The organism is Streptomyces antibioticus (genome assembly GCF_002019855.1).
Lineage (GTDB): Bacteria > Actinomycetota > Actinomycetes > Streptomycetales > Streptomycetaceae > Streptomyces > Streptomyces antibioticus_B.
Genome location: NZ_CM007717.1, coordinates 4,291,927 through 4,403,314, shown reverse-complemented (window position 1 = coordinate 4,403,314; position 111,388 = coordinate 4,291,927). Strand labels below are relative to the sequence as shown.

The 111,388-nt window shown below is 70.9% G+C and carries 103 protein-coding genes and 4 tRNA genes (2 of these 107 running past the window's edge); 54 read left to right on the top strand and 53 right to left on the bottom strand.

Features of this window, described 5'->3' with window-relative positions; translation table 11 throughout:
- From AFM16_RS19840 to AFM16_RS19830, 3 genes are all read right to left on the bottom strand, one after another.
- Positions 1–272 carry the 5' end (the start) of a protein kinase family protein gene (locus AFM16_RS19840; RefSeq protein WP_078634132.1) on the bottom strand. 1,447 nt of this gene lie to the left of the window's left edge, so only the first 272 of its 1,719 coding nucleotides appear in the window; it begins with the start codon at positions 270–272; its stop codon lies off the left edge, out of view.
- A 137-nt stretch (positions 273–409) separates the two neighbouring features.
- Positions 410–2,683 carry a murein biosynthesis integral membrane protein MurJ gene (gene murJ / locus AFM16_RS19835; protein ID WP_078634131.1) on the bottom strand — a complete coding sequence of 758 codons (2,274 nt, stop codon included), beginning with the start codon at positions 2,681–2,683 and terminating at the stop codon, positions 410–412.
- A gap of 44 nt (positions 2,684–2,727) precedes the next feature.
- Positions 2,728–5,151, bottom strand: coding sequence for a DUF6049 family protein (locus tag AFM16_RS19830; RefSeq protein ID WP_078634130.1), 2,424 nt, complete (start codon positions 5,149–5,151; stop codon positions 2,728–2,730).
- A 268-nt stretch (positions 5,152–5,419) separates the two neighbouring features.
- On the opposite strand from AFM16_RS19830, the gene AFM16_RS19825 reads away from it, so the two are divergent.
- On the top strand, positions 5,420–6,886 hold the full coding sequence (locus tag AFM16_RS19825) for a CCA tRNA nucleotidyltransferase (protein ID WP_078634129.1): 1,467 nt from the start codon (positions 5,420–5,422) through the stop codon (positions 6,884–6,886).
- Positions 6,887–6,996: 110 nt separating this feature from the next.
- Here the strand turns inward: AFM16_RS19825 and AFM16_RS19820 are convergent, their stop codons facing one another.
- The 4 genes from AFM16_RS19820 to AFM16_RS19805 form a co-directional block, all read right to left on the bottom strand.
- Positions 6,997–7,452, bottom strand: a complete 456-nt coding sequence (locus tag AFM16_RS19820; RefSeq protein ID WP_078634128.1) for an LppU/SCO3897 family protein — start codon at positions 7,450–7,452, stop codon at positions 6,997–6,999.
- 123 nt (positions 7,453–7,575) lie between these two features.
- A complete protein-coding gene (locus AFM16_RS19815) occupies positions 7,576–8,838 on the bottom strand; it encodes an MFS transporter (RefSeq protein WP_030795009.1) in 1,263 nt (420 codons plus the stop codon).
- A gap of 94 nt (positions 8,839–8,932) precedes the next feature.
- On the bottom strand, positions 8,933–10,015 hold the full coding sequence (locus AFM16_RS19810; protein WP_030795006.1) for an inositol-3-phosphate synthase: 1,083 nt from the start codon (positions 10,013–10,015) through the stop codon (positions 8,933–8,935).
- 44 nt (positions 10,016–10,059) lie between these two features.
- A complete protein-coding gene (locus AFM16_RS19805; protein WP_078634127.1) occupies positions 10,060–10,743 on the bottom strand; it encodes a PadR family transcriptional regulator in 684 nt (227 codons plus the stop codon).
- A 362-nt stretch (positions 10,744–11,105) separates the two neighbouring features.
- Between AFM16_RS19805 and AFM16_RS19800 the strand changes: the two genes are divergently transcribed.
- The gene (locus tag AFM16_RS19800) at positions 11,106–13,790 is read left to right on the top strand and encodes a transglycosylase domain-containing protein (protein WP_167797220.1); all 2,685 of its coding nucleotides are present in this window, start codon (positions 11,106–11,108) and stop codon (positions 13,788–13,790) included.
- Positions 13,791–13,921: 131 nt separating this feature from the next.
- Entirely contained in the window at positions 13,922–15,433 is a 1,512-nt protein-coding gene (locus AFM16_RS19795; protein WP_037876506.1) for a glycosyltransferase family 87 protein, read from the top strand.
- A 103-nt stretch (positions 15,434–15,536) separates the two neighbouring features.
- Here the strand turns inward: AFM16_RS19795 and AFM16_RS19790 are convergent, their stop codons facing one another.
- The 3 genes from AFM16_RS19790 to AFM16_RS19780 form a co-directional block, all read right to left on the bottom strand.
- Positions 15,537–16,568 (bottom strand): alanine racemase, encoded by a 1,032-nt coding sequence (locus AFM16_RS19790; RefSeq protein WP_030794995.1) that lies wholly within the window; start codon positions 16,566–16,568, stop codon positions 15,537–15,539.
- 112 nt (positions 16,569–16,680) lie between these two features.
- A complete protein-coding gene (gene femX / locus AFM16_RS19785; RefSeq protein WP_030794992.1) occupies positions 16,681–17,802 on the bottom strand; it encodes a peptidoglycan bridge formation glycyltransferase FemX in 1,122 nt (373 codons plus the stop codon).
- Positions 17,803–18,056: 254 nt separating this feature from the next.
- Entirely contained in the window at positions 18,057–18,368 is a 312-nt protein-coding gene (locus AFM16_RS19780) for a hypothetical protein (RefSeq protein WP_030794989.1), read from the bottom strand.
- 287 nt (positions 18,369–18,655) lie between these two features.
- Here AFM16_RS19780 and rpsF point away from each other — a divergent pair, with 287 nt between their 5' ends.
- The 4 genes from rpsF (at position 18,656) to rplI (ending at position 20,406) form a co-directional block, all read left to right on the top strand.
- Positions 18,656–18,946, top strand: a complete 291-nt coding sequence (gene rpsF, locus AFM16_RS19775; RefSeq protein ID WP_007383258.1) for a 30S ribosomal protein S6 — start codon at positions 18,656–18,658, stop codon at positions 18,944–18,946.
- An 80-nt stretch (positions 18,947–19,026) separates the two neighbouring features.
- Positions 19,027–19,623, top strand: a complete 597-nt coding sequence (locus AFM16_RS19770) for a single-stranded DNA-binding protein (RefSeq protein WP_078634126.1) — start codon at positions 19,027–19,029, stop codon at positions 19,621–19,623.
- 81 nt (positions 19,624–19,704) lie between these two features.
- Positions 19,705–19,941, top strand: coding sequence for a 30S ribosomal protein S18 (rpsR, locus tag AFM16_RS19765; protein ID WP_020130672.1), 237 nt, complete (start codon positions 19,705–19,707; stop codon positions 19,939–19,941).
- Positions 19,942–19,959: 18 nt separating this feature from the next.
- Positions 19,960–20,406, top strand: a complete 447-nt coding sequence (gene rplI / locus AFM16_RS19760) for a 50S ribosomal protein L9 (protein ID WP_030794981.1) — start codon at positions 19,960–19,962, stop codon at positions 20,404–20,406.
- A gap of 166 nt (positions 20,407–20,572) precedes the next feature.
- Here the strand turns inward: rplI and AFM16_RS19755 are convergent, their stop codons facing one another.
- Complete coding sequence (locus AFM16_RS19755) at positions 20,573–21,910, bottom strand: MATE family efflux transporter (protein WP_078634125.1); 1,338 nt, start codon at positions 21,908–21,910, stop codon at positions 20,573–20,575.
- 460 nt (positions 21,911–22,370) lie between these two features.
- On the opposite strand from AFM16_RS19755, the gene dnaB reads away from it, so the two are divergent.
- Positions 22,371–23,849, top strand: a complete 1,479-nt coding sequence (dnaB, locus tag AFM16_RS19750) for a replicative DNA helicase (protein ID WP_030794976.1) — start codon at positions 22,371–22,373, stop codon at positions 23,847–23,849.
- A gap of 3 nt (positions 23,850–23,852) precedes the next feature.
- Here dnaB and AFM16_RS19745 read toward each other — a convergent pair whose 3' ends face one another.
- Positions 23,853–24,419, bottom strand: a complete 567-nt coding sequence (locus AFM16_RS19745) for a dihydrofolate reductase family protein (protein ID WP_078634124.1) — start codon at positions 24,417–24,419, stop codon at positions 23,853–23,855.
- 75 nt (positions 24,420–24,494) lie between these two features.
- On the opposite strand from AFM16_RS19745, the gene AFM16_RS19740 reads away from it, so the two are divergent.
- Entirely contained in the window at positions 24,495–25,280 is a 786-nt protein-coding gene (locus AFM16_RS19740; protein WP_078634123.1) for an alpha/beta fold hydrolase, read from the top strand.
- An 80-nt stretch (positions 25,281–25,360) separates the two neighbouring features.
- Positions 25,361–26,746, top strand: coding sequence for a serine hydrolase domain-containing protein (locus AFM16_RS19735; protein ID WP_078634122.1), 1,386 nt, complete (start codon positions 25,361–25,363; stop codon positions 26,744–26,746).
- A gap of 57 nt (positions 26,747–26,803) precedes the next feature.
- Here AFM16_RS19735 and AFM16_RS19730 read toward each other — a convergent pair whose 3' ends face one another.
- Together AFM16_RS19730 and AFM16_RS19725 are read right to left on the bottom strand one after the other, a co-directional pair.
- Entirely contained in the window at positions 26,804–27,256 is a 453-nt protein-coding gene (locus AFM16_RS19730) for a GNAT family N-acetyltransferase (protein WP_030794963.1), read from the bottom strand.
- A 9-nt stretch (positions 27,257–27,265) separates the two neighbouring features.
- The gene (locus AFM16_RS19725) at positions 27,266–27,730 is read right to left on the bottom strand and encodes a MarR family winged helix-turn-helix transcriptional regulator (RefSeq protein ID WP_030794959.1); all 465 of its coding nucleotides are present in this window, start codon (positions 27,728–27,730) and stop codon (positions 27,266–27,268) included.
- A gap of 140 nt (positions 27,731–27,870) precedes the next feature.
- On the opposite strand from AFM16_RS19725, the gene AFM16_RS19720 reads away from it, so the two are divergent.
- Together AFM16_RS19720 and AFM16_RS19715 are read left to right on the top strand one after the other, a co-directional pair.
- On the top strand, positions 27,871–29,094 hold the full coding sequence (locus AFM16_RS19720; protein ID WP_078634121.1) for an MFS transporter: 1,224 nt from the start codon (positions 27,871–27,873) through the stop codon (positions 29,092–29,094).
- A 68-nt stretch (positions 29,095–29,162) separates the two neighbouring features.
- Positions 29,163–29,585, top strand: a complete 423-nt coding sequence (locus AFM16_RS19715) for a GlcG/HbpS family heme-binding protein (RefSeq protein ID WP_030794953.1) — start codon at positions 29,163–29,165, stop codon at positions 29,583–29,585.
- A 66-nt stretch (positions 29,586–29,651) separates the two neighbouring features.
- On the opposite strand, the gene AFM16_RS19710 is transcribed toward AFM16_RS19715, so the two are convergent.
- Positions 29,652–30,518: a GNAT family N-acetyltransferase gene (locus AFM16_RS19710; RefSeq protein ID WP_078634120.1), complete on the bottom strand. Its 867-nt coding sequence runs from the start codon at positions 30,516–30,518 to the stop codon at positions 29,652–29,654.
- Positions 30,519–30,659: 141 nt separating this feature from the next.
- On the opposite strand from AFM16_RS19710, the gene AFM16_RS19705 reads away from it, so the two are divergent.
- Entirely contained in the window at positions 30,660–31,292 is a 633-nt protein-coding gene (locus tag AFM16_RS19705) for an HAD family hydrolase (protein WP_078634119.1), read from the top strand.
- A 25-nt stretch (positions 31,293–31,317) separates the two neighbouring features.
- Here the strand turns inward: AFM16_RS19705 and AFM16_RS19700 are convergent, their stop codons facing one another.
- The 5 genes from AFM16_RS19700 to AFM16_RS19680 form a co-directional block, all read right to left on the bottom strand.
- The gene (locus tag AFM16_RS19700; protein WP_030794944.1) at positions 31,318–31,800 is read right to left on the bottom strand and encodes an NUDIX domain-containing protein; all 483 of its coding nucleotides are present in this window, start codon (positions 31,798–31,800) and stop codon (positions 31,318–31,320) included.
- A 124-nt stretch (positions 31,801–31,924) separates the two neighbouring features.
- Positions 31,925–32,830, bottom strand: coding sequence for a LysR family transcriptional regulator (locus tag AFM16_RS19695; protein ID WP_078634118.1), 906 nt, complete (start codon positions 32,828–32,830; stop codon positions 31,925–31,927).
- 237 nt (positions 32,831–33,067) lie between these two features.
- Entirely contained in the window at positions 33,068–34,234 is a 1,167-nt protein-coding gene (locus AFM16_RS19690) for a cystathionine gamma-lyase (RefSeq protein WP_078634117.1), read from the bottom strand.
- Positions 34,231–34,722: a low molecular weight protein-tyrosine-phosphatase gene (locus AFM16_RS19685; protein ID WP_078634116.1), complete on the bottom strand. Its 492-nt coding sequence runs from the start codon at positions 34,720–34,722 to the stop codon at positions 34,231–34,233. Before AFM16_RS19685 ends, AFM16_RS19690 begins: the two co-directional genes overlap by 4 nt.
- Before the next feature lie 8 nt (positions 34,723–34,730).
- Positions 34,731–35,108 (bottom strand): phage holin family protein, encoded by a 378-nt coding sequence (locus tag AFM16_RS19680; protein ID WP_078634115.1) that lies wholly within the window; start codon positions 35,106–35,108, stop codon positions 34,731–34,733.
- A 58-nt stretch (positions 35,109–35,166) separates the two neighbouring features.
- On the opposite strand from AFM16_RS19680, the gene AFM16_RS19675 reads away from it, so the two are divergent.
- From AFM16_RS19675 to AFM16_RS19660, 4 genes are all read left to right on the top strand, one after another.
- A complete protein-coding gene (locus tag AFM16_RS19675) occupies positions 35,167–35,484 on the top strand; it encodes a cupin domain-containing protein (protein WP_078634114.1) in 318 nt (105 codons plus the stop codon).
- 160 nt (positions 35,485–35,644) lie between these two features.
- Positions 35,645–35,857: a DUF5326 family protein gene (locus tag AFM16_RS19670; RefSeq protein ID WP_030794929.1), complete on the top strand. Its 213-nt coding sequence runs from the start codon at positions 35,645–35,647 to the stop codon at positions 35,855–35,857.
- Between the two features lie 208 nt (positions 35,858–36,065).
- Entirely contained in the window at positions 36,066–36,938 is an 873-nt protein-coding gene (locus AFM16_RS19665) for an IclR family transcriptional regulator (protein WP_078634113.1), read from the top strand.
- 109 nt (positions 36,939–37,047) lie between these two features.
- The gene (locus tag AFM16_RS19660; RefSeq protein ID WP_030794924.1) at positions 37,048–37,494 is read left to right on the top strand and encodes an SsgA family sporulation/cell division regulator; all 447 of its coding nucleotides are present in this window, start codon (positions 37,048–37,050) and stop codon (positions 37,492–37,494) included.
- 214 nt (positions 37,495–37,708) lie between these two features.
- On the opposite strand, the gene AFM16_RS19655 is transcribed toward AFM16_RS19660, so the two are convergent.
- Complete coding sequence (locus AFM16_RS19655; RefSeq protein WP_078634112.1) at positions 37,709–39,532, bottom strand: YibE/F family protein; 1,824 nt, start codon at positions 39,530–39,532, stop codon at positions 37,709–37,711.
- Between the two features lie 510 nt (positions 39,533–40,042).
- Between AFM16_RS19655 and thiC the strand changes: the two genes are divergently transcribed.
- Both thiC and AFM16_RS19645 read left to right on the top strand, forming a co-directional pair.
- Positions 40,043–41,851 (top strand): phosphomethylpyrimidine synthase ThiC, encoded by a 1,809-nt coding sequence (gene thiC, locus AFM16_RS19650; protein ID WP_078634111.1) that lies wholly within the window; start codon positions 40,043–40,045, stop codon positions 41,849–41,851.
- Positions 41,852–41,977: 126 nt separating this feature from the next.
- A complete protein-coding gene (locus tag AFM16_RS19645) occupies positions 41,978–43,420 on the top strand; it encodes a VWA domain-containing protein (RefSeq protein ID WP_078634110.1) in 1,443 nt (480 codons plus the stop codon).
- Positions 43,421–43,513: 93 nt separating this feature from the next.
- On the opposite strand, the gene AFM16_RS19640 is transcribed toward AFM16_RS19645, so the two are convergent.
- The 3 genes from AFM16_RS19640 to AFM16_RS19630 form a co-directional block, all read right to left on the bottom strand.
- Complete coding sequence (locus AFM16_RS19640; RefSeq protein ID WP_078634109.1) at positions 43,514–44,392, bottom strand: hypothetical protein; 879 nt, start codon at positions 44,390–44,392, stop codon at positions 43,514–43,516.
- 236 nt (positions 44,393–44,628) lie between these two features.
- On the bottom strand, positions 44,629–45,717 hold the full coding sequence (locus tag AFM16_RS19635) for a metallophosphoesterase (RefSeq protein WP_078634108.1): 1,089 nt from the start codon (positions 45,715–45,717) through the stop codon (positions 44,629–44,631).
- Between the two features lie 589 nt (positions 45,718–46,306).
- Positions 46,307–47,419, bottom strand: a complete 1,113-nt coding sequence (locus tag AFM16_RS19630) for a LacI family DNA-binding transcriptional regulator (RefSeq protein ID WP_078634107.1) — start codon at positions 47,417–47,419, stop codon at positions 46,307–46,309.
- 391 nt (positions 47,420–47,810) lie between these two features.
- Between AFM16_RS19630 and hisC the strand changes: the two genes are divergently transcribed.
- The 5 genes from hisC to AFM16_RS19605 all read left to right on the top strand — a co-directional run bounded on the left by hisC (position 47,811) and on the right by AFM16_RS19605 (position 56,353).
- Positions 47,811–48,890, top strand: a complete 1,080-nt coding sequence (gene hisC, locus AFM16_RS19625; protein WP_030794904.1) for a histidinol-phosphate transaminase — start codon at positions 47,811–47,813, stop codon at positions 48,888–48,890.
- Between the two features lie 167 nt (positions 48,891–49,057).
- Entirely contained in the window at positions 49,058–50,566 is a 1,509-nt protein-coding gene (locus AFM16_RS19620; protein WP_030794899.1) for a cytochrome ubiquinol oxidase subunit I, read from the top strand.
- Between the two features lie 20 nt (positions 50,567–50,586).
- Complete coding sequence (gene cydB, locus AFM16_RS19615; RefSeq protein WP_078634106.1) at positions 50,587–51,591, top strand: cytochrome d ubiquinol oxidase subunit II; 1,005 nt, start codon at positions 50,587–50,589, stop codon at positions 51,589–51,591.
- A gap of 92 nt (positions 51,592–51,683) precedes the next feature.
- The gene (gene cydD, locus AFM16_RS19610; RefSeq protein WP_078634105.1) at positions 51,684–55,187 is read left to right on the top strand and encodes a thiol reductant ABC exporter subunit CydD; all 3,504 of its coding nucleotides are present in this window, start codon (positions 51,684–51,686) and stop codon (positions 55,185–55,187) included.
- A 104-nt stretch (positions 55,188–55,291) separates the two neighbouring features.
- Entirely contained in the window at positions 55,292–56,353 is a 1,062-nt protein-coding gene (locus AFM16_RS19605) for a M23 family metallopeptidase (protein WP_030794892.1), read from the top strand.
- An 8-nt stretch (positions 56,354–56,361) separates the two neighbouring features.
- Here the strand turns inward: AFM16_RS19605 and AFM16_RS19600 are convergent, their stop codons facing one another.
- From AFM16_RS19600 to AFM16_RS19575, 6 genes are all read right to left on the bottom strand, one after another.
- The gene (locus AFM16_RS19600; protein WP_179123289.1) at positions 56,362–57,249 is read right to left on the bottom strand and encodes a Cof-type HAD-IIB family hydrolase; all 888 of its coding nucleotides are present in this window, start codon (positions 57,247–57,249) and stop codon (positions 56,362–56,364) included.
- Between the two features lie 85 nt (positions 57,250–57,334).
- Positions 57,335–58,237 (bottom strand): LLM class flavin-dependent oxidoreductase, encoded by a 903-nt coding sequence (locus AFM16_RS19595; protein WP_030794887.1) that lies wholly within the window; start codon positions 58,235–58,237, stop codon positions 57,335–57,337.
- A gap of 42 nt (positions 58,238–58,279) precedes the next feature.
- Positions 58,280–58,723 carry a hypothetical protein gene (locus tag AFM16_RS19590; RefSeq protein ID WP_245177740.1) on the bottom strand — a complete coding sequence of 148 codons (444 nt, stop codon included), beginning with the start codon at positions 58,721–58,723 and terminating at the stop codon, positions 58,280–58,282.
- A gap of 18 nt (positions 58,724–58,741) precedes the next feature.
- On the bottom strand, positions 58,742–59,290 hold the full coding sequence (locus tag AFM16_RS19585) for an RNA 2'-phosphotransferase (protein WP_370628141.1): 549 nt from the start codon (positions 59,288–59,290) through the stop codon (positions 58,742–58,744).
- Between the two features lie 199 nt (positions 59,291–59,489).
- Complete coding sequence (locus tag AFM16_RS19580) at positions 59,490–61,247, bottom strand: SDR family oxidoreductase (protein ID WP_078634103.1); 1,758 nt, start codon at positions 61,245–61,247, stop codon at positions 59,490–59,492.
- Complete coding sequence (locus tag AFM16_RS19575) at positions 61,244–62,098, bottom strand: M24 family metallopeptidase (protein ID WP_078634102.1); 855 nt, start codon at positions 62,096–62,098, stop codon at positions 61,244–61,246. Before AFM16_RS19575 ends, AFM16_RS19580 begins: the two co-directional genes overlap by 4 nt.
- A 260-nt stretch (positions 62,099–62,358) precedes the next feature.
- On the opposite strand from AFM16_RS19575, the gene AFM16_RS19570 reads away from it, so the two are divergent.
- From AFM16_RS19570 to AFM16_RS19545, 6 genes are all read left to right on the top strand, one after another.
- Positions 62,359–63,324: an ABC transporter ATP-binding protein gene (locus AFM16_RS19570; RefSeq protein WP_030794872.1), complete on the top strand. Its 966-nt coding sequence runs from the start codon at positions 62,359–62,361 to the stop codon at positions 63,322–63,324.
- Entirely contained in the window at positions 63,314–64,222 is a 909-nt protein-coding gene (locus tag AFM16_RS19565) for an ABC transporter permease (RefSeq protein ID WP_030794867.1), read from the top strand. The genes AFM16_RS19570 and AFM16_RS19565 overlap by 11 nt, the downstream gene beginning before the upstream one ends.
- Positions 64,219–65,130, top strand: a complete 912-nt coding sequence (locus AFM16_RS19560) for an ABC transporter ATP-binding protein (protein WP_030794864.1) — start codon at positions 64,219–64,221, stop codon at positions 65,128–65,130. The genes AFM16_RS19565 and AFM16_RS19560 overlap by 4 nt, the downstream gene beginning before the upstream one ends.
- Before the next feature lie 11 nt (positions 65,131–65,141).
- Positions 65,142–65,861: an ABC transporter permease subunit gene (locus tag AFM16_RS19555; RefSeq protein WP_030794861.1), complete on the top strand. Its 720-nt coding sequence runs from the start codon at positions 65,142–65,144 to the stop codon at positions 65,859–65,861.
- Between the two features lie 111 nt (positions 65,862–65,972).
- Positions 65,973–66,224, top strand: a complete 252-nt coding sequence (locus AFM16_RS19550; protein ID WP_078634101.1) for an SGM_3592 family protein — start codon at positions 65,973–65,975, stop codon at positions 66,222–66,224.
- A 234-nt stretch (positions 66,225–66,458) separates the two neighbouring features.
- Positions 66,459–66,545 (top strand) — tRNA-Ser (locus AFM16_RS19545).
- A 32-nt stretch (positions 66,546–66,577) separates the two neighbouring features.
- Here AFM16_RS19545 and AFM16_RS19540 read toward each other — a convergent pair.
- The 10 genes from AFM16_RS19540 to AFM16_RS19495 all read right to left on the bottom strand — a co-directional run bounded on the left by AFM16_RS19540 (position 66,578) and on the right by AFM16_RS19495 (position 77,102).
- Entirely contained in the window at positions 66,578–66,994 is a 417-nt protein-coding gene (locus AFM16_RS19540) for a hypothetical protein (protein WP_030794855.1), read from the bottom strand.
- 45 nt (positions 66,995–67,039) lie between these two features.
- Positions 67,040–67,837 carry an HAD family hydrolase gene (locus AFM16_RS19535; RefSeq protein ID WP_078634100.1) on the bottom strand — a complete coding sequence of 266 codons (798 nt, stop codon included), beginning with the start codon at positions 67,835–67,837 and terminating at the stop codon, positions 67,040–67,042.
- Positions 67,834–69,111: a serine--tRNA ligase gene (gene serS / locus AFM16_RS19530; RefSeq protein WP_037876494.1), complete on the bottom strand. Its 1,278-nt coding sequence runs from the start codon at positions 69,109–69,111 to the stop codon at positions 67,834–67,836. Before serS ends, AFM16_RS19535 begins: the two co-directional genes overlap by 4 nt.
- Before the next feature lie 574 nt (positions 69,112–69,685).
- On the bottom strand, positions 69,686–70,618 hold the full coding sequence (pheA, locus tag AFM16_RS19525; RefSeq protein ID WP_030794846.1) for a prephenate dehydratase: 933 nt from the start codon (positions 70,616–70,618) through the stop codon (positions 69,686–69,688).
- Between the two features lie 122 nt (positions 70,619–70,740).
- Positions 70,741–72,039 carry an iron uptake transporter deferrochelatase/peroxidase subunit gene (efeB, locus tag AFM16_RS19520; protein WP_078634099.1) on the bottom strand — a complete coding sequence of 433 codons (1,299 nt, stop codon included), beginning with the start codon at positions 72,037–72,039 and terminating at the stop codon, positions 70,741–70,743.
- Between the two features lie 7 nt (positions 72,040–72,046).
- On the bottom strand, positions 72,047–73,996 hold the full coding sequence (locus AFM16_RS19515) for a copper resistance CopC/CopD family protein (RefSeq protein WP_078634098.1): 1,950 nt from the start codon (positions 73,994–73,996) through the stop codon (positions 72,047–72,049).
- Positions 73,997–74,009: 13 nt separating this feature from the next.
- Complete coding sequence (locus tag AFM16_RS19510) at positions 74,010–74,447, bottom strand: copper chaperone PCu(A)C (RefSeq protein ID WP_078634097.1); 438 nt, start codon at positions 74,445–74,447, stop codon at positions 74,010–74,012.
- Between the two features lie 14 nt (positions 74,448–74,461).
- On the bottom strand, positions 74,462–75,130 hold the full coding sequence (locus AFM16_RS19505; RefSeq protein WP_030794837.1) for an SCO family protein: 669 nt from the start codon (positions 75,128–75,130) through the stop codon (positions 74,462–74,464).
- A 144-nt stretch (positions 75,131–75,274) separates the two neighbouring features.
- Positions 75,275–76,036: a YcnI family copper-binding membrane protein gene (locus tag AFM16_RS19500; protein ID WP_030794835.1), complete on the bottom strand. Its 762-nt coding sequence runs from the start codon at positions 76,034–76,036 to the stop codon at positions 75,275–75,277.
- 127 nt (positions 76,037–76,163) lie between these two features.
- Positions 76,164–77,102, bottom strand: coding sequence for a hypothetical protein (locus tag AFM16_RS19495; protein WP_078634096.1), 939 nt, complete (start codon positions 77,100–77,102; stop codon positions 76,164–76,166).
- A 264-nt stretch (positions 77,103–77,366) separates the two neighbouring features.
- On the opposite strand from AFM16_RS19495, the gene AFM16_RS19490 reads away from it, so the two are divergent.
- The gene (locus AFM16_RS19490; protein ID WP_030794831.1) at positions 77,367–77,816 is read left to right on the top strand and encodes an ATP-binding protein; all 450 of its coding nucleotides are present in this window, start codon (positions 77,367–77,369) and stop codon (positions 77,814–77,816) included.
- A 197-nt stretch (positions 77,817–78,013) separates the two neighbouring features.
- On the opposite strand, the gene AFM16_RS19485 is transcribed toward AFM16_RS19490, so the two are convergent.
- Positions 78,014–79,471, bottom strand: a complete 1,458-nt coding sequence (locus AFM16_RS19485) for an aminopeptidase P family protein (protein WP_078634095.1) — start codon at positions 79,469–79,471, stop codon at positions 78,014–78,016.
- Between the two features lie 160 nt (positions 79,472–79,631).
- Entirely contained in the window at positions 79,632–81,149 is a 1,518-nt protein-coding gene (locus AFM16_RS19480) for a PP2C family protein-serine/threonine phosphatase (RefSeq protein ID WP_078634094.1), read from the bottom strand.
- A 514-nt stretch (positions 81,150–81,663) separates the two neighbouring features.
- On the opposite strand from AFM16_RS19480, the gene AFM16_RS19475 reads away from it, so the two are divergent.
- Both AFM16_RS19475 and AFM16_RS19470 read left to right on the top strand, forming a co-directional pair.
- Complete coding sequence (locus AFM16_RS19475; RefSeq protein WP_078634093.1) at positions 81,664–82,329, top strand: bifunctional DNA primase/polymerase; 666 nt, start codon at positions 81,664–81,666, stop codon at positions 82,327–82,329.
- Between the two features lie 55 nt (positions 82,330–82,384).
- A complete protein-coding gene (locus AFM16_RS19470) occupies positions 82,385–82,993 on the top strand; it encodes a hypothetical protein (RefSeq protein WP_078634092.1) in 609 nt (202 codons plus the stop codon).
- Between the two features lie 295 nt (positions 82,994–83,288).
- On the opposite strand, the gene AFM16_RS19465 is transcribed toward AFM16_RS19470, so the two are convergent.
- From AFM16_RS19465 to AFM16_RS19455, 3 genes are all read right to left on the bottom strand, one after another.
- Entirely contained in the window at positions 83,289–84,254 is a 966-nt protein-coding gene (locus AFM16_RS19465; protein ID WP_030794819.1) for a DUF5926 family protein, read from the bottom strand.
- 156 nt (positions 84,255–84,410) lie between these two features.
- Positions 84,411–84,974, bottom strand: coding sequence for an ATP-binding protein (locus tag AFM16_RS19460; RefSeq protein ID WP_167797218.1), 564 nt, complete (start codon positions 84,972–84,974; stop codon positions 84,411–84,413).
- Positions 84,975–85,308: 334 nt separating this feature from the next.
- Positions 85,309–86,145: a glycerophosphodiester phosphodiesterase gene (locus AFM16_RS19455; RefSeq protein WP_030794813.1), complete on the bottom strand. Its 837-nt coding sequence runs from the start codon at positions 86,143–86,145 to the stop codon at positions 85,309–85,311.
- Between the two features lie 304 nt (positions 86,146–86,449).
- On the opposite strand from AFM16_RS19455, the gene AFM16_RS19445 reads away from it, so the two are divergent.
- From AFM16_RS19445 to AFM16_RS39095, 3 genes are all read left to right on the top strand, one after another.
- The gene (locus AFM16_RS19445; protein WP_030794810.1) at positions 86,450–88,003 is read left to right on the top strand and encodes a S1C family serine protease; all 1,554 of its coding nucleotides are present in this window, start codon (positions 86,450–86,452) and stop codon (positions 88,001–88,003) included.
- Between the two features lie 50 nt (positions 88,004–88,053).
- Positions 88,054–88,140 (top strand) — tRNA-Ser (locus tag AFM16_RS19440).
- Between the two features lie 143 nt (positions 88,141–88,283).
- Positions 88,284–88,487 carry a hypothetical protein gene (locus AFM16_RS39095; RefSeq protein ID WP_143648401.1) on the top strand — a complete coding sequence of 68 codons (204 nt, stop codon included), beginning with the start codon at positions 88,284–88,286 and terminating at the stop codon, positions 88,485–88,487.
- Between the two features lie 144 nt (positions 88,488–88,631).
- Here AFM16_RS39095 and AFM16_RS40100 read toward each other — a convergent pair whose 3' ends face one another.
- Positions 88,632–88,832, bottom strand: coding sequence for a hypothetical protein (locus tag AFM16_RS40100; RefSeq protein ID WP_245177739.1), 201 nt, complete (start codon positions 88,830–88,832; stop codon positions 88,632–88,634).
- Between the two features lie 31 nt (positions 88,833–88,863).
- On the opposite strand from AFM16_RS40100, the gene AFM16_RS39410 reads away from it, so the two are divergent.
- Entirely contained in the window at positions 88,864–89,085 is a 222-nt protein-coding gene (locus AFM16_RS39410) for a hypothetical protein (protein ID WP_167797114.1), read from the top strand.
- A gap of 46 nt (positions 89,086–89,131) precedes the next feature.
- On the opposite strand, the gene AFM16_RS39090 is transcribed toward AFM16_RS39410, so the two are convergent.
- Entirely contained in the window at positions 89,132–89,581 is a 450-nt protein-coding gene (locus AFM16_RS39090; protein ID WP_078634090.1) for a DUF4265 domain-containing protein, read from the bottom strand.
- 162 nt (positions 89,582–89,743) lie between these two features.
- On the opposite strand from AFM16_RS39090, the gene AFM16_RS39405 reads away from it, so the two are divergent.
- The gene (locus AFM16_RS39405) at positions 89,744–90,403 is read left to right on the top strand and encodes a hypothetical protein (RefSeq protein ID WP_078634089.1); all 660 of its coding nucleotides are present in this window, start codon (positions 89,744–89,746) and stop codon (positions 90,401–90,403) included.
- Here AFM16_RS39405 and AFM16_RS19420 read toward each other — a convergent pair.
- Positions 90,393–91,292, bottom strand: a complete 900-nt coding sequence (locus AFM16_RS19420; RefSeq protein WP_078634088.1) for a bifunctional DNA primase/polymerase — start codon at positions 91,290–91,292, stop codon at positions 90,393–90,395. The two genes, AFM16_RS39405 and AFM16_RS19420, sit on opposite strands and share 11 nt — an antisense overlap.
- 351 nt (positions 91,293–91,643) lie before the next feature.
- On the opposite strand from AFM16_RS19420, the gene AFM16_RS19415 reads away from it, so the two are divergent.
- The 6 genes from AFM16_RS19415 to AFM16_RS19390 all read left to right on the top strand — a co-directional run bounded on the left by AFM16_RS19415 (position 91,644) and on the right by AFM16_RS19390 (position 97,198).
- Positions 91,644–91,958 (top strand): TraB/TrbI/VirB10 family type IV secretion system protein, encoded by a 315-nt coding sequence (locus AFM16_RS19415; protein WP_030794786.1) that lies wholly within the window; start codon positions 91,644–91,646, stop codon positions 91,956–91,958.
- 235 nt (positions 91,959–92,193) lie between these two features.
- Positions 92,194–93,120: a bifunctional MaoC family dehydratase N-terminal/OB-fold nucleic acid binding domain-containing protein gene (locus AFM16_RS19410; protein WP_078637022.1), complete on the top strand. Its 927-nt coding sequence runs from the start codon at positions 92,194–92,196 to the stop codon at positions 93,118–93,120.
- The gene (locus AFM16_RS19405) at positions 93,117–93,524 is read left to right on the top strand and encodes a MaoC/PaaZ C-terminal domain-containing protein (protein ID WP_078634087.1); all 408 of its coding nucleotides are present in this window, start codon (positions 93,117–93,119) and stop codon (positions 93,522–93,524) included. The genes AFM16_RS19410 and AFM16_RS19405 overlap by 4 nt, the downstream gene beginning before the upstream one ends.
- Positions 93,521–94,690: a lipid-transfer protein gene (locus AFM16_RS19400; RefSeq protein WP_078634086.1), complete on the top strand. Its 1,170-nt coding sequence runs from the start codon at positions 93,521–93,523 to the stop codon at positions 94,688–94,690. Before AFM16_RS19405 ends, AFM16_RS19400 begins: the two co-directional genes overlap by 4 nt.
- Before the next feature lie 161 nt (positions 94,691–94,851).
- The gene (locus AFM16_RS19395; protein ID WP_030794774.1) at positions 94,852–95,403 is read left to right on the top strand and encodes a SigE family RNA polymerase sigma factor; all 552 of its coding nucleotides are present in this window, start codon (positions 94,852–94,854) and stop codon (positions 95,401–95,403) included.
- A 115-nt stretch (positions 95,404–95,518) separates the two neighbouring features.
- Complete coding sequence (locus tag AFM16_RS19390; RefSeq protein ID WP_030794773.1) at positions 95,519–97,198, top strand: long-chain fatty acid--CoA ligase; 1,680 nt, start codon at positions 95,519–95,521, stop codon at positions 97,196–97,198.
- 145 nt (positions 97,199–97,343) lie between these two features.
- Here the strand turns inward: AFM16_RS19390 and AFM16_RS19385 are convergent, their stop codons facing one another.
- Entirely contained in the window at positions 97,344–98,534 is a 1,191-nt protein-coding gene (locus AFM16_RS19385; protein WP_078634085.1) for an MFS transporter, read from the bottom strand.
- 138 nt (positions 98,535–98,672) lie between these two features.
- Here AFM16_RS19385 and AFM16_RS19380 point away from each other — a divergent pair, with 138 nt between their 5' ends.
- A complete protein-coding gene (locus tag AFM16_RS19380; RefSeq protein ID WP_078634084.1) occupies positions 98,673–99,254 on the top strand; it encodes a TetR/AcrR family transcriptional regulator in 582 nt (193 codons plus the stop codon).
- Between the two features lie 24 nt (positions 99,255–99,278).
- On the opposite strand, the gene AFM16_RS19375 is transcribed toward AFM16_RS19380, so the two are convergent.
- Positions 99,279–103,520 carry a hybrid sensor histidine kinase/response regulator gene (locus tag AFM16_RS19375; protein ID WP_078634083.1) on the bottom strand — a complete coding sequence of 1,414 codons (4,242 nt, stop codon included), beginning with the start codon at positions 103,518–103,520 and terminating at the stop codon, positions 99,279–99,281.
- Positions 103,521–103,826: 306 nt separating this feature from the next.
- Positions 103,827–104,357, bottom strand: coding sequence for an SSI family serine proteinase inhibitor (locus tag AFM16_RS19370; protein ID WP_078634082.1), 531 nt, complete (start codon positions 104,355–104,357; stop codon positions 103,827–103,829).
- Positions 104,358–104,514: 157 nt separating this feature from the next.
- On the opposite strand from AFM16_RS19370, the gene AFM16_RS19365 reads away from it, so the two are divergent.
- The 4 genes from AFM16_RS19365 to AFM16_RS19350 all read left to right on the top strand — a co-directional run bounded on the left by AFM16_RS19365 (position 104,515) and on the right by AFM16_RS19350 (position 106,169).
- Positions 104,515–104,605: transfer RNA gene (locus tag AFM16_RS19365), tRNA-Ser, on the top strand.
- 209 nt (positions 104,606–104,814) lie between these two features.
- Positions 104,815–104,887: transfer RNA gene (locus AFM16_RS19360), tRNA-Arg, on the top strand.
- Positions 104,888–104,957: 70 nt separating this feature from the next.
- A complete protein-coding gene (locus tag AFM16_RS39080) occupies positions 104,958–105,593 on the top strand; it encodes a signal protein (protein WP_143648397.1) in 636 nt (211 codons plus the stop codon).
- A gap of 87 nt (positions 105,594–105,680) precedes the next feature.
- Positions 105,681–106,169, top strand: coding sequence for a hypothetical protein (locus AFM16_RS19350; RefSeq protein WP_107419119.1), 489 nt, complete (start codon positions 105,681–105,683; stop codon positions 106,167–106,169).
- Positions 106,170–106,205: 36 nt separating this feature from the next.
- Here the strand turns inward: AFM16_RS19350 and AFM16_RS19345 are convergent, their stop codons facing one another.
- Entirely contained in the window at positions 106,206–106,520 is a 315-nt protein-coding gene (locus AFM16_RS19345) for a hypothetical protein (protein ID WP_078634079.1), read from the bottom strand.
- 158 nt (positions 106,521–106,678) lie between these two features.
- Here AFM16_RS19345 and AFM16_RS19340 point away from each other — a divergent pair, with 158 nt between their 5' ends.
- A complete protein-coding gene (locus AFM16_RS19340; protein ID WP_143648395.1) occupies positions 106,679–108,253 on the top strand; it encodes a hypothetical protein in 1,575 nt (524 codons plus the stop codon).
- Between the two features lie 89 nt (positions 108,254–108,342).
- Here the strand turns inward: AFM16_RS19340 and AFM16_RS19335 are convergent, their stop codons facing one another.
- Positions 108,343–108,834: a MarR family winged helix-turn-helix transcriptional regulator gene (locus AFM16_RS19335; protein ID WP_078634077.1), complete on the bottom strand. Its 492-nt coding sequence runs from the start codon at positions 108,832–108,834 to the stop codon at positions 108,343–108,345.
- 133 nt (positions 108,835–108,967) lie between these two features.
- Here AFM16_RS19335 and AFM16_RS19330 point away from each other — a divergent pair, with 133 nt between their 5' ends.
- The 4 genes from AFM16_RS19330 to AFM16_RS19315 all read left to right on the top strand — a co-directional run.
- Positions 108,968–109,387: an HGxxPAAW family protein gene (locus AFM16_RS19330; protein ID WP_078634076.1), complete on the top strand. Its 420-nt coding sequence runs from the start codon at positions 108,968–108,970 to the stop codon at positions 109,385–109,387.
- Positions 109,308–110,186, top strand: coding sequence for a DUF2797 domain-containing protein (locus AFM16_RS19325; protein ID WP_078637021.1), 879 nt, complete (start codon positions 109,308–109,310; stop codon positions 110,184–110,186). The genes AFM16_RS19330 and AFM16_RS19325 overlap by 80 nt, the downstream gene beginning before the upstream one ends.
- A 199-nt stretch (positions 110,187–110,385) precedes the next feature.
- Positions 110,386–111,126, top strand: a complete 741-nt coding sequence (locus AFM16_RS19320; RefSeq protein WP_179123288.1) for a response regulator transcription factor — start codon at positions 110,386–110,388, stop codon at positions 111,124–111,126.
- Positions 111,123–111,388, top strand: partial view of a sensor histidine kinase gene (locus AFM16_RS19315; protein ID WP_078634074.1) — the start only. The gene runs 1,405 nt beyond the window's last position; 266 of the gene's 1,671 nt are visible here — the first part of the coding sequence; it begins with the start codon at positions 111,123–111,125; its stop codon lies off the right edge, out of view. The genes AFM16_RS19320 and AFM16_RS19315 overlap by 4 nt, the downstream gene beginning before the upstream one ends.

Sequence of the window (111,388 nt, the reverse complement as noted above, 5' to 3'; positions counted from 1 at the left end):
TCGACGGCTCGCCAACTGCTGAAACCGTCCAGACGGGTGACGCACTCCTCCAGGCGGTAGCGCCTGGCGAGTTTGTGGCCGCTGTGGAGTTCTGGCGGTGAGGCATGGCCGGGACGTTCGGTCCCGGCACTCCCCTGTGCCTCGTCGCTGTCCGTGTCCCGCTCCCGGTTATTGGCCACCCCGTCGGCCGTGGACTGGTCCGCCTGCGCGGTCAGCGGCTTGTCGCCGCTGTTGTCTGCCACGTCGACGGCAGCCGTGCTCCGTTCCGCCACCGTCGTTCCTGCCTCCCCATCCAGTGCGCGCCGCCGACCTCGTGCGCGCCGTCCGACGCCGGATCCAATTGTGCCCACAGTCCGCCGCTATGCACGACACACGATGGCGGACGATGGTTGTGCGGGTACCCCCGGTCTCAGCGACCCAGGCGTCCGCGCACCATACCGACGAGCGAGTTGAGCTCCTCGATCCGCATCCGCCGGGCCGCGACGAAGAAGACGCCGAGCAGCAGGACCCCGCCCACCAGCAGGGCCGCGAAGGAGCCGGGGACGCCCTGGCCCAGGGTCTGCGCGATGCCGTAGCAGGCCGCGCCGCTGATGAGGGCGGCCGGTACGGAGGCGATGCACAACCGGGCGTAGGTGCGCAGGACATGGGAGCCGTCGAGGTCGCCGCCGAGCCGCTTGCGCAGCCGGTTCCAGGCGACGCCGACACCGATCGCGTAGGCCAGGCCGTAGGCGGCGGCCATGCCGACCACGGCCCAGCGGGCCGGCAGCACGAAGAAACAGACGGCGGAGGCGGTCGCGTTGACGGCGGCCACGATGACCGTGTTGTAGAAGGGGGTGCGGGTGTCTTCGTAGGCGTAGAAGGCGCGCAGGACGACGTACTGCACCGAGTACGGGATCAGGCCGAGGCCGAAGGCCATCAGCATGAAGCCCATGTTGGTGGCCTCGCTGGTGCCGGACGAGCCGAAGATCAGGGTGCACATCGGGATGCCGAGCGCGAGGAAGCCGAAGGCGATCGGCACGATCGCCACGGCCGTGGTACGCAGGCCCTGGGAGATGTCGTCGCGGACCGCGCCGCCGTCGCCCTCGGCGGCCGAGCGCGAGATGCGCGGCAGCAGGGCGGCCATCAGCGAGACGGTGATGATGGCCTGCGGCAGGCCCCAGATGAGCTGGGCGTTGGCGTAGGCGGCGAAGCCGGTGCCGTCGACGGGCGAGTCCTTGCCGGCCGCGGTGGAGAGCTGTGAGACGACGATCGCGCCCGCCTGGTTGGCGAGGACGAACAGGAACGTCCACTTGGCGAGCGTCACGGCCTTGCCCAGACCGTGGCCCCGCCAGTCGAACCGCGGCCGCAGCCGGAACCCGGTCTCCCGCAGGTAGGGGATCATCGCGAGGGCCTGCACGACGAGGCCGAGCAGCACACCGATGCCGAGGAGCCGCTGGCCCTCCGGCGGGATCGTCGTGACCTTCATGCCGGAGTCGGCGGCGGTGCCGTAGACCCAGATGAACATGCCCAGCGTCACGATGATGACGATGTTGTTCAGGACCGGCGTCCACATCATCGCGCCGAACCGGCCGCGCGCGTTGAGGATCTGGCCCATCACCACATGGACGCCCATGAAGAAGATCGAGGGCAGGAAGTAGCGGACGAAGGTGATGCCGACCTCGTTGGCCGCCGGGTTGCTGGCGACCGGGTTGGACAGCGCCCGGATCAGCAGCGGCGCGGCCGCGACCGCGGCGACGGTGAGCACGCCGAGCGCCACCATGACCAGCGTCAGCAGCCGGTTGGCGTACGCCTCGCCGCCGTCGTCGTCCTCCTTCATGGCCCGCACCAGTTGCGGCACGAACACGGAGTTGAGGCCGCCGCCGACGGTCAGGATGTAGATCATGGTGGGCAACTGGTAGGCGACCTGGAAGGTGTCGCCGAGGAGGCCCACGCCCAGCGCGGAGACGATCAGCGCCGAGCGGACGAAGCCGGTGAGGCGGGAGACCATCGTGCCCGCCGCCATCACGGCGCTGGACTTCAGCAGCCCCGCGGCGCGGCCGCTCTTCTTCGCGGCGGGGGCCGGGGCGGGCTCGCCGTCCGGCTCGTCGGCCGGGTCCTCGAAGCGCGGGGCCTGCGCCTGGAACGCCTGGCCCTGGGGGGCCTGGTGGCCGGGTCCCGCGGGTCCGACCGGGGCGTGGGCCGGGCCCGGTACCGCGGGGGACTCCATCGGCGGGCGCGGACCCGCCTGCTGCTGGTCCTTGAAGAGGTGCGCGAAGGCGTCCGGCTGCTGCTGCCGCTCCCCGGAGTGCGTCACCAGGTCGTCGACGCCGACGAACTGCGTCGTACGGGGGTCGTCGCCGTACGGCAGGTACTGGGTGGCGCCGTCCGGCTCCGGCGCCGGCGTCTGCGCCCACACGCGCGGGTCGGGCGCGTGCGGGGACTGCTCGGGGGCGCCGTACAGCGGCTGCTCCGGGTAGGTGCCCGGGGGCGGCGGGGGGTGCGCGGCACGGTCGTAGAGCGCCTCGGCGACCGGGTCCTGCGCGGTGAGGTCCTGGGACCGGTAGGGGTCCTGGTCGTAGGCGTCCTGGAGGTACATGTCCGCGGGGTGCTGCGGCGGCACCTGGCCGCGCTCGGGCGGCGGGCCCTCGGGGTGACCCGAGCTGCCCGCGGCCTGGCCGCGGTCACCGTCGTACGGCGCGTTCATGGTTACCCCACCTCATCGTCCCGGGCCCACCGGCCACGACATCCTCAACGGTCCACTCTCTCACCCGTGCCCGAGGGGTCCGTGCTTTCCGCTGCGGTGTCCGGGGTCTCGTCACTCGGCTGCTCCGGGTCGTCCGCCCCTGGCGGGACGACCGACTCTCCCATGAGACGTTCCTCGGGGGCGTCGTGGTTCACCGGGCCGTCGTCGGCCCGGCCGGACTCGTCGGCCCCGTCGGAGCCGTCGGTCTCCTCCGTGTCCTGCGTGTCCTGCGTGTCGCCCGCCTCGGCCGCACGGGCCGCCGCGCGCTTGCGCTGGGTGTACATGCGGAAGCCCGCGAGGACGAGCAGCAGCACACCGCCGCCGATCACCAGCATCACCGTGGCGGTGATCTCGGTGACCTTCACGTCGAAGGTGACCGCCGAACCGTACGGCCTGCCGTCCTCGGTGTAGAGCTGCGCGATCAAGGTCGTCTTGCCGTTGACATGGGCGGAGGTGGCGAACTTCACCGTGGTGCTGTGGCCGCCGGAGACCTCGATCCGCTCCTGGACGAAACCCTCGCCGCCGAACTCCATACGGGTCGGGTTGGTCGAGGTGAGCCGCAGCACCAGGTGGTCCACGCCCTGCACCAGGTTGTTCTGCACGGTCACGGGGATCGTGGCGCTGCGCCCGGAGAGCTTGGTCTCCGACTTGTCGATCAGCTTGACCTGGCCGGCCAGGGTGTCGAGGTAGGCCCGCACGTCCTGGCGGAAGGCGCTCGCCTCGGCGGCCCGGCCCCGCCACGAGGTGGACATCTCGCGGTTGACCGCACGGCCGAAGGGGGTCACCACCCGGGACTGGTCGGTGAGGATGACCTTGAAGTTGTCGAGCTTGTCTTGCGTGGTCCCGATGTCCTGGAACGCCGACCGCGTCAGCTCCTGCTTGCGCAGCGACGAGGGGTACGCCGACCGCGACGGCACCTTCGTGGTGGCCCCGGCGTCCGGCTTGGCCTTGGCGGCCTCCGGCAGCCCCTGGGGCTGCGTCCAAGGGCCGCCTTGGAGGGCGGTGACGGCGGCCGCCATCGCCTGGGCCTGCTTCGCGGTGGGCATCCGCTGTGGGGCGATCACGATGCTGCGCTGCTTGGTCGTCTGGAGGTTCAGCGCCAGGCTCTGCGCGAGGAACTCCTGCACGGCGAGCGTGGACGCGGAGGCCTTCGTCAGATCGCCCTGGAACGCCTTCGACAGCCGGCCGTCCGCGACGACCGCCGTGGTGCCGCCGCCGATCGGACGGGCCGCCGAAGGGCTGTAGGGGAGGCCGCCGGTCTCCTTGAGGCTGTCGTTGCGCGCGATCACCTTGTCGGCGCCTGCGGAGGTGGCGACCTTGACGATGGACCGGTCGACGGCGCCGTCCACCGGCCAGGCGAAGTCGGTGCTCGGCGTCACGTGCAGCACCGTCTCCACCGTGGTCGCGGCGACGTCGGTGGCGGCCTTGAGCTGGCTGAGGGAGCTGGTGACACCGGTGCCGTTGTGGGCGAGGGAGGCGAGGTCAGGGTCGGCGAAGGGCAGCGCGACGACCTCCTTGTCCCGCACGGCCTCCTGGAGGGCGGCGAGCCACTGCTTGGCGACCGCCTGCTGGGTACCGGCGGTGGTGGTGCCGTCCTTGCCCCGGATCCGGTAGCTGTCGGCCATGGCGTCCACCGACGCCAGCAGGTCCGGGTCGATCACCCAGGTGACGTCCAGCTCCTTGCCGAGGGTCAGGAGCTGCTCCAGGCGTCCGCCGGGAGCGATCTCCGCGGCGAGGCCGTCGTCCAGGAAGACCGGGGTCTGCCCGGCGTCCGAGCCGGTCTCCACTGTCATGTGGGCGGTCGAGATCAGAGGCCACAGGACGGTCGTGCGCGTCTGCGTCTCCGCCCCGTCGGGCTGCCACGGCAGGAAGGTCCGCTGGACCCCCAGCACCCGCTCCCAGGGCTGCGCCGCCGTCTCGCCGGAGAGAGCCACCCCGAGGGGGTAGACGCCGTCGCCGCCGAGGTCCAGCTCGTCCACCGGGACGGAGATGGTGAAGTGCTCGGCCACGCCCGGGGTGAGCTTGTCGAACTCGGCGACGTACTTGCCGCCCACCTCGGTGCCGCCGCCCACGTCCGGGTCGTCCGCGTCCCGCGCCGCGTCGTCGATCGCCGAGCGGGTCGTCAGCACGGGTCCCACCCGCAGGCCCACGTGCGCCTCGGTGACCGCCTGCTTGCCCTTGTTGGTCACGGTGCCGGACACCGTCAGGGTGTCCCCCTCGCCGGGAACGGCCGGGGTGAACGAGTCGACGGCGACGGCCACCGAGCCCGGGCCGGAGGCCGCGCGGGCGGAGTCCGAGGGGTCGGCGTGCGCGGGCAACTGGAGGAGACCGGTCAGCAGGGGCACCCCGGCGAGCAGTGCGCCGGTGCGCCGCAGCCACCGGCGGGCAGGGGAAGGAGCCGTCCCCGGGGAGTCTGCCGCCTCGGCCACGCGTTCGCCGTCCCTCGTCGTCGTCAGTGGTCGTCGGAAAGTGCGTCCACGCATGGTAACGATGCCCGCTGAGGGGAAGTGCCGCGGTCTGCTCCACAAGATCGGGTACGACCGCCCCTGCGCCCTCTATGTATGGGTATAAGGAGCGGAGTCCGTGAACATCCCCACAGCATGATTCTGCGCCGCTATCGGGCCATCTGTCCGCCGACTGCCCGTCGGCCGTAATCGAGGAGCCCGTGGTCCGCCGGGCCACGTACCCTCTTCTGTTGTGCCGAACGCCAACGAAGACAACCTCAGTGCCCTGAGCCAGGTGCAGCACCGCGCGGTGGACGAACTGCTGCGGATCGCGCCTGTCGCCGACGATCTCGCGCGCCGGTTCCAGGAGGCCGGGTTCTCCCTCGCCCTGGTCGGCGGCTCGGTCCGGGACGCGCTGCTGGGCCGGCTCGGCAACGATCTGGACTTCACCACCGACGCCCGCCCCGAGGACGTCCTGAAGATCGTGCGGCCGTGGGCCGACGCGGTCTGGGAGGTCGGGATCGCCTTCGGCACGGTCGGCGCGCAGAAGGACGCCCGCGTCGAGGGCGTCGACCGCAGCTTCCAGATCGAGGTGACCACCTACCGCTCCGAGGCGTACGACCGCACCTCGCGCAAGCCCGAGGTGGCCTACGGCGACTCCATCGAGCAGGACCTCGTCCGCCGCGACTTCACCGTGAACGCGATGGCCTTGGCGCTGCCGGAGAAGGAGTTCATCGACCCGCACGGCGGCCTCGAGGACCTCGCCGGACGCGTGCTGCGCACCCCGGGGACGCCCGAGGAGTCCTTCTCGGACGATCCGCTGCGCATGATGCGCGCCGCCCGCTTCGCCGCCCAGCTCGACTTCGAAGTCGCCCCCGAGGTCGTCACCGCGATGACGGAGATGTCCGGCCGTATCGAGATCGTCTCCGCGGAGCGGGTCCGGGACGAGCTGAACAAGCTGATTCTCTCCGCGCACCCGCGCAAGGGCCTGTCCCTGCTCGTGGACACCGGGCTCGCCGGCCATGTGCTGCCCGAGCTGCCCGCCCTGCGGCTGGAGAGGGACGAGCACCACCGGCACAAGGACGTCTACGACCACACGCTGATCGTCCTGGAGCAGGCGATCGCGCTGGAGGAGAACGGCCCCGACCTCACCCTCCGGCTGGCCGCGCTGCTGCACGACATCGGCAAGCCGCGCACCCGTCGCTTCGAGCAGGACGGCCGGGTCTCCTTCCACCACCACGAGGTGGTCGGCGCGAAGATGACCAAGAAGCGCATGCTGGCGCTGAAGTACTCCAACGAGCTGGTGAAGGACGTCTCCCGGCTCGTCGAGCTGCACCTGCGCTTCCACGGGTACGGCACCGGCGAATGGACGGACTCCGCCGTCCGCCGCTATGTACGGGACGCGGGGCCGCTGCTCACCCGGCTGCACAAGCTGACACGCTCCGACTGCACGACCCGGAACAAGCGCAGGGCGGCCGCGCTCTCCCGGGCCTACGACGGCCTGGAGGAGCGCATCGCCCAGCTTCAGGAGCAGGAGGAGCTGGACGCGATCCGGCCCGACCTCGACGGCAACCAGATCATGGAGATCCTGGGCGTCAGCCCCGGCCCCGTGATCGGCCAGGCGTACAAGCACCTGCTGGAGCTGCGCCTGGAGCACGGCCCGATGGAGTACGACGCGGCGGTGACGGCCCTCAAGGAGTGGTGGGCCGAGCAGGGCTGAGCCCGAGCCTCAATGGAGGCGGGGGTCATGTTTCACGTGAAACATGACCCCCGCCTCCATACGAAGAGGGCGGTGTTTCACGTGAAACACCGCCCTCTTCGTGCCACTGCTTACTTCGTGTAGTCCTTGAGGCAGAGCAGGAAGTTACTGCCGTCACCGGTCTGGGTGTAGGAGTACTCGAAGTCCTTGGCCTCCGCCTGGCACTTGCTGTCCGCGGTCAGCGCGGTGAACGTGCCCTTGACCTTGGCCAGCACGATGTACTGCGCCTGCGAGGAGGTGCAGTCGACGACCTCGAGGTCGGGGTTGGAGTCGCTGCTGCTGCCGCGGTGCATGCAGTCGCCGACCGCCGCCGTGTCGGCGTCGTCCCTGCTGGCTATGTAGCCGCCGATGGCCACACCGAGCACCGCCACGACGATCACGATGTTCTTGATCAGCTTGAAGCTGACCCGGCGGCGCGGCTGCTGCGGAACCGGCGCGAACGGCACGGCGCCCTGCTGCGGCGGGTACGGAGCCTGAGGCTGACCCTGTGCGAACGGGTTCTGGCCCTGGGGCGGCGGAGTCGACATGGGGGTCCCCCTGGAACTTAGGCGTGTGGCGCGAAAACAGACGCGCTGTAAGACGCACGTAAGCTACCGGGACCCACTGACAATCCTCCAACGCGGGGGGAGTCTGTGGCATTGATGTGACACTTACCGGCGTTCAAAACGGGCCATAGCGCCAGCAACTGCCGCGTAGATAACGGCGACCGTTACCACCAGTGCCGGGGAGCGTCCGTTCGGTGGCAGCATCAGCGCGGCCACTCCGGCGGCGCCGACGAAGGCGACGTTGAACAGCACGTCGTAGAGGGAGAAGATCCGGCCACGGAAGCGGTCCTCCACCGAGGACTGGACGATGGTGTCCGTGGCGATCTTCGCGCCCTGGGTGACGAGCCCCAGGACGAACGCCGCGACGAACATGGTGGCTTGGGTGAAGGGCAGCATCAGGGCCGGTTCCAGGACCGCCGCCGCGGCCGAGCAGACGACGATCCAGCGTCCCGGTCCCAGCCGTCCCGCCGCCGACGGCGTCACCACGGCCGCGGCGAAGAAGCCGACTCCGGACACCGCGACGGCCACCCCCAACAGGGCGAGGCCCTGGTCCGGTTCGGACGACCAGGCGTACCGGCAGAGCATCAGCACCATGACCGTCAGGGCGCCGTAGCAGAACCGCATCAGCGAGATCGCCCCGAGCGCCCAGGCGGCTTCCCGGCGCTTCGGCCCGGCCAAGTGGCGTACGCCGGCGGCCAGTCCCCGGGCGGTGCCGCGCAGGGCGGTGGACAGCCGGGTGGGGAGGCGTTCGCGGTCGGGTCCCAGCAGGTCGGCCGCCATGGTCAGGGAGGCGAGCGCGGCGCACAGATACAGCGCACAGCCCAGCAGCACCACCGCGGCGTCGGTGTCCGCCACCGCCAGCCGTACGACGAAGGCGAGGCCTCCGCCCGCGACCGCGGCCAGTGTCCCGGCGGTCGGGGAGAGGGAGTTGGCCATCACCAGGCGTTCGGCGTCGACCACCCGGGGCAGGGCCGCCGACAGTCCGGCGAGGACGAAGCGGTTGACCGCCGTGACGCACAGCGCCGAGGCGTAGAAGAGCCAGTCGGGCACCTGGCTGACCATCAGGACGGCCGTCGCGGAGGCCAGGAGGGCCCGCAGCAGATTGCCGTAGAGGAACACCTGCCGGCGGCGCCAGCGGTCGAGGAGGACGCCGGCGAAGGGGCCGACCAGGGAGTACGGCAGCAGCAGGACGGCCATCGCGGAGGCGATCGCGGTGGCGGAGGTCTGTTTCTCCGGCGAGAAGACGACGTACGTGGCGAGCGCGACCTGGTAGACGCCGTCGGCGCACTGGGACAGCAGCCGCACGGCCAGCAGTCGCCGGAAGTCACCGAGGCGCAGCAGGACGCGCAGATCGCGGACGACGGCCATGGGCACAGCCTCACATACGGGGAGGGTCCCCGGGTCGTGCGACCCGGGGACCCTTCTCAGCCCTGGCAGGAGCGAATCTTCGTTCCGGGTCGAGCTAGCGCTCGACCTCGCCGCGGATGAACTTCTCGACGTTGGCGTACGCCTCGTCGTCGAAGTACTGGACCGGCGGGGACTTCATGAAGTAGCTCGACGCCGACAGGATCGGGCCGCCGATGCCGCGGTCCTTGGCGATCTTCGCGGCGCGCAGCGCGTCGATGATGACACCCGCGGAGTTCGGGGAGTCCCAGACCTCGAGCTTGTACTCCAGGTTCAGCGGGACGTCACCGAAGGCACGGCCCTCGAGGCGGACGTACGCCCACTTGCGGTCGTCCAGCCAGGCCACGTAGTCCGAGGGACCGATGTGGACGTTCTTCTCGCCCAGGTCGCGGTCGGGGATCTGCGAGGTGACGGCCTGCGTCTTCGAGATCTTCTTGGACTCGAGGCGGTCGCGCTCCAGCATGTTCTTGAAGTCCATGTTGCCGCCGACGTTGAGCTGCATGGTGCGCTCGAGACGGACACCGCGGTCCTCGAACAGCTTCGCCATCACACGGTGCGTGATGGTGGCGCCGACCTGCGACTTGATGTCGTCACCGACGATCGGGACGCCCGCCTCGGTGAACTTGTCCGCCCACTCCTTGGTGCCGGCGATGAAGACCGGGAGGGCGTTGACGAAGGCGACCTTGGCGTCGATGGCGGCCTGGGCGTAGAACTTCGCCGCGTCCTCGGAACCGACGGGCAGGTAGCAGACGAGGACGTCGACCTGCTTGTCCTTGAGGACCTGGACCACGTCGACCGGGGTCTCGGCGGACTCCTCGATGGTCTCGCGGTAGTACTTGCCGAGACCGTCGAGCGTGTGACCGCGCTGGACCGTGACGCCCTTGTTCGGGACGTCGCAGATCTTGATGGTGTTGTTCTCGCTGGCACCGATGGCGTCCGAGAGGTCGAGGCCGACCTTCTTCGCGTCGACGTCGAAGGCGGCGACGAACTCGACGTCACCGACGTGGTAGTCCCCGAACTGCACGTGCATCAGGCCCGGGACCTTGGACGCCGGGTCGGCGTCCTTGTAGTACTCGACGCCCTGCACCAGCGACGCGGCGCAGTTGCCCACGCCGACGATGGCTACGCGAACCGAACCCATTCCGGTTGCTCCCTGTGTGTACGAGTGAGGCCCTGACTGGGCGCTCACGTGGCGGTGTCGCCGGGCGTATCCGTCCCGGGGATGCCCCCGGGGCGGGGCAGGCCGCCCGTCGATCCAGATGTGGTGTCCTGCTGAGCGGCTCCCCCCGGAGCGGAACCCTTGAGGTCCCGTCCGGCCCGCTCGCTCTCGATGAGCTCGTTCAGCCAGCGCACTTCGCGCTCCACGGACTCCATTCCGTGGCGCTGGAGCTCGAGTGTGTAGTCGTCGAGGCGCTCCCGGGTGCGGGCCAGTGAGGCCCGCATCTTCTCCAGGCGCTCCTCCAGTCGGCTGCGGCGGCCTTCGAGGACGCGCATCCGGACGTCGCGCGAGGTCTGCCCGAAGAAGGCGAAACGAGCCGCGAAGTGCTCGTCCTCGTACGCATCGGGCCCGGTCTGCGAGAGCAGGTCCTCGAAGTGTTCCTTACCTTCCGCCGTCAACCGGTAGACGATCTTGGCGCGACGTCCCGCCAGTGGCGCGGCGAGGGCGTCCTCGGGGGTGTGTCCCGGTTCCTCGATCAACCAGCCGTTGGCGACCAGCGTCTTGAGGCAGGGGTAGAGCGTGCCGTAACTGAAGGCACGGAACACCCCCAGTGACGTATTGAGTCGTTTGCGCAGCTCATAGCCGTGCATCGGGGACTCGCGGAGCAGGCCGAGTACGGCGAACTCGAGGATGCCGGATCGCCGGCTCATCGTCGCCTCCTCTCGCCGTTGACTCGCTTATGCCGCTCTGATGTATCGACTCGATACATCACGACGATAGAACGGCCATCCGGATGCGACAAGAGGGAAGATGGTGAACGGGATCACATCACCGATTCGTTGCAGGCGAGTTGCCTGATTTGGGGTGAACCTCGGGCCTAGGCAGGTTTTGACGGTGCGTAGTCTGTCCGCCATGCACACCACCGGGACCCATGGGACGCCGGGGGGCGTCGAGGCCTCCGGTGCCGTACGGATGAATGAGCGACCGACCGCATCCGTACTTCGGGGGGACAGGAAACCAGCCGCCCTTCTCAGGCGCGCACGGATGCGCCTGCCCTAGGAGTAATCGTTCGATGAGCGAGCACCGTCGCAAACCGCCGCAGCCGCAGGGAGGCGGACGTGCCGCGGCCCGACGTGGCCAGTCCGGTCCGTCTGCCGGCCGCCGCGCGGCACCGCGAGGCGCCACCGGATCTCCTTCCGACTATGGGTTGGGTCACGGGTCCGGAAGCGAGGAGCAGTCGTACGGCGGCCGCGCCGAGTCCCGGCGTGCCCCCCAGCGAGGCCCGGGCGGCCGGCGCAGAGCGGCCGAGCCCGCGGGGGGCCGCCGCGGCGGCCCGGCCGGGCCCGGCCGGGGCAGAGGACGGGGCGCTTCCGACCGAAAGCGCCTGATCGACTATCCGCGCGCCGACAAGTACGGCTGGCAGCGCTGGGTGCCGTCGTGGAAGCTGGTGGCCGGCCTGTTCGTCGGCTTCATGGGCAGCCTGGTGGCCGTGGCGGGCATCGGCTACGCCATGGTGGGCATCCCCAAGATCGACGAGACGGCGGAAGCCCAGAACAACGTCTACTACTGGAAAGACGGCAGCCAGATGGTTGCCACCGGTGGTGAGGCGAACCGGCAGATCATCGATCTCTCGCAGATCCCCGAGGACATGCGCTGGGCGGTGATCTCGCAGGAGAACAAGACGTTCTACGAGGACAGCGGCATCGACCCCAAGGGCATCGGGCGCGCCGTGTTCAACATGGCCCGGGGCGGACAGACGCAGGGTGGCTCGACCATCACCCAGCAGTACGTCAAGAACGCCATGCTCAACGACCAGTCGCAGACGATCTCCCGGAAGTTCAAGGAGATCTTCGTGTCGATCAAGGTCGGCGCCAAGCTCGACAAGAACACGATCATGGCGGGCTATCTGAACTCCGCCTACTACGGGCGCAACGCCTACGGGATCCAGGCCGCCGCCCGCGCCTACTTCGAGAAGGACGCCGTCGACCTCAGCGCGGGCGAGTGCGCGTTTCTGTCCGCGATGCTCAAGGGCGCCACGTACTACGACCCCGCCGGTGCGTCCACGATCGACCCGGTCAATGCCACGCCCGACAAGAACAGGAAGCGTGCCCTGCTCCAGATGCAGGACACCCTCGACAAGATGGTCGAGTACGGCCATCTCGACCCGGCGAAGCGGGCCAAGTACATCACCCTTCCCAAGTGGAAGAACCCCCGGTCGAACACCGACCTGAAGGGGCAGATCGGCTACCTGGTCGACCTCGCCAACGGTTACCTGGTCAGCAACAGCAAAGAGACCGGGATCACCCAGAACGACCTTCAGCAGGGCGGCTACTCGATCTACACGACCTTCGACAGGAAGAAGGTCAACCAGCTCGAAGAGGCCGTGAAGAAGGTCCGGAAGGACAACATCAAGCCGAAGGAACGCCCGGAGAAGGACACCCACGTCCAGTTCGGCGGAGCCTCCGTCGACCCGACCACGGGCGCCATCCGGGCCGTCTACGGCGGTGAGGACGCGACCAAGCACTTCACCAACAACGCCGACCAGACCGGTGCCCAGGTCGGCTCGACCTTCAAGCCGTTCGTGCTGGCGGCCGCGATGACCTGGGGCGTGCGGGACCCCGACCTGGGGTCGTCGCAGGCGCAGGACGAGCGCACGATCGTCTCCCCCAAGAGCCTGTTCAGCGGTCAGAACAAGCTCAAGATCAGGAACTACGACAGGACGATCTGGAAGGACGAGAAGGGCAAGGAGTGGCTCCAGACGAACGACGGCAACGTCTCGCTCGGCACTCCGCCCGAGTTCAAGATCGACCTGCGTGAGGCGATGCGTGAGTCGGTGAACTCCGCCTTCGTGCAGCTCGGCCAGGACGTCGGTCTGGACAAGGTGAAGGAAGCCGCCATGAGCGCGGGCCTGCGCGAGGACAGCCTGACCGGCTCCGGCTTCCCGTCGTTCTCGATCGGCATCTCCGACCCGAGCGCGATCCGGATGGCCGGCGCCTACGCCACCTTCGCCGCCAGCGGCAAGCAGCGCGACCCGTACTCGGTCGAGAAGGTCACCAGCGAGAAGGGCCAGATCTTCACGCACAAGACCGAGTCGGAGCAGGCGTTCACCTCCAAGGTCGCCGACAACGTCACGGACGTCCTGAAGACCGTGGTGGAGAAGGGCACCGGTACCAACGCCCAGCTTCCCGGCCGTGAGGTGGCCGGTAAGACCGGTACCACCGACGGCAACAAGTCCGCCTGGTTCGTGGGCTACACCCCGCAGTTGTCGACGGCGGTCACCATGTTCCGGCTGGACGACGACGAGTCCAACAAGAACCGTGCGTTCCTGGAGATGTTCGGCACGGGTGGCCAGGAGAAGATCCACGGCGCCTCGTTCCCGGCCCAGATCTGGCACGACTACATGGCCGAGGCGCTGAAGGGCCAGCCCGCGAAGAGCTTCCCGGAGCCCGAGCCGATCGGTGAGATCGTCAACGCGGAGCCGTCTCCGTCCCCGACCCCCTCGGCGACCGAGTCCGAGGAGCCGGAGCCGTCGCCGACCCCGACCCCCAGCCAGCCGGTGGTTCTGCCCTCGCCCTCCCAGAGCGAGACCTGCAACCGCTTCTTCGGCTGTGAAGAGGACTCGGGCGGCACGAACAGCGGCGCCACGGACGGCGGCAGCGGAGGAGAGACCAGTCCGTCACCGAGCGATTCGGAGACGGAGGACACCTCCAGAGGCAATCAGAACGGCGGGGGCTTCTTCGGAGGCTCGACCGGGTAGCCGCGCCTACGCCCAAGCCGGGTGTTTCACGTGAAACAGGCATATGTTTCACGTGAAACGAGGGCCGCCTCACCGCACCAGGTGGGGCGGCCCTCGGCTTTTTCCCAGGCCGGTACGGCAGGATGTGGCCCATGCCCAGTGCAGAATCGACGCCGACCCCCGTGCCCGAGTCCGCGCCCGAGCCGGACCTGGTCCCGCCGACCAGGTACGACAAGGTGGCCGCGGCCGGCAGTGAGCTGATCGGCGGCCCTCTCGGGCGACGGGCCCTCATCGGAACGTCCTGGTGGACGCCCGTACGGATCGTCGCGCTGGTGGCGATCGGGATGTTCGCCCTCGGTCTGATCCAGAAGGCGCCCTGCTACAACGGTGGCTGGTTCTTCGGCGCCAGCTCCCAGTACACCCACGCGTGCTACTCGGACATCCCGCACCTGTATCAGGGGCGAGGCTTCGCCGACGGCCTCGTGCCGTACTTCGACAAGCTCCCCGGTGACATGGACTTCCTCGAATACCCGGTCCTGACCGGTGTGTTCATGGAGGTGGCCGCCTGGCTGACGCCGGGCAGCGGCAGCATCCAGGACCAGGAGCAGTGGTACTGGATGGTCAACGCCGGGATGCTGATGGCCTGTGCGGCCGTCATCGCCGTCTGCGTGTCCCGTACGCACGCCCGGCGCCCGTGGGACGGCCTGCTGGTCGCCCTGGCGCCCGCCTTCGCCCTCACCGCCACCATCAACTGGGACCTGCTGGCCGTCGCTCTGACGGCCGCGGCGATGATGATGTGGGCGCGGGGCCGTTCCCTGGCCTTCGGCGTCCTCCTGGGGCTCGCCACGGCCGCCAAGCTGTATCCGGTCTTCCTGCTCGTCCCGCTGTTCGTGCTGTGTCTGCGCGCCTGGAAATGGCGGGACTTCGGCAAGGCGCTCGCGGGCGCGGTCGTGGCCTGGCTGGTGGTCAACCTGCCGGTGATGCTCTTCGCCTTCGAGGGCTGGTCGAAGTTCTACCGCTTCAGCCAGGAGCGCGGCGTCGACTTCGGCTCGTTCTGGCTGATCCTGGCCCAGAACTCCGACGACCCGCTCACCACCGAGAGCGTGAACACCCTGGCCGCCCTTCTGACGAGCCTCTGCCTGGCCGGCATCGTGGCACTGGGGGTGTCCGCGCCGCGCCGCCCCCGCTTCGCCCAGCTCGCCTTCCTGGCGGTGGCGGCCTTCATCCTCACCAACAAGGTCTACTCACCGCAGTACGTGCTGTGGCTGGTGCCGCTGGCGGTACTGGCCCGGCCCAAGTGGCGGGACTTCCTGATCTGGCAGGCGTGCGAGGTCGTGTACTTCCTGGGGATCTGGATGTACCTCGCGTACACGACCAGCGGAGACGCCCACAAGGGACTGCCCACCGACGGCTACCACTGGGCCATCGGCGTGCATCTGCTGGGCACGCTCTATCTGTGCGTGGTGGTCGTGCGGGACATCCTGATGCCGGAGCGGGACGTGGTGCGCCAGGCCGGCGACGACGATCCCTCGGGCGGGGTGCTCGACGGGGCCGAGGACTTCTTCGCCATCCGCTCGCCGGCCCACCCGCCCCGGCACGCCTCGCGCTTCGAGGGGCCTCAGGTGGAGTGGGGCAAGCAGGACGCCGTCGACAGTTCGCCCTGAGCGAACAGGGCAGGTAGCGGGCCGGCTTGGAGACGCTAAAAGGCCGTACACGGGGTCCCGTGTACGGCCTTCTTGCTTCTCTGCTCTGCCTGTCCGGTGCGGCTCAGCGGTCCACGAGGCGGTCGAACTGCGTGGTGGTGTGCCGCAGATGGGCCACCAGCTCGTCGCCGACCGTCGGCTCCGGCGCGTCCGAGGGGACGAACAGGATCGACACCTGCATGTGCGGCGGCTCCGCGAACCAGCGCTGCTTGCCGCCCCACACGAACGGCGACAGGTTCCGGTTCACGGTGGCCAGACCGGCCCGTGCGACGCCCTTGGCGCGCGGCATGACGCCGTGCAGGGCCTTGGGGGCCTCCAGGCCCACGCCGTGCGACGTACCGCCCGCCACGACCACCAGGAAGCCGTCGGAGGCCGCCTTCTGCTGCCGGTAGCCGAACCGGTCACCCTTGGCGACCCGCGTGACGTCCAGGACGGCACCGCGGTACTCGGTCGCGTCATGGTCCCCCAGCCACAGCCGGGTGCCGATCCGGGCGCGGAAGCGCGTCTGCGGGAACTGCTGCCGGAGCCGGGCGAGTTCGTCGGCCTTGAGGTGGCTGACGAACATCGTGTGCAGCGGCAGCCGGGCCGCGCGCAGCCGGTCCATCCAGCCGATGACCTCCTCGACGGCGTCGGAGCCGTCGGTGCGGTCCAGCGGCAGATGGATGGCGAAGCCCTCCAGCCGGACGTTCTCTATGGCGGCGTGCAACTGCGGCAGGTCCTGCTCGCTGATGCCGTGCCGCTTCATCGACGACATCACCTCGATGACCACCCGGGCGCCCACGAGGCCGTACACGCCGTCGATCGACGACACCGACCGCACGACGCGGTCGGGCAGCGGGACGGGCTCCTCACCGCGCCGGTACGGCGTCAGCACCAGCAGGTCGCCGCCGAAGAAGTCCTTGATGCGAGCCGCTTCGTACGTCGTGCCGACGGCGAGGACGTCCGAGCCGAGCCGGGTGGCCTCCTCCGCCAGCCGCTCGTGCCCGAAGCCGTAGCCGTTGCCCTTGCAGACCGGGACGAGCCCCGGGAACTGCTCCTGCACGTGCTTGTGGTGCGCCCGCCAGCGCGCGGTGTCGACGTAGAGCGTGAGCGCCATGGCCGGACCTGGGACCTTTCTGGTGGCTGCGGAGTGGGGGAACGCCTCGAAGGGGACGAGGAGTCAGGGGTGGTGCCGGGGTGTCAAAGGTACGGAATCGCCGGGCGGGACGTCAGCGGCGCGACATGTAGATGTCGAGCGCCTTGTGGAGCAGCTTGTTCAGCGCGAAGTCCCACTCGCCGAGGTACTCGGCGGCCTGCCCGCCCGTGCCCACCTTGAACTGGATCAGACCGAAGAGGTGGTCCGTCTCGTCCAGGGAGTCGGAGATGCCGCGCAGGTCGTAGACGGTGGCGCCGAGCGCGTAGGCGTCGCGCAGCATCCGCCACTGCATGGCGTTCGACGGACGGAACTCGCGGCCGATGTTGTCGGAGGCGCCGTAGGAGTACCAGACGTGCCCGCCGACGATCAGCATCGTCGCCGCAGACAGGTTCACCCCGTTGTGACGGGCGAAGTACAGCCGCATCCGGTTGGGGTCCTCGGTGTTGAGGGCCGTCCACATGCGCTGGAAGTACGACAGCGGCCGCGGCCGGAAGTGGTCCCGGACCGCCGTGATCTCGTACAGCCGCTGCCATTCCTCGAGGTCGTGGTAGCCGCCCTGGACCACCTCGACGCCGGCCTTCTCGGCCTTCTTGATGTTGCGGCGCCAGAGCTGGTTGAAGTTCTTGTGGACCTCTTCGAGGGAACGGTTCGCCAGCGGCACCTGGTAGACGTAGCGCGGCTGGACGTCACCGAAGCCGGCGCCGCCGTCCTCGCCCTGCTGCCAGCCCATGCGGCGCAGCTTGTCGGCCACCTCGAAGGCGCGCGGCTCGATGAAGTCAGCCTCGATGTCGCGCAGTCGCTTCACGTCCGGGTTCTGGATGCCCGCCTTGATGGAGGTGGCCTCCCAGCGCCGGATGATCACCGGCGGGCCCATCTTCACGGAGAACGCGCCCTGCTGCTTGAGGTGCGCGAGCATCGGCTCCAGCCACTCCGTCAGATTCGGCGCGAACCAGTTGATGACCGGGCCCTCGGGCAGATAGGCCAGGTAGCGCTTGATCTTGGGGAGCTGCCGGTAGAGGACCAGACCCGCGCCGACCAGTTCACCGGTCCGCTCGTCGAACCAGCCGAGGCTCTCCGAACGCCACTCCGCCTTGACGTCGGCCCAGGCCGGAACCTGCATGTGACTAGCCGCCGGCAGGCTCTGGATGTACGCCAGATGCTGCTCGCGGCTGATGGTCCTCAGGGTCAGGCTCATTCGGGGCGCTCCTCGGCTGGTGTGTCCCCATGGGTTCAGGGGCTCCGGCTCACGCGCCGAAGCCTACTGCGCCTTGCGCCTGGCCCGACTGGGCGTACGGCACCTGCGCCCCGGCCTGTGGGAGGCCGGGGCGTTACGGCAGGTTTCGTACGTGTTCTACGAGTCCGTCAACGGGTCCTCGGTGGACGACGGGACGGGTGACGACGGGATGGGTGGGGTCGGGATGGGTGGAGTCGGCTTCGGTGCCGGGCTGATCACCACAGCCCGCCGAAGAGGCCGCCGTGTGCCATGCCGAGGAAGAAACCGACCCCGGAGGCACCGAGACCCAGGATCAGACCGAAGCGCTCACGGGTGGTCTCGGAGATCCACTGTCCGTACGCGCCGGTCAGGATTCCCACCAGACCGGTCCAGGAGCTGAGCAGATGCAGGTTGTGGAACATCGCCGTGACGAAGGACACCACTCCGAGCACCAGGGTCACGATCACCAGCGTGTCCTGGAGGGGATGGGGCCTGTCGTCCGTGGCGAAGAGAGAGCCGGCGGTGTTGGGTCGCAATGCCTGTGCCATAGGGCACCTCCTGCGGAAGGCGGCGCATGGTAGCGCCGTACACACCCGATGTGTACAGACTGGCGGTCCCCCCGGCCGGATTTCAACCGGAAGCAGGTGTGCAGGTAGTCTGTACCGTCTGCACCGGTGTCTGTCCAGGCACAGCCAGGAACTCCGCCCAGGTCAACGAGGGGATGTCGCTCCGCGACCCCCGATTGTCAGTGGCGGCCGATACCGTTGCGTACGCATCACAACCCTCCTGCCACGGATCGACCGTGGCCGCTGAGTCCAAAGGAGGTGGGTTCCACATGCGTCACTACGAGGTGATGGTCATCCTCGACCCCGATCTGGAGGAGCGCGCTGTCGCCCCCCTGATCGAGAACTTCCTCTCCGTCGTCCGTGAGGGCAACGGCAAGGTCGAGAAGGTCGACACCTGGGGCCGTCGTCGTCTCTCGTACGAGATCAAGAAGAAGCCCGAGGGCATCTACTCGGTCATCGACCTGCAGGCCGAGCCTGCGGTCGTCAAGGAGCTCGACCGCCAGCTCAACCTGAACGAGTCGGTCCTCCGGACCAAGGTCCTCCGCCCCGAGACCCACTGAGCCTCACCGCTCAGCCGATCTCGGGACTCTGAGTAGCAGCACAAGCAGCCAGCAGCAGCAAACCCGCCGAGAGGTTCCCCATGGCAGGCGAGACCGTCATCACGGTCGTCGGCAATCTTGTCGACGACCCCGAGCTGCGCTTCACCCCCTCCGGTGCGGCGGTCGCGAAGTTCCGTGTCGCGTCCACTCCCCGCACCTTCGACCGCCAGACGAACGAGTGGAAGGACGGCGAGAGCCTGTTCCTGACCTGCTCGGTCTGGCGCCAGGCGGCGGAGAACGTCGCGGAGTCGCTCCAGCGAGGCATGCGCGTCGTCGTGCAGGGCCGGCTGAAGCAGCGGTCCTACGAGGACCGTGAGGGCGTCAAGCGCACGGTCTACGAACTGGACGTCGAGGAAGTCGGCCCCAGCCTGCGCAACGCCACGGCCAAGGTCACCAAGACCAGCGGCGGCGGCGGACGCGGTGGCCAGGGTGGTTACAACGGCGGCGGTGGCGGCCAGGGTGGCGGCGGCTGGGGCGGTGGCCCCGGCGGCGGTCAGCAGGGCGGCGGCGCTCCCGCCGACGACCCGTGGGCGACCGGTGCTCCCGCCGGTGGCCAGCAGGGCGGCGGCGGTGGCGGCTGGGGTGGAAACTCCGGCGGCGGCAGCGGCGGCGGCTACTCGGACGAGCCCCCCTTCTAGGGCCTGGCGTCCGGCCTCCGGGCCGGACCGGTCACAGGGGTGGGCCGTACCCACACTTCTTGATCACACAGGAGAAACACCATGGCGAAGCCGCCTGTGCGCAAGCCTAAGAAGAAGGTCTGCGCATTCTGCAAGGACAAGGTCACGTACGTGGACTACAAGGACACGAACATGCTGCGGAAGTTCATTTCCGACCGCGGCAAGATCCGTGCCCGCCGCGTGACCGGCAACTGCACGCAGCACCAGCGTGACGTCGCCACGGCCGTCAAGAACAGCCGTGAGATGGCGCTGCTGCCGTACACCGCCCAGGCGCGATAAGGGAAGGGTGACCGACACATGAAGATCATCCTCACTCACGAGGTCTCTGGCCTCGGTGCTGCCGGTGACGTCGTCGACGTCAAGGACGGTTACGCCCGCAACTACCTGATCCCGCGGAACTTCGCGATCCGCTGGACCAAGGGTGGCGAGAAGGACGTCGAGCAGATCCGTCGCGCTCGCAAGATCCACGAGATCCAGACCATCGAGCAGGCCAACAGCGTCAAGGCCCAGCTCGAGGGTGTCCGGGTCCGTCTGGCCGTCCGCTCCGGCGACGCCGGTCGTCTCTTCGGTTCCGTCACCCCGGCCGACATCGCTTCCGCGATCAAGGCCGCCGGTGGTCCCGACGTCGACAAGCGCCGCATCGAGCTGGGCTCGCCGATCAAGACGCTGGGCGCCCACGAGACGTCCGTGCGTCTGCACCCCGAGGTTGCCGCCAAGGTCAACATCGAGGTCGTCGCGGCCTGATCGCCGTGCTTGGCTTGACGGGCCGTTCGGCTCTGAAGAGCTGAGGGGCTGGAAGAGCTGAGAAGGGGCCACACCCGCTGGGGTGTGGCCCCTTCCGCATGTTTCACGTGAAACGTCAGGGACGTCGTCAGGTACGTCAGGTATGGCAGGGACCTCGTCGGAGACGTCAGCGGGTCGCGCCGGTGACGATCCAGCGGCCCGAGCGGGTCCGAAGCCAGAGCGTCAGCATCCGTACGACCATCATCAGCGCCAGCGCGCCCCACACCGCGGTCAGTCCGCCGCCGAGGACCGGTATCAGCAGCGCCACCGGTGCGAAGACGGCGAGGGTGCCCACCATGGCCCAGGCCAGGTACGGGCCGTCCCCCGCGCCCATCAGTACGCCGTCCAGCGTGAAGACGATGCCGCTCACCGGCTGGGAGAGCGCGACGACGAGCAGGGCGGGCAGCGCGGCGGCCTTCACCCCGGCGTCGGTGGTGAACAGGGGCAGGAAGAGCGGCCGTGCGAGGACGACCAGCACGCCGAGGGCGATGCCCACACCGATGCCCCACTCGACCATCCGCCGGCAGGCGTCCCGGGCGCCCTGGGCGTCCCCGGCGCCGAGATGGCGTCCGATGATGGCCTGCCCGGCGATCGCTATGGCGTCGAGGGCGAAGGCGAGCAGGCTCCACAGGGACAGGGCGATCTGGTGGGCCGCGATGTCGGCGTCTCCCAGGCGGGCGGCCACGGCGGTGGCGATCATCAGGATCGCGCGCAGCGACAGCGTACGGACGAGCAGGGGGACACCTGCCTGTGCCGAGGCCCGGATGCCCGCGGCGTCGGGGCGGAGCGAGGCGCCGTGACGGCGGGCTCCGCGGACCACCACGACCAGATAGACCGCGGCCATACCCCACTGGGCGATCACCGTGCCCCAGGCGGAGCCTGCGATACCGAGCCCGGCGCCGTAGACGAGGGCGGCGTTGAGCACCGCGTTGCCGACGAAGCCGCCGACGGCGACGTACAGCGGGGTCCTGGTGTCCTGGAGCCCGCGCAGGACGCCGGTCGCGGCGAGGACGACCAGCATGGCCGGGATGCCGAGTGCCGAGATCCGCAGATAGGTCGTCGCGTAGGGGGCGGCGGTCTGCGAGGCGCCGAAGAGATCGACGAGTGCCGGCGCGCTGGGGAGGACGGCGACGATCACGGCGCTACCGAGGAGGAGGGCCAGCCAGATTCCGTCCATGCCCTGGCGGATGGCGGTGGGGAGATCACCGGCGCCGACCCGGCGGGCCACGGCGGCCGTGGTGGCGTAGGCGAGGAAGACGAAGACGCTGACGGCGGTGGTGAGGAGGGCCGCGGCGATCCCGAGTCCGGCGAGCTGGGCGGTGCCGAGGTGGCCGACGATCGCGCTGTCCGCCAGGACGAAGAGGGGCTCGGCGACCAGTGCGCCGAAGGCCGGGACAGCCAGCGCGACGATCTCTCGATCGTGCTGTCGCCTGGTGGCCCTGGGCATCGGGGGAGCCTGTGTCATGACCACCAATCTAATCGTCCACAGGTAAGAGATACAAGCGGCTTGTGACCCTTACCGTGGGTGGGGCGGTGCGTCGTTTCCCACACTGTTCGAAGGGATCTTGGCCCGACTGGGGAAGTTTTTCTTCTGCACAGCCGGTGGATGGGAAACGTGCAGGTCAGCTCGGTCGGGTGGGAAAAGGCGAGTGCTTGTTCACAGGGCTGTCCACCGGGTCGTGCACAGGTTTTGCGGAGTTGTCCACAGCATCGGGGCCGTCGTCCACATGGCCTGTGGATAACCAGATTGGCTGACGGTGCCCGCGGGCCTACCGTTGTCCGGCGCCCCCTCTGCCTGTCGGCCGCTGAAACCCTTACAAAACCGACGCTCCACAAGTGGAGTTGGGCCTCTCAATTGTCAGTGTCGTGCCGTAGAACTGAAACGCACGGCGAGGTCCGCTCGGCGGACGGGAGGAGGTTGCTCGGTGAGCATTTCCGAGCCCTTGGACGACCCGTGGGCCGACAGCGGACCCAGTGATCGTCTGCCCGCCTCCCGCCGTCGCGGAGACAGCGGCGGCCGCGGCCGGGACGACCAGCACGACCGGGGCCGGGACAGCGGCGACTGGGAGGGCGGGACGGCGTTCGAGCGGGTGCCGCCGCAGGACCTCGACGCCGAGCAGTCCGTCCTCGGCGGCATGCTCCTGTCGAAGGACGCCATCGCCGACGTCGTCGAGGTCCTCAAGGGCCACGACTTCTACAAGCCCGCGCACGAGACGATCTACCAGGCGATCCTCGACGTCTACGCGAAGGGCGAACCGGCCGACCCCATCACGATCGCCGCCGAGCTGACCAAGCGCGGCGAGATCAACAAGGTCGGCGGGGCGTCGTATCTCCACACCCTCGTCCAGACGGTGCCGACCGCGGCGAACGCCGAGTACTACGCGGAGATCGTGCACGAGCGGGCGGTGCTGCGCCGCCTGGTGGAGGCCGGCACCCGCATCACCCAGATGGGATACGCGGCCGACGACGACGTCGACGAGATCGTCAACCGCGCCCAGGCCGAGATCTACGCCGTCACCGAGCAGCGCACCAGCGAGGACTACCTCCCGCTCGGCGACATCATGGAGGGCGCGCTCGACGAGATCGAGGCGATCGGGTCGCGCAGCGGTGAGATGACCGGTGTGCCGACGGGCTTCACCGACCTCGACTCGCTGACCAACGGTCTGCACCCGGGCCAGATGATCGTCATCGCCGCGCGTCCCGCCATGGGTAAGTCGACGCTCGCGCTGGACTTCGCCCGCGCGGCGTCGATCAAGCACAACCTGCCGAGCGTCATCTTCTCCCTGGAAATGGGCCGCAACGAGATCGCGATGCGTCTGCTGTCCGCCGAGGCCCGTGTCGCCCTGCACCACATGCGGTCCGGCACCATGACGGACGAGGACTGGACGCGCCTGGCGCGCCGGATGCCCGAGGTGTCCTCGGCGCCGCTCTTCATCGACGACTCCCCGAACCTGTCGATGATGGAGATCCGCGCGAAGTGCCGCCGGCTGAAGCAGCGCAACGACATCAAGCTGGTCATCATCGACTACCTGCAGCTCATGCAGGCCGGCGGCTCCAAGCGCTCCGAGAGCCGTCAGCAAGAGGTCTCGGACATGTCCCGAAACCTCAAGCTGCTGGCCAAGGAGCTGGAGGTCCCGGTGATCGCCCTCTCACAGCTCAACCGTGGCCCCGAACAGCGCACCGACAAGAAGCCGATGGTGTCCGACCTGCGTGAGTCCGGCTCCATCGAGCAGGACGCCGACATGGTCATCCTGCTCCACCGCGAGGACGCCTACGAGAAGGAGTCGCCGCGCGCGGGCGAGGCGGACATCATCGTCGGCAAGCACCGAAACGGCCCGACGGCCACGATCACGGTGGCCTTCCAGGGCCACTACTCCCGCTTCGTGGACATGGCCCAGACCTAGAGCTCAGCGCCTCGTCTCGTACCTGGTCAGGACCACACCGCCGGGAAAGGTCCGCGTCTCCACCAGGTTCAGGTTCACCCAGCCGTCCACCGCGGTGAAGAACGGCGTGCCGCCGCCCACCAGGACCGGATGGGTGGCGATCACGTACTCGTCGATCAGCCCGGCGCGCAGGGCCGCCCCGGCGAGCGTCGCGCCGCCGATGTTCATCGGGCCGCCGTCCTCGGCCTTGAGCCGGGTGATCTCGGCGACCGCGTTGCCGGTGACCAGGCGGGTGTTCCAGCCGACCTTGTCGATCGTCGAGGAGAACACCACCTTCGGCGTGTCCCGCCAGTTCCGCGCGAACTCGATCTCCGCCGGACCGGCGTCGGGCTGCTGGTCGCCGGTCGGCCAGTAGGAGCTCATCGTCTCCCACAACTTGCGCCCGTACAGCGTCAGGTCACTCGCCTGCTCCTGCTCGAGCCACCACTGAAACAGCTCATCGCTCGGCTTCCCGCCCCACCCGATGTCGTCGCCGACCGCGGCGATATAGCCGTCCAACGTCAGGTTCATCCCGTAGATCAGTTTCCGCATGGCCCAGCCTTCCGTCCTAGGGTGCCCACGGTATGGACCGGCGCGGCGCGGGAAACTCATCGCATACTGACGACCATGACGTCGGCGATCTCGACCGAACCAAAGCGGGCGGCCGTGGTGGTGGCCGGGCGACGTCTCTCGTACCTCGACTTCGGTGGCGCGGGGCGCCCCCTGTTGGCCCTCCACGGACACTTCGGGGAAGGCCGCACCTTCACGCGCCTGGCCCGGGAGCTGGGCGAATCCTGGCGGGTCATCGCTCTCGACCAGCGGGGCCACGGGCACTCCGACCGCCCTGCCGACTTCTCCCGCACCGGCTATGTCGAGGACGCCGCGACGGTGCTGGACCATCTGGGGATCGACGGCGCGGTCGTGCTCGGTCACTCCCTCGGAGGTGTCAACGCCTTTCAGCTCGCGGCTCGGTTCCCCGGGCTTGTGGACGCACTGATCGTCGAGGACATCGGTGCCGAGGTCGATGACGACCTGTCCTTCTGCTTGTCCTGGCCACGCCGGGCGCCCACCCGCGCCGGGCTTCTGGAAGGGCTCGGTCCCTCGGCGAGTTACCTCATGGACGCCGTCCGTGAGCATGCCGACGGGTGGGGGCTTGCCTTCGAAGCGACGGACATGCGCGACTCGCAGCAGCACCTCAACGGGGATCACTGGGACGACTGGCTCGCCGGCAACTGTCCCGCCCTGCTCGTCCGAGGCAGCCGCAGCACGGTGCTCAGCGCCGAGCACGCGAAGGACATGGCGGCACGGCGTCCCCACACGCGGCTCGTCGAACTCCCGGCCGGACACACCGTCCACGAGAGCGTCCCAGTGGAGTTCGCCGCAGTCGTCAGGGAGTTCCTCAGCACGCTGTGAATCGGCTGAGCAGGCCGTCTCCAAGCTGCCCCAGTCCGAATGGATTCGACGTGAGGCCCTCGGGCGGGTGGACTGGGGGCATGACGACTTCTCAGGATGAGTTGCTTCCCGGGACCCGGCGGGCGTTGTTGCGGCGGGTTGCTGTGGCGCAGGCCGAGGGGCGGGCGCCTTCCGTTGTTGCTGCTGTGGTGCGGGGTGGGCGGGCCGTGTGGCATGGGGCGCGGTCGATGGTCGACGGGCAGGTGCCGGACGAGCGGGTGCAGTACCGGATCGGGTCGATCACCAAGACGCTCACCGCCGTTCTCGTGCTGCGGCTGCGGGACGAGGGGGTGCTGGACCTCGGTGATCCGTTGGAGAAGCATCTGCCGGGGACCGGCGTGGGGGAGGTCACGATCGCCGAGCTGCTCGCGCACTCGGGCGGGCTGGCTGCCGAGACGCCCGGTCCTTGGTGGGAGCGGACGCCGGGGGCGCTGCGGCCGGGGCTCGGGGATGTTCTCGGGGAACGGGCCGCCCCGCATCGCGCCGGGCGGCGGCATCACTACTCCAATCCCGGATATGCCGTTCTCGGTGCCCTGGTGGAGGAGTTGCGGGGTGCGTCCTGGGAGGAGGTACTCCGGCGTGAAGTGCTCGAACCTCTGGCGCTGGATCGTACGAGCGTGCGGGCGCAGTCGCCGGCCGCGGGCGGGTGGGCGGTGCATCCGTGGGCCGATGTGATGATGGCGGAGCCGACCGAGGATTACGGCCCGATGGCTCCCGCCGGGCAGCTCTGGTCGACGACCGGTGATCTCGCTCGGTTCGCGGCCTTTCTGGTCAGGGGTGACGACCGGGTGTTGAGTGAGGAGTCGCTGCGGGAGATGCGCACCGCCTCGGCCCCCTCCGAGACCGCCGATCTCGCGGTCGGTGTCGGCTACGGGCTCGGTCTTCAGATCCAGCACCAGGACGGACGGCTGCTCGTGGGCCACTCCGGATCCGTGCCGGGCTTCCTGGCCAACCTCACCATCGGGGTGGCCGACGACGTCGCCGCGGTGGTCCTCGCCAACTGCACCTCCGGGCCCATGCTGTCCCAGGTGGGCGCCGATCTCGTCCGGATCGTCGCCGAGGCCGAGCCGCGGATCCCCGAGCCGTGGCGGCCGCTGACGGAGGTGGACCGGTCCGTGCTGGAGCTGGCGGGCCCCTGGTACTGGGGGACCAGCGCCTCCGTGCTCCGTGTGACGGCCGACGGGCTGCTCTCCCTGGCGCCGCTGTCCGGCGGTGGCCGCCGGTCCCGGTTCCGGCGGAACGGGGACGGCACCTGGACCGGCCTGGAGGGGTACTTCGCCGGAGAACCGCTGCGGGCCGTACGCCGACCGGACGGGACCGTGGACCACCTGGACGTCGGCTCGTTCGTGTTCACGCGGGAGCCGTACGACGAAACGGCCGCTGTGCCCGGTGGAGTGGATCCGGAGGGGTGGCGGGGGATCGGCTGACCGCCACCCCGCCCCGAGGAGCGCTGTGTTTCACGTGAAACACAGCGCTTCCGGCGTTCAGAGCGAGAGCTTGAAGCCCAGGTGCGTGGCCTCGAAGCCCAGCCGCTCGTAGAAGCGATGGGCGTCGGTGCGGGTGCTGTCGGACGTGAGCTGCACCAACTGGCAGTTCTCGCGCCGGGATTCCTCGATGGCCCACTCGATGAACCGGGTGCCAAGACCGCTGCCGCGCTCATCGGCGTGCACCCGCACGCCCTCGATGATGGACCGGGTCGCACCGCGCCGGGAGAGTCCCGGAACGATCGTCAACTGAAGCGTGCCGACGACCCGCCCCTCCCGCACGGCCACCACCAGACGCTGGTTCGGGTCGGCGCCGATCCTCTCCAGGGCGGTGAGGTACGGGGTGAGGTCGTCGGGTGACTCGCGCCGGGCGCCCAGCGGGTCGTCCGCGAGCAGGGCGACGATCGCGGGGACGTCCTCCGTCGTAGCCGGCCGGATTTCAAGATCTCCCATGGCCGCACCCTATGCGGCGGTGGCCACCTTCAGGGATTCCACGACTCGGACCAGCGGGGCCAGTTCGGGATTGCGGGCGGCCTCGTCGAGGGCCTCGCGCAGCGCCGCGTCATTGGTCGGCCGGGCCGCGTCGAGCAACTCCAGTCCGGCCGCGGTGACGTTGGTGTAGATACCGCGCCGGTCGGTCGGGCAGAGGTAGCGCTCCAGCAGGCCGCGGTCCTCCAGGCGGGTCACCAGCCGGGTGGTCGCGCTCTGGCTGAGGACGACCGCGTCGGCGACCTGCTTCATCTGGAGATGGCCGCCCTCGCCGTCGTGCTGCCGGCTGAGCACGTCGAGCAGGGAGTACTCGCGCACGCTCAGGTCGTGCCGGGACTGGAGCGCGCGCTCGATGTGGGCCTCGATCCTCCCGTGCAGCAGAGCGAGGGCGGACCAGCCCTGGGCGAGGGCGGTGAGCGCGGGGTCCGTGGCAGTCATGGGTTCCTCCGTCCCGGAGCGGCTGACATCCAGGATAGAGCAGCCGCGCAATAGTCGTCAGTTGCATATAGCCCGCGTCTGCAACTATTGTGAACGCACGCAAAGCGCTCCTGCAATCGTCTGGGAAGGTGTACCACCCCATGCCTCTCGCGCTTCTGGCCCTCGCGATCGGGGCCTTCGGAATCGGCACCACGGAATTCGTGATCATGGGCTTGCTGCCCGAGGTCGCGGGCGACTTCGGGGTCTCCATCCCCACGGCCGGCTTCCTGGTGACCGGCTACGCGCTCGGCGTGATGTTCGGCGCCCCGCTGATGACCGTCCTCGGCACCAAGATCTCCCGCAAGCGGATGCTGATGCTGCTCATGGGCCTGTTCATCATCGGCAACCTGCTCTCCGCCGTCGCCCCCGTCTTCGCCGTGATGCTGATCGGCCGCGTGGTCGCCTCGCTCGCCCACGGCGCCTTCTTCGGCATCGGCTCCGTCGTCGCGGCGGACCTGGTCGCTCCGGACAAGAAGGCCGGCGCCATCGCGATGATGTTCACCGGTCTCACCGTCGCCAACGTCGTCGGCGTCCCGCTCGGCACGCTCGTCGGGCAGAGCGCCGGCTGGCGGGTCACCTTCGCCGTCGTCGCCGCCCTGGGCGTCGTGGGCCTGGTCGGCATCGCCAAGCTGGTCCCCGAGCTGCCCCGCGCCGAGGGCGTGCGCCTGCGGCACGAACTCGCCGCCTTCAAGAACGCCCAGGTCCTGCTCGCCATGGCGATGACCGTCCTCGGCTTCGGCGGAGTCTTCGCCGCCATCACCTACATCGCGCCGATGATGACCCATGTGGCCGGCTTCGCGGACGGCTCCGTCACCTGGCTGCTGGTGCTCTTCGGGCTCGGCATGGTCGGCGGCAACCTCATCGGCGGCAAGTACGCCGACCGCGCCCTGATGCCCCTGCTGTACGTCTCCCTGGGCGCCCTTGCCCTCGTCCTGGCGCTCTTCACCCTCACCGCGCACCACAAGGTCCTCGCGGCCGTCACGATCGCCCTGATCGGCGCCCTGGGCTTCGCCACCGTCCCGCCGCTCCAGAAGCGCGTCCTCGACCAGGCGCACGGCGCCCCGACGCTCGCCTCGGCCGTCAACATCGGCGCCTTCAACCTCGGCAACGCCCTGTCCGCCTGGCTCGGCGGCCTCGTCATCGCCGCCGGCCTCGGCTACACCGCCCCCAACTGGGTCGGCGCCGCCCTCGCCGCCGCGGCCCTCGTCCTGGCCTTCGTCTCGGCCGCACTGGAACGCCGCGCCGACAGCCCCAGCGTCAACGCCCCCGGCGCCGTCGTCACCGGCGCGACGCCCACCGAGCACCGGACGGCCGTCTCCCACTGACAACCGCCCGCTCATCGTCCCGACGCCCCATCGGCAACCACCACAGCACCACAAGGAGAAACACCCCCATGAGCACCACCACCGCCGTCGCTCCCCTGACCATCCAGGACGCCGAGGCCCTCGTCACCGCCGCCCGGCAGGCCGCCGAGGCCGCCGGGGTCACGGTCAGCGTCACCGTCCTGGACGCGGGCGGCCATCTGCTGGCCTTCCGACGGGACGACCGCGCCGTACTGATCTCCGGTGAGACGAGCACCCGCAAGGCGTACACCGCGCTCCAGCTCAACGCCCCGACCGCCGACCTCGTCGATGCCGTACAGCCCGGCGGACCGTTCCACACCCTGCCCACCGCGCTCGACCGGCCGCTGCTGTTCATCGCGGGCGGGGTGCCGGTCCACCGCGACGGCCGTCTGATCGGCGCCCTCGGGATCGGGGGCGGCGCTCCGGAGCAGGACCACGCCTTCGCCACGGCGGCTCTGGAGACGCTCGTCTGAGACCGCGGACGCACGACGCCGGTTCCCCTGGACCCAGGGGAACCGGCGTCGCCGTGAAGGATCCGCTCAGCCTGCCGCCACCGTCAGCGGAGCGAAGCGCCGACGCCAGTCACCGGGCAGCTCGGCGATGCCGTACGTCATCACGGCGTTGAAGGCGACCGACTCCAGACCCCGTTCCTTCACCCAGGCCAGCAGTTCCTCGTGGCGCACGTCGATGTCGGTCCGCAGGGGCCGGTCGGTGTGCGCGGCCAGCGAGGCCAGCAGGGCCTTCGCGGTCTCCGTGTCCCGGGCGATCAGCGGGCCCACGACATGGGTGTCCATGTTCGGCCAGGCGGCCGCGTAGCCGATGATCCGGCCGTCGGCCTCGGCGACGCGCACCTGGTCCGCGAAGGCGGGCAGCCGGGTGAGCACATGGGTGCGGTCGGCGCCGAACACCTCCTCGTCGAGCCGGAGGAGCGTGGGGAGATCCTCGGCCGTGGCCGCCCGGGTGGCGATCTTCGACGCGGTGTCCTCGGGGCGGAAGCGGCCGCGGACCATCTCGGCGCGGCCGGTGGACTTGAAGCCCAGCTCCTCGTACAGCGGACGCCCGTTGGGGGTCGCGTGCAGGGTCAGCGGGGTGGTGCCCATGTCGGCGATCACCCGCCGCATCAGCTCTCGTCCGATGCCCTTCCGGGCGTGCCGCTCGGCGACCAGCACCATGCCGATCGCTCCGAGGGCCGGGTTGCCGTACGGGCCGTACTCCGTGACCACGCATGCGGTGATCAAGCCCCCGTCGGGGTCGTCGACGCCGTACCCCTTCCCGGCCGAGAGCAGGAGGCTCCACTTGTGTTCCTCGCGTGGCCACCCCCGATCCTCGGACAAGTCGGCGCAGGCGGTGAGGTCGCTGTGCGTCAGACGGCGGATGGGCAGAGCGCTGGGAGAAGGAGTCGGCACGCAGGCCAGGCTGTCCGACTCGGGGCCTCGGCGTCCACCTGATTCCCCTGAGACGTACGTGCTTTTGGCCATGCCGTCGGCCAGCGCACCCCGCGCAGGCGAAGCAGCCTGTTTCACGTGAAACATCGCTAGCCTCGGCCCATGGCGAGACTTCATCTCTTCGACCTCGACGGCACCTTGCTGCACGGAACGTCCGCGCCGCTCGAGATCTCCCGCCAACTCGGGCTGCTGGCCGAGACCATGGCGCTGGAGCAGGCGATCTCCGCGGGACGCATCGGACCGCCGGAGTATGCGACGCAGGTACACGCCCTGTGGACGCGGCTCACCGAGGAGCATGTCGTGGCGGCGTTCGAGGGGGCACCCTGGCTGGCGCGGATTCGCGAGGTCTGGACGGAGATCAGCGACCGGGGGGAGTACTGCGCTGTCGTCTCCCTCTCGCCGTCCTTCTTCGTGGAGAGACTCCTCGGCTGGGGTGCGCACGCGGCCTATGGATCACGGTTTCCCGCGATCCCCTTCACGGAGCCCGTGGACCCGGCCGGGGTGCTCAGCGCGCAGGCGAAGGTGGTGATCGCCGACCGGCTGTGCGCGGAGTTCGGAGTGACACGCGACGACTGTGTCGCCTACGGCGACTCGCTCTCCGACAAGGATCTGTTCGCGGCGGTACCGGTGTCGGTCGCGGTCAACGCGGACCGTCATCTGGCCGGCATCGCCACCCACTCCTACGCAGGCATGGATCTGTGGGACGCCTACGCATTGGTGCGCCCCGCCCTGTAGTTGAGAGGAGAGTCCGCGAAGCGGCTCAGCCCAGATCGGGTGCGTGCATCGCGCGGACGCCCTCGATGTTGCCGTCCAGGTAGTGCCGCAGGGAGAGCGGGACGAGATGGACGGAGGCGATCCCGACCCGGGTGAACGGCACGCGGACGATCTCGTACTCGCCCGCGGGCTCGTCGATCTCGGGGCCGTGGCGCAGGCCGGGGTCCATGGACTCCAGTCGGCAGACGAAGAAGTGCTGCACCTTCACACCGGTGGTGGCGGCGTCCTCGCCGATGTGCTCGACGGTGTCGACGAAGCAGGGCACGACATCGGTGACCTTGGCGCCGAGTTCCTCGTGCACCTCGCGATGCAGGGCGTCCACGACGGTGGCGTCGTCGGGTTCGACCCCGCCGCCGGGCGTGAGCCAGTACGGATCCACACCGGGCTTGGTGCGCTTGATCAGGATCAGGTCGTCGCCGTCCAGCAGAACGGCACGGGCGGTGCGCTTGACCACGGGTCGGACGGTCATGGGAGAAATGTGGCCCGGTTGGTTCCACGTGAAACATCGCGAAACGTCACTGGCCGAACCTGCTCCGTGATCTCCTCCCAACTGCCCGTCCGTTCCCGCTTCTCGGCCGTACGCGACCGTCCGTTCAGCACCACTCGGTGGCCGCGCCCAGCAGCCGGTCGTGGGCCCGGGCGACATGCGGCATCGCCAGGGTGCCGGCGCGCACCACCAGGACGTAGGTCCGCAGTGGTGGCACCGCGGGCTCGTGCGGGGCGACAACCTCCCCGCGTTCCAGCGCGGCGGCGCAGAGATAGCGGGGCAGAACCGCCAGGCCCGCCCCCGCGATCGCGCAGGCGAGGACCGCGCGCAGATCGGGGACGACGACCGTGCCCGAGGCGGCCGGCCGGGAGTCGAAGACGGCCGCCCAGTACCGGGAGACCAGCGGCAGCGACTCGTGCACCTCCACCACCGGAAGATCCTCCAGCGCGGCGGCGCCGTCGCGACGCAGTCTCCCGGCGTCGATCCGGTCGGCCCAGTGGGGTGCGGCGACCAGGACATGTTCCTCGTCGCAGAGCGGGGTGGCGGTGAGCAGCGCGCCGCGCGGCCGGGCGGTGCTGATGGCGAGGTCGTGGTGTCCGGCGGCCAGTCCTTCCAAGACCTCCTCGGCGGTTCCGAAGGAGGCCCGCAGGGTCAGCCCCTGGCCGTCGTCGCCGCACAGTTCGGTGAGGGCGGGCAGGGCGCGCTCGGCGGTGAACTCCGGTGGTCCTGCCAGATGCAGGGTCCGGAGCGAGGAGTCGTCGTCGAGTCCGGTCTCGGCGATCTCCACCAGGGCGTCGAGATGCGGTGCCGCCTTGTGGGCGAGTTCGTCGCCCATGGTCGTGGGGGTCACTCCGCGAGGCCGGCGCAGGAAGAGCGGGCGTCCCAGTTGCCGTTCGAGGGTGCGGATCTGGGAGGTGACGGCCGGCTGGGACAGACCCAGCAGTGCGGCGGCGCGGGTGAAGGAGCCGGCCCGGTGCACGGTCACGAAGGTGCGCAGCAAGGCCAGATCCATGAATCGTCCCCACCTCTCCGCCCTGGTACGCGGCTCCCGGGCAGCCCCAACTATAAATAAGTCGATAGGTCGCTGCCGCTACTGTGATTGGACACCGACACAGAGTCAACTAGCCTTGTTCGCGCGGTTCTTCGCGCGCGGAACCGAGGACGGTCCGAGCCACGAGGGGGGAGGCTCGGACCGTCCGTTGTGCGTAGAGGGACGTAGAGGGACACCGCACGGGCGGCCGTAAGCCGGTCATCGCGCCGATTCCTTCAGCGCGCGCAGCACATCCGCCACCAGGTCCTCCGGGTCCTCCGCCCCCACCGACAGCCGGATGAAGCCCTCCGGCACGGCGTCACCGCCCCAGCGCCCGCGCCGCTCGGCCGTGGAACGCACCCCTCCGAAGCTCGTCGCGTCGTCCACGAGCCGCAGCTCCGCCAGGAAACGCTCGGCACGCGCGCGCGTGGGCAGCGTGAACGACACCACGCAGCCGTAGCGCCGCATCTGCCGCGAGGCGACCTGGTACGAGGGGTCGCCGGGCAGTCCTGGATACCGCAGCCCGCTCACCTCGGGACAGGCCCGCAGCGCCTCGGCGACGGCCAGCGCGGTGGCGCTCTGCCGCTCGACGCGCAGATGCAGCGTGGCGATCGACCGGTGCGCCAGCCACGCCTCCATGGGCCCCGGGATCGCCCCCACGATCTTGCGCCAGCGCCGTACGGCGGTCATGGCCTCGCCGGTCCGTCCGCTGACGTAGCCGAGCAGGACGTCGCCGTGACCCGTGAGCTGTTTGGTGCCGCTGGCCACCGAGAAGTCGGCGCCGAGTTCCAGCGGGCGCTGCCCGAGCGGGGTCGCGAGCGTGTTGTCCACGGCCACGAGAGCGCCCCGCGCGTGTGCCGCCTCGACGAGCCGCCGGATGTCGCACACGTCGAGCCCCGGGTTCGACGGCGACTCGATCCACAGCAGCCGGGCGCCTTCGAGGGCGTCCAGTTGGGCGTCGCCCGCGGTCGGCGCGGTCCGCACCTCGATGCCGTACGCCTCCAACTGCGCGCGCACCAAGGGGAAGACCTGGTAGCCGTCGCCGGGCAGGACGACGGTGTCGCCGGAGCGCAGCAGGGAGAAGAGCACGGACGAGATCGCGGCCATCCCGGAGGCGAACGCCAGCGTCTCGACGTCCTCCTGCCCGGGGGCCTCCAACTCGCCCAGGGCCCGCTCCAGGTGGGTCCAGGTCGGGTTCTCGTCGCGGCCGTAGGTGTACGGGCCGGTGGGCTCGCCCGGCAGATGGAAGTGGGCGGCGAACACCGGTCCCGGCAGGGTCGGCTCGTACTTGACCGGCTCGGGCAGTCCCGCGCGCACCACGCGCGTGCCGTCACCGGTGCTCTCGGGCCGCGGTGTGTCCCGGCCGTCCGCGGCGGGTCCGCTCATGTCGTGCGTCCTTCCAGTTCTTCACGTACCGCGGCGAGCAGTCCGGCGCCGGCCCGCTCCACCATCTCCAGGCACTCCTCGAAGCCGTCCCGGCCCCCGTAGTAGGGGTCGGGTACGTCGAGGTCGTCGCCCGCGCCCGGGTCGTAGGACCGCAGCAGCCGTACCTTCGCGGCGTCCCGCGGCGAGGGCGCGAGGCGGCGCAGGGCCTTGAGGTGTCCGGTGTCGAGGGCGATCACCAGGTCCCGGCGGGCGAACCAGGACGGCTCGAACACCCGGGCCGCGTGGGCGAGGACGTAGCCGTGCTCCCCGAGGACGGAGAGCGTGCGGGGGTCGGCGTCCTCGCCCTCGTGCCAGCCGCCCGTGCCCGCGCTGTCGACCTCGACCACCGACTCCAGCCCGGCGTCCGCCACCCGCGCGCGGAAGACCGACTCGGCCATCGGCGAGCGGCAGATGTTGCCGGTGCAGACGAAGCAGACGCGGTAGGTCATCGTGGGATTCAGTCCTCGTCCGGCAGCACGACGTTGAGGGCCCAGGAGACGACGGAGATGATCAGGCCGCCGACGACCGCGGTCCAGAACCCGTCGACATGGAAGGCCACGTCGAACACATCGGCCAGCCACGACGTCAACAGCAGCATCAACGCGTTGACCACCAGGGTGATCAGGCCGAGCGTGAGGATGAACAGCGGGAAGGTCAGCACCTTCACGATCGGCTTGACCAGGAAGTTCACCAGGCCGAAGAGCAGGGCCACGACTATGAGGGTGCCGGCCTTCTTGGCCGTGCTGTCACCGGACAGGGTGATGCCGGAGACCACCCAGACGGCGACCGCCAGAGCGCCCGCGTTGGCGATCGTCTTGACTACGAAATTCTTCATGTGTCTGATCGTGGCAGAGAGATCGGCAACGAGCACCGGGCGAGGGCGGACAAACTCGATGAAGGCATTCCGGTTGGATGAACTGGAGGCGGAGCGGGCCGCCAACGACGGCGCCTACCTCCAGTTCCTGCGGGAGCGGAACATGTCGGTCGGGCTGTACGCGCTCGACGCCGGCGCCGCCGATCCACAGAAACCGCACAGCCAGGACGAGGTGTACTTCGTGGTGAGCGGGCGGGCCTCCCTCACCGTGGGCATGGAGACGACCGAGGTGGCACGCGGGAGTGTGGTCTATGTCCCGGCCGGAGTCGCCCACAAGTTCCACCACATCAGTGAGGATCTGAGGGTCATGGTGGTGTTCTCTCCGCCCGAGGCGTGACGCCGGGTCTCGGGGTTCCCTAGGGGATCGTTCAGGGGAGGACAAGGGGCGCGAGGCGTCCGCCGGGGCCCCTCGCGGATCTAGCATCGACCGCAGGACATGAAAATGCGGATCCGGGCCGTCATCGGCGCCGGACCACCGAAGGAGGAGGACAAGGGCGATGCGTGAGATCTTCGCGGGACTGCCGTGGTGGGTGAAGTGGGTGGCGGTGCCGGTCATCGCCCTCGTCGTGTTCGGCGGTCTGATAGCCAGCATCGTCGGCTTCGTGATCGCCCTGCTCTTCAAGCTGCTGATCTTCGTCGCCCTGGTCGGCGGCCTGATCTACGTCGTACGGAAGTTCATGTCGAGTTCCTCCTCGCGCGGGGACTGGTGAGCGGTGGCCGAGACCGGTGATCGGTAACGGGAATCACCGGTTCCCTCGGCCGGGGGAAGTTTCCCTCGCAGCCCGGCTGCGAGCGGTGGCAGGCGGTTAAAGTCCGGAGTTCGACGCGGGGGCCACGACCCCCGCGAGCGGCGTACCTCCCCTCCCGTGTTCCCCGCACGGGCCGCCCCCCTCGCGCCTTCGGAAGTGACCCTTGGCCATGGTTGACACCGCATCAGTGGCACCGCAGGCACCCCCCACCCGCCCTCGCTCCACCACACCCCCGCTCCAGCGCCCACCCCGCACCACGGCACCCCGGGCCACGGTCCCCGAGCAACCGCACCCGACGGTCACCCTGATCGGCTCCGTGCAGCGCGCCATGCGGCTGCTGGAGTCCGTCGCCGAACATCACGGCGGCGCCCCGGCCAAACAACTGGCCCGGGAGACGGGGCTCGCCCTGCCCACCGCCTACCACCTGCTGCGCACCCTGGTGCACGAGGGATATCTGCGCCGCGACAGGGGACTCTTCTTCCTCGGCGAGGCGGCCGAGCGGCTGGCCGGCAGCGGAGCGGCGCAGAAACGTCGCAGCACGGTCGCCGACACCCTTGCCCAGTGGCGCGATTCGATCGGTGCCCCCGTGTACTACGCCCGCTACCGGGAGGGCGAGGTCGAGGTCATGTACGTCGCCGACACCCCCAGCAATCCGGCGGTCGAGGAATGGGCGGACTTCCGCGAGACCGGCCACGCCCACGCCATCGGCCAGTGCCTGCTCTCCCAGGTGGACGAACCGGCCCGCCGCGAACACCTGGCCCGCTACCCGGTTCAGTCGATCACGCCGTACACGGTGCGTGACGACACCAGCCTTCTGCGACGGCTGGAAAGGACGCGACGGATGGAACCGGTCGTCGAACGACAGGAGTACGCACTGGGGACGGTGTGCGCCGCGATCCCGATCACGGTGGGCACCACGGCGGCGACACTGGCCATTTCCCTGCCCGCCCGCCATGCCGACCGTTTGCTTCCGGCGGCCCGACAGCTTCAGAGCGAGATCGCGCGCAAGTTGGGGTCAATCGCGATCTCTATCAGTATCTGAAAACTCACTCCTTGTGATCTGTCGTGTACGTTCAGCAAGATACCCGCAGTGTCAGGGGTTGATTCCCGGCCAGTCGATGGCAGATGACGGCAGATGACGGGGTAGGGCGATGCGCGAGTCCGTACAGGCGGTACAGGCAGAGGTCATGATGAGCTTCCTCGTGTCCGAGGAACTCTCGTTCCGCATCCCGGTGGAGCTGAGCTACAAGGCCCACGATCCCTATGCCGTACGGCTCACCTTCCACCTTCCCGGTGATGCCCCGGTGACCTGGGCGTTCGGCCGTGAGCTGCTCATCGACGGGGTGGGCAGGGCGTGCGGCGAGGGGGATGTGCGGGTCTCGCCGGTCGATCCCGATGTGCTGGGCGAGGTGCTGATCCGGCTTCAGGTCGGCGGCGACCAGGCGCTGTTCCGTTCCTCGGCGGCACCGCTGGTGGCGTTCCTCGACCGCACGGACAAGCTGGTCCCGCTGGGCCAGGAGGGTGCGCTCGCCGACTTCGACGCGCATCTGGACGAGGCGCTGGACCGGATCCTGGCGGAGGAGCAGAGCGCGGGCTGAGACGCGGGCGCCGAGGGGAGGCGGAACGCTTCGCCATGGGGTGGGGTTGAGAAGGAACGCTTCTGCGGGGTGGGGCGATGGGTGGGGGCGGAGTGGGTGGGGTGGGCTTGGTGGGGAGCAGGACTTTGAGCTTGAGTCAGGGGTGGGGGGCGTCAGACTGAAGCGCGAGGCGCACGAGGGGGCCGGGGTTTCCGGTGCTCGTGCGCCCGGCGTTTCAGCGCTTGCGGCGCCTGCCTCTTCCGCTGCCGGTGCTGCGGGGCGGAGTCTGGGGCTGTGTCGGGGTCTGGGACTGCTTGGCCTGGGCCGCGCCGGCCGTTCCGGGGTCCGGGCGATCGGCCGCCACCACGAGCGCGGCGAGGGCCGTGGTGACCGGCACGGACGCGACCAGGCCGATCGAGCCCACCAGCGTGCGCACGATCTCCTCCGCCACCAACTCGCTGTTGGCGACCGTGCCGACGCTGCTCTGCGCGATCGAGAACAGCAGCAGGAGCGGCAGCGCGGCGCCGGCGTAGGCGAGGACGAGGGTGTTGACCACGGACGCGATGTGGTCGCGGCCGATGCGGATGCCGGCCCGGTACAGTCCGCGCCAGCCCATCGCGGGGTTGGCCTCGTGCAGCTCCCAGACCGCCGAGGTCTGGGTGACCGTGACGTCGTCGAGCACACCGAGCGAGCCGATGATGATGCCCGCGAGCAGCAGACCGCTCATGTCGATCGACGGGTACAGGCCGTGGATCAGCCCGGTGTTGTCGTCCGTGTTGCCGGTGAGCCCCGCCCAGTCGATGAAGACCGAGCCCAGAACACCGATCAGCAGCAGCGAGATCAGCGTGCCGAGCACGGCGACAGACGTGCGTGCCGATAGCCCGTGACACAGATACAGGGCGATCAGCATGATCGCGCTGGATCCCACCACCGCCACGACCAGCGGGTTCGACCCCTCCAGGATCGCCGGCAGGATGAAGAAGTTCAGGATGAGGAAGCTGATCGCGAGCGCCACCAGGGCCATGACGCCTCGCAGTCGGCCCACGAGTACGACGGCGACCGCGAAGATCAGCGCGAGCACCGCCAGCGGCACCCGGCGGTTCACATCGGTCACCGAGTACTGGAGGTCCCGCGGCGCCGAGGGCTCGTAGGCGACGATGACCTGCTCGCCCTCGTGCAACTGCCGTGACTGGTCCGGCTGGACGATCTCGGTGAACGTACGGCCCTTGTCCTTGCCGGTGTCCACACGGATCGTGGCCTTCTTGCACGTCCCGTTCGCCTGCTGCACGGCCGAGGAGCCCTCGGCGGTGGAGGTGTCACCGGTCGGTGTACCGCCCGAGGCGTTCACCGACGAGCAGCTCACGCTCACGACCTGGGTGACCGTGGCGTGCTGGGTCTGCCGGTCGAAGCCGACACCGGTGCGCTCGTGCGCCGGGGCGCCGCCCGGCCACAGCAGTGCGAGACCGACGAGCACCGCCCCGGCGAAGGGGATCAGGATCGCCCCGATGACCTTGCGCAGGTGCTTGGAGACGGGGGCGGCGGGGCCGTGGCTGTGGCTGTGCGAGTGGCCGTGGCCGCCGCCGGAACCGTGGCCGTTGCCGGGGCCATGTCCGCCACCGTGACCGCCTCCGTGGCCGTCATGACCGCTGTCGTGGCCGTGTCCGCTGTCGGATTCGTCGGTGGGGCCGTCGTCGGGGTCGTGGCTGTGGTCGTAGCCGTGTCCGTGCTCGTGCTCGTGCTCGTGCCCGTGCCCCTGGTCGGGTTCGGGGCCGTGGCCCTGCCGGTGGTCGAAGCCCCGTTGTCCGTAGGGGGCGCCGGGGGCGGGGCCAGACCTCGGGCCGGGGCGGTCGTAGCCGTAGCCGCTCCCTGGGCCGGGAGCGGGACCCTGGGGCTGCCCCTGCCCGGATGGCGGCCCACCGGGCCGCTGCCCGTGCCCTTGGCCCTGTCCTTGCCCCTGGCCCGGCCCTTGTCCCCGCCTTTGACCGGGCCCCTGCGCAGGCCCCTGCCCTTCAGGATTGCGCCGAGGACCTCCGAGATCCGGCCGCTGGTGCGCAGGCACGGGTCGTTGGGCGCCAGTGCTCGGTCCCGGTCCACCAGAACCAGGCCCGCGCCCCTGCCCCGCCGGTGCGCCGCCGCCGTACCCCGGCCCGGGCCTCGGCCCCAGCCCGCCACGGTCGAACCCACCACCGGGCTCGCCCCCGTGGCTGAAATCGCGGTCGTCTCCAGCGGCACGGCCCGGGCCGTTGCCGGGGCCGCCGCCGGTGCCGGGCCTGCGCGGTGGCTCGGGTGAGTACGGGGGCTGGGGTGTCGAGGTCACCGACCGATCATCGCAAGAACGAAAGGGGCCCTCTGTTCACCGCGCCCGAATTGACGCTAGCGTGGAGCCACCTTTGCACACGCGGGAGCTCGGAGCACCGGGCTGAGAGGGCGCTGACCTCCGTCTTCGCGATGTTTCACGTGGAACGTCACTTCGCTGAGTGATGTTTCACATGAAACATCGGTGAACGGTAGCCGCTGCGTCGACCGCCGAACCTGTTACCGGGTAATGCCGGCGTAGGGAGTAGGTCTCATGACCAACAAGGACGTACGCACGCCTGCCTTGACGCAGAACGCGGCCGGCGGAGACGCGGCCGATGTGAGCGGCGAAGAGGCCGGGAAGTCCATCGGCTGGCACAAGGGATACGTCGAGGGCACTCGCCCTGATCTGCGTGTGCCGGTCCGTCAGGTGCATCTCACGAACGGGCAGTCGGTCACGCTGTACGACACCTCCGGCCCGTACACCGATCCGCTCGTCGACACGGACGTCCGCAGGGGCCTGGCGCCGCTGCGTGAGAACTGGATCATCGCTCGCGGTGACACCGAGGAGTACGCGGGCCGCCCCGTCCGTCCCGAGGACGACGGCATCAAGCACACCTCTCCGCGCGGTGGACTGCGCAACCTGGACGCGGTGTTCCCGGGGCGCCCGCGGCTGCCGCGTCGCGGCCTGGACGGCAACGCGGTGACCCAGCTCGCGTATGCCCGTCGTGGGGAGATCACGCCCGAGATGGAGTACGTGGCCATCCGGGAGAACGTTTCTCCCGAGGTCGTGCGCGAGGAGATCGCGGCGGGCCGTGCGGTGCTGCCGGCCAACGTCAACCACCCGGAGATCGAGCCGATGATCATCGGCAAGCGGTTCCTGGTGAAGGTCAACGCCAACATCGGCAACTCGGCCGTGACGTCCTCCATCGAGGAGGAGGTCGAGAAGATGACCTGGGCGACGCGCTGGGGCGCCGACACGGTCATGGACCTGTCCACCGGCCGCAACATCCACACCACGCGGGAGTGGGTGCTGCGCAACTCCCCCGTCCCGATCGGCACGGTGCCGCTGTACCAGGCGCTGGAGAAGGTCGACGGCAGGGCCGAGGAACTGACCTGGGAGATCTACAAGGACACGGTCGTCGAGCAGGCCGAGCAGGGCGTGGACTACATGACCGTCCACGCGGGCGTCCGTCTCGCGTATGTGCCGCTCACCGCGAACCGCAAGACCGGCATCGTCTCGCGCGGCGGTTCGATCATGGCGGCCTGGTGCCTCGCACACCACAAGGAGTCGTTCCTGTACGAGCACTTCGAGGAACTCTGCGAGATCCTCGCCGCCTACGACGTCACCTACTCGTTGGGCGACGGTCTGCGGCCGGGCTCGATCGCGGACGCCAACGACGAGGCCCAGTTCGCGGAGTTGCGCACCCTCGGGGAACTCAACACGATCGCCAAGCGTTTCAACGTACAGACCATGATCGAGGGCCCGGGACATGTCCCGATGCACAAGATCAAGGAGAACATCGACCTTCAGCAGGAGATCTGCGATGAAGCTCCGTTCTATACGCTCGGCCCGCTGACGACGGACGTCGCCCCGGCCTACGACCACATCACCTCCGGTATCGGCGCCGCGATGATCGCCTGGTGGGGCACGGCGATGCTCTGCTACGTCACGCCCAAGGAACACCTGGGCCTGCCCAACCGGGATGACGTCAAGACCGGCGTCATCACCTACAAGATCGCCGCCCACGCGGCCGACCTCGCCAAGGGCCACCCCGGTGCGCAGGAGTGGGACGACGCCCTGTCCGACGCCCGCTTCGAGTTTCGGTGGGAGGACCAGTTCAACCTCGCCCTGGACCCGGACACGGCCCGTGAGTTCCATGACGAGACCCTCCCGGCGGAACCGGCCAAGACGGCCCACTTCTGCTCGATGTGCGGCCCGAAGTTCTGCTCGATGAAGATCTCCCAGGACATCCGCCGTGAACACGGCGGCACCCGTGCGGAGGTCGAGGAGGGGATGGCCCAGAAGTCCGCGGAGTTCGCCGCGGCGGGCAACCGGGTCTACCTCCCGTTGGCGGACTGACGGTCGTCGGTTCGCTGCCTGCTCTCGGGAGGTGGAGCGACACCTCCCGAGAGCAGCGCAGTGCTGGGACGGAAGCGGCTTGTGTGAGGTGGTTGCCCGGGGCTGTCGGGTCGGCAGACTGGGGGTATGACAGCGGGAGCCATGAGCAAGGGTGCCAATCTGCCGGTCGACGCGGCTGTGGTGCGGGCGGAACTCAGTTGGGCCGTGAAGGGGGGTGGGCCGGACGTCGACGCGTCCGCGCTGCTGCTCACCGAGGCCGGGCGCGTGCGTGACGACGGGGACTTCGTCTTCTACAACCAGCCGCGGCACACCTCCGGGGCCGTGACCCATCTCGGCAAACAGGACGTCGGCGGGGTCATGACCGACACCGTCCAGGTGGACCTGGGAGCGCTGGAGAGCGGTATCGCGCGGGTGGTGCTGGGAGCTTCGGCCGACGGTGGCACCTTCGGGCAGGTGGACGGGCTGACGCTTCGGCTTCTCGACGCGGGCGGTCAGGGCGAGTTGGCCCGCTTCGAGATGCAGGCGGACTCGGAGACGGCGTTCATCGGCGGCGAGCTGTATCTGCGGCAGGGGCGCTGGAAGTTCCGCGCGGTCGGCCAGGGGTACGCGTCCGGACTCGCCGGGCTGGCCACGGACTTCGGGATCAGCGTGGACGAGGAGCCGTCCGCCGCGGCTGCCACGCCATCAGTCACGGCCACCTATGCGCCTCCCGTCCCCCAGACTCCGCCCGTGCCGAACACTCCAACCGTCCCGAACACTCCACCCGTCCCTCCAGCGCCGTCGCCCTCCGGGCCCCGCCCCCGTCTCACCAAGGGCGAGGAACAGCTCCCCGTCGACATGCGCAAGCGGCTGTCGTTGCGCAAGGAGCAGGTCGCCGTAAGTCTCAGCAAGCGAGGCGCGGCGGGGGTGACCGCGCGGGTCATCCTCGTGCTGGACGCGTCCGGCTCGATGTCGTTCCTGTACTCGGGCGGCGTGGTCGCGGACGTCGTGGAGCGCATGGCGGCCGTGGCGGCGCAGCTCGATGACGACGGGGAGATGCAGGCGTGGACGTTCGCCAGCAATGCCGCCCGTCTCCCGGACCTGCGGCTGGGCGAGCTGCCCGAGTGGCTGCGTCTGCATGTGCGCGTGGGCGAGATCAGCCTGTTCCGGCGGAGCAAGAAGCCGCGGAAGGGGCTGGAACCCGGGCAGGTCGACATGCGCGCGGTCGGTATCCAGAACGAGGAGCAGAAGGCGATCGCCGAGGTCAGGGCGTATGTGCGGGAGACGCCCGCGCCGGTACCGACCCTGGTGCTGTTCTTCTCCGACGGCGGGGTCTACCGCGACGCGGCGATCGAGCGGGAGCTGCGAGAGGCGGTCGAGGAGCCGATTTTCTGGCAGTTCGTGGGCCTCGGCCGCTCCAACTACGGCGTCCTGGAACGCTTCGACCGGCTGCCCGGCCGTCGCGTCGACAACGTGGGCTTCTTCGCGGTCGACGACATCAGGACCGTACCGGACCAGGAGTTGTACGACCGGCTGCTGTCCGAGTTCCCGTCCTGGATCACCGCCGCCGGCCGGGCGGGAATCCTCTGATCCTTTGATCCCCCCACCTGAGCCCTGAAGCCCCACGCACTCGGCTTGCGCGCCCCGCGTCCGGGGGTTCCCGGGGGGGCGCAAGCCGGGTGCCTATTCCGGCTGGTGTTCCGGGCCGCCGAAGTCCGGGCTGGTGTAGTCCGGGCTGCTGAAGCTCGGGCGCGGTCCCGCCGCCCGGCCGTCGTCGGGGCTGCTGAACCCCGGCCGGTCGTAGCCGATCTTCGGCAGGCGGCCGGTCGGGGCCGGTGGGGCCGGGTCGGGGTGGAGGAGGGCCGTCGTACCGGGGTTGGCGAGGGCCTCGCGGAGGAACGGGACGATGCCGCGTTCCAGGACGGCTTCTCGCCAGGCGTCCTTGGCCCGGGCGACCTCCTCGCTCAGCTCCCCGTACGGTCCCGCCGTGAGGGAGGGCTGGTTGCGCAGGGCGGTGAGCAGCAGTCCGACGGTGGCGACGAGGATCGCTGCCGCGGCCACCGCCCCGAACGCCCAGCCGACGTTGAGCATGGCCTGGGCGACCGTCTGCTCGGGGGCGATCACCTTGAGGAGGTATCCGACGAGCAGGAAGATCACCGCGGCGGTTCCGGCGAGGACGGGTGTGAGGACGGCGGCGATCGCGACGGCCCCCGCGCCGGCGGCCTCGGCGGCCTGGGCGGCGTCCCCCATGGTGGTGGCGAGGCCCATCGCGCCCGTGGCCGGTTCCGGGGAGCTGGACTCGTGCGAGGACGACGCGGGCGGTGCCGGATGGCGCAGTTCCTCGCGGACCTTGACGTAGTGCTGGTACTCGGTCGCCGCGGCCGCCGTGATGAGCGCGGAGGCGTTGAGTGCCATGGTGCGTAGCTGTTCGGTGTTGAGCCGCTGTCCCACAGCGGCCAGTTCCGGGTGGTGTGGGGCGGAGCGCAGCGCCTCGTCGAGGATCCGCTCGTACTCCTGGCGGTCCTCGCTGAGCAGGTGCTGCGGAACGCTGTTCATGTGCATCCCCCGATGCTCCGTAGGGCTTGGGGCTCGCATGCCAACGAGCCGTCGGGCAGAAACGGAGGGGAGCCTGCTACGGATAGTCCGATGGTAGAGCGGCGACGGCCCGGGGTGACAGGGGGTTTGCCGAAATTGGCCGTCGGCCCGTGCCGGTCGGCACCGGCCCGGAGTCGTCCTCGACCAGTGCGGCGCCGGGGCGGGCGAGGCCCCGGCGACGTCGGGATATGCCGCCGGAACGCTCAGCTTTCCAGGGGCAGTTGCTGGACCAGCAGTTTCCCGGCCATCGTGACGCCGCCGTCCATGGCGATGGCCAGGCCGTCGGCGTAGACGTGCGGTCCTTCGACCACCGGGTCGCGGTGTTCCTCGCCGTCCTCGGAGCCGACTTCGCCCAGCAGGTAGGGAATCGGGCTGTGGCCGTGAACGATGCGGGTGCCGCCGTACGTATCGAGCAGGGAACGGACGGCGTTTGCACCCCCCTCGTCGCGGAAGGAGAACCGCTTGGTGAACTTGCGGAACAGGTCCCACACCTCGTCCGCGTCGTTGCGCGTGATCGTCTCGCGCACGGTGTCGTTGACCGCCTCGATCGAGTCGCCGTAGTCGAGGTAGGCGGTCGTGTCGGAGTGCACGAGGAGATGTCCGTCGACCTCCTCGACGGCGTCGAGGCGGGCCATCCACTGCAGGTGGTGGTCCTGGAGGCGGTCCATGTCGTACTTCTGGCCGCCGTTGAGCAGCCAGGCCGCCTGGAAGGTGGCGGTGCCGGCCCCGGAGTTGACGGGGGTGTCGCCGAAGCGCTTGGCGCCGAGCAGGAGCAGTTCGTGGTTGCCCATGAGCGCCTTGCAGTAGCCGCCGGACGCGGCGGCCTCGGCGGACAGGCGCATCACGAGGTCGATGACGCCGATGCCGTCCGGACCGCGGTCGGTGAAGTCGCCGAGGAACCAGAGCCTGGCGGTGCCGGCGCACCAGTGTCCGGCGGCGTCGATGAGGCCCTTCTCGCGGAGCGCGGCGATCAGCTCTTCGAGGTAGCCGTGCACGTCGCCGACGACGAACAGCGGGCCCGGTCCTGTCGAGGGCACGGGCGCCGGGGCCGGGGCGGTCGCGGGGTCGACGGTCACCTGGAGCGTGTCACCCCGGTTGATGACGGGCAGATCGCGCTGCGTCGGGGTGTAGCCGGCCGGCGGGTCCAGCGGGTCGTGGACGGGCGGCGCGGCGTTGCCGGGGGGCGTGCCCTGGGCGTACGGACCGGTCTCGTGGACATACGCGGGCACCCGGAAGTCGCGCAACGTCGCCGTCCGCTCCACCTCGGGTCCCTGACCGGCCCCCTGAGTCATCAGACCCCTCCACCATCGCGCCGCATCTGCACCTTCGGGCCGCCTGGTCGCAGCAGCCGGCGGTGCCGTGGGCCCATCATAGGAATGCGGATCGTGCCGTGTGATGACCCAGGGGTCATGAATCGGAGCAAGGCCCCAGTTCATCGCGGCTTTCGCCCCGATTGGGCCGGGCTTCGTCAGCGGTCGATCTACGACGGAGTACGACCCCGGGGCTCCCCAAGAGGTCCCCGGGCGGGGCGAGTCGAGTGCGCCGGGGGCGCCCGGGAGGGTGCGGGCGCCTCGGGGGAGCCCCTGAGAGACGCGGATAGACCCGGAGAAGCCGGGGGTCGCCCGGACGCGGAGAAGCACAGGGGCGCCTGCCCGCTGAGCCGTCCCCCGACCCCAGCCTTCCCGGCCCTCTGCCCCTAGCTCCCCCGGCCCAGGCCGCCCCGACCCGCGCCCCGCCTCACCCCACCCGTCCCAGGGCGACCGCCCCCCGACGGCCGCCCCGGTCCCCCTCCCGGGTCCCCCCTCGGACCCTGTCTCCGGGCCCCGGCTCACCTCACCGGGCTCCAGGCCCCCGGCCCTAGGGGGCACCCCCGGTTTCCCCCTAGCCCGCCTCCGGCGCCCGAGGAGGGCTGACCGTCGTGCGGGGCGGGCGTCGCTGAGAAGAGGTACGGACGATCAGTTCGGTCGGTATCACCTGTTCGACGGGCCGGTCCGACTCCACGCCCTCGATCGCGTCGATCAGAAGCTGCACCACCGCCGTGCCGATGCGCCGCGGCTTCAGGGAGAGCGTGGTGATGGGCGGCTCGGTGTTCGCGTACACCGTGGACTCGCTGCAGCACACCAGCAGCAGGTCCTCCGGCACCCGCAGCCCGTAGCGGCGGGCCGCGGCGAGCAGATCGGTGCCGTTGGGGTCGAAGAGGCCGTAGACGGCGTCGGGGCGGTCCGGGCGGGCGAGCAGCCGGTCCGCGGCGACCGCGCCCGCGCAGGGGTCGTGCGCCGGGTACGCCTCGTACACCGGGTCCTGCCCGACCCGCTCGCACCAGCGCAGATAGGCCGTGGTCGACAGATGTGTGTACGTGTCCGTGGTGGTCCCGGTCAGCAGGCCGATGCGGCGGGCGCCGGCGTCGGCCAGATGGTCGAGGATGTCGAGGACGGCGGCCTCGTGGTCGTTGTCGACCCAGGCGGTGACCGGCAGCGGGCCGGCCGGGCGGCCGTCGGAGACGACCGGTAATCCCTGGCGCACCAGCTCGCTGACCACCGGATCCTGGTCGGACGGGTCGATGACGACCGTGCCGTCCAGGGCGACGTTCGACCACACGTCGTGGCGCGAGGTCGCGGGGAGGATCACCAGCGCGTAGCCGCGGGCGAGCGCGGCCGAGGTCGCGGCGCGCGCCATCTCCGCGAAGTACGCGAACTCGGTGAAGGTGAAAGGTTCATCCCCGTACGTCGTCACGGTCAGGCCGATGAGTCCTGACTTGCCGGTACGGAGGGTTCGGGCCGCCGCCGAGGGGCGGTAGCCGAGTCGGTCGGCGACCTCGCGGACATGGCGTCGGGTGGCATCGGGGAGCCTGCCCTTGCCGTTGAGGGCGTCGGAGACGGTCGTGATGGAGACCCCGGCGGCGGCGGCCACGTCCCTGATGCCCGCCCGGCCCGGCCGGCTGCCTCGGCGTGAGGTTTCCGCGCGGCTCACCTGGTGCTTCCCTGCTGCTGTCATGGCGAGCCGATAGTAGGGCTCATCCGGTGGGGTAGGGCGGACGCATATGCACGCATTGACAGGCACGTTTCTGCAAGGTCACGAGTCCCCAAATGCCTTAGAAAACAAGTCAGTTGAGGGCTTACTTGTCGGTACGTGTCGTGTCGGCACGGATGAGCCTGCCAACGCACCGATGTCTCGAAGAGGTCTCAACTCACCTGCACGAGGGATGCGCGCCACGGCGCGCACCACCGGCGCATAGATATATGTGCGGCGCGCCCCCCGATTCGTACCCCTTCCTCCTCAGAGATCACAGAAGGGGGCCCGGCTCCGTCCGAGCTGTTCGCACCCGAGCCGAATCCTCATAAGGTGAGCAGTATTGAAGCCGGTTGTGGTCACGAGGAGGACTGCGGTGAGCGAGACGAGCCCCAAGCTGCGCGCCGAGCTGGAGGGGATTCCCACCTACAAGCCGGGCAAGCCCGCCGCGGCCGGTGGTGCCGTGGCCTACAAGCTGTCCTCCAACGAGAACCCCTATCCGCCGCTGCCCGGTGTGATGGAGGCCGTGACGGCCGCGGCCGCCGCCTTCAACCGGTACCCGGATCTGGCGTGCACGGCCCTGGTCGAGGAGCTGTCCGGGTGCTTCGGGGTGCCCGCCTCCCACCTGGCCACCGGCACCGGCTCGGTCGGGGTCGCCCAGCAGCTCGTCCAGGCGACGGCGGGCCCCGGCGACGAGGTGATCTACGCCTGGCGGTCCTTCGAGGCGTACCCGATCATCACGCAGATCAGCGGCGCCACCTCGGTGCGGGTGCCGCTGACCGAGGGCGATGTGCACGACCTGGACGCGATGGCCGACGCGATCACCGAGCGGACCCGGCTGATCTTCGTCTGCAACCCCAACAACCCGACCGGCACCGCGGTGCGCCGGGCCGAGCTGGAACGATTCCTCGACCGGGTGCCGGGCGATGTGCTGGTGGTGCTCGACGAGGCGTACCGGGAGTTCGTCCGCGACCCGGAGGTGCCGGACGGCGTCGAGCTGTACCGCAGCCGGCCGAACGTCTGCGTCCTGCGGACCTTCTCGAAGGCGTACGGCCTGGCCGGTCTGCGGATCGGGTTCGCGATCGCCCATGAGCCGGTGGCGACGGCGCTGCGCAAGACGGCGGTGCCGTTCGGGGTGAGCCAGTTGGCGCAGGAGGCGGCGATCGCCTCGCTGCGGGCCGAGGACGAGCTGTTCGGGCGGGTCGGCTCCCTGGTCGGGGAGCGCGCCCGGGTGGCCCACGGGCTGCGGGCCCAGGGCTGGACCGTGCCGGACACTCAGGCCAACTTCGTGTGGCTGCGGCTGGGCGAGGCCACCGCGGCCTTCGCGGCCGCCTGCGAGGAGCACGGGGTCGTGGTGCGGCCGTTCGTGGGCGAGGGGGTGCGCGTGACGATCGGCGAGTCCGAGGCGAACGACATCTTCCTGAAGGTCGCGGAGGCGTTCCGCAAGGAGCGCTGACCTCGCCGGAGGTTCCCGTTTGTCCTGCTCAGACGGGGTGTGAAGGACGGTGCTGGGGGGTTCCCGCGGGTAAGCGGGACCCCCCTTCGGCGTATCGAAAATCGGTGCGCCATAATTGCTTGTGAATGTGAACGCGTTCACAAGCGTGTGAGGTAAGGAGCGACGACGTGGACCTGGCTTTGGCGCCGGAGACCCTGGCGCGCTGGCAGTTCGGCATCACGACCGTCTACCACTTTCTGTTCGTTCCCCTGACGATCTCCCTGGCCGCCCTCACCGCGGGCCTCCAGACCGCATGGGTGCGCACGGAGAACGAGAAGTACCTCAGGGCGACCAAGTTCTGGGGCAAGCTCTTCCTGATCAACATCGCGATGGGTGTCGTCACCGGCATCGTCCAGGAGTTCCAGTTCGGCATGAACTGGTCCGACTACTCGCGGTTCGTCGGTGACATCTTCGGCGCCCCGCTGGCCTTCGAGGCCCTCATCGCCTTCTTCTTCGAGTCCACCTTCATCGGGCTGTGGATCTTCGGCTGGGACAGGCTGCCGAAGAGGATCCATCTGGCCTGCATCTGGATGGTCTCGATCGGCACGATCCTGTCGGCCTACTTCATCCTCGCGGCCAACTCGTGGATGCAGCACCCGGTCGGCTACCGGATCAACGAGGCGAAGGGCCGGGCCGAGCTGACCGACTTCTGGCTCGTGCTCACCCAGAACACCGCCCTGGCCCAGGCGTTCCACACCCTCACCGCGGCCTTCCTCACCGGTGGCGCCTTCATGGCCGGCATCTCCGCCTTCCATCTGCTGCGCAAGAAGCACATCCGGGAGATGAAGACCTCGCTGCGGCTCGGCCTGGTCACGCTCGCCGTCGGCGGACTGCTCACCGCGGTCAGCGGTGACATCCTTGGCAAGATCATGTTCGAGCAGCAGCCGATGAAGATGGCCGCCGCCGAGGCCCTCTGGGACGGCGAGGCCCCCGCGCCCTTCTCCGTCTTCGCCTACGGCGACGTCGACAAGGGCCACAACAAGGTCGCCATCGAGATCCCGGGCCTGCTGTCCTTCCTGGCCAACGACGACTTCAGCTCGTACGTCCCCGGCATCAACGACGTCAACAAGTCCGAGCAGGAGAAGTTCGGGCCCGGCGACTACCGGCCCAACATCCCGGTCGCCTACTGGGGCTTCCGCTGGATGATCGGCTTCGGTATGACGTCCCTCGCCGTCGGCGTGGCCGGCCTGTGGCTGACCCGGAAGAAGTTCATGCTGCCGCAGCATCTGCGGGTCGGCGAGGACGAGGTGCCGCATCTGGTGCTGCTCCCGAAGAAGGCGCTCGGTCCCAAGCTCACCCGGCTGTACTGGCTGGCCGCGATCTGGACCCTGGGCTTCCCGCTGATCGCCAACTCCTGGGGCTGGATCTTCACCGAGATGGGCCGCCAGCCCTGGGTCGTCTACGGCGTCCTCCAGACCCGGGACGCGGTCTCCCCCGGTGTCTCCCAGGCCGAGGTCCTCGCCTCGATGACCATCTTCACGGCCCTGTACGCCATCCTCGCCGTCATCGAGGTCAAGCTGCTGGTGAAGTACGTCAAGGCCGGCCCGCCCGAGCTGACCGAGGCCGACCTCAACCCGCCCACGAAGATCGGCGGCGACGCCCGTGACGCCGACAAGCCGATGGCCTTCTCGTACTAGGCCGAGGGAGCTGCACAGTCATGGAACTGCACGACGTCTGGTTCGTCCTGATCGCCGTCCTGTGGATCGGCTACTTCTTCCTGGAGGGCTTCGACTTCGGGATCGGCGTCCTCACCAAACTACTGGCCCGCGACCGGACCGAGAAGCGGGTGCTGATCAACACCATCGGTCCGGTCTGGGACGGCAACGAGGTCTGGCTGCTCACGGCGGGCGGCGCGACCTTCGCCGCCTTCCCCGAGTGGTACGCCACGCTCTTCTCCGGGTTCTATCTGCCGCTGCTGTTCATCCTGGTCTGTCTGATCGTGCGCGGTGTCGCCTTCGAGTACCGGGCGAAGCGGCCCGAGGAGAACTGGCAGCGCAACTGGGAGACCGCGATCTTCTGGACCTCGCTGCTGCCCGCGTTCCTGTGGGGCGTGGCCTTCGGCAACATCGTCCGGGGCGTGAAGATCGACCAGAACTTCGAGTACGTCGGTGGGTTCTGGGATCTGCTCAACCCGTACGCACTGCTCGGCGGAGCGGTGACGCTCACCCTGTTCACCTTCCACGGCGCGGTGTTCGCGGCCCTCAAGACCGTCGGTGACATCCGGGAGCGGGCGCGGCAACTGGCGCTCAAGGTCGGTCTGGTGACCGCCGTATGCGCGCTGGTCTTCCTGCTCTGGACGCAGGTCGACAACGGTGACGGTCAGAGCCTGGTCGCGCTGGTCGTGGCGGTCGCCGCCCTGGTCGCGGCCCTCGTGGCCAACCAGGCGGGGCGTGAGGGCTGGGCGTTCGCGTTCTCCGGCGTCACCATCGTGGCGGCCGTGGCGATGCTGTTCCTGACGCTCTTCCCGAACGTCATGCCGTCGTCGCTCGACGAGAGCTGGAGCCTCACCGTGACCAATGCCTCGTCGAGCCCGTACACCCTGAAGATCATGACCTGGTGCGCGGTCATCGCCACACCGATCGTGATGCTCTACCAGGGCTGGACCTACTGGGTGTTCCGTAAGCGGATCGGCACACAGCACATCGCCGACGCCGCGCACTGAGTCCGAGGGGGAGGGGAAATCACGGTGCTCCGTGATGTTTCACGTGGAACACGTCATGCTCTCCGTGAGACCCCCTCCCCGGACCGAAGGGCATGTTTCACGTGAAACCGATCGATCCGCGTCTCCTCCGCTACGCCCGGGCCACCCGCCTGTTCCTGCTGGCGGTCGTCGGTCTCGGGGCCGTCGGTGCGGGGCTGGTCATCGCGCAGGCGATGCTCATCGCCGAGGCGGTGGTCGGCGCCTTCCAGCACGGGATGCCGGTCTCCGAACTCCGCACTCCCCTGCTGCTGTTGGTGGCCGTGGCGATCGGGCGGGCCGTGGTCTCCTGGCTCACCGAGCTGGCCGCGCACCGTGCGAGCGCGGCGGTGAAGTCGGAGCTGCGCGGACGGCTGCTGGAGCGTGCGGCCGCGCTGGGGCCGGGGTGGCTGAGCGGCCAGCGGACCGGATCGCTGGTCGCCCTGGCTACCCGGGGCGTGGACGCCCTCGACGACTACTTCTCGCGCTATCTGCCGCAGTTGGGGCTCGCGGTGGTCGTGCCGGTGGCGGTTCTGGCGCGGATCGTGACCGAGGACTGGGTCTCCGCCGCGATCATCGTCTGCACCCTGCCGCTGATCCCGGTCTTCATGGTGCTGATCGGCTGGGCCACCCAGTCCCGAATGGACCGCCAGTGGCGGCTGCTGTCCCGGCTGTCCGGACACTTCCTGGACGTCGTCGCGGGACTGCCCACCCTGAAGGTGTTCGGCCGGGCCAAGGCCCAGGCCGAGTCGATCCGCAGCATCACCGGCGAGTACCGCCGGGCGACCATGCGCACGCTGCGGATCGCCTTCCTGTCGTCGTTCGCGCTCGAACTGCTCGCCACGCTCTCGGTGGCCCTGGTCGCCGTGACCATCGGCATGCGGCTCGTGCACGGCGACATGGACCTCTACATCGGCCTGGTCATCCTGGTGCTGGCGCCGGAGGCGTATCTGCCGCTGCGCCAGGTCGGCACCCAGTACCACGCGGCCGCCGAGGGGCTCGCCGCCGCCGAGGAGATCTTCGCCGTCCTGGAGACCCCGGCACCGGCTCCCGGCACCACCCGGGTCCCGGAGGGCGCGCTCACCTTCGAGGGCGTGACCGTGCGCTACCCCGGCCGCTCCGCCGACGCCGTCTCGGACGTGTCCTTCACCGTCGAACCGGGGGAGACCGTCGCCCTGGTCGGCCCGAGCGGCGTGGGCAAGTCGACCCTGCTGCACACCCTGCTGGGCTTCGTGCGGCCCACCGAGGGCCGGGTACGGGCCGGGGGAGTCGATCTCACCGTCGCCGACCTGGAGCAGTGGCGGTCCCGGATCGCCTGGGTGCCGCAACGCCCGCACCTGTACGCCGGGACGATCGCCGACAACGTACGGCTGGCCCGTCCTGACGCCGACGAGGGGGCCGTACGACGGGCGCTCGCGGACGCGGGGGCGCTGGAGTTTGTCGACGCGCTGCCCGCCGGGCTCGGCACCGTGCTGGGCGAGGACGGGGCCGGGCTCTCCGCCGGTCAGCGCCAGCGGCTCGCCCTGGCGCGGGCGTTCCTCGCGGACCGGCCCGTCCTGCTGCTGGACGAGCCGACGGCCGCGCTCGACGGCGAGACCGAGGCGGAGGTCGTGGAGGCCGTACGGCGGCTGGCGGCCGGGCGCACGGTCCTGCTCGTGGTGCACCGGCCCGCCCTGCTGGCCGTGGCGGACCGGGTCGTCCGGCTGGCCGAGACGGCGGCACCCAGCCCCGCGGAGGCCGCGCCGAGGACCGCTCCCGCCGCACCGGAGACGGCGGCGGCACCCGCCGCGGCCGACCCGGAGGCGTTCGAGGAGCCGGCCGGGGCGAGCACCGGCGGTGTCCTCGCCCGGGTCCGTGCCCTGGCCGGTGCCCGGCGCGGCCGGCTCGCGCTGGCGCTGCTCCTGGGCAGCCTCGCCCTGGGCAGCGCCGTGGGCCTCATGGCCACCTCCGGCTGGCTCATCTCCCGCGCCTCGCAGCAGCCACCCGTGCTGTATCTGATGGTCGCCGTGACGGCGACCCGCGCGTTCGGCATCGGCCGGGCCGTGTTCCGGTACGGCGAGCGGCTGGTGTCGCACGACGCCGTGCTGCGGATGCTGGCGGACACCCGGGTCGCCGTCTTCCGGCGGCTGGAGCGGCTGGCCCCGGCCGGGCTGCGCGGCACGCGCCGCGGCGACCTGCTGTCGCGGCTCGTCGCCGATGTGGACACCCTCCAGGACTACTGGCTGCGCTGGCTGCTGCCGGCCGGTGCCGCCGTCGCCGTCTCGGCCGGATCGGTCGCCTTCACGGCCTGGCTGCTGCCCGAGGCCGGCGCCGTGCTCGCCGCCGGACTGCTCGCGGCCGGGGCGGGCGTCCCGCTGATCACCGGCGCCGTGGCGCACCGCGCCGAGCGCCGGCTCGCCCCCGCCCGGGGCGTGCTGGCCACCCGGACCGCCGATCTCCTCACCGGCACCGCCGAACTGACCGTCTCCGGGGCACTGCCCGCCCGGGCCGCCGAGGTGCGCGCCGCGGACGGCGTCCTCACCCGGATCGCCTCGCGGGCCGCCACCGCCACCGCCCTCGGCGACGGCCTCACCGCTCTCGTCTCCGGGCTCACCGTCGCCGCCTCCGCCCTCGTCGGCGCCCAGGCGGTCGCCGCCGGGCGGCTGAGCGGGGTGACCATGGCCGTGGTCGTCCTCACCCCGCTGGCCGCCTTCGAGGCCGTCCTCGGGCTCCCGCTGGCCGTACGCCACCGCCGACGGGTCCAGCGGAGCGCCGAGCGGATCTTCGAGGTCCTGGACTCCCCCGAGCCGGTGCGCGAGCCGGAGCGGCCCGGACGGCCGCCCGCCTCGCCGTTCCCGCTCGTCGTCGAGGGGCTGACGGCCCGGCACGCCGGTCAGGACCGGGACGCGCTGACCGGTGTGGACCTCACCCTGACGCAGGGCCGCCGCATCGCCGTCGTGGGGCCGTCCGGCTCCGGCAAGACGACCCTCGCCCAGGTCCTGCTGCGCTTCCTGGACGCGGACTCCGGCACCTACACCCTGGGCGGCACGGACGCGGACGCCCTGGACGGCGACGACGTACGGCGGCTCGTCGGGCTGTGCGCGCAGGACGCGCACCTCTTCGACAGTTCGGTGCGCGAGAACCTGCTGCTGGCGAAGAAGGACGCGAGCGAGGACGAGGTGCGCGACGCGCTGTCCCGGGCCCGGCTCCTGGAGTGGGCCGACAGCCTGCCCGAGGGGCTCGACACGCTCGTCGGCGAGCACGGGGCGCGGCTCTCCGGGGGCCAGCGTCAGCGGCTCGCGCTGGCCCGCGCGCTCCTCGCCGACTTCCCCGTCCTGGTGCTCGACGAGCCGGCTGAGCATCTCGACCTGCCCACCGCCGACGCGCTCACCGCGGATCTGCTGGCCGCCACCGAGGGCCGCACGACCGTGCTGATCACGCACCGGCTGGCCGGGCTGGACGCGGTGGACGAGGTCGTCGTGCTGGACGCGGGCCGGATCGTGCAGCGCGGCCCCTTCACGGAACTCACCTCGGTGGACGGGCCGTTGCGCTCGATGGTCGAGCGGGAGGCCGCGACGGAGCTGCTGGTGGCGGCGGGCTGATCCAAACCCGACGGCCCGCATGATGGGCCATCAGAGGTGCGGTGTCCCCCGGGCGTACGCCTTGAACAGGACCGGTGCCGGGGGGCCGGGGCACGATCGCTGACATGCGCTCATCTCGCCGTCGCCCCCTGCTCGTTCCGGTCCTGGTCTGTGCGGCCGCGGTGCTCGCCGCCCGTCCGACGGCCGCCGACGGCGAGCCCGGCGACGGCTCCGCGGCGGAGTCCGGGCTCAGTACGCGGGTGGCGCGGCTCTACGAGGAGGCGGCCGTCGCCACCCAGAAGTACGAGGCCGGGCAGCGGGAGGCGGAGGCCGCGCGGGGCAAGGCCCGGAAGCTGGAGGAACTGCTGGGCCGGGAGCGGCGGGAGACGGCCGCGCTCCGCGACGATCTGGGCCGGATCGCGCGGGCCCAGTACCGCGAGGGCGGCGGTCTTCCGGTCGCCGCGCAGATCATCCTGGCGGACGACCCGGAGCAGATGCTGCGCGGGCAGCACGCCTTCGCCCAGGCGCAGCTCGACCTCGACACCGCGCTCGGCAAGAGCCGGCGGGCCGAGGCGCGGCTGGCCGCGGACGAGAGCAGGGCCAGGTCCGCCTGGCAGGGCGTGGAGCGGCGCGCCACCGAACTCGCCGTCCTGAAGAAGGGCATCGAGGACAAGCTCGACCAGGCGCGCTGGGAGTTGCAGGGGCAGGCGGACGCCTCGGTCGCGGCGGGCGCCTGCCGCGGCGCGGTACGGCTCGTCCAGCCGGCGGCGCACTTCTCGCAGAGCTGGGTCGCACCGGTGGAGACGTACACCCTGTCCGCGAGCTACGGCAGCGGCGGCGCCCGCTGGGCGAACCGGCACACCGGGCAGGACTTCGCGGTGCCGATCGGCACGCCGGTGCGGGCGGTCGGCGAGGGCCGGGTGGTGCGGGTGTCGTGCGGGGGCCCGTTCGGCATCGAGATCGTGCTGCGGCATCCGGACGGCTACTTCACGCAGTACGCGCATCTGGCCGCCGTCACCGTCGACCAGGGCGAGCGGGTGACCGCGGGGCAGTGGATCGGGCAGTCCGGCACCTCGGGCAACTCCACGGGACCGCATCTGCACTTCGAGACGCGGGTGACCGACCGGGCGGGGTCGGCGGTGGACCCGGTGCCGTGGCTGGCGGCGCGCGGGGTGTCGCTCGGATGAGGGGCCGGTCAGCCGTGCTCGGCGAGGAGCCGCTCGATGACGACGGCCACGCCGTCCTCGTTGTTGGCGACCGTCTGTCCGGAGGCCGCCGCGAGGACGTCCGGGTGGGCGTTGCCCATCGCGAAGGACCGCCCCGCCCAGGTCAGCATCTCGACGTCGTTGGGCATGTCCCCGAAGGCGACGACCTCTTCGTGCGAGATGCCGCGTTCGGCGCAGCACAGGGCGAGCGTGCTGGCCTTGGAGACGTCGGGGCCGCTGATCTCCAGCAGGGCGCTGGGGCTGGACCGGGTGACGTTGGCGCGGTCGCCGATGGCCAGCCGGGCCAGGGTGAGGAAGGCGTCGGGGTCGATCGTGGGGTGGAAGGCGAGGATCTTCAGCACCGGCTCATGGGCCCCGGGCGCGTCCGCCCCGAGCAGGTCCTCGGCGGGCGCGAGGGAGTCGGGGATCTCCATGTGCATCTTCGGGTACGCGGGCTCCTGGTAGAAGCCGTAGGTCTGCTCGACGGCGTACATGGTGCCGGGCGCCGCGTCGCGCAGCAGCCGTACGGCGTCCAGGGCGTTCGCGCGTTCCAACTCGCGCACCTTGACGAACCGGTGGCTGCCGGGGCCGCCGTGGAGGTCGACCACGGCGGCGCCGTTGCCGCAGATCGCCAGGCCGTGGCCGTGGACATGGTCGCTGACGACGTCCATCCAGCGGGCCGGGCGGCCGGTGACGAAGAAGACCTCGATGCCCGCCTCCTCGGCGGCGGCGAGGGCGGCGACGGTGCGCGGTGAGACGGACTTGTCGTCGCGCAGCAGGGTGCCGTCGAGATCGGTGGCGATCAGCCGGGGCGGGAGGCCGGCGGTCGGGGTCTCGGGCTGTCGAGTCGCTGAGGTCACCGGGCCATTCTCGCGCATATGCCCGCACGGTCGGGCGAGAGCCCGCACACATGAGACACCGGGCGGCCGGAAGGGTGCCCGGTGTCTCGTCCCGGGGGACAGGTCAGCGCAGTTGGGAGAGGCCGTCCATGGCGATCTGCTCGAAGACCTTCTCGTCGGCCGCGAAGTCGGAGTCCGGGATGGGCCAGTGGATCACCAGTTCCGTGAAGCCCAGTTCCTTGTGCCGGCCCGCGAAGTCGACGAACGCGCCCACCGACTCCAGCGGGCGGGAACGGTCCGGGGTGAACCCGGTGAGCAGGATCCGGTCCAGCTCGTTCACGTCCCGGCCCTGGGCGACGCACTCGTCGGTGAGCCGCTCCACCTGGCCGCGAATGGCCTGAACCGACTGCTCGGGGGTGCCGTTCTCGTACAGCCGGGGGTCGCCGGTGGTGACCCATGCCTGGCCGTGGCGGGCCGCGAGCCGCAGTCCGCGCGGTCCGGTCGCGGCGATGGCGAAGGGCAGCCGGGGGCGCTGGACGCAGCCGGGGATGTTCCGCGCCTCGTGCGCCGCGTAGTGGTCGCCCTCGTAGGACACGGAGTCCTCGGTGAGCAGCCGGTCGAGCAGGGGCACGAACTCGGCGAACCGGTCGGCCCGCTCGCGCGGCGTCCATGGCTCCTGGCCGAGCGCCGTGGCGTCGAATCCGGTGCCCCCCGCCCCGATGCCGAGCGTGACCCGGCCGCCGGAGATGTCGTCCAGGGAGATCAGCTCCTTGGCCAGCGTCACCGGGTGCCGGAAGTTCGGCGAGGTCACCAGGGTGCCCAGACGCAGATGGTCGGTGACGGCCGCGGCGGCGGTGAGCGTCGGGATGGCGCCGAACCAGGGGCCGTCGCGGAAGGTGCGCCAGGACAGATGGTCGTAGGTGTACGCGGTGTGGAAGCCGAGCTGTTCGGCACGTGTCCAGGCCGAACGCCCACCGGCGTTCCAGCGGAGGTACGGAAGGATCACGGTGCTCAGGCGCAGGGTCATGTCACCGAGCGTATGACGACGGCTCTGTTTCACGTGAAACGCTCACCGTACGCGGTCGGCCAGCCACGGGCTGAGGAGCAGGCCGATGAACTCCTTGTGCACGCGGTCGCCCGGCAGCGGCACCATCAGATGGTGGCTCGGCGGGAAGCGGCGGCCCGTGACCCAGGCGTGGTCCTCGTAGAGGGAGCGGAGGAAGGCGGGCACGTCGTCCCGGGCGATGTCGGGGCACTGCACGCCGTCCACGGTGATCAGGGCGTCGTCGTCCGGGTAGAGCCGCACGCTCACCTGGGGGCTGCCTCCGAGTTCCACGTACGCCTCGTGCGGCAGCGAGCCGTCCGGGTCGGTGGTGACACCGACGCCCGCGGCTGTACGGCGCGAGGTCCGGTCGGCGCCGATGTCATGGGTGACCTCGATCTCGCGCCCGTAGGCGTCGGCGAGGGCACGCAGGGCGGTGACGGCGGCCTCGGTGGTGGGGAGGTGGTCCATACCACTGATCATGCAGGGTCAGTGCGGCGAGGGAAACCTCAGATAGCGGGGCGGTACGGCCTTCGTCAGCCACACGCCGTTCGCGCTCACCTGGAAGACATGGCCGTCACGGTGCATGGCGGCGGCGTCCACGGAGAGCACCACGGGGCGGCCCCGGCGGGCGCCGACCCGGGTCGCGGTCTCGCGGTCCGGGGAGAGATGCACGTCGTGCCGGTTCATGGGCCGCAGCCCCTCGGCGCGGATCGCGTCCAGGGAGGCCGCCACGGTCCCGTGGTAGAGGTACGCCGGCGGCGTCGCCGGGGGCAGGCCCAGCTCGACCTCGACGCTGTGGCCCTGGCTGGCGCGGATGCGGGTGCCGTCGATCGCGAAGCGCTTCTTGTCGTTGGCGGCGACGACATGGTCCAGCTCGGCCCGGGTGAAACGGAAGCCGTGCGCGGCGCAGGCGGCCATCAGGTCGTCGATCTCGACCCAGCCCGCCGGGTCGAGGGTGAGCCCGATGCGCTCCGGCTGATGGCGCAGGTGCTTCGAGAGGTATTTCGACACCTTGACCGTGCGTCTGTCGTCCATCTCCTTGTCATTCATGTCCTCAGCATGACGGGAGAGACATGGATCACGCACAAGGTTTTGCGTCCGAGGTTTGGTCCACAGCCAACTCCGTTTATCCACAGGGTTATTGGAGAATCTGTGGACAACTGGCCGCCGCGTGTGGACCTTTCGTCAACCTCATCTGACGGGGCGTGACTTCAGGAGCCACGCCCCAAGTCCGCTACACCGGAGGGCTCATGCGCGCTATGCGCCTCAACACCCCCGGTGCGAACCGCGCCAGCGCGTGTACGCCGCGCGCCTCCGGGGTCACCGGCACCACGGCCTCGTTGCGGACCACGGAGCGCAGGATCGCCTCCGCGACCTTCTCCGGCGGGTAGTTGCGCATGCCGTACAGCCGGGACGAGCGGTTCTGCCGGCGCTTCTCCTCCGTCGGATCCACCCCGACGAAGGTCGCCGTGGATGTGATGTTGGTGTTGACGAGTCCCGGACAGATCGCCGTAACTCCGATGCCCTGACCGGCCAGTTCGGCGCGCAGGCACTCGCTCAGCATCAGCACCGCCGCCTTGGACGTGCTGTAGGCGGGCAGCGCGCGGGAGGGCTGATAGGCCGCCGCCGAGGCGGTGTTGACGATATGGCCGCCCTGTCCGCGCTCGGCCATCCGCCGCCCGAACAGCCGGCACCCGTGGATGACCCCCCACAGGTTGACGTCCAGCACCCGGCGCCAGTCGTCGGACGTCGTGTCGAAGAACGAACCGGACATCCCGATACCGGCGTTGTTCACCAGCACGTCCAACACCCCGTACTCGGAGTGGACCTTGGCGGCGAGTTTCTCCATCTCCTGTTCGTCGGAGACGTCCACGGTCTCCGCCCACGCCTCGGGGGCGCCGATCAGCCGGGCCAGTTCGGCGGTGCGGGCCGCGCTCTCCGCGTCCCGGTCGACGGCGATCACCCGCGCCCCGGACTCCGCGAACGCGAACGCGGTCGCCCGTCCGATCCCGCTGCCCGCGCCGGTCACCAGCACCAACTGGCCGCCGAAACGGTCCGCGTGGCGTCCGGTGGCCCGCTGCTCGGTCCGGCCGCCCTCGACCGAGGTGACGAACTCCGTGATCCAGGAGGCGAGCTGGTCCGGACGGGTCCGCGGCACCCAGTGCTTCGCCGGGATCGTCCGCCGGGTCAACCGCGGTACCCACTGCTCCAGTTCGTCGTAGAGGCGCTCCGAGAGGAACGCGTCGCCCAGCGGCGTGACGAGCTGCACCGGCACGTGCGCGTGCGCGTCGGGACGTGGACGGGCCAGCCGGGAACGGACGTTGTCCCGGTAGAGCCAGGCGCCGTGCGCGGCGTCCGAGGGCAGCGAGGGCGTCGGGTAGTCGCCGCCCGGGACGTTCTCCAGGCGGCGCAGGATGCCCGGCCAGCGCTTGCCGAGCGGTCCGCGCCAGGCGAGTTCGGGCACCACCGGGGTGTGCAGCAGATAGACGTACCAGGACTTGGCGCCCTGGCCCAGGAGTTGGCCGATCCTGCGCGGAGTGGGGCGCTTGAGGCGGGAGTTGATCCAGTGCCCGAAGTGGTCGAGGGACGGACCGGACATCGAGGTGAAGGACGCGATCCGGCCCTTGGTGCGCGCCACCGTGACGAACTCCCACGCCTGCACCGAACCCCAGTCGTGCCCCACCAGGTGCACCGGGCGGTCCGGGCTGACCGCGTCCACGACCGCCAGGAAGTCGTCCGTCAGCTTCTCCAGGGTGAACCCGCCGCGCAGCGGCTTCGGCGCGGTGGAGCCGCCGTGGCCGCGCACGTCGTACAGCACCACGTGGAAGTCCCCGGCCAGCCGGGTCGCGACCTGCGACCACACCTCCTTGCTGTCCGGGTAGCCGTGCACCAGCACGACCGTCGGCCGGCCGGGACCCCCCAGCTCGGCCACGCTCAGCTCGATGCCCCCGGTGCGCACCCGGCGCTCGCGCGCCCCCTTCAGCGTCGTCACTCCGCCTCCGCCTTCCCTTCCGCCCAGCGCCGCACGTGCGGCAGGTCGTCGTCCAGCCAGAACGCGCTCTCCTCGGGGTCCGAGGAGTCGGTGACCACCAGGATCTCCTCGAACTTCGCGCCCGTGCCCCTGAATCCGAGATGCGGCTCGACCGCCCACAGGCCCGGCTGCGGCGGATGGTCGGAGAAACGGTACGGCGACCACAGCGGCGACCAGCCCTCGCGATGGCCGTGCAGCGCGTCCGCGGCCAGCCCCTTCAGGGCCTGCGCGCCGAATCCGAACAGCCGTGGCGAGAACCGGCTCTGCCGCACCCGGTCCACCTTGTGCGCGATCACGCCGAAGGGGTACGCGCGATGCCGGTTGGCGTACCCCTGGCGGACCATGAGGCGGTCCACGTCGGCGTAGATCTCGCGCAGCGGCCGCCGCTCGCGCACCTCGCGCAGGATCAGCTCCCGGTGCGCCTGCAGATCGTCCATCAGCCGCTCCTGCACCGGGTGCGCGCCGAGCGCGCCCGAGTAGCCGATGTCCGCCGTGTAGCCCTCCAGTACGGGGGCCATGTCGAGGATGTACGGCATCCCCGGCTCCAGCCGCCGGTTGGTGGGGAAGAACTGGAGCGGAATCCGGAAGTCGGTGAAGGCCGTGCGGTCGCCGAACCAGGCGAACGGCAGATGGAACCAGTCCTTCACGCCCCGCTCGCTCAGCCACTCCCGCTGCATCCGGGCCGCCTCGCGCTCCGTCACCCCGGGCTCCAGCCGGGCCGCCACCGCCTCGGCGCACTCGTAGGCCAGGCGTTGCACCCGCCTGAATCCCCGCAGGTCCGCGGAGAGTCCGTGTGTCACTGCCGTCGTCATGCCACCTCGTCCCAGCGGTCCGCGCTGATTGCGGTACGTGTCCGTAACCTGACCCCGCCCGAATCTGGCACTTGTTAGAGAAAGCGTCAATAGGGCGGACGGCGGCCGTCTGCCCCGAGGGGTGGATCACGGGTGGATCACGGCCGTAGCTCTCAGGCAGGGGGTCCCCTACGGGCCCGTACATCTGAGGTCTGAGGCGAGGACAGCTCTGAGGTCTGACGAATTCCGTGGCGTGCGTCACTACATTCGTCGATGTGACTGTGATCGCGACCGAAAGCCTGAGCAAGCGGTTCCCCCGGGTGACCGCTCTTGACCGGCTCTCCGTGGACGTCGGGCCCGGTGTGACCGGACTCGTCGGAGCCAACGGGGCCGGCAAGTCCACACTGATCAAGATCCTTCTGGGTCTGTCCCCCGCGAGCGAGGGCCGCGCCGAAGTGCTCGGCCTGGACGTCGCCACCAAGGGCGCCGCCATCCGCGAGCGCGTCGGCTACATGCCGGAACACGACTGCCTGCCGCCCGACGTCTCGGCCACCGAGTTCGTCGTGCACATGGCCCGGATGTCCGGCCTGCCGCCCACCGCCGCCCGCGAGCGCACCGCCGACACCCTGCGCCACGTCGGGCTGTACGAGGAGCGCTACCGCCCCATAGGCGGCTACTCCACCGGCATGAAGCAGCGCGTCAAGCTGGCCCAGGCCCTGGTGCACGACCCGCAGCTCGTCTTCCTCGACGAGCCGACCAACGGCCTCGACCCGGTCGGCCGCGACGACATGCTCGGTCTGATCCGCCGTATCTACACCGACTTCGGCATCTCGGTCCTGGTCACCTCCCACCTCCTGGGCGAACTGGAACGCACCTGCGACCACGTCGTCGTGGTCGACGGCGGCAAGCTGCTGCGCTCCAGCTCCACCACCGACTTCACCCAGACCACCGCCACCCTGGCGATCGAGGTCACCGACACCGACACCCACCCGGACGGCACCCGCGCGGTGCGTGAGGCCCTCCAGGCACGCGGCGTGGAGTTCCTCGACACCGCCACCGGCCTGCCCGGCGCCGGCCATGTCCTGCTGCTCACCGCCCAGGGCGAGGAGACCTACGACGTCGTACGGGACGTGGTCGCCGACCTCGGCCTCGGCCTGGTCCGCATGGAACAGCGCCGGCACCACATCTCCGAGGTCTTCAAGGACAGCGACGAGCAGCGGAAGGAGGCCGTCGGCCATGGCGGTTGAGCCCCCGGTCACCGCCCCCTCGGGCGACCAGACCCGCATCCACAACATCGGCTACCGCAGCTACGACGGCCCCCGCCTCGGCCGCGCCTACGCCCGCCGGTCCCTCTACTCGCAGTCCCTGCGCGGCTCCTACGGCCTCGGCCGCTCGGTGAAGTCCAAGGTGCTGCCCATGCTCCTGTTCGTGGTGATGTGCGTCCCCGCGGCCATCATGGTCGCCGTCGCGGTCGCCACGAAGGCCAAGGAACTCCCGGTGGACTACACCCGCTACGCGATCATCATGCAGGCCGTCATCAGCCTGTACGTCGCCTCGCAGGCACCCCAGTCCGTCTCCCGCGACCTGCGCTTCAAGACCGTCCCGCTGTACTTCTCGCGGCCCATCGAGACCGCGGACTACGTCCGAGCGAAGTTCGCGGCCCTGGCCTCCGCGCTGTTCGTCCTCACCGCCGCCCCCCTCCTCGTGCTCTACGTGGGCGCGCTGCTGGCCAAGCTCGACTTCGCCGACCAGACCGAGGGATTCGCCCAGGGACTCGTCTCCGTGGCACTGCTCTCCCTGCTCTTCGCCGGCATCGGCCTGGTCATCGCCGCCGTGACCCCGCGCCGCGGCTTCGGCATCGCCGCCGTCATCGCCGTGATGACCATCTCCTACGGCGCCGTCTCCACCCTCCAGGCCATCGCCGACGCGCAGAACAGCACCGGCGCGGTCCCCTGGATCGGCCTGTTCTCCCCGGTGACCCTCATCGACGGCGTGCAGTCCGCGTTCCTCGGCGCCGCCTCGACGTTCCCCGGCGGCATCGGCCCGTCCCACGGCGAGGGCGTCGTCTATGTCCTCGTCACCCTCGGCCTGATCGCCGCCACCTACGGCCTTCTGATCCGCCGCTACCGGAAGGTGGGCCTGTGACCACGCTCCAGATCGACCACGTCTCCCGCTGGTTCGGCAATGTGGTCGCCGTCAACGACATCACCATGAGCATCGGCCCCGGCGTCACCGGCCTGCTCGGCCCCAACGGCGCCGGCAAGTCCACCCTCATCAACATGATGGGCGGCTTCCTCGCCCCCTCCACCGGCACCGTCACCCTCGACGGCCGGCCGGTCTGGCGCAACGAGCAGATCTACCGGCACATCGGCATCGTCCCCGAGCGCGAGGCGATGTACGACTTCCTCACCGGCCGCGAGTTCGTCGTCGCCAACGCCGAACTCCACGGCCTGGGGGCCAAGGCGGCCCAGCGCGCCCTGGCCACGGTCGAGATGGAGTACGCGCAGGACCGCAAGATCTCCACGTACTCCAAGGGCATGCGGCAGCGCGTGAAGATGGCCAGCGCGCTCGTCCACGAACCGTCGCTGCTCCTGCTCGACGAGCCCTTCAACGGCATGGACCCGCGCCAGCGCATGCAGCTCATGGACCTGCTGCGGCGGATGGGCGACGAGGGCCGCACCGTGCTGTTCTCCTCCCACATCCTCGAAGAGGTCGAACAGCTCGCCTGGCACATCGAGGTCGTCGTCGCCGGACGGCACGCGGCCAGCGGCGACTTCCGCAAGATCCGCCGGCTGATGACCGACCGCCCGCACCGCTACCTGGTGCGCTCCAGCGACGACCGCGCCCTCGCGGCCGCCCTCATCGCCGACCCGTCCACCTCCGGCATCGAGGTCGACCTCGCGGAGAACGCGCTGCGCGTCCAGGCCGTCGACTTCGGCCGGTTCACGACCCTGCTGCCTCGCGTGGCCAAGGACCACGGCATCCGGCTGCTCACGGTCTCGCCGTCCGACGAGTCCCTCGAGTCCGTCTTCTCGTATCTCGTCGCCGCGTAGGAGGCCGAAAGATGTACGACCCCACAGTCGCCCGGCTCACCTACCGGGCCCTGCTCGGCCGCCGCCGGGCCCTCATCCTGGGCGCCCTGCCCCTGCTGCTCATCGCGATCTCGCTGGTGGTGCGCGCCCTGGCCGGCGCCGACGACCAGACCGCCGCCGACCTGCTCGGCGGGCTCGCGCTCGCCACGATGGTGCCGATCATCGGTGTCATCGCCGGCACCGGCGCGATCGGCCCCGAGATCGACGACGGCTCGGTGGTCTATCTGCTGTCCAAGCCGGTGAAGCGGCCCACGATCATCTTCACCAAGCTGATCGTGGCCATAGCGGTCACCATGGTCTTCTCGGCCCTGCCGACGCTGATCGCCGGCTTCATCCTCAACGGCAACGGCCAGCAGATCGCCGTGGCCTACACGGTCGCGGCCCTGGTCTCCTCGATCGCCTACGCGGCGCTGTTCCTGCTGCTGGGCACGGTCTCGCGGCACGCGGTGGTGTTCGGGCTCGTCTACGCGCTGGTCTGGGAGGCCCTGTTCGGCTCCCTGGTGCCCGGGGCGCGCACGCTCAGCGTCCAGCAGTGGTCGCTGGCCGTCGCCCACAAGGTCGCCGGCGGGGACCTCGTCACCTCGGACGTCGGCCTGACCACGGCCACGGTGTTCCTGGTCGCGGTGACCGTCCTGGCCACCTGGTACGCCGGACAGAAGCTGCGCGCGCTGACGCTCGCCGGCGAGGAGTAGCCGGAACCCGGCCGGGAGGTGGCGCCGCCCTCGCTCTTGACGGCGGCTTCACCTCCCCCCGGCCACACTGGGCGGAACGGAAACCGGGCGGACACGGGCCAGGAGGACGGGATGGCGGACGACACCACGGCCGGCGCCGACGGCGGTCACGGACCGTCCGAGGGCGAGGAGAGCTGGGACGTCCCCGTCCTGGACGAGGACTTCGTCCGGGCCGCCGGGACGTCCGAGCCGTCCGCCCGCGCCCGGATGCTCGCCGCCCGCTGGCGCGGACGGGAGCCCGAGCCCCAGCCCTGGCGCTCCGACGAGCCGCCCGCCGGCTGGTTCTTCAGCAAGGCCCGCCGCCGCGGACGGCGCCGCAAGTAGCACATCTGTTTTATTCGGTGGCGCCCAACTCGTCCGCCGGGCAGACTGGTTGATGTCCCCACAGACCGGGAGAGGAGCGGGACGATGCCCATGCACGGCAGTACGTCCGGCTCCCGACAGGGCAGCCGGCGGCGGACTCCGGAGTAGTTACCCCTCCGAGGAGTCCGCGCACATGAGTTGCCCGGGGCGGCCGCTTCGAGCACGCGATGTCGCTCTCGCGTGGGCCGCCCACCCGGAGGATTGGCCGAGTGGCAAGGCACCGGTTTGCTGAACCGCGGTCGGGGGTCCGCCCCCGCGCACGTTCGATCCGTGCATCCTCCGCACGTCACGTCACCCTACGAGCAGTCGACGACTCACGCGGTCGCGCTTCTGGCGGCCTGCGCGTCGGCGATCCTGTCCAGTTCCCGCATGGCCTCCGCGTGTGCGCTCATCCGGCGCGACAGGGTGCCCGTCGTGAAGAGCGCCACACCCACGACCGAGACCGGTACCGACAGCCCGAGGACGGCCAGCGCCTCGGGCCAGTCGCGTTCGTTCGCGCAGTAGTCGCCGTGCCGCACCCCCTCGTTGGCGGTGCCGTACTCCGTCAGCAGCCGGGACTCGCACTCGGCCGGATAGCGGTCGTCGTCATGGCGCTCCGCCTCGTACGGCGTCAGCAGCAGCACCGCGCACCAGGCCCACAGCAGCGCGGCCAGCGACAGCAGGCCGATGCCCCAGGCGCGGGTCCGGCCGGCGCGTTCGCGGAAGTCCAGGTCGTACTCGCGTGATCGCATGGCCGACGAATCTAACAGCGCGCCACATCCCGCCCATGGGCGGGATCAGCCGAGCAGCCGCTCCAGGACGACCGCGATGCCGTCGTCCTCGTTGGAGGCGGTCACCTCGTTCGCCACGGACTTCAGCTCCTCGTGGGCGTTGGCCATGGCCACGCCGTGGGAGGACCAGGCGAACATCGGGACGTCGTTCGGCATGTCACCGAAGGCGATCGTGTCCGCGGCCTTGAGACCCAGCCGGCGGGCCGCCAGGGAGAGGCCCGTGGCCTTGGACAGGCCCAGCGGAAGCAGCTCCACGATGCCCGCGCCGGCCATCGCGACCGTCACGAAACCGCCCGCGGCCCGGCGGGCGGCCTCGGCCAGCTCGTCGTCCGACAGCTCCGGATGCTGTATGTAGATCTTGTTCAGCGGGGCGGTCCACAGGTCGGAGGCGTCCGTGAACGGGGTCGCGGGCAGCCTGCCGGTGATCGCGTACCCCGGCCCCACCAGCACCTCGCCGTCCAGGCCGTCCCGGCTCGCCGCCAGATGCAGCGGGCCGACCTCCGCCTCGATCTTGGCGAGGGCCACCCCGGCCAACTGGCGGTCCAGGGTCACCGACGTCAGCAGACGGTGCTCGCCGGCGTCGTACACCTGGGCGCCCTGGCCGCAGACGGCGAGGCCCCCGTAGCCGAGGTCGTCGAGGATGTGCCGGGTCCACGGGACCCCGCGGCCGGTGACGACGATGTGCGCGGCGCCCGCCGCGGTGGCCGCGGCGAGCGCGTCACGGGTGCGCGCGGAGACCGACTCGTCGGAGCGCAGCAGGGTTCCGTCGAGATCGGTGGCGACGAGCCCGTAGGGGAAGCTCACCGGGACACCGGCTCCAGGACCTCCCGGCCGCCGAGGTACGGGCGCAGCACCTCGGGCACGTACACCGAACCGTCGGCCTGCTGGTGGTTCTCCAGAATGGCGACGATGGTGCGCGGTACGGCGCACAGGGTGCCGTTGAGCGTGGCCAGCGGGCGGACCTGCTTGCCCTCGCGGTAGCGGATCGACAGCCGGCGGGACTGGAACTCGGTGCAGTCCGAGGTCGAGGTCAGCTCGCGGTACTTGCCCTGGGTCGGGATCCACGCCTCGCAGTCGAACTTGCGGGCGGCCGAGGCGCCGAGGTCACCGGTGGCGACGTCGATCACGCGGAACGGCAGCTCCAGCGAGGCCAGCCACTGCTTCTCCCAGGCCAGCAGGCGCTGGTGCTCCGCCTCCGAGTCCTCGGGGGTGACGTAGGAGAACATCTCCACCTTGTCGAACTGGTGGACGCGGAAGATGCCCTTGGTGTCCTTGCCGTGCGAGCCGGCCTCGCGGCGGAAGCACGGCGAGAAGCCGGCGTAGCGCAGCGGCAGGCGATCGGCGTCGATGATCTCGTCCATGTGGTACGCGGCGAGGGGGACCTCGGAGGTGCCGACCAGGTACAGGTCGTCCTTGTCGAGGTGGTAGACGTCCTGCGCGGCCTGGCCGAGGAAGCCGGTGCCGGCCATCGACTGCGGGCGGACCAGCGCCGGGGTCAGCATCGGGGTGAAGCCGGCCGCGGTGGCCTGCGCGATCGCCGCGTTGACCAGGGCCAGCTCCAGCAGGGCGCCGACACCGGTGAGGAAGTAGAAGCGGGAGCCGGAGACCTTCGCGCCGCGCTCGACGTCGATCGCGCCGAGGAGCTGGCCCAGCTCCAGGTGGTCCTTGGGCTCGAAGCCCTCGGCGCCGAAGTCGCGGATCGTGCCGTGCGTCTCCAGGGTGACGAAGTCCTCCTCGCCGCCCACCGGCACGTCCGGGTGGACGAGGTTGCCGAGGCGGAGCAGCAGCTCCTGGGTCTCGGCGTCGGCCGCGTCGCTCTCGGCGTCGGCGGCCTTGACGTCGGCCTTGAGCTGTTCGGCCCGCTTGAGCAGCTCGGCCTTCTCCTCGGGGGACGCCTTGGGGATCAGCTTGCCGAGCGACTTCTGCTCGGCGCGCAGCTCGTCGAAGCGGACGCCGGACGACCTGCGCCGCTCGTCGGCAGACAGGAGAGCGTCGACGAGCGCGACGTCCTCTCCACGGGCGCGCTGGGACGCGCGCACACGGTCGGGGTCCTCACGGAGCAGGCGAAGGTCAATCACGTGCTCAAGGCTACCGGTGCGCAGTTGCGGGTCACGACCGACTATTCCGAACCGCGCGCCGCGTGTTCCGAATCGCGGCTTACGTTGCGTTGTGAGGGAATTGCCGAGCGTGTCAATAAAACGCGTCTCACTCCCTGGGACGGGGCAGGTCCCGGGCGCCGGGTTGACCTGATTTCCTTGCGGGCACCGGGATTTGGCGGCCCGGTTGTCCACAGGAATCGGCGCCCGGGAAGAGTTATCCACAGGGTGTGCGCATCATCTGTGGACACTGGAATTGATCATTCCGTAGCGGGTCCCCGGGGTGATGAATTCCTTGCCCAAACGCCTCTCGTCTCCACTTTCGGGTGCAAAAGGGTCGCCCTAAAGGATTGTTCGAAGGAAACGGGAGGGAACAGGTGGGCGAAGGGTGGCGTACGGGTGGCGGGACGCCCTGAGGGGCTGTAGGCCGATTTGTCGACTGAATCATGCTTCGTTGTCGACTTGTCCCCAGGTCGAGAAGCCGTCCTGTGGATAACTTCTGTGGATAACGAAGATATGCAGGTAGGACCAGCCGGAACCCGGCGGCGGGGCAGGGCTAGAACCGGCCGTCCTGGCAGCGCGCCACCCAGTCCGCGGCCGTGGTGAACGCGGCGTCCGAGGTCCCCGGCAGCGGAGCCGGCACGTCCGCCGCGGTCGCGTCCGCACGCGGGTACGAGCCGAGGAAGCGGACATCGCGGCAGATCCGCTTCAGGCTCATCAGCGCGTCCGCGACCCTGCGGTCGGAGATATGGCCCTCGGCGTCGATGCAGAAGCAGTAGTTGCCGATCCCGGCGCCGGTCGGACGGGACTGGAGCACCATCAGGTTGATGCCGCGGGTGGCGAACTCGCCCAGCAGATCGCGCAGCCCACCGGGATGGTCGTCGCGCTGCCACAGCACGACGGACGTCTTGTCCGCGCCGGTCGGCGCCGCGGGCCGGGCGGGGCGGCCCACCAGGACGAACCGGGTCTGGGCGTTCTCCGCGTCGTGGATCCCGGTCTCCAGGGCCGTCAGACCGTACCGGGCGGCCGCGAACTCGCCCGCGAAGGCGGCGTCGTAGCGGCCCTCCTGGACCAGGCGGGCGGCGTCGGCGTTCGAGGCGGCCGACTCCCACACGGCGTCCGGGAGGTTCGCCTTCAGCCAGTTGCGGACCTGCGGCTGGGCGGCCGGATGCGCCGACACGGTCTTGATGTCCGACAGCGCGGTACCGGGCCTGACCAGCAGCGCGAAGGTGATCGACAGCAGCACCTCGCGGTAGATCATCAGCGGGGCGCCCGCGACCAGCTCGTCCAGGGTGGTGGTGATCCCGCCCTCGACGGAGTTCTCGATCGGCACGAACGCCGCCTCGGCCTCGCCCGTGCGCACCGCGTCCAGCGCCGACTGCACGGAGACGTACGGGATCAACTGCCGGGTGGCCGTCTCCGGAAGCGTGCGCAGGGCGACCTCCGTGAAGGTGCCCTCGGGACCGAGATACGCGTAGCTCGCTGGCATGACCTCACCCTAATGGCCGCCGTGGGCCTTCATGGGCCTTCAAGGGCCTTCGGGGGCTCTGTGGGCATTCACTCGGCCTTCCGGGGACTTCCGGGACCGTGCGGGGCCTTCGCGTGGGGGCCTCACCCCTCCAGCAGCGCCTGCCCGACGTACCCGCCCTCCGCCGCCCCGCCCGGCACCGCGTACAGGCCGCTGGACTCATGGCGGACGAACGCCGAGAGGGCGTCACCGCGGTCCAGCTTGCGCTGCACGGTGACGAAACCGCGCAGCGGATCCGCCTGCCAGCACACGAAGAGCAGCCCCGCGTCCGGGGTGCCGTCCGGGTCGATGCCGTCGTGGAAGGAGAAGGGCCGCCGCAGCATGGCCGCGCCGCCGTTCTGGTCGGGGCGGGTGATCCGGGCGTGCGCGTTGAGCGGGACGACCAGATCGCCGTTCGCGTCCGTCTTCTCCAGGTCCATCTCGGTGGTCTCGTCGCCCCCGGTCAGCGGCGCCCCGTCGGCCTTGCGGCGCCCGATGACCTGCTCCTGCGCATCGGTCGACAGCTTCTCCCAGTCGTCGAGGAGCATCCGGATCCGCCGTACGACGGCATAGGAGCCGTTCGCCATCCAGGCGGGGTCCTTCGTGCCGGACTCGGGGACGAAGATCCGCCGCTCGAAGTCGGACTCGGCGGGCTTGGGGTTACGGGTGCCGTCGACCTGGCCCATCAGATTGCGGGCCGTCATGGGGTGGGCGGTGGCGCCCGGGGTGCGGTTGAAGCCGTTCATCTGCCAGCGGACCTTCGCCGCGCTGCCCGCGTCCTTCTGGATCGCGCGCAGGGCGTGGAAGGCGACCAGGGCGTCGTCGGCGCCGATCTGCACCCACAGATCGCCGTTGCTGCGGGACGTGTCGAGCTGGTCCGAGGAGAAGTCGGGCAGCGGGTCCAGGGCGACCGGGCGCTGCTTCTCCAGCCCGGTGCGGGCGAAGAAGCTGTGGCCGAAGCCGAAGGTGACGGTCAGCGAGGACGGTCCGGCGTCCCGGGCGATGTCCGTGTCGTCGTGCGGGGCAGCCTCGCCCGCCATCAGCCGACGGGCCGTCTCCGACCAGCGGCGCAGCAGCGCGGCCGCCTCCTTGCGGCCCGCACCGGCCGCGAGGTCGAAGGCGATGAGATGACCGCGCGCCTGGAGGCCCTGGGTGATGCCCGGCTGATGTTTCACGTGGAACATCGCCTTCCCGGCCCCGATCGAGGACAGCGGCGTCGCCTGCGCGGGTGCGGCGGCATAACCGCCCGCCGCGCCCGCCGCCCCGAGGACCAGCCCGGTGGCCCCGGCGGTCCCGAGCAGCCTGCGCCGGGTGAAGCCCTCGGGGGAGGACGGCTCGGGGGACGGCGGCGCGGTGCGGGCGGCCTCGGGTGTACGGACCTCGGGGAGGGACTGGTCGGGCATGGTGCGGTCAGCCGATCTGCGCGTTCTTGGAGACGGTCACCTGGTCGACGTCGGAGGTCCGCACGGTGACGGCGATCTTCCACTCGCCGGCCAGCGGGATCTGCACTCCGTTCGCCGACCAGTGGCCGGTGGTGATGTGGTCGGGCACGACGGGCAGCGGCCCGATGTCCTTGGCCTCCAGGGTGAAGGCGACCTTCACCTCGGGGACGTCGAAGGCACGGCCGTTGGGCCGGGTGACGTAGACATGCATCTCGTTGGCGCCGACGCGGGCCGGGTTGAGGTCCACGCTGACGACCCCCTTGCCGTCGGTGCCACCGGTGTCGAAGGTCATGTCCAGAGTCAGGGCCCCGGAGGCGTTGCCCGTCGCGGAGGAGGACGACGAGGACGAGGCCGCGGCGGCCTTGGCGGCGTCCTGTTCCGTACGGCCCGGCTCGGTCGAGGTCAGCGCGGTGGTGACGGCGAGCAGGACGACGGCGACACCGGCCTCGGCGAGCACCGAGCGGCGCAGCCCGAAGCGGTTCGGGTCGCCGTCCCGCAGCCGCTTCTGCCGCGCCGACTCGACGGCGGCCCGCTGCCGGGCGAGCTGGGCGGCCCGCTGGGTGTCCTGCTTGGCGCCGTCCGCGGGCGCCTTGCCGCTCCCGGCGGCCCCGGCCGATGCCGCCGCCACGTGCTGCTTCTTCGCGGCACTGGACCGCGCCGCCGACGCCTTCGCCGTCCCCTTCGCCGTCGTGTCCGCGAGCCGCGCGGTCCACCGGCGGGAGATCCACGCGAGGCCGACGAGCAGGGCGACCAGGGCGATCTTGGCGAGGAGGAGCTGTCCGTAGCGGGTGTCGGTGAAGGCGGACCAGGAGCCGAGCTGGCGCCAGGACTGGTAGACGCCGGTGGCGACCAGGGCGACCACGCTGCCGAAGGCGACCTGGGAGAAGCGGTGGACGGCGGCCGCCTCGACGGGCCGGTCCGCCGGTGCCCGGTACAGGGCGACGAGCAGCGCGGTGAGCCCGCCCAGCCAGCCGGCGGCGGCCAGCAGATGCAGGATGTCGACCGGCATGGCGAGGCCCGGCTGGATGCCCGTGGAGGCGTGCTCGGCCATGGCCCAGCTCGCGGCGAGCCCGGTGGCCACCACGGTCCCGCCGATCGCGAGCCCGAAGGTCAGGTCCCGCTTCTCCTCGGCCTCCCGCTTGTCGTAGGCGCCGAAGAGCACGGCGATGAACAGCGCGGCGGCGGCGAGCAGCATCAGCCGGGAGACCAGCGCGGCGCCGGTCTTGGTCTGGAGGACCTGGCCGAGCAGCTCCAGGTCGAAGACGTCCCCGACCTTCCCGGAACTCGTGTAGGAGCCGCGCAGGAGCAGCAGGAACAGGGTGGCCGCGGTGATCGTGACCCAGCCGGAGACGACGAGCCGCTGCACCGCCCGCACCCCGGTCCCGCGCTGCCAGCAGGCCAGCACGAAGGCGGCGGCACCGGTCAGCACGATGAACCCGGCGTACGAGGCGTACCGCCCGAAGCCGTACAGCCAGCCGACGACCCCGCCGCCGGCCTTCCGGGCCGACGCCGAGACGCTGGTCTCGGAGGGTGCGCCGATGGAGAAGGTGTAGGCGCCGGCGACCGGATGGCTGTCGGCCGACACCACCTGGTAGGTCACGGTGTACGTGCCGTCGGGCAGCCCGGAGTGCAGCCGGACGGCGTAGGAGGTGCCGCTGACGTTGCCCGGTCTGCCGTCGTCGACCCGGGTGCCCTTGGGGTCGAGGACGCGCAGCGAGTCGTCGTTCAGGGAGACGGTCTCGGAGAAGGTCAGCGTCACCTGCGTGGGAGCCTTGTCGACCACCACCCCCTGCGCGGGGTCGCTGCCGGTCAGCGCGGCGTGCGCGGAGGCCGGCCCGGCGGCGGCCAGCAGGGCGCCGGTGACCGCCAGCAACAGCAGCACGAACATCCGGACGCGGGGGGCGATGGTCTGCCTCACGGTGGTCCCTCCCTCAGTGGCCGGTCTTGGGGGTGTACACGGCGGACTCCACCGGGATGTCGACCTTCAGCGGGCCGGACGCGGCGAAGTGCAGTTCGACGGTCACCGTCTCCCCCTCCACGGGCTTGCGCCGGAGCTGCTCGAACATCAGATGGCTGCCGCCGCTCCTGAACTCCAGGCTGCCGTGCGCGGGGACGTCGAGGGAGTCGACCTCCCGCATCGACGAGCCGACGGTCTCATGGAGGGTGACGCTGCCCGCGGCGGTGCTGGTGACGGACGTCAGCTCGTCCTTCGCCCCGCCCTCGTTGACGATGGTGAGGAAGCCGGCGGCCATGGTGTCGGAGACCGGCTGCGGTATGTAGGCGGAGCGCACCGACAGCTTCGCGGCCCCGGAGTCCGGGTCCGAGCCCGTGCCGCAGCCCGTCAGCAGCAGCGCCGCCGCCAGGGCCATGGGTGCCAGGAGCCTCACGGGTTCTGTCCCTTGATGATCCTGGGCAGGTCCTTGGTGTACTCGTCGACGGTGGCCTCGTCGTTGTAGAGCAGGTAGCCGGCGTCGGTCTTCGGCGAGAAGGCGACGACCTGGGTGCCGTGGGTGGAGACCGTCTTGCCGTTCTTGTCCTTGTGCGGTGCCTCGACGGAGATGCCGAGGGCGCGCGCGGCGGTCTGGATGGTGGCGAAGTCGCCGGACAGGCCGACGGCCTCGGGGTCGATGCCCTTGAGCCAGGTGCCGAGCGCGGCCGGGGTGTCCCGCTCGGGGTCGGTGGTGACGAACACGATCCGCAGCGCGTCCTGCTCCGCCTTCGGGAGCTGCTTCTTGGCGACGGCGATGTTGTTCATCGTCAGCGGGCAGACGTCGGGGCAGTTGGTGTAGCCGAAGTAGACCAGGGTCGGATGGCCCTTGGTCCGCTCACGGAGGTCGTAGCTCTTGCCCTCGGTGTCGGTGAGCACGAGGTCGGGCTTGGCGAACGGCTGGTCCAGCACGGTCACGTGCGAGGACGCGGCGGTCTTCGCCGACTCGGGGTCGACCACGGCGACGGCGCTGTTGTCGCCGTCCCCGCCGTCGGTGCCGCAGGCGGAGAGGGTCAGGGTGGCGGCGGCGAGCAGCGCCGCCGCGGCGAACGTCTTGGTGCGCATAGAGAAATGTCCCAGATGTATGAACTCCGGCGGGCGCCGGGGGGCGTACGGACGTGCAGTACGCCCCCGGCACGCACCGTGGACGAGTCGAGCCGGGCCGGGCGCCGGCGGTCAGCCGCCGGCGCCGCCCGCCCGGGCCCCGGATCAGGCGTCGGTCGTCGTCCGGCGGCGTCCGGCCAGCACGCCGTAGCCGACGCCCGCGGCGCCGACGACGATGCCGACCACGCCGAGGACCCGGGCCGTGGTGTCGCTGCTGTCGGCGTCCGCGGCCTCGGTGGTCGCGGCGGCCGCCTTGGCGTCGTCCTTCTCCTCGGACCCGTGGGAGTCGTCGGACGCCTTGTCGGCGCCCGCGCCGTGGTGGCCGTCCTCGGAGGCGGCGGACAGGGCGAGCACGGGAGCCGGGTTCTCCGGCTCCTCCGCGCCGTCCTCCTGGACCTCGATCCAGCGCACGACCTCCTTGTTGGAGTACGTCTGGATCGCCTTGAAGACGAGCTCGTCGGTGTCCTCCGGGAGCGTGCCGACGGACACCGGGAACTTCTGGAAGAAGCCCGGCTCGACGCCCTTGCCGGTCGCGGTCCAGGTGATCTTGGAGACGGCCTCGGAGATCTGCTTGCCGTGCAGCTCGATCGGCTTGTCGAGGGTGGCCTTGGTGACCTGGATCTTCCAGCCGTCGATCGGCTCCGGCATGGCCGAGGCCAGCGGGTGGTCGGTCGGGAAGGTCACTTCGAGCTTGGTGGTCGAGGCGTTGTCGCGCTCGTTGGGCACCTTGAAGTCGACGACGGCGTAACCGCCCTTGGCGGCCGTGCCCTCCGGCTGGACGGACACGTGCGCGAGGGCGGGCGAGGCCACGCCGAGGACGGCGAGACCGGCGACGACGGTGGCGGCGGCGATACGAGAGGTCTTCATGACGGTGAGCACTCCACTCAGGATGAGGTGGCGACGGTGACAGACGTGCGCGGAGCACCACGCACGCGCGCGTGCCGTACGACAGCGCCCCGTCCCCCCGAGTCGGTGGAGTGCCGGTCGCGTCGTGTCAGGCAGCGAGGACGAGAGCCCCGGCGGCCGGCGGGCCGCGTCTGATCACCGAGTGCTGGAGTGCCGTGGTGCGCGGCTCGGCCGGTGCGAGCGGCGTGGTGCGCGGCGGGCGGGGGGCCGCCGCGGGCGTGGCGGGCAGCCCGGCCAGCAGCGCGCGCACCAGCGCCAGCGCCGCGCGCAGGGACCGTACGCACGCCCCCTCGGCGACGCCGTGCGCCGACAGGTCGATCAGCCGCCGCAGGGAGGCGTCCCCGCGCCGCAGCAGCCAGCCGGCGGCGAGGGCCGCGAGGAGATGGCAGAGCAGCATGGGCAGGGACGGCAGCAGATGCGGCGACGGCAGGAACGACAGCGGCGCCATCGACGACAGCCCCGAGCCGCCGCCGACGACGGCGGTCGGCAGGGCGTCGGCCGCGTGGTGCATGGAACCCTGCATGGAACCCATGCCGCCCGTCGCGCCCGTGCCGCCGGTGCCACCCGTCCCGCCCGGGTAGAGCCGGGCGTCGATCAGCAGTTGCTGGGCCCGGGCGGGGGTGATCGCCGCGGCCGCGGCCCCGCAGACCAGCCGGGCGGCCCGCGCCACCAGTTCGGCGTCCGTGAGGCCCGTGGCCGTCGTCGTGGCCGCCGCGGCGGTGTGCTGCCCGAGCCCGAACAGGGTGTGCAGCACGCCCTGTCCGACGGCGAGCAGTGTGGCGACGTACGGCAGCGAGCGCTCGCGCCCGGCGAGCGGCACCACCACCGCGAGCACGCCCAGGAATCCCGCGCCGAGCGTCCACAGCGGAACGGCGGTGCAGGCGGCCATGGTGTGCCCGGCCGCGGCCAGCACGACACAGACCGCGGCGAACACCGCGGCCCGCAGCAGCCGGGGGCCGGCTTCGGAACGCGCGCCGCCGGGGCGCTCGTCTCGAAGGCGCGCCGCGCGCGAGTGGGGGGCACTCATGGCGGGCTCATCATCGCACTGGCCGCGCGGCCGTCATACGGCAGGTCCGCAAGATTCCGCATGCCCCGGTGAGATGGGAAAGATCACCCTATGATCCGCTTCTGGGACGACTGGTACGACTGATGCCCCGTGCGCCTCACATACACCGATTCCCGCCTTCACCACATCCCCCATATGGGCCGCATCACGTGGAATTCGCGCTTACGGAGGTGTCGTAGCGGCAATACGTATCGGTATGTCGAGCCGCAGCCAGGAGGCTGGAGCATGAGCATCTGGTGGTCACTCCATCTGCGGCGTGAAGCCGCGAGTGTTCCGCTCGCCCGTCGTCTGCTCCTCGGCACCATGGAGACGGCCGGCGTCGACCCGGACGTCAGCTACGACCTCTCCGTCGCCCTCAGCGAGGCGTGCGCCAACGCCGTCGAGCACGGCGGGAACCGCGGGCACGGCGGCGGGTCGGAGGCGTACCGGGTCACCGCCTACCTCGACGGCGAGAAGTGTCGTATCGAGGTCGCCGACTCCGGTCCCGGCTTCCTCGGCGAGCGCCCCAGCCGCGCGGTGGCGTCCGTGTACGCGGAGGACGGCCGCGGTCTGCACCTCATCCAGGAACTGGCGGACCATGTCCACATCGGCAACAAGCCGGGGCGCGCCGGGGCCGTGGTGAGCTTCGACAAGATCCTCAAGTGGCGCAAGGACGCCCCGCTGATGGCGGTCTGACGCCGCGTCGGCACGGTCGCGGCCGGCGGTCCCGCCGTCGCCGGCTACCAGGCGGCGTCCGCCGATTCCGGTACGGCGAGTTGGCGGGTGCGCTGTTCGTGGACGCGCTGCCTTGACGACCCCCCCCCACCCGCGCAGACACGCGAACGGCCGGGCACCGACGTTCGGGTGCCCGGCCGTTCCCGTGTGCATGTGGCTCAGGCCGTCAGGGACGCCATCCACGTCTCGACCTCGTCCGAGCGGCGCGGCAGGGCCGCCGAGAGGTTTCGGTTGCCGTCCGTCGTGACGAGGATGTCGTCCTCGATGCGGACGCCAATGCCGCGGTACTCCTCCGGCACGGTCAGGTCGTCGGCCTGGAAGTACAGGCCCGGTTCGACGGTGAGGACCACGCCCGGCTCCAGGGTGCCGTCGACGTACGACTCCACGCGCGCGGCGGCGCAGTCGTGGACGTCCATGCCGAGCATGTGACCCGTGCCGTGCAGCGTCCAGCGGCGCTGGAGGCCCAGCTCCAGGACCCGCTCCACCGGCCCCTCGACCAGGCCCCACTCGACGAGCCGCTCGGCCAGCACGCGCTGGGCCGCGTCGTGGAAGTCGCGGTACTTGGCGCCCGGCTGGACGGCCGCGATGCCGGCCTCCTGGGCGTCGTACACCGCGTCGTAGATTTTGCGCTGGATGTCCGTGAAGCGGCCGTCGACCGGCAGGGTGCGGGTGACGTCGGCGGTGTAGTACGTGTGCGTCTCGACGCCCGCGTCCAGCAGGAGCAGGTCGCCCGCGCGGACCGGGCCGTCGTTGCGCACCCAGTGCAGGGTGCAGGCGTGCGGTCCGGCGGCGGCGATGGTGCCGTAGCCGACGTCGTTGCCCTCCACCCGGGCGCGCAGGAAGAACGTGCCCTCGATGTAGCGCTCGGAGGTGGCCTGCGCCTTGTCGAGCACGCGCACGACGTCCTCGAAGCCGCGGACCGTGGAGTCGACGGCCTTCTGCAGCTCGCCGATCTCGAAGTCGTCCTTGACGAGCCGGGCCTCGGAGAGGAAGACCCGCAGCTCCTCGTCGCGTTCGGCGGTGACCTTGTCGGTCAGGGCGGCCTCGATGCCGGCGTCGTGACCGCGCACGACCCGGACCGGCCCGGTGGCCTCGCGCAGGGCGGCGGCCAGCTCGCGCACGTCGGAGGCGGGCAGGCCGTACAGCTTCGCGGCCTCGGTGAGGGAGTGGCGGCGGCCGACCCACAGCTCGCCCTGGCCGCTGAGCCAGAACTCGCCGTTCTCCCGGTCGGAGCGCGGCAGCAGATAGATCGTCGCGTCGTGACCCTCGCCCTTGGGCTCCAGCACCAGGACGCCGTCCTCGGTCTGGTTGCCGGTGAGGTACGCGTACTCGACGGAGGCGCGGAAGGCGTACTCCGTGTCGTTCGAACGGGTCTTGAGGTTGCCCGCGGGGATCACCAGCCGCTCGCCCGGGAAGCGCGCGGAGAGCGCGGCCCGGCGGGCGGCGGTCTCGGTGGCCTGGGCGATCGGCTCCAGGTCCCGCAGCTCGGTGTCGGCCCAGCCGGACTTCATGTTCTCGGCCAGCTCGTCGGAGACGCCCGGGTACAGGCCGTTCTTGCGCTGCTTGATCGGCTCTTCAGACTCTTCCGGGGTCTCCGGGGTGAGCTCGTCGGCCACGGTCTTCCTCCTCGATACGGCACTGGACCCCCTCCATCGTACGGTCGTACGTAAGGGGGTCCAGGGGGGAAGCTGCTGTCACCGACCGGTCACCGGACGACCACGTTCGGTCGCGACGGGTCACGACAGGACACGACGAGTCGCGACAGATCACGGCCGATCACTCGAACCGCGCCGCGAGCAGGACGACGTCCTCCTCGTCGTCCCGGTCGGCCTCCCCGTCCGGCAGGACCGTGCGCAGCACATGGTCGGCGATCGCGCCCGGGTCGTCGCGCAGCGCCCTCGGCACCCCGCAGGCGGCCGCGTGCAGCCGGGCGAAGGCGCGGTCGACGGAGTCGCCGGTGCGGTGCAGCAGGCCGTCGCTGTAGAGCAGGACGGTCTCGCCGGGCTCGGCCTCCAGCTCCACGCTCGGCGCCTCCCAGCAGGACAGCATGCCCAGCGGCGCGGAGACGGAGGTCTCCACGAACTCGGTGCGCCGCTCGCCGACCAGCAGCGGCGGGCAGTGCCCGGCACCGGCCAGGGTGACCTTGCGCAGGGCGGGCTCGCAGTAGGCGAACAGCGCGGTCGCGGAACGGGCCGGTTCGGTCAGCCGCAGCAGCAGCTCCAGGTCGGACAGGACGGCGACCGGGTCCTCGCCCTCCATGACGGCGTACGCGCGCAGGGAGGCGCGCAGCCGGCCCATCGCGGCGACGGCGCTCGGCCCGGTGCCGGTGACCGATCCGACGGCGAGGCCGAGGGCCGCGTCCGGCAGCGGCAGCGCGTCGTACCAGTCGCCGCCCCCGCGCGGGCCGGTACGGTGCCGGGCCGCGAGCTGCACCCCGGCCACCCTCGGCAGCCGGGACGGCAGCAGCTCCTCGGCCATCGTCGCCATGGCCGCGCGCGTGCGCTCGACCTCCAGCAGCCGCGCGAGGTGCTCGGCGGCGTGCCGGACGTACAGCCCCACCAGATGGCGGCGGCGCTCGGCCGGTTCGGCGGGTTCGTCGTACAGCCAGACGACGGCGCCCAGCCGGCCCTTCGCGCCCTCGGTGTCGAGGGGCAGGGCATAGCTCGCGGCGTAGCCGAGGCGGGCGGCGACCTCCCGGTGGCGGGGGTCGAGGCCGTCCTCGGCGAGCAGGTCGGGCTCGGCGATCTCGCCCTCGGCGCCGGGCAGGCCGTCGAGGATCCGTCCGAAGGACAGGGCGCTGCGGGGCACGGTCTCGATGTGCCCGAGGTCCGCGTGGCCGAGGCCGAGGCCGATCGTGGTCGCGGGGCCGAGTCCGTCGGCGGGTTCCAGGGCGACGAGGCCGCGCCGGGCGCCCACGAGGGCGGATCCGGCGCGCAGCAGTTCCTGGAGGGCGTCGGGCAGGGTGTCGGTGCGGGTCAGCCGCTCGGTGAGTTCATGGAGCGTCGTGAGGTCGGAGACCCAGCCGGCCAGGCGGTCCTGGAGAAGCGCCCCGGGGCCGGTGGTGGCCGCCGGGGCGGACGGGGCGTCCGGGGGTACGGGCGCGGGCGCGACAGTGTGTGCGGGCGAGGGAACCGTTGAATCGATTCCGGCCACTTTCGGAGGGTGAGGGGCGTTCATGGCATCCGGCTCTCGGACCGGAGCGTATTGCTCAAAAGCATCGCAAACCCCCATGTCAATCTGCGCCGCTAGCAGTGTCTCCACATGTACACGCACTCGTAAGGGGATGTCCAGCATTGTCCTGCCGGGATCGCTGGTGTCCATGGGGCGTTTGGGGGGAATCGGACAGCGTCCCCCGGCTCCCTTGCTAAATAACAAAGTTGGCCTAAAACTGACTCGGGTAACGGGTGTTTGCGGTCGACTGGCCTTGCTCCACAGAGCGTCACAGCGGTCGTGATGGGTACGTACTCGGTAAGGACCAGAGGTCGTCGGGAGCCACCCGGAACCTGGTGACCGACCCCGGCGTCCTATCCACCGACGACCGCGCCCCATCCTCCCGTGGCGGAGGCGGAGAGAAATACACGAGACGGCAAAACGCCAGACTTCGCCACCCCACGCCATGCCCATGATGTAGATGGATGCAAGCCGGACGGAGTGGCCGCGGAAGCAGCCGTCACCCGACCTCCAGGGGACCCCCCTGTCATGAACAGGGGTGTGATGCGCCAAAAGGTACGCACAGTGAAGTGATCGACACATGGTGTGATGTGGCCCACGGTGTTGCCAGCGGTGCAACGGAAAGGAACGAGCGCTCATGCGCGAGATCCTCGGAAAGCGACGCAGGCTCCTGTCCCAGCGCAGCGACGCGGGGCCTGAGTTGATCGACTCGGCCCTGACCTTCGCGACGGAATGGCAGTGGCCCGTCCTCCCGGGTGTGACGGCCGACCGGCGGAGCACGTCCCGCTGCGGCTGCCCCGACCCGGAGTGCTCGGTGCCCGGTGCTCATCCCTTCGACCCCGGCCTCCTCGCGGCCACCACCGACGCGCGCATGGTGCGCTGGTGGTGGGGCAACCGGCCGGCCGCCCCGATCGTCCTGGCCACCGGCGGCCCGGCACCGTGCGCGGTGAGCCTGCCGGCCCTCGCCGCGTCCCGCGCGCTCGTGGCGCTGGACCGCACGGGCATCCGGCTCGGCCCGGTGACCGCCTCGCCCACCCGCTGGGCGATCCTCGTCCGGCCGTACTCCATGGAGCAGTTGGGCGAACTGCTGTACGCCAAGGACTTCGTCCCCGGCTCCCTGCGGTTCCACGGCGAGGGCGGCTACATCGCCCTGCCCCCGTCGGAGACCGGCGGCGGCGACATCCGCTGGGAGCGCGCCCCGCTCCCCGGCTCCGCCTCGCCCTGGGTGCCCGACGTCGAGGCCGTGGTGGACGCCGTCGTCGACGCCCTCACTCGTACGGGTGTGAGCGCCCCCGAGTTGTAGGGGTGTCGGGCGCGCGCCGGACGGCACGACCGGGTCCGCCCCTTATCTTCCGCGTATGAACCTTCGTCTCGTTGCCCTCGGCGGCGTGGTGGCCTGCGTGCTGGCCCTTCCCCTGGCCATGGCGTCCGCCGGGTCCAAGGGGGCGGTGGGGGACGAAGGGCGCGCCGTCGCGGGGGCCGTGGACGCGGGTGAGGCGGAGGGCGCGGCCGACGGGGCCGGTGCCGGCGGCACGGCCGGCCGTACGGATCCCAAGGCGCCGCGCGTCGGCCGGTCACCTTCTGCCCCCGACTCCCCCTCCCCTTCCGCCTCGCCGCTGCTGCTCGGCCTCGGCCTGGCCACCGCCGCCCGCTGCGGTCCCGAGCTGACCTCGCCCGACGGTGTCGAGGCGCAGACCTGTGTCCTCACCCAGGGCGCGGACACCTGGGCGCGCACCTACTACCGCAACGCCACCGGCCGCGCCCTGAACGCCGTACTGAGTCTCATGGGGCCCGAGGGGCGCACGGTGCAGACGCGGTGCGCCGTCGGCGCCGAGGACGAGCCCGACGCCTGCGAGACGCCCCGTGAGCGGACCCGGGGGGCGCTGGACGGCTACTCGGCGGTCACGGAGTTCGCGGGTGCGGTGGGCGAGGGGCCGTTGTTGCTGCGTTCCGGCAGCAACTCCTGAGCAGGGCGCGCCAGTTGGTGAACGGCGTCCGACCGGCCAGGTCGGCCGGGCATGGAAAGACCCGGTTGCTGGCGACGGGGGATGCACCAGCAACCGGGCTACTGGAACGGTAACAAGAGATCGGCTCCAAGCAAATTCGATCTCTTGTTTTCATCGGGCTTTCGGACACCCGCCGACCGGCGGTTTCGGCGTCGACTCGCCCTGAAGCAGCGGGAGTTGTGAGCGGAGTCACGTCTTTCGAGGGGTCAGGGCGGCTGACCGACCGGTCAGCCGGACCCTGTCTCCCCGCTGTGTCTCAGCTCAGCGTGACCTGTCGGTTGGTGAGGCCGCCGCGGGCCCGGCGCTCCTCCGGGGTGAGCGGCGCGTCCGAGGCCAGGGCGGCGGCGAGGCGCTCGGCGAACTCGGCGGCCGGCTTCTCCACGTCGTCCGCGGTGATCTCGCTCGGGAGGTCCCAGACCGGCACGGTGAGGCCGTGCGCCCGGAACGAGCCCACCAGACGCGTGCCCTCGCCGAGGCCGGAGCGGCCCGCCGCGTGCAGCCGCGCGAGCGCGTCCAGAAGCCGCTCCTCGGGGTGCGGCATGACCCAGCGCAGGTGGTTCTTGTCGGGCGTCTCGCACCAGTACGCGGCGTCCACACCCGTGAGCTTCACGGTCGGGATCGCCGCCTCGTTGGCCCGCTCCAGGGAGGCGGTCACGTCCGGCGCGGCGTTCTCCGGGTCCGGGACCCAGAACTCGAAGCCGCTGTGCACAACTGGCGCGAACGCGCCTTCGGGGTCGAGCAGATCCTGCAACCGGACCCCGTCGGCGGGCGCGCGGCGGGCCTGCACCGGGGTGCCCGGCGCCGCCTCCAGGGCGCGCCGGAGGGTGTCGGCCAGGTCGCGGCTGATGTCCCCGGACGGCGTGTCGTTCTGGAGGCCGAGCAGCACCGAGCCGTCGTCCCGGCGCAGCGCGGGCCACGCCATCGGCAGCACGGTGGCGAGGGTGACGGACGGGACGCCCTCGGGCAGACCGTCCTTCAGCGTCAGCTCGACGGTGGCCGCCGGGACCAGCTCGCGCAGGGCCACCCAGTCGCACTCGCCCGGCAGCCCCTCGAAGGGGCGCTGCACCAGCTCGGTCGCGGCGTGCGCGGCGGCGCGGCCGTGACACGCCTTGTAGCGGCGGCCGCTGCCGCAGGGGCAGGGCTCCCGGGCGCCGACGACCGGGATCTCCCCGTCGGTGAGCTGAGGCCGGCCGGCCTTCGTCTGGGGTCGCTTCTTGGCCATCTGGGTGTCTCCCGGGTACGGCTCGTCTGGTACGGCGGGAGCCTAGCCGTTCGTACGCGCGGTCACCGGAACCTGTGGACGACGGCCGGGTTGTGGACGGCCGTTGTGGACAACGGCTGCGGACACGCGTTGTCCACGGTCGCCGGTGTTCCAGCCCTACGGCCGCCGCTGCTCCAGGTCGTCGAAGGCGTCCGCGAAGTCCAGACCCGGGATCGACGCCACCACCGGCGCGGTGATCCGGGAGGCGAAGTCGTCGCGGCGCCGCCCCGCGTCGGGATCGTGGACGTCCGTGTGGACCAGCACCCACACCGTGACCTCGCCCCGGGCGTCGTCGCGGACGCCCCAGTCGTCGGCGAGCGCGGTGATGATGTTCAGCCCGCGGCCGCCGTGCGCGGTGACGGACGGGGTGGCCGGGGCCGGGCGGGTCGGCCCGCCGCCGTCGGTCACCTCGACGACCAGCCGGCCGCCGGGATCCACCCGCCACGCGGCGCGTATGTCGCCGTCACCGGCCAGGGCGTCGCCCAAAGGCCGGCCGTGTTTGCACGCGTTGCTCAACAGCTCGGAAAGGATCAGTACGGCATCGTCGATGACCGTCTCCGGCACACCTCCGCTGCGCAGTTGATCGCGCATGCGATGTCTCGCCTTGCCCACGCCCGCAGGGCCATGGGGTACGGCCATGCTCGACGACGTGGGCACCTCCTGTGCCACCACCAACGCCACCCCCGAGACCTCCTTCGCCCCACGCCACGGTGTGGATGCCCCATTGGCCTGAACCGGAAACCGGCCAATCCAGGTCCGGGGACGCATTCACAACGATCGAATGCGGACCGAACGCGCCGGAGCACTCCTGGTGAGCGCATGGCTGAATTTCGTCGGTGTGGCCGATTTGGAGCATGCGGGAGGGTTGGTGGGGAGGTCAAGGGGCTGTGAGGGACATGTGTGAAGCGAGTGACGGATGGGACGACTGAGGCAGAAGGGCAGGCCGAGACTCAGGAGACGGGTGAGGCGGCGTCAGGAGCCCCGCGCCGGCCGTTCGAAGGCTGTGTGAATCGCGTCACTCGCCCAGTCGTTGCAGCACCGCGCGCGGGCGGTTGGTGATGATCGCGTCGACCCCCAGCTCGACACAGAGGTCGACGTCCTCGGTCTCGTTCACCGTCCACACGTGCACCTGGTGCCCGGCGCGCTTCAGGCGCTCGACGTACGCCGGGTGGTTGCGCACGATCCGGATCGACGGGCCCGCGATCCGCACCCCCGCCGGCAGCCGCCCGTCCCGCAGCCGCGGCGAGACGAACTGCACCAGATAGACCGTCGGCAGGGTCGGCGCGGCGGCACGCACGCGGTGCAGCGAGCGCGCCGAGAAGCTCATCACGCGCACCGGGGAGTCGTCCGCGGTGGCCGGAGCGTCCAGGCCGAACCGCTTGAGCAGCACCAGCAGCCGCTCCTCCACCTGTCCGGCCCAGCGCGTCGGATGTTTCGTCTCGATGGCCAGCTCGACCCGGCGCCCGGCGTCGGAGACCAGCTCCAGCAGGCGTTCCAGGGTCAGGACGGAGGTGTCCTCGCGGTCCTCGGGGCGGAACTCCCAGTCCGGCTCCTCGTCCCGGGCCCGCCATGCCTCGCGGGCCTCCCGGGTCTTCCAGGACCCGAAGTCGAGCGCCGCGAGATCGGCCAGCTCCAGGGCGGAGACCGCGCCGCGGCCGTTGGACGTACGGTTGACGCGACGGTCGTGCACACAGACGAGATGGCCGTCGGCCGTGAGCCGGACATCGCACTCGAGGGCGTCGGCGCCGTCCTCGATGGCCTTCCGGTACGCGGCCAGGGTGTGCTCGGGGGCCTCTTCGGAGGCGCCGCGGTGGGCGACGACTTGAATGCGGTGCGGGCGTGCGTGGGTCACCGCGTCATGGTGTCACCCGCCGGCTGTCTGAGAAGCCCGTGAGATGTTTCGGTGAAGCGTACGCATTGCGTTGAATATCCCATATAAAGAATGGTCAAGGACCCACAGGCACCGCTTATGGTGCTCTGACGGCCCGTGGGAAAAGCTGGGACGTACAAGAAGCACACGCACAGCTTCCAGCGCGCCGGGTCGACGACAAGCGTGAACAGGCATGGACAAGCGCGAGCGAGCGTGACAAGCGTGGACGAGCGCGAAGGCGTGACCCAGTGCGACCGACAACAGCCGTGGATCGAGGAGAAGAGCTGTGAGCACCGAGAACGAGGGCATCAACGAGGGCACCACCCCGGTACCCCCGGCCCCGTCCGCACCTCCCGTGCCGGTGGAAACTCCCTCGGCCGCCCCGCAGCCGCCCGTCCCCGACGCGGGCGCCCCCACGACCCCGCTCCCGCAGACCCCGGCCGCGCCGGCGGACGGCACCTGGCCGCCGCCCACCGCGCCTGCGGCCGCCGCTGAGTGGCCGCCTCCGACGGCCCCCCAGGCGGCCCCGCCGGCGGTCCCCGCGTACGCGACGGCGGGCGCCCCGGCGGCACCGGCACCCGCCTACGCGGAGCCGGGCACGCACGCGTACGGCGCGACGGACGGCGGCGTTCCGCAGGCGGCCGCCGGCTTCGGTTCGGGTTCCGGCGGCGGTCAGGCCCCCGTCTGGGGCGCCTCCTACCAGCAGCCCGCGCCCAAGGCCGGCAAGGGCCGCGGCGGTCTCGTGGCCGCGCTCCTGATCGCCGCGCTGGTCGCCGGCGGCCTGGGCGGCGGCATCGGCTACACCCTCGCCAAGAACGACGACAGCTCCGGCTCGACGACCGTGTCCTCCTCCACCAGCGGCGGCGCCGTCAAGCGCGACCCGGGCACCATCGCCGGGGTCGCCGCCAAGGCGCTGCCCAGCACGGTCACGATCGAGGCCGAGTCCAGCAACGGCGAGGGCGGCACCGGCACCGGGTTCGTCTTCGACACCCAGGGCCACATCGTCACCAACAACCACGTCGTCGCCGACGCGGTCGACGGCGGCAAGGTCACGGCCACCTTCCCGGACGGCAAGAAGTACAACGCCGAGGTCGTCGGCCACGCCCAGGGCTACGACGTGGCCGTCATCAAGCTCAAGAACGCGCCGTCCGACCTGAAGCCCCTGACGCTGGGCAACTCCGACGAGGTGGCGGTCGGCGACTCCACCATCGCGATCGGCGCGCCCTTCGGCCTGTCGAACACGGTCACCACGGGCATCATCAGCGCCAAGAACCGCCCGGTGGCGTCCTCCGACGGCTCCGGCAGCAGCTCCTCGTACATGAGCGCCCTCCAGACCGACGCGTCCATCAACCCCGGCAACTCCGGCGGCCCGCTGCTGGACGCCCAGGGCAATGTCATCGGCATCAACTCCGCGATCCAGTCCACGGGCAGCGGCGGCCTCGGCGGCGCCGCCCAGTCCGGCTCGATCGGCCTCGGCTTCGCCATCCCGATCAACCAGGCCAAGTACGTCGCCCAGCAACTGATCAAGACCGGCGAGCCGGTGTACGCCAAGATCGGCGCGTCCGTCTCCCTGGACGAGTCCACGGGCGGCGCGAAGATCACCGACCAGGGCGCGGGCGGCTCCGACGCGGTCGAGGCGGGCGGCCCGGCGGCCGAGGCCGGCCTCAAGCCCGGCGACGTCATCACCAAGCTCGACGACACGGTGATCGACAGCGGCCCCACCCTGATCGGCGAGATCTGGACCCACCAGCCGGGCGACAAGGTCACGATCACCTACGAACGCGACGGCAAGACCCACACGGTAGACCTCACCCTCGGCTCCCGAACCGGCGACAACTGACCCCCACCCGCTACTCTTGTCCCCGCGCCACCGAGTGATCGACGGCGCGGGGTGGGTTGCCCGAGCGGCCTAAGGGAACGGTCTTGAAAACCGTCGTGGCAGCGATGTCACCGTGGGTTCAAATCCCACACCCACCGCAGGTGAGATGGCCCCTGACCAGGAGTATCGGTCGGGGGCCTTCGTCATGTTTGCTGCCCGTTGGTGACCGTGATTTCCCATGAGTTCCTGGCCCATCGGGCACGGTGGGGCACGGCGTTGGGAGGCAATGCACACTAACCGGATGACGACACAACCACAGGTCGGCTCCGACTGGGCACGCCGCGTACCAGGCTTTCCGGAGCACGACTTCCGTTTCCGGGTGACTGGAGTGTTCACGGTTGGCGAGGTCACCTACATCGAGACCAAGGATCTCGACAGTGGGGGACTCCGCAGAGGGCGGCTGGAGCACATCTTTGAGTTCGCGGAACCTATCGGCGACACCTGATCCAGAATTTCAACCCACCACTCTTCCCTGCCCCATCCCGTCTGCCGTGGACCGCGTCTCCACACTCGCCCAGCTCACCGGTGTCGCGAGCCAGAACCACAAGGCGAACGGATTCTCCTGGTGGGACAAGACCAAGTTCGTCGTCTAGTGCGGGGCGGCCGTCGCCGCCGTTCTGATCTCCTTCGCCCCCGCCGGGTCCAGCATCAGGGTCGTCCGGGCCGTGGCGCTGTTCAAGCGGTACGGAGCGAAGAAGACCGCGAACATCATCTGGCGCTTCGTGAACGGCAAGCGGGTCGGTTCGGCGGAGCGGGAGGCCGTGAAGGCGTTCATCGGTATCTCTGCCATCTCCCAGGCGTGCGGCAAGTCAGGTGACTTCATGACGGTCGAGCCCGTGGCCGTCGTCGCCCTGGTGGCCGAAGTGGCGATCATGGTCCTGGCCAGGGTCGGCACCGAGCGGCGTCATTGGGACCACCACAAGCGGCGCGGCCCCGCTCCGTGGAGGAAGGACGACAGCACCAGCGTCCCGGCCGTGCTGTACGGGCTTCTGCTGCCGGCGTTCGCCGCCAACGCCGTCATGGTGATGGCGACGCCTCGGTGACGAACGGCCCCTGACCAGGTGGTGGGGCGGTCGGGGGCCGTACTCCCTAGATGTTGCTGACGCCCCACTCCAGGCGGCCCGGTACCTCCGATGCCCAGGACTCCATCACGTTCTCCACGGCGGGGACGCCGGCGGTCGTCGGGACCGTGGCCACGATGAAGCGGCGGTCGGCGGGGGCCTCCACCAGGCCGTTCAGAGGGGCGAAGGCCGTGGTCAGGGAGTTCAGGGACGCGGCGGTGAAGGGTGGGTCGCCGAATGCCTGGACGCAGAGGTTCGGGCCTCGGTGTTCGACCTGGAACGTGCCGTCGGCGGCGACCTTCAGTACATCTCCGGCCGCGCAGCCCTCGACCAGGCCGGGGCTGCCCGTCAGTTCGTAGGTGTCGGGGCCGATCGCCCGGGCGGGCAGCGTCTCGTACACCGGCTTGCCGGAGGTGGCGGGGCCGATCCGGAGGGCCACATGGCCGTGGCCGGAGTGCGCCGAACTCTCGTTGCTCATTCCAGCATGCTCGCGTAACCCCGGTCCTCGCCCGGCCACGGCTGTGTCCCGGCTGTGTGACGTAAGGGCTTGCTGGGGTGTGGGGTGGAGGGTCGCGTTGTTACGGTCCCGCTCCGTGAGGGTGACCGGTCCGGGCGCCCGTGAACAGGGGGGACGTCCCAGATGAAGGTCAAGGTCAACCGGCTCAGATCCGTTGCCGTCGTGCTCGCCGGCGTCGCGCTGACCGCCGCTCTCACCGGGTGCCAGGGTGGGGACGACGACAGCGGTAAGGGCAGTGGTAGTGGCGGCGGTGGTGGGTCCGTGGGCTCTTCGGCCACGCCGTCCGGTGGGGGCGGCAAGGCGCCGGGGGCGAGTCCGTCCGTCAGTGCTTCCACGCCCGGCGGCTCCAAGGCCTCGCCCTCCTCCCCCGCCTCCGCCGCGCCCGCCGCCGACGCCACCCCCTCGGCCGCGCCCTGTGCCGATGGGCCGCCCACCGTCGAGGAGGTCGACCCCGACGAGATCGCGCTCTTCCGGATCGAGGAGATCGACGGCATCACGGACAAGGTCAACCTCGTTCTCCAGCACGGCGCGTGGGGGTGCCCAGGGAAGGACACGGACGGGGCGCCGTTCGTCGTGACGGGGGAGGACAGCCGGTGGGCGATGGACCAGGGCGCGTACGTCACGGCCGTCACGCCGATCGTCGAGAGCACGGAGAACCAGCGCATCGGCGTCCAGGAGCTGATCGACTGGGTGGACGCCCATCCCGACTCCGGGCTGGTGTTCCGCTACACCGTCGGCGAGGACGGGGCCATTCACCGGCTGGAGCAGGTCTTCACGCCGTAGGGCCGTGGCTCATGCGTGCCGCCGATTCGATCGTCGAGCGGGCCTCGTGTTCCGTGAGGCCCGTGTGGACGGCCGCCGTAACGAGGGCGTCGGTGAGGGACTCGCCGATGCCGTCCTCGTAGGCCCGGCAGGCCGCCCAGAACAGGCGGGTGTTGCGCTGGCCCGCGTGGGCCGCGAGGACGAACCGGACCAGGCCGTCGCCGTGTGAGCCGGTCGACGGCGCCGCCCGGGGGCGCGGCGGGGGCGGCAGCAGCAGGCGCAGCAGGGCGCGGGGGCAGGGCGCCGGGGCCAGGTGGTCCGTGCCGGGGGCCGTGGTGTAGACGCCGTGGGCGGTGCGGGAGCCGGGGCCGACCAGGTAGCCGCCCGCGCCGCGGATGTCGATGCCGGGGGCGAGGCGGCCGGCCGAGTTGGGGACGACGACGTCCGGCGGGCCGGTGAGCCAGAGGTGGCGGCCGCCGGACGGGGTGATGACGACGATCGTCGGCGGGATCGTGAAGCGGTGGCCGAGGGCCAGTTCGCGCAGGGCGGTGGTGGAGTCGGTGCCGTTCTTGGTGTCGAGGTCGACGCCGATCAGATGGTGCGGGGGCAGTCCGCAGGCGATGCCGTAGCCGGTGGCCCAGGGGGCGGCGGCGAAGAGGGCGCGGATACGGGACGGGTCGGTGGAGGCGTCGTACACGCCGTGGCCGGGGCGGCCGCACTCGCCGTGGCAGCGCGGGCCGTCCGGCCGGTCGCGATGGGGGGAGCGCACGGCCGGGAGTTTGGTGCGGGACAGGGGGATCACGGCCAGGCCGCGTTCGGCGGCGGACAGGGCGTGGGCGAGGGCCAGCTTGGCGGCCTGCCCGGGGTACCGGACGACGGGCCCGGTGGGGAACCGGTCGGTGGTGGCCATGGCTCTATTGTCGTACTGGTGTTCGAAGAAGGGAAGAGGGTCCGAGGGTACGGCGGAACGCTTCTCCCCAAGGGGCGCCTGGGGCGGACGGTGTCCGAGGTGCTGTCCGTCGGGTGATCCAGGGCGGTCTTGGGCGGTCTTGGGTGATAAATGTCGTGCTGGGGGTTTATCGACATGTCATCACGCTTGCGTGCGAATCATGACATCCGGGACGGTTCGCCGGGGATTCGGTGGGCAACTCTGGTCTCGCGACGCCGCACAAGTCGCAGCCGCGTAAGCCGTAGTTGCGCAAGTCGTCGTCGCACCAGCCGTATTGCAAGCTCCGAAGTGCATGGTTCTGGAGGAACTGACATGGCAAGCATCCGTACCGCCCGCATCGTCGCCGCCGTCTCCGCCCTGCCGCTCACCGCCGCGCTCTTCAGCGGTGTCGCGGTCGCGGACAACGGCGGATTCGCGGACAGCGGATCGAACGCGGGTGTCACGAGCGTCGTCGGCAGCGGTGTCGGGCGCGACAACAGCGGCAACTCGTCCACCACGGCGCAGAACGCCGTCGGCGGCGGCGCCTCGAACCAGAGCAACACCGCGCAGGTCAACGGCGCGGCGCCCACGGCGGTCAATCAGGGCAATACCGGGGTGGCGCTCGCCTTCGGGCCGTTGTGGTGGTGACCTGAACCGCATCGGGCCGGGAGGGGGATCCGGGGAGGGGTGAGGGGGAGGGGGAGGGGAGCGAATCGCGCGGCGGTGCTTCGGCGCCGCCGCGCGGTCGTATGCGCGCTGCCTCGAACGCCCCTCTGTCCGCTGTGCGCCGCCTTGAACTCCCCTCCGTCCGCGTGACCTTGACAGGCCCAGTCATCTGACGGACAGTCAGAAACCATGGCGGTCCGGGGAGAAGGGCGTGCTCATGGGTGACGACGGCGACGATCTCTACGCGCGGCTGAAGGAGTACGAGGGGCGGCCCTCCACCGTCGCCGGCGCCGGACGCGACCCCGTCAACGCGCCCATGATCAGGCACTGGTGCGAGGTCATGGGGGACACCAACCCCGCCTACACCGGCCCCGACGCGATCGCCCCGCCCACCATGCTCCAGGCGTGGATCATGGCCGGTCTGAGCCCCCACACCGGCCGGGCCCGCCCCTACGAGGAGCTGCTCGCCCTCCTGGAGGAGGCGGGGTGCACCTCTATCGTCGCCACCGACTGCGAGCAGGAGTATCTGCGCCCGCTGCGGCCGGGCGACGAGGTCACCTACGACTCCGTGATCGAGTCCGTCTCGCCGCGCAAGACGACCCGGCTGGGCACCGGGTACTTTGTCACGACCCGTACGGACGTCAGGGTCGGACCCGCCCTGGTCGGCACGCACCGCTTCCGCGTCCTCAAGTACGCCCCGGCCGCCCGCCGACCGCCCGAGGCGGACCGGGACCGGCCGCCCGAGCGCCGCCGCCCCCGCCCCGTCGTCAATCGGGACAACGCCGGTTTCTGGGAAGGCGTCCGGGCGCACCGACTACTCCTCCAGCGCTGTGCCGACTGTGCCGAGTTGCGGTTTCCGTGGCTGCCGGGGTGCGCCGGGTGCGGAGGCTCCGGCTGGGACACCGTCGAGGCGTGCGGCGAGGGGACCGTGTTCTCGTACGTCGTCATGCACCACCCGCCGTTCCCGGCCTTCGATCCGCCGTACGCGATCGGGCTCGTCCAACTCGCCGAAGGGGTACGGATGGTGAGCAACGTGATCGGGGTGCCGTACGACAAGGTGCGGATCGGGATGCCGGTACGGCTGGAATTCCGGCGCTACGACGACGAGTTGACGCTTCCGGTGTTCCGGGCGGTGGCGGGATGAGGGCCGGGGACGCGCTGCCGCCGCTGGAGATCGAGATCACCCGGACGCTGATCGTGGCGGGTGCGATCGCCTCCCGTGACCACCAGGACGTGCACCACGACCCGGAGGCGGCCCGGCGCAAGGGCTCGCCGGACGTCTTCATGAACATCCTCACCACCAACGGCCTCGTCGGGCGCTATGTCACCGATCACGTCGGCCCCACGGCGGTGCTCCGCAAGGTCGCCATCCGGCTCGGTGCCCCCAACTATCCCGGGGACACGATGGTGTTGAGGGGCAGCGTCGAGGCGTTCGACGGGGAGACGGCCGTGGTCCGGGTGACCGGTGACAACGGCATCGGGCGGCACGTCAGCGGCACGGTGACCCTGACCCTCCCGGCGCGGACGCCCGAGGCGGGCCCCCGGTGAGCGTCCGGGCGCGGGACTCGCTCGGGGGCCGGGCCGCCGTCGTCGGGATCGGCGCGACCGAGTTCTCCAAGGACTCGGGGCGCAGTGAGCTGCGGCTGGCGGCGGAGGCGGTGCGGGCGGCGCTCGACGACGCCGGGCTCACCGCCGCCGACGTGGACGGGCTGGTGACGTTCACGATGGACACCAGCCCGGAGATCACCGTCGCGCAGGCGTGCGGGATGGGCGAGCTGTCCTTCTTCTCGCGGGTGCACTACGGCGGCGGCGCGGCCTGCGCGACCGTCCAGCAGGCGGCGCTAGCGGTCGCCGCGGGTGTGGCGGAGGTGGTGGTCTGCTACCGCGCCTTCAACGAGCGTTCCGGCCGCCGTTTCGGCTCCGGGGTCACCCGCCGCGAACCCACCGCCGAGGGCGTCGCGCTCGGCTGGTCCCTCCCCTACGGGCTGCTCACCCCGGCCTCCTGGGTGGCGATGGCCGCCCAGCGCTACCTGTACACCTACGGGATGAGCCCCGAGGAAGCGTTCGGGCCGGTGGCCGTCACCGCCCGGCGGCACGCGGCGACGAACCCGGCGGCCTACTTCCACGGCCGTCCGATCACCCTCGCCGAGCACGCCGCGTCCCGCTGGATCGCCGAGCCGCTGCGGCTGCTGGACTGCTGCCAGGAGACGGACGGCGGCCAGGCGCTGGTGGTCACCTCGGTGGAGCGGGCCCGCGACCTGCCGAACCCGCCCGCGGTGATCGCCGCCGCCGCGCAGGGCGCGGGCCGCGCCCAGGAGCAGATGACCGGCTTCTACCGCGACGACCTGACCGGCCTGCCGGAGATGGGCGTGGTGGCCCGGCAGCTCTGGCGGACCTCGGGGCTCGCGCCCGCCGACATCGACGTGGGGATCCTGTACGACCACTTCTCACCCTTCGTGCTGATGCAGTTGGAGGAGTTCGGCTTCTGCGCGCCGGGCGAGGCGGCCGCCTTCGTCGCGGCGGACCGGCTGCCGCTGAACACCCACGGCGGCCAGCTCGGCGAGGCGTATCTGCACGGCATGAACGGCATCGCCGAGGCCGTACGACAACTGCGCGGCACGTCCGTGAACCGGGTGACGGGTGCCGCCCGCGCCCTGGTGACGGCGGGCACGGGCGTACCGACCTCGGGACTGGTGCTGACTGCGGACGGGTGAACCCGACCCTCGGGGTCTCTCGGGGTCGACCCCGAGGCCGTCGTGCCCCCTCGTCCACCTTCAGGAGGTGGCGTCGGCGTCACCCCTACAACCTGAGGCGGACGCGGCTTCGGCACCTGCGGGCGATCCGCCGCCCCCGGGTGCGCTCCTAGCGTGGAGCCATGACCACACCCGTCTGCACCAGCGCTTCGAACGGCAGGACGCGGCCCTCCTCGTACCCGTCGTTCACGTCGTACGTGAGAGCCCGCCAGCCGGTGCTGCTGCGCACCGCCCGGTCGCTGACCGCGAACCCGAGCGACGCGGAGGACCTGCTCCAGACCGCCCTCACCAAGACGTACGTGGCGTGGGAGCGGATCGAGGACCACCGGGCGCTGGACGGCTACGTCCGCCGCGCGCTGGTGAACACCCGCACCTCGCAGTGGCGCAAGCGCAAGGTCGACGAGTTCGTCTGCGACGAGCCGCCGGAGCCCGAGCCGCAGGCCGGCGCCGACGACCCGGCTGAGCGGCAGGCGCTGCGCGACGCGATGTGGCGGGCGATCATGAAGCTGCCCGCCCGGCAGCGGGCGATGGTCGTCCTCAGGTACTACGAGGATCTCAGTGAGGCCCAGACGGCCGAGGTGCTCGGCGTCTCCGTCGGCACCGTGAAGTCGGCCGTCTCGCGAGCCCTCGGCAAGCTCCGCGAGGACTCTGAGCTGGGGCTTGTCCGCCGGTGAGCCGGTCTGATGTGATGCCCCGGGCGGCTCTGTGACTTGATCGATCATCGCCACCTAGTGACATACCGCGCGGTATGTGCGCAGAATCAGCGCAACCGTTACCACCGCGTAGGCAATGTCGCCGCCCTGGGAGGACGCCGTGCTGAGCACCATGCAGGACGTACCACTGCTGATCTCGAGGATCCTCACCCACGGGTCGAAGATCCACGGCACATCGCAGGTGACCACCTGGACGGGCGAGGGCGAGGCCCACCGCCGCTCCTTCGCGGAGATCGGCGACCGCGCGGCCCAGCTCGCGCACGCGCTGCGCGACGACCTCGGGGTGAGCGGCGACGACCGGGTCGCCACCTTGATGTGGAACAACGCCGAGCACGTCGAGGCGTACTTCGCGATCCCCGCCATGGGCGCCGTCCTGCACACCCTGAACCTGCGGCTGCCCCCCGAGCAGCTCGCGTGGATCGTCAACCACGCCGCCGACAAGGTGGTCATAGCCAACGGCTCCCTGCTGCCGCTGCTCGCCCCGCTGCTCCCGCACCTCAAGACGGTCGAGCACGTCGTCGTCTCCGGCCCCGGCGACCGCTCCCTCCTGGACGGCGTCGCCCCGCGGGTCCACGAGTACGAGGACCTGATCGCCGGCAAGCCCACCGCCTACGACTGGCCCGAGCTGGACGAACGCACGGCCGCCGCCATGTGTTACACCTCCGGCACCACCGGCGACCCCAAGGGCGTGGTCTACAGCCACCGCTCGATCTACCTGCACTCCATGCAGGTCAACATGGCCGAGTCGATGAGCCTCACCGACCAGGACACCTCCCTGGTCGTGGTCCCGCAGTTCCACGTGAACGCCTGGGGCCTGCCGCACGCCACCTTCATGACAGGCGTGAACATGCTGATGCCGGACCGCTTCCTCCAGCCCGCGCCGCTCGCCGAGATGATCGAGGCGGAGCGGCCCACCCACGCGGCCGCCGTCCCCACCATCTGGCAGGGCCTGCTCGCCGAGCTGACCGCCAAGCCGCGGGACGTCTCCTCGCTGGGCCAGGTCACCATCGGCGGCTCGGCCTGTCCGCCCTCCCTGATGACCGCCTTCGACGAGCTGGGCATGCGGGTCTGCCACGCCTGGGGCATGACGGAGACCTCCCCGCTCGGCACCGTCGCCCGCCCTCCGGCCCACGCGGTCGGCACGGACGAGGAGTTCGGCTACCGCCTCACCCAGGGCCGCTTCCCGGCCGGCGTCGAGGCCCGCCTCACCGGCCCCGGCGGCGAACGCCTCCCCTGGGACGGCGAGTCCGCGGGTGAGCTGGAGGTGCGCGGCGCCTGGATCGCCGGCGCCTACTACAACGGCCCCGACGCCGAACCCCTGCGCCCCGCCGACAAGTTCAGCGAGGACGGCTGGCTCAAGACCGGTGACGTCGGCATCATCTCCCCCGATGGCTTCCTCACCCTCACCGACCGCGCCAAGGACGTCATCAAGTCCGGCGGCGAGTGGATCTCGTCGGTGGAGCTGGAGAACGCGCTGATGGCCCACCCGGCCGTCGCCGAGGCGGCCGTCGTCGCCGTCCCCGACGACAGGTGGGGCGAGCGCCCGCTGGCCACGGTCGTCCTCAAGGAGGGCGCCGCCGCCGACTTCGAGACGCTGCGCACCTTCCTCGCCGAGGAGGGCCGCATCGCCAAGTGGCAGCTCCCCGAGCGCTGGACGATCGTCACGGCGGTCCCGAAGACCAGCGTCGGCAAGTTCGACAAGAAGGTGCTACGCCGCCAGTACGCCGAGGGCGAGCTGGACGTCACCCGGCTCTGAGGCCCGAGGGCCCGCACAAGCGCGCCGGGCAGGTCACCTCGCGGCACCTGCCCGGCGTACGGCCCCGGTGACGGAAGGCGGCTACTGCCGTACGACGCCACGGCCCTCGGCGGGGGAAGGCGGTCACCGCCGTACGACGCCGTCGTCACCGTCGTACGGCCGTGGTCGTCCAGCCCAGCAGCAGCCACGCGCCCGCCACCGCGACGACCCCGCCCCAGCCGATGTGGGTGTAGGCGAGGCCCGCCAGGGCCGAGGCGGTGGCGCCGCCCGCGAAGCCCGCCACGACGTACGCGCTGTTGGCGGTGGCCGGTGCGGAGGTGGTGGTCAGGGCCAGGGTCTGGTTGGCGACATGGGAGGCGACCAGCGCCGCGTGGATCGCGACGGCGGCCACCACGAGCGCCCCGACCACCTGACCGCCCAGCCAGAACAACGGCACCGACACGGCGGCCAGCGCGTACGCCCCGCGGACCACCTTCGCCGCGCCGAACCGGTCGACCAGCCCGCCCGCCAGCGGCGCCACCACGCTCGCCGCCAGCCCGAAGAGGCCGAACAGCCCGGCGGTCGCGGTGGACATGCCGTACGCCTCGCCCGTCAGCAGCAGGGCCAGCGAGGTCCACAGCGCGCTCCAGGCGCCGTACATCCCCGCCTGCCGCACGCAGGCCCGCCACAGGCCGGGGGAGCGGCGCACCAGTCCCGGCATGGTGCGCAGACCGGTGAAGAGCCCGCCGTCGCGAGGGCGCCGGGCCTCGGCCGGGAGCGCGGCCGCCGTCAGCAGGCCGAGCAGGGTCGTGAGCACGGCCGCGCCCACGAACACCGCCCGCCAGCCGAACGCCTGCCCGGCGAGACCGCCGAGCACCCGGGCGGCGACGATGCCGGTGAACAGCCCGGCGATGACGGCGGCGACATGGCGTGCCCGGTGGTGCGCCGGGGCGCGTTCGGCGACCAGCGGAACCAGGAGCTGCGGGACGACGGTCGCGGCGGAGGCGACGAGCACGGCGGCCGCGAGCGCGGTGGTGCCGGCCGCCGCGGCGCCCGCGACCAGCGCGGCCGAGGTGACCAGCGAGAGCACGGCGACCAGCCGGCGCCGGTTCACGCGGTCGCCGAGCGGGGCGAAGAACAGCAGCCCGGCCGCGTAGCCGAACTGGGCGACCGAGGCGATCCAGGCCACGGCCGAGGGCGCGGAGCCGAAGTCGTGGGCGATGAGCGGGAGCAGCGGGGCCGCGACATAGATGTTGGCGGCCGTGACCGCGGTGCACAGGGCGATGAGGACGAGCAGGAGATCCGGCCGCCGGGCCCGGGTGGGGAGCCGCTCGGCGGTGGGGGACAGGGTCTGCATGGAAAGGTGCTCCTCGGAGCCGGCGACAGCAGGTAACCAAACAGTTGGAAGAGTCGGAACAGCGGGTGCAACCGCCGGGGGCGCCGCCGCATTCCCGATTTCCAACTGACTGGTTACAAGCGTGGCTACGATGGAGTCATGGCAGCCACCAGGGACCCCGACGCGACCCGGGCGCGGATCTTCGACGCCGCGGTCGCCGAGTTCGCGCGGTACGGCGTCGCCGGCGCCCGCGTCGACCGCATCGCGGCCGCCGCCCGGGCGAACAAGCAGCTCATCTACGCCTACTACGGCAACAAGGCGCAGCTCTTCTCGCAGGTCGTCGGCCGCTGCATGGTGGATCTCGCCGCCGCCGTCCCCGTCGACCCGGACGACGTCGAGGGCTGGCTCGACCGGCTCATGGACTATCACGCCGCCCACCCCGAACTGCTGCGCCTCCTCTACTGGGAGGGCATCGAGTACGGCAGCGCCGAACTCCCCGACGAGCCGGAGCGCCAGGACCACTACGCCGTCAAGGTTGCCGCCGTCCGCGACGCCCAGGAGCGGGGCGTGATCTCCGACGCCATCCCCGCCCCCGACCTGTTCTTCCTGCTGATCGCACTGGCCAACTGGGCCACCGTCGTCCCCCAGATGAGCCGCATCCTGACCGGCGAGACGGAGTCCGACCGCGCCCGCCTGCGCGCCTCGGTCAAGGAGGCGGCACGGCGGCTGGTCGGGACCTAGGGGAGTAGGCGGGGCAGGTCAGGTCTAGTTGGTGCTGATCCGGGACAGCAGGTCCACGATCCGGCTCTGCACCTCGGCGCTGGTGGAGCGCTCGGCCAGGAAGAGGACCGTCTCGCCCGACGCCAGCCGGGGCAGGTCCGCCGGGTCCACGGCCGCCGTGTAGACGACCAGCGGGGTGCGGTTGAGCTGCCCGTTCGCGCGCAGCCAGTCCAGGATCCCGGCCTGTCCGCGGTGCACCTGCATCAGGTCCATCACCACGAGGTTCGGCCGCAACTGCCCGGCCAGCGCCACCGCGTCCGCGTCGCTCGCGGCCCGCGCCACCTGCATCCCGCGCCGCTCCAGCGTCGAGGTCAGCGCGAGCGCGATCTCCGCGTGCTCCTCGACCAGCAGCACCCGCGGCGGGTGCTGCTCACTGTCCCGGGGCGCCAGCGCCTTCAGCAGAACGGCGGGATCGGCGCCGTACGCCGCCTCGCGCGTCGCCTGTCCGAGCCCGGCCGTCACCATCACCGGCACCTCGGCGGCCACCGCCGCCTGCCGCAGCGACTGGAGCGCGGTCCGGGTGATCGGCCCGGTCAGCGGGTCCACGAACAGCGCCGCCGGGAACGCGGCGATCTGCGCGTCCACCTCCTCGCGCGAGTGCACGATGACGGGACGGTAGCCGCGGTCGCTGAGCGCCTGCTGGGTGGGGACGTCCGGCGCCGGCCACACCAGCAGCCGGCGCGGGTTGTCCAGCGGCTCGGGCGGCAGCTCGTCGTCCATCGGCACCGGGCGCGGCGGATCCGCCACCTCGACGGCCCCGCCGGGACCGTCCAGCGGCTCCGGGCCCTCGGCCGCGTTCTCGTCCGGGGCGCCTATGGCGTACGACCGTCCGGCGCCCTCCGTGGCGGGGCCGCCCGGCACCAGCCGCGCCTGCCCGGCGAGGGACGGCTGCGGCGGGAGCGGGGCCTGCGGCGGAACGGCGACGGGCTGCTCGGCCGAGGGGTGGGGGCGGGCGGTCTGGGGATGCGCCTGGGCCGAGGGCTGTTCCTGGCGGGGTGCGGCGGTGGCGGTCGGGTCCGGGGGCGTGCCCAGCTTGCGGCGGCGCCCGGAACCGGAAGGGGAGTGCGGGGCGGGAGTCGTGGTGGCCTGGGCCTGCGGCTGTGCCTGCTGCACCTGCGCGGCCTGCCGGGTGAAGGGGACACCCTGCCCCAGCGTGCGCACGCTTATGGCACGGCCCTGCGTGGAGTTGGGGTCCATCGGCGCGGCGGCGGGCAGCGGCTGGGCCACCCGGGGCGCGGCGACGGCCTCGGGAGGGAGGGGGGTGCCGGTGCTGGGGGTGGAGGTGGGGGGCTTGGGAGCGGGGGTCGCCGCGGACGGTGCCTCGGCGGGCAGGGGCTGGCCCTGGGCCGGGACGGGGGCGGGCTGCGCGGCGGGGAGGGGGTGGGCCGCGGGCATGGCCGTTCCGGCCGGGACCGGCTGTCCTACGGCGTCCTGCGTCGGCGTCGGCGCCTGGCCATGGGCCTGCGCCGGAACCGCCGTCGGACCGCTCACGGCGCCCGTCGCCTCGGCCGCCTCCCCGGGCATGGCCACCGCCCGACGGCGGCGGCCGGTCGGCGCGGTGGTGGGGTGCGGCTGCGGCGGGGTGTGGTCGTCGGCTTGTCCGGGCGCGGCGGCGTCGTGCCGGCCGTGGTCGATCCGGGCGTCGTCGGACGGGCCGGGCATGGGCAGCGCACCCGGCGGAATCTGCGCCGGTACGGGCATCTGCGCCGCCGGTACGGGCATCGGGGCGGCCTGCGCCGGGATCTGCGGCTGCGCGGCCGCGGCCGGTGCCTGCGCCTGTGCCTGCGCTTGTGCCGGAAGCGGCGCGGAAGCCCCGGGCACGGCTCCGGGTACGGCTCCCGGCACGGCCCCGGGCTGGCCCTCCGCCGGACGGTCCGCCTGTGCCGGCGGCAGGGCGAAGACCGCGCGCGGCCCCGCCTCCGCCGCGGCGGCGCGCTCCGACGCGGCGGCCAGGGCACGGCGTCGGCGCCCCGTCGGCTGCCCCTCGTCGGTGTCGGTGGACGCGACCGCGGGCAGGGCCGGCGGCAGCGCGTGCTGCTGAGGCTGCGGCTGCGGCTGCGGGGCGGGGGCCGGGGCCGGGGCCGGCACGGGCACGCCCTGCGGCGGCACGGTGCCGCCGAGTCCCGTACCCGACGCCGCGGTGCCCGCCGCGTGCTCGGCCGCCGTCATGACGGCGCCCTCGGAGACCCCGGCGCCCGCGTCGGCGTTCGCACCCTCGGCGGGCCGCCCGCGTCGGCGCCCGGTGCCTCCGGACGCGCCCTCCTCGGCCGAGGCCCCCGCCCCGGCTGCGGCGGCGGCCTCCGGCAGTGCGGGCAGCTCGGCGGCCGTCTCCCCGGCGGCCTGCGCACGCCTGCGCCGCCGTCCGGTCGGAACGGCACCGTCCGCGTCCCCGCCCGCGTCGGCCGCCGTACCCGGGACCTCGCCGTCCAGGAAGGCGTCGACGGAGGAACGGCGCGCCCGGCGCCGCCCGTGGCCCTGATCGGGAGCCCCGTCCGCGGGGACCGCGGGGTCCGAACCCCCGGCGAGGGCCGGCAGTGCGGCGGGCGCCGGAGGCGGGACGGCCCCCGCGCCACCGCCCAACGGCACCTCCAGCACGAACGCGCTGCCGCTCATGCCCGGCACCTCGTGCGTCTGGAGCACACCGCCGTGCGCGCGCACGATCCCGCGCACGATCGGCTCGTGCACCGGGTCGCCGCCGGTGTAAGGGCCGCGCACCTCGATGCGGACGACCTCACCGCGCTGGGCGGCCGCGACGACGACCGTGTTGTCCATGTAACCGCCCGCCGAGACGGGCGCGTTGCCGGTGGCGTCGACCCCCGCGACGTCCGCGACGAGATGCGCCAGCGCGGTCGCCAGCAGCCGGGCGTCGACCTCGGCCTCGATCGGCGGCGCGTGGACGGCGAACTGCACCCGCCCCGGCCCGATCAGTTCCACGGCGCCGTCGACACCGGCGGCCACGACGGCGTCCAGCATCACCTTCGTGCGGACGATCGCCTCGCCGCCGGCGTCGAGCCGCTGGTAGCCGAGGACGTTGTCGATGAGGGTCGTGATCCGCGCGTACCCGGCGGAGAGGTGGTGCAGGACCTGGTTGGCCTCGGGCCAGAGCTGCCCGGCGTCGTCCGCGGCGAGCGTGGCCAGCTCACGGCGCAGCTCGTCGAGCGGGCCGCGCAGGGAGGTGGCGAGGAGGCTGAGGAGCTGGTCGTAGCGCGCGGCGAGCGCGTCGTGCCGGTCCTTCTCCCGCTCCCCAAGGGCGGCGTAGCGCTCTTCGCCCGCCGCCAGCTCCTCCTCGTGCTTCTCGCGCAGCTCCTCCAGCTCGGTGACGTGCTTCTGGCGCAGCGCGGTCAGGTCGGAGGCGTGCTCCTCGGAGAGTCGTTCCAGCTCCTCGGCGTGCCGCTGCTCGACGGTGTCCTTCTCCTCGGCGAGGGCGTCGAACGGCCGCCGGTCGGTGAAGGTCATCACCGCGCCGACGAGCTGGTCGCCGTCGCGCACGGGGGCGGTCGTCAGATCGACGGAGACCTTGTCCCCGCTCTTGGACCACAGCACCTGCCCGCGCACCCGGTGCTTGCGCCCGGAGCGCAGGGTGTCGGCGAGCGGCGACTCGTCGTAGGGGAAGGGCGAGCCGTCGGCGCGGGAGTGCAGGACGAGGGTGTGGAGTTCCTTGGCGCCGAGATCGCTGGCCCGGTAGCCGAGGATCTGCGCGGCGGCCGGGTTGACCAGGACGATCCGCCCGTCCGTGTCGGTGCCGACGACGCCCTCGGACGCGGCCCGCAGGATCATTTCGGTCTGCCGCTGCGAACGCGCCAGCTCGGCCTCGGTGTCCACGGTCCCGGACAGATCGCGCACGACGAGCATCAGCAGCTCGTCAGCGGCGTAGCCGTAGCCGTCGTACGCCTGCTGGCCGTTCTCCAGGTTCGCGCTGGTGACCTCGACGGGGAACTCGGAGCCGTCGGTGCGCCGGGCGACCATGCGGGTCGGCTTGGTCCGGCCGCGCGGGTCCATGTGGTCGGGCCGCCGCATGGAGCCCGGGATCAGCTTGGAGTCGAACTGCGGGAGCAGATCGAGCAGGCCCCGCCCCACCAGCGCCGTACCCGGGGTCTCGAACGCCTCCAGCGCGATGGTGTTCGCGTTGACGACGGTCCCGTTCGCGTTGACCAGCACCAACGCGTCGGGAAGGGCATCGAGTATGGCTGCGAGGCGAGCAGCGCCTCGGGATGGCCTGCTGCTCACGAGTCGCTTCCTCCCTGTTACCGCAACGTGCCGACCGCTCGGGCCATAGTGCCAACCGGCCCGCAGCGTGTCACGCGAGGGAGTCTAAGGGCTGGGGGGCGCTCACAGGCGCCGGATGAGAGGCACCTCGCACCACGAAGTGACACGAAACCTCCCCCCGCGTGCCCACCCGCACATCCGACCGTACGCACGACCTTCGCGGGACTTCCACGGGACGGGTGTTTCCCCTGTGCGCCACCTGTGCGGACGGAACCCGGTCGGGTGGGGCCTGCGAAGGAGGTGAAGGCGGTGAGGGCGCCGGGCGGTTCATCGGCGGAAGTCGTCGAGAGGATGCGGCGCCCGGCGCAGATCGGGCAGAAGGGGTACGAACCGGTCCCACCGCTCGATCGCGCACCCGTCGCTGCGGTCGAAGACCGCGTCCACCGGCCGACCGGCCCAGCGCCCGGTGACACGGGCGGTGGCGGGACCGCCGTACCGCATGGTGCAGACCCCGTCGGCGGGCGCGGGCGCGAAGGGGTCCCGCCCCCAGCGGGTGTTCCGCTCCACGGCACGGCAGGCGCCGCCCGCGTCCGGATGGCTGCCGTGCCCGGGACCCGGCCGGCACACCACCTCGAAGGTCCCGTCGGCGCCACCGCCGGCGCGCCGAACGGTCACGACGAGACGGTCGCCGCGGAGATCCTGGACCCGGTCCTCGTCACGGACGGGCGGCGGCGCGGCGTACGCGGCACCGGCGCCCGAGGGCGCGGCCGGCCCGGCGCCGACGACGACGGCGGTGGCGGCGACGCCGGCCGCATACATGCTGACGAGAACCCGGCGCACCGGGACGACCTGGAACATGCCCTGCCCAACGCGACACGGCCGACGACGTTGCGCCCGGGCAAGTGCTTTGCCCTGCGGCCCGCCTGCCTAGTACCGTGGACGTCGATTGGTGACACCCCGCTCGACTGTGTCATCATCTGCACGCACCACTCGCACGCACGCGAGCGGTTGTGCGGGAGGCGTCGCCTAGTCCGGTCTATGGCGCCGCACTGCTAATGCGGTTTGGGCCTTAAAGCCCATCGAGGGTTCAAATCCCTCCGCCTCCGCGCGATACACCGAAGCCCCGGTCCGTGAGGACCGGGGCTTCGTCGTTCCCACGCATGATCACCGACACCCGCTCAAACGGCGTTTCCGCAGCTCACAAGGGGTGCGGCAAACGGATTTCACATGTCGGCGGCAGTCATGTAATGTTCTTCCTGTCGCCGCGAGCGGGCCGCAAGGGCCGGAAGCGAAGACAAGAAAAACCGAATAACACGCACTCGTAGCTTAACGGATAGAGCATCTGACTACGGATCAGAAGGTTGCAGGTTCGAATCCTGCCGAGTGCACAGTGACAAGAGGCCCCGGAGAGATCCGGGGCCTCTTGCGTTTCAGGGGCGCGGCACGGGAGGGGAACTCGTGAAGATCAAGACCGGCAGAGTGGCACTCACGGCCATGGTCCTTATGGCACTGGTGGGATGCGAGCGTGGGCGGGCCGAGGGATCAGAGAACTCGACATCTCCGGCTTCAGGCGCACAGTCGTCGACGCAAGCCGGTCTCTCTCCTGAGGATCTGCAGAGCCGATGGTGGACGTGGGCGCTGTCGGAACCTGTGGGCACCAACCCGGTCGCTGACGAGGACGGCAGCGATTGTGAGCGTAACCAGCCGTCAGACGTGTGGTTTCTGGCGGGCACCTTCGGCACTCAGGCCAAGCGCACGTGCAGCGTCCCCGAAGGGGTCCCCGTCGCGTTTCCCCTGGTGAACCTGATGGGTGAGCCGACGGACTGCGCGATCTTCATGAACTCGGCCAACGGGTCCGCCGTCCTGGACGGCGAGGAGGTCGACTCGGAGACCAGCCTAGGAGAGTCGATCTCCGTGCAGAGCGTCGCCCTCAACCCCGTCACAGGCACGGACGGGCGCTTCACGACCACCGGGTGCGGCCTCTGGGTCCAGTTGCCCCCACTGAAGCCCGGGAACCACACCCTGACTATTCGTGGTCGGGCACAGGACTTCGCGGTTGATGTGGACTACTCCTTGACCGTGGGTGCCGCGTAGGCGAACGACGCGCAGGGGAAGCCGAGTTCCGAAGACGCCGAGGCGTTGATTGCCATGCTCTCTGCCCGCGTCGAGGTGAAGCGAGGTATGACCGAGCGGGAACTCGACCAGGTCGAGGAGCGCTGGGGGTTCCGCTTCGCGCCGGAGCATCGGACCCTGCTGGGGGCAGGGCTACCTACGGGGAGCAGTCGTTGGCCCGATTGGCGGGACGGCGAGCCGGAGGACCTGGCGGAGCGGTTGGCCTGGCCGGTGCACGGGGTGCTGTTCGACGTGGAGCACAACGGCTTCTGGCATCCGGACTGGGAGCCGCGGCCGACGGTCACTCAGGATGCCTTGGAAGTGGCGCGCACGTACTTGACCAAGGTCCCGGTCATGGTGCCGATTTACTCGCACCGCTACCTGCTGGCCGATCCAGACCGCACCGGTACCCCTGTGCTGTCGATGTACCAGACGGACATCATTTACTACGGCTCCGATCTGGTCGACTACTTCCACCACGAGTTCGGTCGCCCTGTGCCGACACGCGAAGACCATCAGTACGCCGCGATCCCTTTCTGGTCCTACTTCCTCGACTGAACGGCCCCGGCTCAGGACCAAGAGGCTGCGGGAGTGTCACCGCGTCCACACCCGCTGGAACTCTTCGGCCGGGATGGCTTCCAGCGGGTCTTCGTCCGGGTCGATCGCCTGGTCTGTCAGGAAGCCGTGCTCATCCTCCAGGTGCTCCCAGTTGTACTGGTGGAGTCGGCCGGCCGGAGTCAGCTCGGCTTGCTTGACGGCCACCAACTTGCCGCGGTCGGCCACGGCCTCGAACCACCACAGACCACCCTCCTCGTCGACGTGGCGGAAGTGGTGCCTCAGGATGGCGTTCTCATCGAGTGCTCGGAAGTACGCCACGGTCTCTGCTCTGATGCGCTCCGGGTCGACCACGGGACCATCGTGCCGGCGAGCAGGCCAAGCCCTGGAAGCAGGTCGGCCTGCCTCGTAGCCGCCGGCGGTGGCCCGTGACCTGCCGCCCCTGGCTGAGCTGCCATGTCCGTGACATGGCTAGGATTGATCAGCTTTGGGGTTCGAGGGGGGAAACGATGATGGTGCGATGGAGATCGCTCGCCTTCGTGGGTGTGGTCGCCGCGCTGGCGCCGTTGGTTGTGGGTGGGGCTTCCGCGCAGGCCGCTTCGGGGTCGTTGGCCGTCACCACGCTGGGGCGGCAGGGTGGCAAGGTCGCGACGACGGTCACGGTCGTCGCCGTTTCGTCCGGGCGGACGTACACGGTCAAGTCCGGTAAGCGGATCAGCCTGCCGGCGGGGCAGTACATCGCGATGGCCGACATCAGTGAGAGCACCAAGGATGGTTTCGGCATCGACACCCTTGGCGCGAAGGTCGTCAAGGTGGCGGGCAGCACCTCGGTGACGCTCGACGCGCGCAAGGGCAAGGCCGTCAAGGTGGGCCTCGACGCGCCCGCCGACGTGATCGGGCCGCCGCGGATCAGTGCGCAGGTGTGCGCCGCCAGCGTCAGTGACATGCCCTCCGCCTACAGCGTGGGCGCGTGGAACGACGCGGGGTCCCTCTACGTCATCCCGAACTCCTCCAAGCTGCTTCAGTTCGGGTACCTGGCGCAGTGGTCGGGTGACGACAGCTACATCGCCGTGAAGAAGACCACCGGCATCCCGGCCACGCCCGGTGGGACGTTCAAGCGGGCGAACATGGCGACCGTGCGCTTCTCGGTGCGCGGCGGTACGCAGATGGCCCGTCAGAACGGCGTCGCGCTCCAGGCACGGCCGAAGACCGACGACTGCACGAGCGACCTGATGGCCGAGGTCCACGCCGACAGCGTGCCGTACAGCGCCACCGCCCATGTGACCCCCGGGACCTGGCAGCCGCGCGACGACGTCTACGCGAGCAACGGCGACCATGTGAGCGGCGGTTTCCCGAAGGTCAGGACGCTGAAGGCGGGGCAGAGCGTCACCCAGCCGTTCGGCCGGGCCGTCTGGGGGCCGTTGCACTATCTGCCGACGGTCTGGCAGAAGTCCGTGTACTTCGTTCCGGAGGGCCTGATCGGCGACCCGGACGTCGGTGTCACCGCGACCGACCCGACGAAGGAGACGGTGGTCCTGTCCAAGGGCGGCACCACCGTCAAGAAGAAGACCCTGACCAACTGGGGCAACAGCGGCGCCGAGTTCTCCGCCCGGATCGGCTCGGCCGGCTGGTACCGCCTGACCGTGGACGCGCAGCGCCACCGGCCGGGCATCACGTTCCCCGCCGGCATGCTGTCGTCGCGCGTCACCCTCGACTGGTACTTCAAGGCCGACCCGGCCAAGTCGGCGGTCGCGCCCGTCTTCCTCACCCGCTTCCTGCCGAGTGGGCTGAACACCCGCAACCAGGCCGCGCCGAGCAGCACCACGACGGTCAACGTGAGTGCCGTGCGCGGTTCCCAGAACCCCGACACGAAGTTCACCAAGGTGACCGCCAAGTCCGTCAAGGTCTGGTCCTCCGCCGACGGCGGCAAGACCTGGAAGGCGGCGACGGTCAAGCGCTCCGGCTCGGCCTGGCAGGCGACCGTCCGCAACCCGGCGTCCGGCGCCGTCGCGCTGCGCTCCGAGGTCAAGGACGCCGCCGGGAACCGCTCGGTGCAGACGGTCTACCGGGCCTACGCCATCGGCTGAGCCCGTTCCCGCCGTCGCGGAGGAAGGGCGGTCGCGCACCCACGTGCGCGGCCGCCCTTCGTGCGTCGGCGGGCAGGTGACGACCGGGACTAGGGAGTGCCCGTCCCGTCCTGGACGCGGAGTTCGCGGCGGTAGGTGTGGGCCAGGGCCGTCGCGCGGGTGAACCAGTCGGTGAGGACCGCGATCTCGGCCGGGGTGTAGTCGGCGAAGAGGGTGTTGAGGCGGTCGTAGTACGGCTGGTAGAGGGCGTGGACGCGGGCGACCGCGGTGGGTTCGGCGGCCACGCGGACGCGGCGGCGGTCGTGGGGGTCGGGGCGGCGGGTGACGTAGCCGGCGCGTTCGAGGCGGTTGAGGATGCCGGTCACCGCGCCGGTCGTGACCTGGACCCGGGTCGCCAGTTCGCCGGCGGTCAGGAGGTGTTCGCCGGCCTGGAGGACGTAGGCGAAGCAGGTCAGGTCGGTGACGTTCAGGCCGAGGCGCTGGGCCATCTCCTGCTGGCCGACCATGCTGGCCGCGATCAGGTCGTCCATCGCCGACAGCGCTTCTACGGGAGTGGCGGCGGGGCGGGGCGGGGGTGTCATCGCGGGGACGGCTCCTGGTGAGGCTGCGGGTGCGTGGCGTGCGGCTCTTCTGTGCTGGTCCCTTGTTATCTGCTTTCTTCTTCTCTTACCTTGTAAGTAGTTTTCCATCTTCTTAGATCGTGAGGGAATCGCCATGGCGCTGTACGACGAAGGGCACACCGTCGCCGGCTGGACCGGTGTCGCCGTCGCCACCGTGGGGACCACCGTGACCGGGCTCGGCGTCTGTGCCGGGGCCGGTGCGCTGGTGGGCGGAGGGCTGGTGATCGTCGCCGTCGCCGCGCTGGTCACCTGGGGGCTGCATCTGGCCGGGTGGGGCAAGCCGCCCGGGGTGCGGCCCCGGGGCGAGTGGGGGATGCGGGTCCGGGACACGGCGGCGCGCTCCGGGCATCCGGGGTGCCTGGGCTGTCGGCTCGCCGGGCGCGGATCCGCAGGCCGGAGCGCGTTGTCAGTGCCGGCGCCTACCGTTGCGGGTGATGGCACAGGCATGGAAGAGCACCGGGCTGCGCTGGTCGGCGGAGCGGCCGGTGCTGACGTGGGCCGGGGGGCGTCGTAGCGCGCTGTCCTGGGGGAGACGCGTGGCTTTCGGGGTCGTCGAGGGGGGTGTGCGGGAGTGTGCCGGGGCTCGTGGACACATGTGTCCGCTGCGCGCGGCGGTGTCGGCGCGCAGCACCGGGGGCCGTTGCGAGGAGTGCGCGCGGCTGGACCGGGCGCACTCCGTCGCCGCGGACGGCATCGCCGACGACCCCCGGCCCTACCGCGTCTACCTGGCGTGGTTCGGGCCGGGACTGGCCAAGGTCGGGATCACGGCCGTAGAGCGCGGGTCCGCACGGCTGCTGGAGCAGGGCGCCGTCTGCTTCACCTGGCTCGGCACCGGACCGCTGATGGCCGCCCGCCGCAGCGAGGAACTGCTGCGCGCCGCCCTGGGCGTCCCCGACCGGATCCCCTACGGCGAGAAGCGCGCGGTGCGAGCCGCCCTGCCGGACCTCGAACAAGAACAAAGGGCCGCCGAGATCGCTGAGTTGCACGCGAAGGCCGTCGGACTGACCGGCTGGCCCGAGTCGTTGACCCGTGAGCCCTTCCAAGCCGTCGACCATGTGGCGGTGTTCGGGCTCGACCACGCCCCCGCCGCCCGCGGCGAGGTGACCGAGCTGGTCGCCGGGGGCGCCGTCAGTGGGGAGTTGGTGGCTGCCGCCGGCCCCGATCTGCATCTGGCGACCGGCAACCGGGTCGTCGTCCTGGACACGCGCCTGCTGAGCGGGTGGGACCTGGTGCCAGCCACTGATGAGGGGGAAGTGCGGGTGCCCATAAGAGAGTTCAAGACCGCCGCGCCCCTTCAGGACGGGCTGTTCTGAGGGCGCGAGCCATGAGGCCGAATCATGAAGGCCGAATCATGAGGCCGAGCCCTGAGATCGAGACAGCGCTTACCCGGAAGACCCTCCCAGGTCCTTCCAGGTCCTCCCAGTCCCTCCCTGAGAGATCCCTGTGTACTTCTCAGGGAAATCACAGACTGGTGAAAGCGTGTTCTCAGAGCGCCCCGACATGGTGTCCCCCATGACCACGACCTCGCCCCAGGGGCGCACCGAACTGCTGAGGCCGGACGGGAGCCCCGTCCGCGTGCTTGTGGTGGACGACGAGTTGTCGATCACCGAACTGCTCTCCATGGCCCTGCGCTACGAAGGATGGCAGATCAGGAGTGCCGGGGACGGCACGGGCGCCCTCCAGACCGCCCGGGAGTTCCGGCCCGACGCCGTCGTCCTCGACATGATGCTGCCCGACATGGACGGGCTGACCGTCCTCGGCCGGCTGCGGCGCGAGCTGCCGGACGTCCCGGTGCTGTTCCTGACCGCCAAGGACGCCGTCGAGGACCGTATCGCCGGTCTCACCGCCGGCGGCGACGACTACGTCACCAAGCCGTTCAGCCTCGAAGAGGTCGTGGCCCGGCTGCGGGGGCTCATCCGCCGCTCCGGTGCCGCCGACCGGCGCTCCGACTCGATGCTGGTCGTCGGCGACCTCACCCTCGACGAGGACAGCCACGAGGTCTCGCGGGCCGGGGACAACATCCATCTCACCGCCACGGAGTTCGAGCTGCTGCGCTTCCTGATGCGCAACCCGCGGCGCGTGCTCAGCAAGGCGCAGATCCTCGACCGCGTGTGGTCCTACGACTTCGGCGGCCAGGCCAATGTCGTCGAGCTGTACATCTCCTACCTGCGGCGCAAGATCGACGCCGGCCGGGAGCCGATGATCCACACGCGGCGCGGCGCCGGATACCTGATCAAGCCCGCGGCCTCATGAGCGGGCGACGGCGACCACAACCACAACCAGGACCGCGACGCCAACCGCGACAGCGCCCGCGTCCGCGGAAGACCCGGCCGGGACAGCCGCGCACCCTGCGGGCCCGGCTCGTCGTCGCGTCCGTGGTGCTGATCGCCGTCGTATGCGCCGTGATCGGCACGGTGACGACGCTCGCGCTGCGCTCCCATCTGTACGAGCAGCTCGACGGCCGGCTCAGGGAGGTCGCCGCGCGGGTCGCGCCCCGCGACTTCGGGGGGCCGCC

What these genes read in the sequence shown, in the direction of transcription:
- murJ (WP_078634131.1), bottom strand. Translation starts at nt 2,683, where the DNA reads ATGAACGCGCCGTACGACGGTGACCGCGGCCAGGCCGCGGGCAGCTCG.
- AFM16_RS19820 (WP_078634128.1), bottom strand. Translation starts at nt 7,452, where the DNA reads ATGTCGACTCCGCCGCCCCAGGGCCAGAACCCGTTCGCACAGGGTCAG.
- AFM16_RS19815 (WP_030795009.1), bottom strand. Translation starts at nt 8,838, where the DNA reads ATGGCCGTCGTCCGCGATCTGCGCGTCCTGCTGCGCCTCGGTGACTTC.
- AFM16_RS19810 (WP_030795006.1), bottom strand. Translation starts at nt 10,015, where the DNA reads ATGGGTTCGGTTCGCGTAGCCATCGTCGGCGTGGGCAACTGCGCCGCG.
- AFM16_RS19805 (WP_078634127.1), bottom strand. Translation starts at nt 10,743, where the DNA reads ATGAGCCGGCGATCCGGCATCCTCGAGTTCGCCGTACTCGGCCTGCTC.
- AFM16_RS19800 (WP_167797220.1), top strand. Translation starts at nt 11,106, where the DNA reads ATGAGCGAGCACCGTCGCAAACCGCCGCAGCCGCAGGGAGGCGGACGT.
- AFM16_RS19795 (WP_037876506.1), top strand. Translation starts at nt 13,922, where the DNA reads ATGCCCAGTGCAGAATCGACGCCGACCCCCGTGCCCGAGTCCGCGCCC.
- AFM16_RS19790 (WP_030794995.1), bottom strand. Translation starts at nt 16,568, where the DNA reads ATGGCGCTCACGCTCTACGTCGACACCGCGCGCTGGCGGGCGCACCAC.
- femX (WP_030794992.1), bottom strand. Translation starts at nt 17,802, where the DNA reads ATGAGCCTGACCCTGAGGACCATCAGCCGCGAGCAGCATCTGGCGTAC.
- AFM16_RS19780 (WP_030794989.1), bottom strand. Translation starts at nt 18,368, where the DNA reads ATGGCACAGGCATTGCGACCCAACACCGCCGGCTCTCTCTTCGCCACG.
- rpsF (WP_007383258.1), top strand. Translation starts at nt 18,656, where the DNA reads ATGCGTCACTACGAGGTGATGGTCATCCTCGACCCCGATCTGGAGGAG.
- AFM16_RS19770 (WP_078634126.1), top strand. Translation starts at nt 19,027, where the DNA reads ATGGCAGGCGAGACCGTCATCACGGTCGTCGGCAATCTTGTCGACGAC.
- rpsR (WP_020130672.1), top strand. Translation starts at nt 19,705, where the DNA reads ATGGCGAAGCCGCCTGTGCGCAAGCCTAAGAAGAAGGTCTGCGCATTC.
- rplI (WP_030794981.1), top strand. Translation starts at nt 19,960, where the DNA reads ATGAAGATCATCCTCACTCACGAGGTCTCTGGCCTCGGTGCTGCCGGT.
- AFM16_RS19755 (WP_078634125.1), bottom strand. Translation starts at nt 21,910, where the DNA reads ATGACACAGGCTCCCCCGATGCCCAGGGCCACCAGGCGACAGCACGAT.
- AFM16_RS19745 (WP_078634124.1), bottom strand. Translation starts at nt 24,419, where the DNA reads ATGCGGAAACTGATCTACGGGATGAACCTGACGTTGGACGGCTATATC.
- AFM16_RS19740 (WP_078634123.1), top strand. Translation starts at nt 24,495, where the DNA reads ATGACGTCGGCGATCTCGACCGAACCAAAGCGGGCGGCCGTGGTGGTG.
- AFM16_RS19735 (WP_078634122.1), top strand. Translation starts at nt 25,361, where the DNA reads ATGACGACTTCTCAGGATGAGTTGCTTCCCGGGACCCGGCGGGCGTTG.
- AFM16_RS19730 (WP_030794963.1), bottom strand. Translation starts at nt 27,256, where the DNA reads ATGGGAGATCTTGAAATCCGGCCGGCTACGACGGAGGACGTCCCCGCG.
- AFM16_RS19725 (WP_030794959.1), bottom strand. Translation starts at nt 27,730, where the DNA reads ATGACTGCCACGGACCCCGCGCTCACCGCCCTCGCCCAGGGCTGGTCC.
- AFM16_RS19720 (WP_078634121.1), top strand. Translation starts at nt 27,871, where the DNA reads ATGCCTCTCGCGCTTCTGGCCCTCGCGATCGGGGCCTTCGGAATCGGC.
- AFM16_RS19715 (WP_030794953.1), top strand. Translation starts at nt 29,163, where the DNA reads ATGAGCACCACCACCGCCGTCGCTCCCCTGACCATCCAGGACGCCGAG.
- AFM16_RS19705 (WP_078634119.1), top strand. Translation starts at nt 30,660, where the DNA reads ATGGCGAGACTTCATCTCTTCGACCTCGACGGCACCTTGCTGCACGGA.
- AFM16_RS19700 (WP_030794944.1), bottom strand. Translation starts at nt 31,800, where the DNA reads ATGACCGTCCGACCCGTGGTCAAGCGCACCGCCCGTGCCGTTCTGCTG.
- AFM16_RS19695 (WP_078634118.1), bottom strand. Translation starts at nt 32,830, where the DNA reads ATGGATCTGGCCTTGCTGCGCACCTTCGTGACCGTGCACCGGGCCGGC.
- AFM16_RS19690 (WP_078634117.1), bottom strand. Translation starts at nt 34,234, where the DNA reads ATGAGCGGACCCGCCGCGGACGGCCGGGACACACCGCGGCCCGAGAGC.
- AFM16_RS19685 (WP_078634116.1), bottom strand. Translation starts at nt 34,722, where the DNA reads ATGACCTACCGCGTCTGCTTCGTCTGCACCGGCAACATCTGCCGCTCG.
- AFM16_RS19680 (WP_078634115.1), bottom strand. Translation starts at nt 35,108, where the DNA reads ATGAAGAATTTCGTAGTCAAGACGATCGCCAACGCGGGCGCTCTGGCG.
- AFM16_RS19675 (WP_078634114.1), top strand. Translation starts at nt 35,167, where the DNA reads ATGAAGGCATTCCGGTTGGATGAACTGGAGGCGGAGCGGGCCGCCAAC.
- AFM16_RS19670 (WP_030794929.1), top strand. Translation starts at nt 35,645, where the DNA reads ATGCGTGAGATCTTCGCGGGACTGCCGTGGTGGGTGAAGTGGGTGGCG.
- AFM16_RS19665 (WP_078634113.1), top strand. Translation starts at nt 36,066, where the DNA reads ATGGTTGACACCGCATCAGTGGCACCGCAGGCACCCCCCACCCGCCCT.
- AFM16_RS19660 (WP_030794924.1), top strand. Translation starts at nt 37,048, where the DNA reads ATGCGCGAGTCCGTACAGGCGGTACAGGCAGAGGTCATGATGAGCTTC.
- thiC (WP_078634111.1), top strand. Translation starts at nt 40,043, where the DNA reads ATGACCAACAAGGACGTACGCACGCCTGCCTTGACGCAGAACGCGGCC.
- AFM16_RS19645 (WP_078634110.1), top strand. Translation starts at nt 41,978, where the DNA reads ATGACAGCGGGAGCCATGAGCAAGGGTGCCAATCTGCCGGTCGACGCG.
- AFM16_RS19640 (WP_078634109.1), bottom strand. Translation starts at nt 44,392, where the DNA reads ATGCACATGAACAGCGTTCCGCAGCACCTGCTCAGCGAGGACCGCCAG.
- AFM16_RS19635 (WP_078634108.1), bottom strand. Translation starts at nt 45,717, where the DNA reads ATGACTCAGGGGGCCGGTCAGGGACCCGAGGTGGAGCGGACGGCGACG.
- AFM16_RS19630 (WP_078634107.1), bottom strand. Translation starts at nt 47,419, where the DNA reads ATGACAGCAGCAGGGAAGCACCAGGTGAGCCGCGCGGAAACCTCACGC.
- cydB (WP_078634106.1), top strand. Translation starts at nt 50,587, where the DNA reads ATGGAACTGCACGACGTCTGGTTCGTCCTGATCGCCGTCCTGTGGATC.
- cydD (WP_078634105.1), top strand. Translation starts at nt 51,684, where the DNA reads ATGTTTCACGTGAAACCGATCGATCCGCGTCTCCTCCGCTACGCCCGG.
- AFM16_RS19605 (WP_030794892.1), top strand. Translation starts at nt 55,292, where the DNA reads ATGCGCTCATCTCGCCGTCGCCCCCTGCTCGTTCCGGTCCTGGTCTGT.
- AFM16_RS19600 (WP_179123289.1), bottom strand. Translation starts at nt 57,249, where the DNA reads ATGCGCGAGAATGGCCCGGTGACCTCAGCGACTCGACAGCCCGAGACC.
- AFM16_RS19595 (WP_030794887.1), bottom strand. Translation starts at nt 58,237, where the DNA reads ATGACCCTGCGCCTGAGCACCGTGATCCTTCCGTACCTCCGCTGGAAC.
- AFM16_RS19590 (WP_245177740.1), bottom strand. Translation starts at nt 58,723, where the DNA reads ATGGACCACCTCCCCACCACCGAGGCCGCCGTCACCGCCCTGCGTGCC.
- AFM16_RS19585 (WP_370628141.1), bottom strand. Translation starts at nt 59,290, where the DNA reads ATGGACGACAGACGCACGGTCAAGGTGTCGAAATACCTCTCGAAGCAC.
- AFM16_RS19575 (WP_078634102.1), bottom strand. Translation starts at nt 62,098, where the DNA reads ATGACGACGGCAGTGACACACGGACTCTCCGCGGACCTGCGGGGATTC.
- AFM16_RS19565 (WP_030794867.1), top strand. Translation starts at nt 63,314, where the DNA reads ATGGCGGTTGAGCCCCCGGTCACCGCCCCCTCGGGCGACCAGACCCGC.
- AFM16_RS19555 (WP_030794861.1), top strand. Translation starts at nt 65,142, where the DNA reads ATGTACGACCCCACAGTCGCCCGGCTCACCTACCGGGCCCTGCTCGGC.
- AFM16_RS19550 (WP_078634101.1), top strand. Translation starts at nt 65,973, where the DNA reads ATGGCGGACGACACCACGGCCGGCGCCGACGGCGGTCACGGACCGTCC.
- AFM16_RS19540 (WP_030794855.1), bottom strand. Translation starts at nt 66,994, where the DNA reads ATGCGATCACGCGAGTACGACCTGGACTTCCGCGAACGCGCCGGCCGG.
- pheA (WP_030794846.1), bottom strand. Translation starts at nt 70,618, where the DNA reads ATGCCAGCGAGCTACGCGTATCTCGGTCCCGAGGGCACCTTCACGGAG.
- efeB (WP_078634099.1), bottom strand. Translation starts at nt 72,039, where the DNA reads ATGCCCGACCAGTCCCTCCCCGAGGTCCGTACACCCGAGGCCGCCCGC.
- AFM16_RS19510 (WP_078634097.1), bottom strand. Translation starts at nt 74,447, where the DNA reads ATGGCCCTGGCGGCGGCGCTGCTGCTGACGGGCTGCGGCACGGGCTCG.
- AFM16_RS19505 (WP_030794837.1), bottom strand. Translation starts at nt 75,130, where the DNA reads ATGCGCACCAAGACGTTCGCCGCGGCGGCGCTGCTCGCCGCCGCCACC.
- AFM16_RS19500 (WP_030794835.1), bottom strand. Translation starts at nt 76,036, where the DNA reads ATGAAGACCTCTCGTATCGCCGCCGCCACCGTCGTCGCCGGTCTCGCC.
- AFM16_RS19495 (WP_078634096.1), bottom strand. Translation starts at nt 77,102, where the DNA reads ATGAGTGCCCCCCACTCGCGCGCGGCGCGCCTTCGAGACGAGCGCCCC.
- AFM16_RS19490 (WP_030794831.1), top strand. Translation starts at nt 77,367, where the DNA reads ATGAGCATCTGGTGGTCACTCCATCTGCGGCGTGAAGCCGCGAGTGTT.
- AFM16_RS19480 (WP_078634094.1), bottom strand. Translation starts at nt 81,149, where the DNA reads ATGCTGGACATCCCCTTACGAGTGCGTGTACATGTGGAGACACTGCTA.
- AFM16_RS19475 (WP_078634093.1), top strand. Translation starts at nt 81,664, where the DNA reads ATGCGCGAGATCCTCGGAAAGCGACGCAGGCTCCTGTCCCAGCGCAGC.
- AFM16_RS19470 (WP_078634092.1), top strand. Translation starts at nt 82,385, where the DNA reads ATGAACCTTCGTCTCGTTGCCCTCGGCGGCGTGGTGGCCTGCGTGCTG.
- AFM16_RS19465 (WP_030794819.1), bottom strand. Translation starts at nt 84,254, where the DNA reads ATGGCCAAGAAGCGACCCCAGACGAAGGCCGGCCGGCCTCAGCTCACC.
- AFM16_RS39095 (WP_143648401.1), top strand. Translation starts at nt 88,284, where the DNA reads ATGACGACACAACCACAGGTCGGCTCCGACTGGGCACGCCGCGTACCA.
- AFM16_RS40100 (WP_245177739.1), bottom strand. Translation starts at nt 88,832, where the DNA reads ATGGCAGAGATACCGATGAACGCCTTCACGGCCTCCCGCTCCGCCGAA.
- AFM16_RS39410 (WP_167797114.1), top strand. Translation starts at nt 88,864, where the DNA reads ATGACGGTCGAGCCCGTGGCCGTCGTCGCCCTGGTGGCCGAAGTGGCG.
- AFM16_RS39090 (WP_078634090.1), bottom strand. Translation starts at nt 89,581, where the DNA reads ATGAGCAACGAGAGTTCGGCGCACTCCGGCCACGGCCATGTGGCCCTC.
- AFM16_RS39405 (WP_078634089.1), top strand. Translation starts at nt 89,744, where the DNA reads ATGAAGGTCAAGGTCAACCGGCTCAGATCCGTTGCCGTCGTGCTCGCC.
- AFM16_RS19420 (WP_078634088.1), bottom strand. Translation starts at nt 91,292, where the DNA reads ATGGCCACCACCGACCGGTTCCCCACCGGGCCCGTCGTCCGGTACCCC.
- AFM16_RS19415 (WP_030794786.1), top strand. Translation starts at nt 91,644, where the DNA reads ATGGCAAGCATCCGTACCGCCCGCATCGTCGCCGCCGTCTCCGCCCTG.
- AFM16_RS19410 (WP_078637022.1), top strand. Translation starts at nt 92,194, where the DNA reads ATGGGTGACGACGGCGACGATCTCTACGCGCGGCTGAAGGAGTACGAG.
- AFM16_RS19405 (WP_078634087.1), top strand. Translation starts at nt 93,117, where the DNA reads ATGAGGGCCGGGGACGCGCTGCCGCCGCTGGAGATCGAGATCACCCGG.
- AFM16_RS19395 (WP_030794774.1), top strand. Translation starts at nt 94,852, where the DNA reads ATGACCACACCCGTCTGCACCAGCGCTTCGAACGGCAGGACGCGGCCC.
- AFM16_RS19390 (WP_030794773.1), top strand. Translation starts at nt 95,519, where the DNA reads ATGTCGCCGCCCTGGGAGGACGCCGTGCTGAGCACCATGCAGGACGTA.
- AFM16_RS19385 (WP_078634085.1), bottom strand. Translation starts at nt 98,534, where the DNA reads ATGCAGACCCTGTCCCCCACCGCCGAGCGGCTCCCCACCCGGGCCCGG.
- AFM16_RS19380 (WP_078634084.1), top strand. Translation starts at nt 98,673, where the DNA reads ATGGCAGCCACCAGGGACCCCGACGCGACCCGGGCGCGGATCTTCGAC.
- AFM16_RS19370 (WP_078634082.1), bottom strand. Translation starts at nt 104,357, where the DNA reads ATGTTCCAGGTCGTCCCGGTGCGCCGGGTTCTCGTCAGCATGTATGCG.
- AFM16_RS19350 (WP_107419119.1), top strand. Translation starts at nt 105,681, where the DNA reads ATGACCGAGCGGGAACTCGACCAGGTCGAGGAGCGCTGGGGGTTCCGC.
- AFM16_RS19340 (WP_143648395.1), top strand. Translation starts at nt 106,679, where the DNA reads ATGGTGCGATGGAGATCGCTCGCCTTCGTGGGTGTGGTCGCCGCGCTG.
- AFM16_RS19335 (WP_078634077.1), bottom strand. Translation starts at nt 108,834, where the DNA reads ATGACACCCCCGCCCCGCCCCGCCGCCACTCCCGTAGAAGCGCTGTCG.
- AFM16_RS19330 (WP_078634076.1), top strand. Translation starts at nt 108,968, where the DNA reads ATGGCGCTGTACGACGAAGGGCACACCGTCGCCGGCTGGACCGGTGTC.
- AFM16_RS19325 (WP_078637021.1), top strand. Translation starts at nt 109,308, where the DNA reads ATGGCACAGGCATGGAAGAGCACCGGGCTGCGCTGGTCGGCGGAGCGG.
- AFM16_RS19320 (WP_179123288.1), top strand. Translation starts at nt 110,386, where the DNA reads ATGACCACGACCTCGCCCCAGGGGCGCACCGAACTGCTGAGGCCGGAC.